At 65.1% G+C, this 115,343-nt stretch carries 93 protein-coding genes, 1 pseudogene and 1 riboswitch (2 of these 95 running past the window's edge); of the genes and pseudogenes, 53 read left to right on the top strand and 41 right to left on the bottom strand.

Annotated elements, in window-relative coordinates; genetic code table 11:
- A protein-coding gene (locus BKG76_RS17260; RefSeq protein WP_083338075.1) for a non-ribosomal peptide synthetase crosses the window boundary here: on the bottom strand, positions 1-17,334 show its 5' portion. The gene continues 13,764 nt to the left of window position 1, outside the view; 17,334 of the gene's 31,098 nt are visible here — the first part of the coding sequence; its start codon is at positions 17,332-17,334; its stop codon lies beyond the left edge, outside the window.
- A gap of 1,098 nt (positions 17,335-18,432) precedes the next feature.
- On the opposite strand from BKG76_RS17260, the gene BKG76_RS17255 reads away from it, so the two are divergent.
- Entirely contained in the window at positions 18,433-19,191 is a 759-nt protein-coding gene (locus BKG76_RS17255; protein WP_070938680.1) for a GAP family protein, read from the top strand.
- Between the two features lie 4 nt (positions 19,192-19,195).
- Here BKG76_RS17255 and BKG76_RS17250 read toward each other — a convergent pair whose 3' ends face one another.
- From BKG76_RS17250 to BKG76_RS17235, 4 genes are all read right to left on the bottom strand, one after another.
- The gene (locus BKG76_RS17250; RefSeq protein ID WP_070938679.1) at positions 19,196-20,338 is read right to left on the bottom strand and encodes a Rieske 2Fe-2S domain-containing protein; all 1,143 of its coding nucleotides are present in this window, start codon (positions 20,336-20,338) and stop codon (positions 19,196-19,198) included.
- A gap of 38 nt (positions 20,339-20,376) precedes the next feature.
- Positions 20,377-22,059, bottom strand: coding sequence for an AMP-binding protein (locus BKG76_RS17245; protein ID WP_070938678.1), 1,683 nt, complete (start codon positions 22,057-22,059; stop codon positions 20,377-20,379).
- Positions 22,056-22,613 carry a nuclear transport factor 2 family protein gene (locus tag BKG76_RS17240; protein WP_070938677.1) on the bottom strand — a complete coding sequence of 186 codons (558 nt, stop codon included), beginning with the start codon at positions 22,611-22,613 and terminating at the stop codon, positions 22,056-22,058. Before BKG76_RS17240 ends, BKG76_RS17245 begins: the two co-directional genes overlap by 4 nt.
- 82 nt (positions 22,614-22,695) lie before the next feature.
- Positions 22,696-23,718 (bottom strand): PucR family transcriptional regulator, encoded by a 1,023-nt coding sequence (locus BKG76_RS17235; RefSeq protein ID WP_070938676.1) that lies wholly within the window; start codon positions 23,716-23,718, stop codon positions 22,696-22,698.
- Between the two features lie 107 nt (positions 23,719-23,825).
- Here BKG76_RS17235 and BKG76_RS17230 point away from each other — a divergent pair, with 107 nt between their 5' ends.
- Genes BKG76_RS17230 through BKG76_RS17220 form a run of 3 tightly spaced genes read left to right on the top strand, consistent with a single transcriptional unit; the run spans position 23,826 to position 27,462 of the window.
- The gene (locus BKG76_RS17230; RefSeq protein ID WP_070938675.1) at positions 23,826-25,436 is read left to right on the top strand and encodes an acyl-CoA carboxylase subunit beta; all 1,611 of its coding nucleotides are present in this window, start codon (positions 23,826-23,828) and stop codon (positions 25,434-25,436) included.
- Positions 25,433-25,744: an acyl-CoA carboxylase epsilon subunit gene (locus BKG76_RS17225; RefSeq protein WP_070938674.1), complete on the top strand. Its 312-nt coding sequence runs from the start codon at positions 25,433-25,435 to the stop codon at positions 25,742-25,744. The genes BKG76_RS17230 and BKG76_RS17225 overlap by 4 nt, the downstream gene beginning before the upstream one ends.
- Before the next feature lie 20 nt (positions 25,745-25,764).
- Positions 25,765-27,462, top strand: coding sequence for a Maf family protein (locus tag BKG76_RS17220; protein WP_070938673.1), 1,698 nt, complete (start codon positions 25,765-25,767; stop codon positions 27,460-27,462).
- Here the strand turns inward: BKG76_RS17220 and BKG76_RS17215 are convergent.
- The gene (locus BKG76_RS17215) at positions 27,459-28,115 is read right to left on the bottom strand and encodes a TetR/AcrR family transcriptional regulator (protein ID WP_070938672.1); all 657 of its coding nucleotides are present in this window, start codon (positions 28,113-28,115) and stop codon (positions 27,459-27,461) included. The two genes, BKG76_RS17220 and BKG76_RS17215, sit on opposite strands and share 4 nt — an antisense overlap.
- Before the next feature lie 71 nt (positions 28,116-28,186).
- Between BKG76_RS17215 and BKG76_RS17210 the strand changes: the two genes are divergently transcribed.
- Together BKG76_RS17210 and BKG76_RS17205 are read left to right on the top strand one after the other, a co-directional pair.
- Positions 28,187-28,897 carry a dienelactone hydrolase family protein gene (locus tag BKG76_RS17210; RefSeq protein WP_070938671.1) on the top strand — a complete coding sequence of 237 codons (711 nt, stop codon included), beginning with the start codon at positions 28,187-28,189 and terminating at the stop codon, positions 28,895-28,897.
- Entirely contained in the window at positions 28,894-29,646 is a 753-nt protein-coding gene (locus BKG76_RS17205) for a class I SAM-dependent methyltransferase (RefSeq protein ID WP_070938670.1), read from the top strand. Before BKG76_RS17210 ends, BKG76_RS17205 begins: the two co-directional genes overlap by 4 nt.
- Here BKG76_RS17205 and BKG76_RS17200 read toward each other — a convergent pair.
- The 5 genes from BKG76_RS17200 to BKG76_RS17180 are packed head-to-tail and all read right to left on the bottom strand — an operon-like array spanning position 29,643 to position 34,084.
- Positions 29,643-31,031, bottom strand: coding sequence for a GntP family permease (locus tag BKG76_RS17200; protein WP_070938669.1), 1,389 nt, complete (start codon positions 31,029-31,031; stop codon positions 29,643-29,645). The genes BKG76_RS17205 and BKG76_RS17200 overlap by 4 nt on opposite strands.
- Positions 31,028-31,507 (bottom strand): gluconokinase, encoded by a 480-nt coding sequence (locus BKG76_RS17195; protein WP_070939320.1) that lies wholly within the window; start codon positions 31,505-31,507, stop codon positions 31,028-31,030. Before BKG76_RS17195 ends, BKG76_RS17200 begins: the two co-directional genes overlap by 4 nt.
- A gap of 44 nt (positions 31,508-31,551) precedes the next feature.
- Positions 31,552-32,814: an acyl-CoA dehydrogenase family protein gene (locus BKG76_RS17190; RefSeq protein ID WP_070938668.1), complete on the bottom strand. Its 1,263-nt coding sequence runs from the start codon at positions 32,812-32,814 to the stop codon at positions 31,552-31,554.
- Between the two features lie 29 nt (positions 32,815-32,843).
- A complete protein-coding gene (locus BKG76_RS17185) occupies positions 32,844-33,833 on the bottom strand; it encodes a phosphotransferase family protein (protein ID WP_070938667.1) in 990 nt (329 codons plus the stop codon).
- Positions 33,830-34,084 carry a hypothetical protein gene (locus BKG76_RS17180; RefSeq protein WP_070939319.1) on the bottom strand — a complete coding sequence of 85 codons (255 nt, stop codon included), beginning with the start codon at positions 34,082-34,084 and terminating at the stop codon, positions 33,830-33,832. Before BKG76_RS17180 ends, BKG76_RS17185 begins: the two co-directional genes overlap by 4 nt.
- 71 nt (positions 34,085-34,155) lie before the next feature.
- Here BKG76_RS17180 and BKG76_RS17175 point away from each other — a divergent pair, with 71 nt between their 5' ends.
- The 3 genes from BKG76_RS17175 (at position 34,156) to BKG76_RS17165 (ending at position 37,796) form a co-directional block, all read left to right on the top strand.
- A complete protein-coding gene (locus tag BKG76_RS17175; protein WP_070938666.1) occupies positions 34,156-35,145 on the top strand; it encodes an LLM class flavin-dependent oxidoreductase in 990 nt (329 codons plus the stop codon).
- 71 nt (positions 35,146-35,216) lie between these two features.
- A complete protein-coding gene (locus tag BKG76_RS17170; RefSeq protein ID WP_083338074.1) occupies positions 35,217-36,395 on the top strand; it encodes a DUF4185 domain-containing protein in 1,179 nt (392 codons plus the stop codon).
- Positions 36,396-36,479: 84 nt separating this feature from the next.
- Positions 36,480-37,796 carry an HNH endonuclease signature motif containing protein gene (locus BKG76_RS17165; RefSeq protein ID WP_070938665.1) on the top strand — a complete coding sequence of 439 codons (1,317 nt, stop codon included), beginning with the start codon at positions 36,480-36,482 and terminating at the stop codon, positions 37,794-37,796.
- Here the strand turns inward: BKG76_RS17165 and BKG76_RS17160 are convergent.
- Entirely contained in the window at positions 37,743-38,084 is a 342-nt protein-coding gene (locus tag BKG76_RS17160; RefSeq protein ID WP_070938664.1) for a winged helix-turn-helix transcriptional regulator, read from the bottom strand. The genes BKG76_RS17165 and BKG76_RS17160 overlap by 54 nt on opposite strands.
- A 137-nt stretch (positions 38,085-38,221) precedes the next feature.
- Between BKG76_RS17160 and BKG76_RS17155 the strand changes: the two genes are divergently transcribed.
- Positions 38,222-39,088, top strand: a complete 867-nt coding sequence (locus BKG76_RS17155) for an NAD(P)-dependent oxidoreductase (RefSeq protein WP_070938663.1) — start codon at positions 38,222-38,224, stop codon at positions 39,086-39,088.
- Here BKG76_RS17155 and BKG76_RS17150 read toward each other — a convergent pair.
- Positions 39,064-40,581 (bottom strand): hypothetical protein, encoded by a 1,518-nt coding sequence (locus tag BKG76_RS17150; RefSeq protein ID WP_070939317.1) that lies wholly within the window; start codon positions 40,579-40,581, stop codon positions 39,064-39,066. The genes BKG76_RS17155 and BKG76_RS17150 overlap by 25 nt on opposite strands.
- A gap of 99 nt (positions 40,582-40,680) precedes the next feature.
- Here BKG76_RS17150 and BKG76_RS17145 point away from each other — a divergent pair, with 99 nt between their 5' ends.
- From BKG76_RS17145 to BKG76_RS17120, 6 genes are all read left to right on the top strand, one after another.
- The gene (locus BKG76_RS17145; protein ID WP_070938662.1) at positions 40,681-41,589 is read left to right on the top strand and encodes a sulfurtransferase; all 909 of its coding nucleotides are present in this window, start codon (positions 40,681-40,683) and stop codon (positions 41,587-41,589) included.
- Positions 41,586-41,996, top strand: coding sequence for a SufE family protein (locus BKG76_RS17140; RefSeq protein WP_070938661.1), 411 nt, complete (start codon positions 41,586-41,588; stop codon positions 41,994-41,996). Before BKG76_RS17145 ends, BKG76_RS17140 begins: the two co-directional genes overlap by 4 nt.
- A gap of 167 nt (positions 41,997-42,163) precedes the next feature.
- Entirely contained in the window at positions 42,164-43,960 is a 1,797-nt protein-coding gene (locus tag BKG76_RS17135; protein WP_070938660.1) for an acetyl/propionyl/methylcrotonyl-CoA carboxylase subunit alpha, read from the top strand.
- 91 nt (positions 43,961-44,051) lie between these two features.
- The gene (locus BKG76_RS17130; protein WP_070938659.1) at positions 44,052-44,375 is read left to right on the top strand and encodes a hypothetical protein; all 324 of its coding nucleotides are present in this window, start codon (positions 44,052-44,054) and stop codon (positions 44,373-44,375) included.
- 42 nt (positions 44,376-44,417) lie between these two features.
- Positions 44,418-44,873, top strand: a complete 456-nt coding sequence (locus BKG76_RS17125; RefSeq protein ID WP_070938658.1) for a pyridoxamine 5'-phosphate oxidase family protein — start codon at positions 44,418-44,420, stop codon at positions 44,871-44,873.
- Positions 44,874-44,924: 51 nt separating this feature from the next.
- Positions 44,925-45,515 (top strand): NADPH-dependent FMN reductase, encoded by a 591-nt coding sequence (locus tag BKG76_RS17120; protein WP_070938657.1) that lies wholly within the window; start codon positions 44,925-44,927, stop codon positions 45,513-45,515.
- Positions 45,516-45,559: 44 nt separating this feature from the next.
- Here the strand turns inward: BKG76_RS17120 and lat are convergent, their stop codons facing one another.
- Together lat and BKG76_RS17110 are read right to left on the bottom strand one after the other, a co-directional pair.
- Positions 45,560-46,855, bottom strand: a complete 1,296-nt coding sequence (lat, locus tag BKG76_RS17115) for an L-lysine 6-transaminase (protein ID WP_070939316.1) — start codon at positions 46,853-46,855, stop codon at positions 45,560-45,562.
- Positions 46,856-46,979: 124 nt separating this feature from the next.
- Entirely contained in the window at positions 46,980-47,456 is a 477-nt protein-coding gene (locus tag BKG76_RS17110; RefSeq protein ID WP_070939315.1) for an Lrp/AsnC family transcriptional regulator, read from the bottom strand.
- A gap of 90 nt (positions 47,457-47,546) precedes the next feature.
- Here BKG76_RS17110 and hglS point away from each other — a divergent pair, with 90 nt between their 5' ends.
- Positions 47,547-48,845, top strand: coding sequence for a 2-oxoadipate dioxygenase/decarboxylase (hglS, locus tag BKG76_RS17105; protein ID WP_070938656.1), 1,299 nt, complete (start codon positions 47,547-47,549; stop codon positions 48,843-48,845).
- Positions 48,842-50,401, top strand: coding sequence for an L-piperidine-6-carboxylate dehydrogenase (amaB, locus tag BKG76_RS17100; protein ID WP_070938655.1), 1,560 nt, complete (start codon positions 48,842-48,844; stop codon positions 50,399-50,401). Before hglS ends, amaB begins: the two co-directional genes overlap by 4 nt.
- A gap of 32 nt (positions 50,402-50,433) precedes the next feature.
- Here amaB and BKG76_RS17095 read toward each other — a convergent pair whose 3' ends face one another.
- The gene (locus BKG76_RS17095; RefSeq protein ID WP_070938654.1) at positions 50,434-51,825 is read right to left on the bottom strand and encodes an SDR family NAD(P)-dependent oxidoreductase; all 1,392 of its coding nucleotides are present in this window, start codon (positions 51,823-51,825) and stop codon (positions 50,434-50,436) included.
- 174 nt (positions 51,826-51,999) lie between these two features.
- Here BKG76_RS17095 and BKG76_RS17090 point away from each other — a divergent pair, with 174 nt between their 5' ends.
- The 4 genes and pseudogenes from BKG76_RS17090 to BKG76_RS17075 all read left to right on the top strand — a co-directional run bounded on the left by BKG76_RS17090 (position 52,000) and on the right by BKG76_RS17075 (position 58,280).
- Complete coding sequence (locus tag BKG76_RS17090) at positions 52,000-52,704, top strand: TetR/AcrR family transcriptional regulator (protein ID WP_070938653.1); 705 nt, start codon at positions 52,000-52,002, stop codon at positions 52,702-52,704.
- Positions 52,705-52,733: 29 nt separating this feature from the next.
- The gene (locus BKG76_RS17085; protein WP_070938652.1) at positions 52,734-57,263 is read left to right on the top strand and encodes an ATP-dependent helicase; all 4,530 of its coding nucleotides are present in this window, start codon (positions 52,734-52,736) and stop codon (positions 57,261-57,263) included.
- A pseudogene (locus BKG76_RS17080) lies at positions 57,260-57,681 on the top strand (VOC family protein). The gene BKG76_RS17085 and the pseudogene BKG76_RS17080 overlap by 4 nt, the downstream one beginning before the upstream one ends.
- Positions 57,678-58,280, top strand: coding sequence for a pyridoxamine 5'-phosphate oxidase family protein (locus BKG76_RS17075; protein WP_070938650.1), 603 nt, complete (start codon positions 57,678-57,680; stop codon positions 58,278-58,280). The pseudogene BKG76_RS17080 and the gene BKG76_RS17075 overlap by 4 nt, the downstream one beginning before the upstream one ends.
- A 25-nt stretch (positions 58,281-58,305) precedes the next feature.
- Here the strand turns inward: BKG76_RS17075 and BKG76_RS17070 are convergent, their stop codons facing one another.
- The 3 genes from BKG76_RS17070 to BKG76_RS17060 form a co-directional block, all read right to left on the bottom strand.
- Complete coding sequence (locus tag BKG76_RS17070) at positions 58,306-59,160, bottom strand: pseudouridine synthase (protein ID WP_236737604.1); 855 nt, start codon at positions 59,158-59,160, stop codon at positions 58,306-58,308.
- Between the two features lie 61 nt (positions 59,161-59,221).
- On the bottom strand, positions 59,222-60,991 hold the full coding sequence (locus tag BKG76_RS17065; RefSeq protein ID WP_070938648.1) for a glycerol-3-phosphate dehydrogenase/oxidase: 1,770 nt from the start codon (positions 60,989-60,991) through the stop codon (positions 59,222-59,224).
- A gap of 117 nt (positions 60,992-61,108) precedes the next feature.
- Positions 61,109-62,524 carry an NAD(P)H-quinone dehydrogenase gene (locus BKG76_RS17060; RefSeq protein WP_070938647.1) on the bottom strand — a complete coding sequence of 472 codons (1,416 nt, stop codon included), beginning with the start codon at positions 62,522-62,524 and terminating at the stop codon, positions 61,109-61,111.
- Positions 62,525-62,630: 106 nt separating this feature from the next.
- On the opposite strand from BKG76_RS17060, the gene BKG76_RS17055 reads away from it, so the two are divergent.
- A complete protein-coding gene (locus BKG76_RS17055; protein ID WP_070938646.1) occupies positions 62,631-63,107 on the top strand; it encodes a gamma-glutamylcyclotransferase in 477 nt (158 codons plus the stop codon).
- An 8-nt stretch (positions 63,108-63,115) separates the two neighbouring features.
- On the opposite strand, the gene BKG76_RS17050 is transcribed toward BKG76_RS17055, so the two are convergent.
- Together BKG76_RS17050 and BKG76_RS17045 are read right to left on the bottom strand one after the other, a co-directional pair.
- Complete coding sequence (locus BKG76_RS17050; protein WP_070938645.1) at positions 63,116-64,288, bottom strand: M20 family metallopeptidase; 1,173 nt, start codon at positions 64,286-64,288, stop codon at positions 63,116-63,118.
- Positions 64,285-65,490 carry a M20 family metallopeptidase gene (locus tag BKG76_RS17045; protein ID WP_070938644.1) on the bottom strand — a complete coding sequence of 402 codons (1,206 nt, stop codon included), beginning with the start codon at positions 65,488-65,490 and terminating at the stop codon, positions 64,285-64,287. Before BKG76_RS17045 ends, BKG76_RS17050 begins: the two co-directional genes overlap by 4 nt.
- A gap of 36 nt (positions 65,491-65,526) precedes the next feature.
- Here BKG76_RS17045 and BKG76_RS17040 point away from each other — a divergent pair, with 36 nt between their 5' ends.
- Both BKG76_RS17040 and BKG76_RS17035 read left to right on the top strand, forming a co-directional pair.
- On the top strand, positions 65,527-66,405 hold the full coding sequence (locus tag BKG76_RS17040) for a purine-nucleoside phosphorylase (RefSeq protein ID WP_109420777.1): 879 nt from the start codon (positions 65,527-65,529) through the stop codon (positions 66,403-66,405).
- Entirely contained in the window at positions 66,402-68,024 is a 1,623-nt protein-coding gene (locus BKG76_RS17035; protein WP_070938643.1) for a phospho-sugar mutase, read from the top strand. Before BKG76_RS17040 ends, BKG76_RS17035 begins: the two co-directional genes overlap by 4 nt.
- Before the next feature lie 11 nt (positions 68,025-68,035).
- Here the strand turns inward: BKG76_RS17035 and upp are convergent, their stop codons facing one another.
- Complete coding sequence (gene upp, locus BKG76_RS17030) at positions 68,036-68,677, bottom strand: uracil phosphoribosyltransferase (protein WP_070938642.1); 642 nt, start codon at positions 68,675-68,677, stop codon at positions 68,036-68,038.
- A 280-nt stretch (positions 68,678-68,957) separates the two neighbouring features.
- On the opposite strand from upp, the gene BKG76_RS17025 reads away from it, so the two are divergent.
- The 4 genes from BKG76_RS17025 to BKG76_RS17010 are packed head-to-tail and all read left to right on the top strand — an operon-like array spanning position 68,958 to position 71,311.
- A complete protein-coding gene (locus BKG76_RS17025) occupies positions 68,958-69,284 on the top strand; it encodes a hypothetical protein (protein ID WP_070938641.1) in 327 nt (108 codons plus the stop codon).
- Between the two features lie 2 nt (positions 69,285-69,286).
- Complete coding sequence (locus BKG76_RS17020; RefSeq protein WP_070938640.1) at positions 69,287-70,642, top strand: C40 family peptidase; 1,356 nt, start codon at positions 69,287-69,289, stop codon at positions 70,640-70,642.
- The gene (locus BKG76_RS17015) at positions 70,617-70,970 is read left to right on the top strand and encodes a hypothetical protein (protein ID WP_206676939.1); all 354 of its coding nucleotides are present in this window, start codon (positions 70,617-70,619) and stop codon (positions 70,968-70,970) included. Before BKG76_RS17020 ends, BKG76_RS17015 begins: the two co-directional genes overlap by 26 nt.
- Positions 70,970-71,311, top strand: coding sequence for a YbaB/EbfC family nucleoid-associated protein (locus BKG76_RS17010; RefSeq protein WP_070938638.1), 342 nt, complete (start codon positions 70,970-70,972; stop codon positions 71,309-71,311). Before BKG76_RS17015 ends, BKG76_RS17010 begins: the two co-directional genes overlap by 1 nt.
- An 11-nt stretch (positions 71,312-71,322) precedes the next feature.
- Here BKG76_RS17010 and BKG76_RS17005 read toward each other — a convergent pair whose 3' ends face one another.
- Positions 71,323-72,066, bottom strand: coding sequence for an FkbM family methyltransferase (locus tag BKG76_RS17005; RefSeq protein ID WP_070938637.1), 744 nt, complete (start codon positions 72,064-72,066; stop codon positions 71,323-71,325).
- Positions 72,067-72,386: 320 nt separating this feature from the next.
- Between BKG76_RS17005 and BKG76_RS17000 the strand changes: the two genes are divergently transcribed.
- From BKG76_RS17000 to BKG76_RS16990, 3 genes are all read left to right on the top strand, one after another.
- The gene (locus tag BKG76_RS17000; protein WP_070938636.1) at positions 72,387-73,361 is read left to right on the top strand and encodes a GAF domain-containing protein; all 975 of its coding nucleotides are present in this window, start codon (positions 72,387-72,389) and stop codon (positions 73,359-73,361) included.
- A gap of 62 nt (positions 73,362-73,423) precedes the next feature.
- A complete protein-coding gene (locus BKG76_RS16995) occupies positions 73,424-74,422 on the top strand; it encodes a GAF domain-containing protein (protein ID WP_070938635.1) in 999 nt (332 codons plus the stop codon).
- An 85-nt stretch (positions 74,423-74,507) separates the two neighbouring features.
- Positions 74,508-75,851, top strand: a complete 1,344-nt coding sequence (locus BKG76_RS16990) for a primosomal protein (RefSeq protein ID WP_070938634.1) — start codon at positions 74,508-74,510, stop codon at positions 75,849-75,851.
- Positions 75,852-75,858: 7 nt separating this feature from the next.
- Here BKG76_RS16990 and BKG76_RS16985 read toward each other — a convergent pair whose 3' ends face one another.
- Genes BKG76_RS16985 through BKG76_RS16975 form a run of 3 tightly spaced genes read right to left on the bottom strand, consistent with a single transcriptional unit; the run spans position 75,859 to position 78,664 of the window.
- Entirely contained in the window at positions 75,859-76,947 is a 1,089-nt protein-coding gene (locus BKG76_RS16985) for an adenosine deaminase (protein WP_070938633.1), read from the bottom strand.
- Positions 76,944-78,266: a thymidine phosphorylase gene (locus tag BKG76_RS16980; RefSeq protein ID WP_070938632.1), complete on the bottom strand. Its 1,323-nt coding sequence runs from the start codon at positions 78,264-78,266 to the stop codon at positions 76,944-76,946. The genes BKG76_RS16985 and BKG76_RS16980 overlap by 4 nt, the downstream gene beginning before the upstream one ends.
- Positions 78,266-78,664, bottom strand: a complete 399-nt coding sequence (locus BKG76_RS16975) for a cytidine deaminase (protein ID WP_070938631.1) — start codon at positions 78,662-78,664, stop codon at positions 78,266-78,268. Before BKG76_RS16975 ends, BKG76_RS16980 begins: the two co-directional genes overlap by 1 nt.
- Before the next feature lie 343 nt (positions 78,665-79,007).
- On the opposite strand from BKG76_RS16975, the gene sdhC reads away from it, so the two are divergent.
- The 5 genes from sdhC (at position 79,008) to BKG76_RS16950 (ending at position 83,108) form a co-directional block, all read left to right on the top strand.
- Positions 79,008-79,346: a succinate dehydrogenase, cytochrome b556 subunit gene (gene sdhC / locus BKG76_RS16970; protein WP_070938630.1), complete on the top strand. Its 339-nt coding sequence runs from the start codon at positions 79,008-79,010 to the stop codon at positions 79,344-79,346.
- A complete protein-coding gene (locus tag BKG76_RS16965; protein WP_070938629.1) occupies positions 79,343-79,825 on the top strand; it encodes a succinate dehydrogenase hydrophobic membrane anchor subunit in 483 nt (160 codons plus the stop codon). Before sdhC ends, BKG76_RS16965 begins: the two co-directional genes overlap by 4 nt.
- 12 nt (positions 79,826-79,837) lie before the next feature.
- Positions 79,838-81,616 (top strand): succinate dehydrogenase flavoprotein subunit, encoded by a 1,779-nt coding sequence (sdhA, locus tag BKG76_RS16960; RefSeq protein WP_070938628.1) that lies wholly within the window; start codon positions 79,838-79,840, stop codon positions 81,614-81,616.
- A gap of 1 nt (position 81,617) precedes the next feature.
- Positions 81,618-82,400 (top strand): succinate dehydrogenase iron-sulfur subunit, encoded by a 783-nt coding sequence (locus BKG76_RS16955; protein WP_043076571.1) that lies wholly within the window; start codon positions 81,618-81,620, stop codon positions 82,398-82,400.
- A 108-nt stretch (positions 82,401-82,508) separates the two neighbouring features.
- Positions 82,509-83,108, top strand: coding sequence for a carboxymuconolactone decarboxylase family protein (locus tag BKG76_RS16950; protein WP_070939313.1), 600 nt, complete (start codon positions 82,509-82,511; stop codon positions 83,106-83,108).
- On the opposite strand, the gene BKG76_RS16945 is transcribed toward BKG76_RS16950, so the two are convergent.
- Entirely contained in the window at positions 83,105-84,025 is a 921-nt protein-coding gene (locus BKG76_RS16945; RefSeq protein ID WP_070938627.1) for a sigma-70 family RNA polymerase sigma factor, read from the bottom strand. The two genes, BKG76_RS16950 and BKG76_RS16945, sit on opposite strands and share 4 nt — an antisense overlap.
- Positions 84,026-84,058: 33 nt before the next feature.
- Here BKG76_RS16945 and BKG76_RS16940 point away from each other — a divergent pair, with 33 nt between their 5' ends.
- Both BKG76_RS16940 and BKG76_RS16935 read left to right on the top strand, forming a co-directional pair.
- Complete coding sequence (locus tag BKG76_RS16940; protein WP_070938626.1) at positions 84,059-85,090, top strand: SMP-30/gluconolactonase/LRE family protein; 1,032 nt, start codon at positions 84,059-84,061, stop codon at positions 85,088-85,090.
- Between the two features lie 65 nt (positions 85,091-85,155).
- Positions 85,156-86,445, top strand: a complete 1,290-nt coding sequence (locus BKG76_RS16935; protein WP_070938625.1) for a D-alanyl-D-alanine carboxypeptidase family protein — start codon at positions 85,156-85,158, stop codon at positions 86,443-86,445.
- On the opposite strand, the gene yhjD is transcribed toward BKG76_RS16935, so the two are convergent.
- The 3 genes from yhjD to BKG76_RS16920 form a co-directional block, all read right to left on the bottom strand.
- Positions 86,442-87,470 carry an inner membrane protein YhjD gene (yhjD, locus tag BKG76_RS16930; protein WP_078280156.1) on the bottom strand — a complete coding sequence of 343 codons (1,029 nt, stop codon included), beginning with the start codon at positions 87,468-87,470 and terminating at the stop codon, positions 86,442-86,444. The two genes, BKG76_RS16935 and yhjD, sit on opposite strands and share 4 nt — an antisense overlap.
- A gap of 19 nt (positions 87,471-87,489) precedes the next feature.
- The gene (trpS, locus tag BKG76_RS16925) at positions 87,490-88,524 is read right to left on the bottom strand and encodes a tryptophan--tRNA ligase (protein ID WP_070938624.1); all 1,035 of its coding nucleotides are present in this window, start codon (positions 88,522-88,524) and stop codon (positions 87,490-87,492) included.
- A gap of 64 nt (positions 88,525-88,588) precedes the next feature.
- Complete coding sequence (locus tag BKG76_RS16920) at positions 88,589-89,410, bottom strand: exodeoxyribonuclease III (RefSeq protein WP_070938623.1); 822 nt, start codon at positions 89,408-89,410, stop codon at positions 88,589-88,591.
- 119 nt (positions 89,411-89,529) lie between these two features.
- Between BKG76_RS16920 and BKG76_RS16915 the strand changes: the two genes are divergently transcribed.
- Positions 89,530-90,408: an alpha/beta fold hydrolase gene (locus BKG76_RS16915; protein WP_070938622.1), complete on the top strand. Its 879-nt coding sequence runs from the start codon at positions 89,530-89,532 to the stop codon at positions 90,406-90,408.
- 93 nt (positions 90,409-90,501) lie between these two features.
- Here the strand turns inward: BKG76_RS16915 and BKG76_RS16910 are convergent, their stop codons facing one another.
- A complete protein-coding gene (locus BKG76_RS16910; RefSeq protein WP_070939311.1) occupies positions 90,502-92,739 on the bottom strand; it encodes an NADP-dependent isocitrate dehydrogenase in 2,238 nt (745 codons plus the stop codon).
- Positions 92,740-92,931: 192 nt separating this feature from the next.
- A riboswitch (SAM riboswitch) is annotated at positions 92,932-93,081 on the top strand.
- Between the two features lie 185 nt (positions 93,082-93,266).
- Between BKG76_RS16910 and BKG76_RS16905 the strand changes: the two genes are divergently transcribed.
- Genes BKG76_RS16905 through BKG76_RS16890 form a run of 4 tightly spaced genes read left to right on the top strand, consistent with a single transcriptional unit; the run spans position 93,267 to position 97,264 of the window.
- The gene (locus BKG76_RS16905) at positions 93,267-94,595 is read left to right on the top strand and encodes a bifunctional o-acetylhomoserine/o-acetylserine sulfhydrylase (RefSeq protein ID WP_070938621.1); all 1,329 of its coding nucleotides are present in this window, start codon (positions 93,267-93,269) and stop codon (positions 94,593-94,595) included.
- Complete coding sequence (gene metX / locus BKG76_RS16900; RefSeq protein ID WP_456237972.1) at positions 94,592-95,779, top strand: homoserine O-acetyltransferase MetX; 1,188 nt, start codon at positions 94,592-94,594, stop codon at positions 95,777-95,779. The genes BKG76_RS16905 and metX overlap by 4 nt, the downstream gene beginning before the upstream one ends.
- Before the next feature lie 24 nt (positions 95,780-95,803).
- Positions 95,804-96,538, top strand: a complete 735-nt coding sequence (locus BKG76_RS16895; RefSeq protein ID WP_070938620.1) for a class I SAM-dependent methyltransferase — start codon at positions 95,804-95,806, stop codon at positions 96,536-96,538.
- Positions 96,539-96,595: 57 nt separating this feature from the next.
- Positions 96,596-97,264, top strand: coding sequence for a hypothetical protein (locus BKG76_RS16890; protein ID WP_070938619.1), 669 nt, complete (start codon positions 96,596-96,598; stop codon positions 97,262-97,264).
- 3 nt (positions 97,265-97,267) lie between these two features.
- Here BKG76_RS16890 and BKG76_RS16885 read toward each other — a convergent pair whose 3' ends face one another.
- From BKG76_RS16885 to BKG76_RS16875, 3 genes are read right to left on the bottom strand one after another with little or no spacing between them, the layout of a single operon-like run.
- Positions 97,268-97,585 (bottom strand): DUF3017 domain-containing protein, encoded by a 318-nt coding sequence (locus tag BKG76_RS16885; RefSeq protein ID WP_083338071.1) that lies wholly within the window; start codon positions 97,583-97,585, stop codon positions 97,268-97,270.
- On the bottom strand, positions 97,582-98,427 hold the full coding sequence (locus BKG76_RS16880) for a bifunctional methylenetetrahydrofolate dehydrogenase/methenyltetrahydrofolate cyclohydrolase (protein ID WP_070938618.1): 846 nt from the start codon (positions 98,425-98,427) through the stop codon (positions 97,582-97,584). Before BKG76_RS16880 ends, BKG76_RS16885 begins: the two co-directional genes overlap by 4 nt.
- A 19-nt stretch (positions 98,428-98,446) precedes the next feature.
- On the bottom strand, positions 98,447-99,097 hold the full coding sequence (locus BKG76_RS16875; RefSeq protein ID WP_070939308.1) for a nitroreductase family protein: 651 nt from the start codon (positions 99,095-99,097) through the stop codon (positions 98,447-98,449).
- 89 nt (positions 99,098-99,186) lie between these two features.
- Here BKG76_RS16875 and BKG76_RS16870 point away from each other — a divergent pair, with 89 nt between their 5' ends.
- From BKG76_RS16870 to BKG76_RS16860, 3 genes are read left to right on the top strand one after another with little or no spacing between them, the layout of a single operon-like run.
- Positions 99,187-100,365, top strand: a complete 1,179-nt coding sequence (locus tag BKG76_RS16870; protein WP_070938617.1) for an NADH:flavin oxidoreductase — start codon at positions 99,187-99,189, stop codon at positions 100,363-100,365.
- 10 nt (positions 100,366-100,375) lie between these two features.
- Complete coding sequence (locus BKG76_RS16865; RefSeq protein WP_070938616.1) at positions 100,376-100,693, top strand: hypothetical protein; 318 nt, start codon at positions 100,376-100,378, stop codon at positions 100,691-100,693.
- A gap of 54 nt (positions 100,694-100,747) precedes the next feature.
- Positions 100,748-103,318 carry an ATP-binding cassette domain-containing protein gene (locus BKG76_RS16860; RefSeq protein ID WP_070938615.1) on the top strand — a complete coding sequence of 857 codons (2,571 nt, stop codon included), beginning with the start codon at positions 100,748-100,750 and terminating at the stop codon, positions 103,316-103,318.
- Between the two features lie 16 nt (positions 103,319-103,334).
- Here BKG76_RS16860 and BKG76_RS16855 read toward each other — a convergent pair whose 3' ends face one another.
- From BKG76_RS16855 to BKG76_RS16845, 3 genes are read right to left on the bottom strand one after another with little or no spacing between them, the layout of a single operon-like run.
- Positions 103,335-103,889 carry a pentapeptide repeat-containing protein gene (locus tag BKG76_RS16855; protein WP_070939307.1) on the bottom strand — a complete coding sequence of 185 codons (555 nt, stop codon included), beginning with the start codon at positions 103,887-103,889 and terminating at the stop codon, positions 103,335-103,337.
- Positions 103,890-103,946: 57 nt separating this feature from the next.
- Positions 103,947-104,918, bottom strand: coding sequence for a zinc-binding alcohol dehydrogenase family protein (locus BKG76_RS16850; RefSeq protein WP_070939305.1), 972 nt, complete (start codon positions 104,916-104,918; stop codon positions 103,947-103,949).
- An 8-nt stretch (positions 104,919-104,926) separates the two neighbouring features.
- Positions 104,927-105,406, bottom strand: a complete 480-nt coding sequence (locus BKG76_RS16845) for a MarR family winged helix-turn-helix transcriptional regulator (RefSeq protein WP_236737578.1) — start codon at positions 105,404-105,406, stop codon at positions 104,927-104,929.
- Between the two features lie 73 nt (positions 105,407-105,479).
- On the opposite strand from BKG76_RS16845, the gene BKG76_RS16840 reads away from it, so the two are divergent.
- Both BKG76_RS16840 and BKG76_RS16835 read left to right on the top strand, forming a co-directional pair.
- Positions 105,480-105,860: a YybH family protein gene (locus BKG76_RS16840; protein WP_070938614.1), complete on the top strand. Its 381-nt coding sequence runs from the start codon at positions 105,480-105,482 to the stop codon at positions 105,858-105,860.
- Positions 105,861-106,219: 359 nt separating this feature from the next.
- On the top strand, positions 106,220-106,681 hold the full coding sequence (locus BKG76_RS16835; RefSeq protein WP_070939304.1) for a tRNA (cytidine(34)-2'-O)-methyltransferase: 462 nt from the start codon (positions 106,220-106,222) through the stop codon (positions 106,679-106,681).
- Here BKG76_RS16835 and BKG76_RS16830 read toward each other — a convergent pair.
- Complete coding sequence (locus BKG76_RS16830; protein ID WP_070938613.1) at positions 106,678-109,956, bottom strand: error-prone DNA polymerase; 3,279 nt, start codon at positions 109,954-109,956, stop codon at positions 106,678-106,680. The genes BKG76_RS16835 and BKG76_RS16830 overlap by 4 nt on opposite strands.
- 170 nt (positions 109,957-110,126) lie before the next feature.
- Between BKG76_RS16830 and BKG76_RS16825 the strand changes: the two genes are divergently transcribed.
- The 3 genes from BKG76_RS16825 to BKG76_RS16815 all read left to right on the top strand — a co-directional run bounded on the left by BKG76_RS16825 (position 110,127) and on the right by BKG76_RS16815 (position 112,578).
- The gene (locus tag BKG76_RS16825; RefSeq protein ID WP_070938612.1) at positions 110,127-111,152 is read left to right on the top strand and encodes an alcohol dehydrogenase catalytic domain-containing protein; all 1,026 of its coding nucleotides are present in this window, start codon (positions 110,127-110,129) and stop codon (positions 111,150-111,152) included.
- A gap of 101 nt (positions 111,153-111,253) precedes the next feature.
- Positions 111,254-111,826 (top strand): TetR family transcriptional regulator, encoded by a 573-nt coding sequence (locus BKG76_RS16820; protein ID WP_070938611.1) that lies wholly within the window; start codon positions 111,254-111,256, stop codon positions 111,824-111,826.
- A complete protein-coding gene (locus BKG76_RS16815; protein WP_070938610.1) occupies positions 111,823-112,578 on the top strand; it encodes a nucleotidyltransferase domain-containing protein in 756 nt (251 codons plus the stop codon). The genes BKG76_RS16820 and BKG76_RS16815 overlap by 4 nt, the downstream gene beginning before the upstream one ends.
- Before the next feature lie 82 nt (positions 112,579-112,660).
- On the opposite strand, the gene BKG76_RS16810 is transcribed toward BKG76_RS16815, so the two are convergent.
- From BKG76_RS16810 to BKG76_RS16800, 3 genes are read right to left on the bottom strand one after another with little or no spacing between them, the layout of a single operon-like run.
- The gene (locus BKG76_RS16810) at positions 112,661-113,155 is read right to left on the bottom strand and encodes a hypothetical protein (protein ID WP_070938609.1); all 495 of its coding nucleotides are present in this window, start codon (positions 113,153-113,155) and stop codon (positions 112,661-112,663) included.
- Positions 113,155-113,670 (bottom strand): PH domain-containing protein, encoded by a 516-nt coding sequence (locus BKG76_RS16805; RefSeq protein WP_236737603.1) that lies wholly within the window; start codon positions 113,668-113,670, stop codon positions 113,155-113,157. Before BKG76_RS16805 ends, BKG76_RS16810 begins: the two co-directional genes overlap by 1 nt.
- 8 nt (positions 113,671-113,678) lie before the next feature.
- Entirely contained in the window at positions 113,679-114,137 is a 459-nt protein-coding gene (locus tag BKG76_RS16800; protein ID WP_070938607.1) for a hypothetical protein, read from the bottom strand.
- Positions 114,138-114,267: 130 nt separating this feature from the next.
- Between BKG76_RS16800 and BKG76_RS16795 the strand changes: the two genes are divergently transcribed.
- A protein-coding gene (locus BKG76_RS16795; protein WP_070938606.1) for an SDR family oxidoreductase crosses the window boundary here: on the top strand, positions 114,268-115,343 show its 5' portion. The gene runs 937 nt beyond the window's last position; the window shows 1,076 of its 2,013 coding nt (coding positions 1-1,076); its start codon is at positions 114,268-114,270; its stop codon lies off the right edge, out of view.

Genomic DNA, 115,343 nt, shown 5'->3' with positions numbered 1-115,343 from the left:
CTCACCGGCCACCACCAACGCCATCGAGTCCAGGCCGGTCGACGACAACGCACCCGCCGCCGAGGGCGTCTGGCTCAACACACTCACCTGTTCGGCGACCAGTAGCGCGTGCAGATCATCGGGTGAACGCGTCAGCGCTTCGGGCACCACCACAAGTCGCCCGCCGTGCAACAGTGCGCCAAAAATCTCCCAGACGGAAACATCGAATGACAGCGAATGCCACTGCGACCACACCCGCCCCGGCGGTAACCCGGAGTCTCCCGACGCCAGCAGTTGGGTCACGTTGTTATGCGTGACCGCAACACCTTTAGGGACTCCGGTGGTGCCCGAGGTGTAGATCAGATAGGCGATATCTTCGGGTGTAGGCCCCGGCAAGGCGGTGCCGGGTTGAGTGCCGATTCGAGGATCGTCGACGTCGATCACCGTCACACCGTGGCTCGCGATCCGCTCGGCCAGGTCGGTGCTGCTGATCGCTGTGACCGGCGCGGCGTCCGCGAGGACGAACCCGATCCGCGCCGCCGGCAGCGCCGGGTCCAGGGGCAGATACGCGGCACCGGATTTGAGCACCGCCATAATCGCCACGATGGCCTCGGCCGACCGCGACAACATCAGCGCCACACATCGGCCCGGAGCAGCACCCTGGTCAACAAGCAGGTGCGCCAACCGGTTCGACGCCTCGTCAAGCTCTCGGTAGGTCATGGACCGGTTCTGGAAGGTCAGCGCGATGGACATTGGAGTGCTGACCGCCCGCGACGTGAACACCTCGGCAATCGATGCGTGCGTCGCCGCCGGCCCGGCCAGCACGGACCGGTTCCCGATGGCATCCAGGTGGGTGCGCTCGACATCGTCGAGCAGATCCACCGATGACAGCTGTCGGGCGGGATCGTCCGTCATGGCCATCAATACCCGTTGCAGCCGTGCGATCAACGCCTCGACAGACGCCGCGTCGAAGACATCGGTGCGGAATTCAACCGTCCCCCCGATCCCGGCAGGATCACCGGACTCCCCCCAGCGCTCGCCCATGGAGAACACCAAATCCATGCGGGCGGTGTGGGTGTCGACGGGAATCGGCGTGACCCGCGCATCGCCCAGGGACAGCCCGGCTGCCGGATCGTCGTGACCCGCGAAGTTCTGCCACGCCAGCGTCACCTGCACCAGCGGGTGATGGGTCAGCGACCGCGTGGGGTTGATCCGCTCCACCAGCACCTCGAACGGCACATCCTGATGCTCGAAGGCCGCCAGGCACCTCCGACGCACCTGCGTCAACAGCTCGGCGAATGTGGGATCTCCACCGACGTCGATCCGGAGCACCAGCGTGTTGACGAAGAACCCGACAAGGTCATCGAGCGCGGGATCGCGACGTCCCGCGATCGGGAAGCCCACCGCGACATCGGAGTTGGCGCCGATCTTCGACAACAGCACGGACAGGGCCGCCTGCATCACCATGAAACTCGTCGCGTTGTACTCACGCGCCAGCCGGGTGATCCGCTGCTGCACCTCGGCCGGCCAGTCCACCTGTACCGTGGCACCGCGTTGATCAGCGACATTCGGGTATGGGCGGTCCGTGGGCAGTTGCAGGCGCTCCGGCATTCCGGCCAGCGCGTCGCGCCAGTAACTCAGCTGTGCGCCAATGGGGCTCGTCACGTCGTCGATATCACCGAACTGGGCGCGTTGCCACAGGGTGTAGTCGATGTATTGCACGGGTAACGGCGACCAGTCGGGGGCATGACCCGAGCACCGGGCGGCATAGGCGGTCCCCAGATCACGGACCAACGGCGCGACCGACATACCGTCCGCGGCGATATGGTGCACCACGGCGGCCAGCAAGTGTTCATCGTCGGCGATGCGAAAAAGCCTGGCTCGCATGGGTATCTCGTTTTCGAGATCGAAGGTGTGGTGCGCCACCAGACCCATGGCCTCGCCAACCCGGCCGGTGCTCCAGCCGCTCACATCGTCAATGCCCCAGCCGTAATCTGCCAGCTCGGCAGGCACCACGACCTGCCGTGGTGTTCCGTCGGGCGCCGCGAAGTACGTGCGCAGGCTCTCGTGCCGGGACACCACATCGGCAAATGCCCTGCCCATCGCCCCGGCATCGAGCGGCCCGTCCAGCCGCAATGCCACGGCCATGTTGTAGACGGGCGAGGGTCCCTGCAGCTGATCCAAGAACCACAATCGGTTCTGCGCGAACGACAACGGCACCACCGTGGGCCGCTCCCCGGCCACCAGCGGCTGCTGCCCTGCCACACCCTCATTGATCCGGGGGGCGAGCTGGGCAACGGTCGGAGCCTCGAACACGGTGCGGACCGCCAGGCCGACACCCAAGTTCGCGTTGACGGCGGCGACCAGACGCATCGCCGAAATGCTGTCGCCGCCAAGGTCGAAGAATGAATCGTCGACGCCAACACGGTCCACTCCGAGCACCCCGGCGTAGATCCCGACCAGGATCTCCTCGGCGAGATTTTCCGGAGCTCGGTATTCGCCGGTGGTGTATACCGGCGTAGGCAGGGCACGGATATCGAGTTTCCCGTTTGACGTCAGCGGCAGCACGTCAAGTACCACAATCGCCGCCGGCACCATATACGCCGGGAGGTGTTCAGCCAGTGCGGCTCGTGCCTCGGCCGGATCAACCGACCCGGTCACGTACCCGACCAGGCGCCTCCCCCCGGCCTGCTCAGCACGGGCGATGACCACCGCGTTCTCGACACCGTTGAGACCGCCCAGCGCGGACTGGATTTCGCCCAGTTCGATGCGGTACCCGCGGATCTTGACCTGCTCGTCGGCACGGCCCAGGTAGTCCAGCTGGCCGTCGGCACGCCAGCGCACCAGATCACCCGTGCGGTACATCCGGGCGCCGACTGTCCCGAACGGGCACGCGACAAATCGTGAGGCCGTCAAACCGGCCCGTTCGATATACCCCTGGGCCACACCGTGACCTGCCACGTACAGCTCGCCGACAACCCCGCCCGGTACCGGCCTCAGGGATTCGTCAAGCACCAGCAGGGCCGCGCCCGGCACCGGGAACCCGATCGGCGGCGCACCAGAACCTGCCGTCAGGGGCGTGCTGATCGCCACACACATCGTGGTCTCGGTGGGCCCGTAGGCGTTGATCATCACCCGGCCTGGGGCCCAGCGATCCACGACCTCGGCCGGGCAGGCCTCACCGGCCATCACCAGCGACACCGATTCCAGCCCGTCGCGGGACAGCACAGCGACCGCCGACGGAGTCTCCGTCAGCACGCTCACCTCGTAAGAAACCAGCAGGGCATGAAAGTCCTGGGGCGAGCGCGCCACTGACTCGGGCACCACCACCACGCGGCCACCGCGAAGCAGTGCACCGAAGATTTCCCAGACGGAAACATCGAACGCCAGCGAGTGACTGTGCGACCACACCCCGGCCGGGGGCAGGCCCGCGTCCAGGTTCTGCAACAACTGCGTCACGTTGCGATGCGTGATGGCAACACCTTTCGGTACACCGGTGGTACCCGAGGTATAGATCAGATAGGCCACGTCGGCGGCGTCCGGTGCCGGCGGCGTCGCATCGGACTGACCTGCGATCCCCGGATCATCGATATCGACTACCACCACGTGGTGGCCACTCAGTCGGTCGGACAGGCCTGCGGTGCTTACCGCCGCGGTGGGCGCGGCATCGGCGAGCATGAACGCGATCCGTTCGGCGGGCAGCGCCGGATCCATGGGAACGTATGCCGCCCCCGACTTGAGGACCGCCAAAATCGCCACCAGGGCCCCGGCTGAGCGTGGTAGCAGCAGCACGACACGGTTGCCCGGGCGGACGCCGGCACCAATCAGTCTCTGCGCCAGCCGGTTCGATGCCTGGTCCAGCTCACGGTATGTCATGGACGTGTCCTGGCACACCAGCGCTTCAGCATCCGGGACGCGAGCCACGTGCGTGGCGAACAACTCTGGAATCGACTGTTGCGCGGGTGCCGCCTTGGTGAGGACCGAACGGTTTCCCAGTTCGTCCCACCGGAGGCGTTCGCCCTCGTCGAGCAGGTCCACGCAGGACAGCCGACGATCGGGGTCAGCGGTCACGGCAGCCAACACCCGCCGCAACCGTTCGGCCAGCATCTCGATGGTGTGCGCGTCGTACACATCGGTGCGGAACTCCACGTGCCCGCCGATCCCGGCCGGATCACCCGCCGAACTCCAGCGCTCCGCCAACGAGAACACCAGATCCATACGTGCCGAATGGTTTTCCAGCGGCATTGAGGAGACATCGAGGCCACTCAGGGCCAGGCCGGCCGCGGGATCGTCATTCCCGGCGAAGTTCTGCCACGCCAGCATGGCCTGCACCAGCGGGTGATGGGTCAGACTCCGGGTGGGGTTGAGCCGCTCGACGAGGACCTCGAACGGCACATCCTGATGTTCGAATGCCGCCAGGCTGCTCGCATGCACGCGGCCCAGCAGTTCCGCGAAGGTGGGGTCGCCGGCTAGATCGACCCGCAGCACCAGGGTGTTGACGAAGAACCCGACGAGCTCGTCCAGCGCGGGGTCCCGGCGTCCTGCGATCGGAAAACCAATCCCCACATCGTTACTGGCGCCGATCTTCGACAACAGCACGGCCAGCGCGGCCTGCACCACCATGAAGCTGGTGGCGTTGCGCTCCCGCGCGACTCGCCGTACTTGTTGCTGCAGCTCGGCCGGCCAGTCGACCTGCACGGTGGCACCACGCTGATCGGCCATCGGCGGGTAGGGACGGTCGGTGGGCAACTGCAGCCGTTCCGGCATCCCGGCGAGGGCATCCTGCCAGTAGGCGAGCTGAGCGCCGATGCGGCTGCCGGTGTCATCGATCTCGCCGAATTGTGCGCGCTGCCACAGCGTGTAGTCGATGTACTGCACCGACAACTCGGGCCAGCCCGGCGCCTGCCCCGCGCACCGGCTGGCATAGGCCAACCGCAGATCGGCACCCAGCGGCGCCAGCGACAGGCCGTCGGCCGCAATGTGATGCACCACGATCACCAACACATGCTCGAGCTGGCCGATACGGAACAGCATTGCCCGCAGCGGTATCTCGGTCGCCAGATCGAACGTGTGGCGAGCGGCATTCTGGACGGCCTCGACCAGCTGATGCTCCGGCCAGCCGATCGCGTCTACTGCGTCCCAGCCGATATCGGTCTGCTCCGCGGGAATGACGACCTGCTGGGGCATCCCATCACACACCGGGAACACCGTGCGCAGGCTCTCGTGACGGGTCACCACATCGGATATCGCCGCGCGCAATGCTTCGGTGTCGAGACGCCCGCGCAACCGCAGGGCGGCCGCCATGTTGTACAGGGCCGAGGGCCCCTGCAGCTGATCGACAAACCACAACCGGTTCTGCGCGAATGACAAGGGGACAACGGGTGGCCGCTCCCCTGCCACGAGCGGCTCCACCCCGCCGGCACCCTCGTCGACGCGCGGCGCCAACTGCGCGACCGTGGGCGCTTCGAACACCGCACGCACGCCCAGATCCGATTGGAGAGCGGCGTTGATCGTGGTGATAAGCCGCATCGTGGTCAGCGAGTCGCCACCCAGATCGAAGAACGAGTCGTCAACGCCCACCCGTTCGACGCCGAGCACCTCGGCGTAAATGCCGGCCAGGATCTCCTCGGTGGGATTGGTGGGGGCACGGTAGTGATCGACATCCTGGTATCCCGGGGCCGGCAGAGCGCGAGTATCGAGTTTTCCGTTGACGGTTACCGGCAGTGCCGGCAACACCACCACCGCGGCCGGCACCATGTAAGCGGGTAACCGGTCAGCGAGCGCGGCACGCGCCTTGGCCGCATCCACCGATCCGGTGACATAGCCCACCAGTCGCTTGTCGCCCGGCTGGTCTTCACGGGCGATCACCACCGCCTGCTCCACAGCGTCCAGATCGGCCAGGGCGGATTGGATTTCACCGAGTTCTATCCGGTATCCACGGACTTTGACCTGCTCGTCGGCGCGCCCCAGATAGCGCAGCTGTCCGTCAGAGCCCCAGCACACCAGGTCCCCGGTGCGGTACATACGCACGCCGGCATGACCGAACGGGCATGCCACGAATCGCGCCGCGGTCAAACCTGAACGCCGCCAGTACCCGGCACCGACCCCGGCTCCGGACAGATACAGCTCACCGACCACTCCGACGGGCACCGGCCTGAGCCATTCATCGAGGACGAAGAATGCCGCCCACGACACCGGTGAGCCGATCGGCGGAAAGCCGGATCCTGCGTGTAGCGGTGTGCTCTTGCATGCCCACATGGTGGTTTCTGTTGGGCCATAGACATTTACCATCACCCGGCCGGGAGCCCATCGGTCCACCAGTTCCGGCGGGCAGGGTTCGGCCCCGATCACCAGTGCCACGGATCCCAGGCCCTCCGGCGACAGCATGCCCACTGCCGACGGGGTCTGGGTCAGCACCGTCACGCCCTCGCCGACCAGGAGCGCATGAAAATCCTCCGGCGAGCGCGAGACGGTGTCGGGCACCACCACCAGACGTCCACCATGCAACAGCGCACCCCAGATCTCCCACACCGAGAAATCGAAGGAATACGAGTGGAACTGCGTCCACACCTGCTCAGGGGACAGTGGCACGCCAATATCCAGCCTGTCGAACAATTGGGCAACGTTGTGCTGGTTTACCGCAACACCTTTGGGCACACCGGTGGTACCCGAGGTATAGATGACGTGGGCCAGGTCATCGGGCGACGGTGCCGGAGGCGCGGTGCTCGGCATGAAGTCCAGGGTCGGGTCGTTCACATCGAGGACGAGAATGTGGAATCCACCCAGCCTTCCCGCGAGCGCTGCGGTGGTGATCGCGGCCCTCGGTGCCGCATCGGTGAGCATGAACTCGATCCGGGTATCCGGCAGTGCCGGATCAATCGGCAGGTAGGCCGCCCCGGACTTCAGCACGGCCAGGATGGCCACAATCGCCTCGGCCGTGCGCGAGAACAACAGCGCGACGAACTCTCCCGGACCCGCGCCGTGTCCTATCAGCATATGTGCCAATCGGTTTGCGGCGTGATCCAGCTCGCGATAGGTCATGGACCGACCCTCGAAGGTGACCGCCACCGCATCGGGAGTGCGGGCAGCCTGGGCCGCGAACAGCTCGGCGACGGTCGACGGTGCCGCCGGGTGCGTCAACACCTCCTCGTTGCCCCACTTCGCGAGCCGTGCATGCTCGACACCATCGAGCACGTCCATCGAAGACAGTCGACGCCGCGGTTCGGCGGTGACAGCCGCCAATACCCGTCGCAGCCGATCGATCAGCACCTCGATGGTGCCGGCGTCGAAGACATCGGTACGGAATTCCGCCGTGACGGCGATCCCGGCCCGCTGACCGGTTTCGGTCCAGCGTTCCGCCAGCGAGAGCGCCAAATCCATACGCGCCGTGTCGGTGTGCACCGAGATCGGTGTCACCTGCAAGTCGCCCAGCGTCATGGCAGCGGCCGGGTGGTTCCCGTGCCCGGGGAAGTTCTCCCAGCCCAACAGCACCTGCACCACGGGGTGATGGCTGAGGCTCCGGGCCGGGTTGAGCCGCTCCACCAGGAATTCGAAGGGCACGTCCTGGTGTTCGTAAGCGGCCAGACTGCGTCGGCGTACCTGCGCCAACAGTTCGGCGAAGGTGGGGTCGCCCGCCACATCGATGCGCAACACCAGCGTATTGACGAAGAAGCCGACCAGCTCGTCCAGCGCGGGATCTGGACGACCGGCGATCGGGAAGCCCACCGCCACATCGGAGCTCGCCGTGATCTTCGATAGCATTGCGGCGAAAGCGGCTTGGATCACCATGAAACTGGTCGCGTTGTGTTCGCGTGCCACCCGGCGAATCTGCTGTTGCAGCTCGGCCGGCCAGTCAGCCGCAACTCGCGCACCACGATGGTCGGCGACCTGCGGGTAGGGCCGGTCGGTGGGCAGTTGCAAGCGCTCCGGCAGCCCGGCCAGGGAATCCTGCCAGAAGTCCAGCTGCGCGCAGATACGACTGTCCGCGTCTTCCAGGTCGCCCAGATGCGCACGCTGCCACAGCGTGTAGTCCACGTACTGCACAGCCAGGGGTACCCAGTCGGGCGCCCGCCCGGCCCGTCGACCGGCGTAGGCCACCCCCAAATCACGGGCAAACGGAGTGATCGACGAACCATCGGCGGCGATGTGATGAACCACCGCAACCAGCACGTGCTCGTCCTCGCCGACAGTGAACAGCTCAGTGTGTAAAGGACTTTCAGCGCTCAGATCAAACGTGTAGCGGGCCGCGGCATCGATACCTGTCCGCAGCCGGTCCTCCGTCCAGCCCCGGGCGTCCACCATCTCGCAGACAAAGCATGCCTCCTCGACGGACAGGACTAGCTGTCGTGGTGTTCCGCCGGTCGCCGCGAACACGGTCCGCAGACTTTCGTGACGGGCCACCACATCGGTGAGAGCCGCGCGCAACGCATCAGCATCGAGGTCACCGCACAGGCGCAATGCCACCGCAATGTTGTAAATCGGTGAGGGACCCTGCAATTGGTCGATAAACCACAGCCTGTTCTGCGCGTACGACAGCGGGATGAGTGCCGGCCGGTCCCTCGCGACCAACGGCTCGCCACGGCGGGCGTCTCCCACCACGAGGCCCGCCAGCTCCGCGGCAGTGGGCGCCTCGAAGACTGCCCTGACCCCGAAATCGGCACCCAGACTGGCATTCACGGCGGAAATAAGGCGCATCGCCGACAGCGAATCGCCACCCAGATCGAAGAAGGAATCGTCGACGCCCACCCGTTCCACACCGAGAACCTGCGCGTAGATACCGACCAGGATCTCCTCGACCGCGCCGACCGGCGCACGGTAACGATCCGCATCCTGATACTCGGGGGCCGGCAGAGCCCTGCGGTCCAGCTTGCCCGAGGACGTCAGCGGGAATTCCTCCAGTGCCACGATATGAGTGGGCACCATGTACTCCGGCAACCAAGCGCTCAACCGCTGCCGCACCTCACCGATCTTGGTGTTGGTTCGAGGATCGTTGGCGTGGCTGATGCGCTGCTGGGCATCCACCGCCGGCACATAAAGATCAGTCAGTACCGGAGCCCCACCGCTGCCGTCCCCGGCAATGAAAACCGCACTGACAGTGCCGGGTTGGGCACCATAGGTGACCGCGACGTGATACCCGGCGTCCTCGCCCAGACGATGTAGCTCTTCGGGGGCGACGGCCTCCGAGGCCGCGCCGGCTCCGGATAGCGCGTCGGCAAGGGGCCGTCCCGCGGTCAGCGCGGCCTCCAAGCGGACATCGTCGATCTGCCCGATGTGCGGAATGTCGATGATCCGCACCGTCGTGGGGCGCTCGGACATCAACGCGTCGCGCAGTCCCTGCGCGTCTGCCCAGGTCCATACGGGCGCGCCGGCCACCGAACGTGTGGATGTGCCCGCCTGGTGGATGACGACGTCGTAGCGGTACCGGCTCAGTTCGTTATCGGCCCAGCCGCGTTTGACTCGGATATCCAGCCCGCCCGCCGAGGGCCGCGAATCGGCCCATGTGGTGAAAAATTCTGGCGCCAAGAGCAATTCGGTCTCGCCGAGCATGGCGTGACGAACGCGCTGGCGGACCTCGGCGGCATCGGTGGTGGCGCTGCGGCCCAGCGCGATGCCGGTCTGGAATGCGCCCTGCAGGGTGTGGTTACGCACGTCGCCGATGAACACCGCCCCGCCGGGGGCCAGCAGTTCCATGGCACTGTCGATAACCTCCGCCAGATATCCCGCGTTGGGAAAGTACTGGACCACCGAGTTGAGCACGATGGCATCGAAGTGCGCTCGCGGCAGCCCCTCGGTGACATGAGCAGGCTGCGTCAGCAGCCGGACCCGCTCGCACCACGGGGCCTGCAGCTCGTGCAGCGCACGTGTCAAATTGGCGATGGCCACCGGCGAAAAGTCGGTGGCCACGTACTCGTCGCATCGCGGGGCGAGCTCCGCCAGCAGCAGCCCCGACCCCGCACCGATCTCCAACACCCGGCTCGGCCGCAGCGACATGATCCGATCGACTGTGGCGCTGCGCCATTCGACCATCTCGTCGAGCGGGATCGCATTACCGGTGTAGCTGCTGTTCCAGCCCCGGAAGTCCATACCGAAACCGGACTCGACGTGGGCTCCGTATAACTCGTCGTAGAGGTGCTGCCACTCCTGCACGTCTCCGGCATCGTCGTCGACGGTAGCCGAGGAATCGAGCGTTACATACGCGACCAGGTGGGAGCCGGTAGCACCGTCCTGCACCGTGACGGCCGCCTGCGTCACCTGCGGGCACGCCAGCAGGGTGTTCTCGATCTCGCCCAGCTCGATGCGCTGACCCCGCAGCTTGATCTGGCCGTCGGCACGCCCGAGGTAGTCCAGGGTTCCCTCGGGGGTCCAGCGCACCCGGTCGCCGGTGCGGTACATCCGCTCCCCCAGAGCGCCATACGATCCTGGAAAAGGACTCGCCACGAAACGTTCCGCGGTCAGATCGACTCGGCCCAGATAGCCGTGGGCCAGCGCCGGCCCGCTCAAGTACAGCTCGCCCACCACCCCCACCGGGACGGGATTGAGCCAGGCGTCGAGCACCATCCCACGCACCCCGGCGATCGGGGCCCCGATGCGGATCGGCTGTCCCGCCCGCAACCGCGCGCAGGTGACCCAGACGGTGGTTTCGCTGGGGCCGTACCCGTTGAACATCCGCCGTTCCGGAGCCCACGCTTCAACCAGCTCCGGCAGGCAAGCCTCGCCGACGGCGATAAGTGTCTGCAGCTCAACGAGTCTGGCCCGATCAAGCGTCGAGAGCACCGTGGGTGTCAGTATCGCGGCGGTGACGTTTCTGCTGTGCAGCAGGGAGGTCAGCGCCTCACCCGCGTAGACCTGCGGCGGTGCCACCACCAACGCGGCTCCCGAGCCGGCCGCCAACAACATCTCGCCAACCGAGGCGTCAAAGGTCGGCGAGGCCACCATCAAGACTCTTGCGTCGTGGCTCAATCCGAACAGATCGCGCTGGGCGGCGGCCCAGCCGAGTAGGCCCGCATGACTGAGCGCCACTCCCTTGGGTGTGCCCGTCGAACCCGATGTGAAGATCACGTAGGCGGTGTCCGTAACTCCCAACGCCGACAGTCGATCGGTGTCGCTGATGGCCTCGGCGGAGTATCCGGACATGTCAGAACCGTCGGCCCGCACTACCGGAAGCTGCCCAGCGATATCCACATCAGCTGCGCCACAGGTCAATACACACACCGCGCCCGCCGCGTCCAGCACGGTGGAAATACGTTCGACAGGATGATCCAGATCCACCGGCACATACACACCGCCGGCCTTGACCACCGCCCACCATGCGACTACCAGCTCGGCGCACCGATCCATCGCCGCGCCCACCGCTCGCTCCGGTCCCACGCCGGCCTCGATCAGCATGCGGGCCAGTCTGTTCGACGCCTCGTCCAACTCCCGATACGACATCGCATGCTCGCCGTGTAGCACCGCTGGCGCATCCGGATGTGCGGCCACCGCGGCGCTCAGAAGCTGCGGAGCCAGCCCTACCGGTGCCGTCTCACCCGCGCCGGACAGTCCGGACAGCAGCAGTTCACGCTCGGCGCCGTCCAGCAGCTCCACCGACGACAGCCGCCGATTCGGGTCGGTTGTCATGGCTAGCAGCACTCGCTGTAACCGTTCGACGAGCGCCTCAATACCGACGGTGTCGAACACATCGGCGTCGTATTCGACGTGCAGGCCGAGCTCGCTGCCGGGCAGCACCTCGACCGTCAGCGGGTAGTGGTTGTACTCCCGGTTGGTGAATTCCGCGATCGCCAAACCATCGGCGCCCAACATCGTGCCACTGTCAATGGGATAGTTCTCGTAGACGAAGAGCGTGTCGAATAGCTGTTCGTGACCGGTCACTCGGTGAATCTCATTGAGCGCCAGGTGCTGGTGCTCAAGTGTGTCGTTATGGGCACCCTGGAGCTGAGCCAACAGATCCACGGTGGTTGTGGTGGCGCTGATGTTGGCGCGCACTGGGACGGTATTGATCAGCAGTCCGACCATCGATTCGGCGTCCGCCACCTCCAGCTGGCCCACGCGCGACCGGGGAGTGCCGAAGACGACGTCGTGCTGACCCGTCAGCGATGTCAACACCATCGCCCAGGCGCCTTGCAACACGGTGCTGAGCGTGGTCCGGCAGGAACGTGCCAGTTCACCGAGGGCACGCGTGGTCTGCTCACACACCCGGGAGGACTCAAACCCCCTGCGCCCCAGCTCCAACCGATCCTTGGGCCCCACCAGTGTGGGTGTATCGAGGCCGTCCAGTACCTCACCCCACGCCGCGCGGGCAGCATCGAGATCCCGGTCGGCCAGCCACGTCAGAAACGCACGATAGGAACCGGCCGCGGTCAACCGCTGCCCGTAGTAACTGGCGAAGATCTCTCGCAGCACGATCGGCAACGACCAACCGTCGAGCAAAATGTGATGGCTGGTGAGCACGAATCGGTGCCGATGTGTCGCCGTGCGAACCACTGCGGCCCGAAATACAGATTGGTTGGTCAGGTCGCATACCGCGGCGCGTTCCGCGCGGCACAACTCATCGATCAGTTCATCGACTTCCGCATCGTCATCATCGAGTTCGACGTACCGCCACTGCACCACCGGGTCGGCGGGAATGATCTGAACCGGCTCGTCGAACTGATCTTTGAACAGCGCCGCCAGATGTGGATGCCGGGCAACAACGGTGCGCATCGCATTGTGTAGCCGGTCAGGGTCCAGGGGGCCGGTAAGCGTGAAATCCAACTGCACCGCATACATGTCGTTCCCGGCCTGAGCGGTACTGGCGTGAAACAACAGTCCTCGCTGCAATGGCGTCAACGGCAGGATGTCGGCAATATCGTGCTGCCGTTCCAGCTCGTCGATCTGCGTCTGACTCAGACGTGCCGGGGCAATATCGGACGGTGTCAGGCCTCCCCCGCCCGATCGCACATGGGTGCAGATACCCGCCAGTGCCTCGAACCAGAGCGCGCCGAGCGCACCGATGTCGCTGTCGTCAAGAATCGATGTCGCCCAGGTCCATTCGGCATGAAGTCGGATCCCGGAGTCGGTGTCTATCGCACCCGCATTCAGCGTGACGGCGTGTGTCAACGGCATCGGTACCGCCTCGGCGGCGCCGATCACCGCCAGCCCATCGTGGTTGAGGCGCCACCCATCTCCGAAGGATCCGGTCGCTGTTCCCAGCCGTCCCAGATAGTTGAACGCGATCGACGGGTCTGGTGCCTCCAGGTCGACATCGTCGTTCAGATAGCGCAGTAACCCGTAGCCCAATCCATCGGGAAGCGCCCGAAGATGTTCCTTGGCTTCCTTGATCGCCGTCCCGAGCGCGGCCTCCCCCGTCACCACCTGAAGCCAGCGCAGATCAGAAACAGGCAGTGACACTGGATATTTGTTGGTGAACCACCCCACTGTGTGGGACAGATCGAGATCGGAGCCCAGTTCCTCGTGCCGCCCATGACCTTCGACATCGATACCGATCGCGGGTGCGGCCCCATTCAGGAACTCGGCCCAAGCCAGACCGAACGCGATCAACAGAATGTCTTGCACCCCGGCGTGAAACGCCGTCGGGACCTCACCGAGCAGCATCCCGGTGGTCTCGGCGTCCAGTTCCACCGACAGACGTCCGGCGGTGGCGTAGGTATCGGTCAGCGAAGGCGCTACCGGCAGCGCGGAGGCGGTCTTCGCCACCGCCTTCCAGGCACCTGCCTGCTTGACCACGTCCGGATGGCGCGCGTGTTCGGCCAATGCCGCCGCCCAGCGGGCGAACGACGTCCCGGTCGCGGGCAATGCTGGCGACTGCCCCACACGGTGCTGCGCCCATGCGACGTTCACGTCCTCCAACAAGATCAGCCACGACACCGCATCGACGGCAAGGTGATGAACGATCATCACCAGCTCACCCGGGGCCTCGATCCACAACGCGCTGAGCATCACCCCGTCGCGGGGGTTCAACCGCGCCCGCGCCTCCAACAGCGCCTCATCGGAGAGCACATCCATCGATCGCAGACACTCGCGGGCACTCACCGCGCCCACGTCCGCCGTCCGCAATGACCAGCCGCCGGCACCGTCATCGCCGACGTGCAACCGCAGCATGGCGTGGCGATCCAGCAGAGCCTGCAGGACATTGACCACATCGGCTTCGACCGTGCCTGCTGGTGCTTGCAGCACCACTGTTTGGTTGAACTCATCGGTCGGTCCAACCGCCGCATGCAGCCAGCGCATGATGGGTGTCGCCCGCACGGGCCCGACGCCCTCGTCGATCACTTGAGCTTCACCACCGACGGAGCTGGTCACCCTCGCCAGCCGCCCGACGGTCTGCTCCACGAAGACATCCCTCGGGCGGCAGGCCAGACCCGCCGCCCGCGCGCGAGCCACCACCTGCAGCGACAAGATACTGTCGCCCCCCAGCTCGAAGAAGGATTCGTCCACACCCACGCGCTCAAGACCGAGCACCTCGGCGTAGATGGCCGCGAGGATCTCCTCCACCGAATCCGCCGGCGCCCGGTACTCGCCGGCGGTGAACTCGGGTGTCGGGAGCGCGCGGATATCGAGCTTGCCGTTGACCGTCATCGGGAGTGCGTCCAGCACCATCACCGTGGCCGGCACCATGTAGTCCGGCAGCAGCTTGGTCAGCGCGCGCCGCGTCTCGGCCGGGTCCGCTGAACCGGTGATGTAACCGACCAGCCGCTTACTGCCAGGGCGATCCTCGCGGGCGATCACCGCCGCCGTCCGCACCCCGTCCAGTTCTGCCAGCGCGGACTGCACTTCACCGAGCTCGATCCGATATCCGCGGATCTTGACCTGCTCATCGGCACGACCCAGGTAATCCAGCTGTCCATCGGTGCGCCATCGCACCAGATCCCCGGTGCGATACATCCGGTCGCCCGGCTCCCCGAAGGGGCAGGCCACAAAGCGGGATGCGGTCAGGCCCACCCGGCCGAGGTATCCGACTCCCACCCCGGCACCGGCCACATATAGCTCGCCGACCACGCCGGCGGACACCGGCCGCAGCCATTCGTCGAGAACAAACAGCGCGGCCCCGGGTACCGGGAAACCGATCGGTACGCCGTGTGGCCCCGCGGACTCGGCAGTCAGGGGCGCGCTGATCGACGCACAGATCATTGTCTCGCTGGGGCCGTAGGCATTGACCATCAGTCGTCCGGGCGCCCACCGGCCCACCACATCGATTGGGCATGCCTCTGCCCCGATGACCAACGCCACCCGTTCCAGCCCTTGCGGTGATAAAACCTGTACCGCCGAGGGTGTTTGGCTCAACACCGTGACCTTCTCGGCGATGAGCAGAGCGTGGAATTCCTCCGGCGAGCGGGTTACCTCCTCGGGTACCACCACCAGGCGGCCACCGCGCAACAACGCACCCCAGATCTCCCACACCGAAAAATCGAAGGAATAGGAGTGCGCCTGCGACCACACCCCCGCGGGTGGCAGGATTGCGTCCAGCGAAGCGAACAGCTGTGTGACGTTGCAATGTTTGATCCCAACACCTTTGGGAACACCCGTGGTGCCCGACGTGTAGATCAGGTAGGCAAGATCGTCGGGGTGCGGCATCGGTGGCGCGGTGGCGGTTTCCGCGTCCACGGCGGGGTCGTCGACATCGATCAGCCGCACGCCGAACCCGTCGAATCTGCCGGCCAGATCCGCCGTACTGACCACCACCGTCGGCTCGGCATCGGCAACCATGAACGCGACCCGCTCCGGCGGCAGTGCCGGATCGATCGGCAGATACGCCGCGCCCGATTTGAGTACCGCCAGGATTGCCATGACCGCCTGTGACGATCGCGGCAACATCAACGCCACACACCGCCCCGGACCCGCGCCCCGACTTATCAGGAAGTGCGCCAAACGATTAGCCGAGCTGTCCAGCTCTTGATAGGTCAATGACCTGCCCTGAAATGTCAGAGCCGGCGCCCCCGGAATGCGCGCCACCTGTGCGGTGAACAGCTGGGGAACGGCGGCCGGTGCGGACGCCGGTTCGGTCAGCACGGTCCGGTTGCCGAGCCGATCCAACGTGGCCTGCTCACCGGCACCCAACAGGTCCATCGATGACAGCAGTCGCTCCGGGTCAGACTTCATCGAGGACAGCAGTCGCTCCAAACGGGCCACCAGATCGGCGCCCGCAAAGCTCGCGAAGGGCTCCCCGGCGCCCACCGTGCTCACGTATTGCTCGTCACCGAACCCCAGAAAGAACAGACCGAAATGCCCCACCGGCCCGAAGGTCGTATAGGTGGCACTCCCCGGCACGCCGCCGAAATCCAGGGTGAGCCTTGCCGGCACGAAGTTGACCACCACCCGATTGGGCGCCTGTCTCGGGCCACGAAACTCGTCGTTGGCAGTCAGGGCGCCAACCGGAAATCGCTGGTGCCGCAACGCTTCTCGCGACTTGTTGTCGACCTGTCGACAAAATTCGGCGACCGTGATTCCCGCCCCCGCGTGCAAGACCAGCGGTACGACTCCAGCGAGCATCCCGGGACGTACCTTCGACTGTGGATCAACTCTCCTGCTCACCGGAAAGTCGAGCACTACCTCATCGGAACCGCCGGCGCTCCATCCGTGCACCAGGAGCGCACAGGCCGCGGTGAGTACCGACGATTTGCGGACTCGCAACGCCTTGGAGAGCTCCTTGACCCCGTCCACCACCGACGAGTCCAGTTGAACCGGCACAGAGGGGGCGTACGGGTCCTGCTGGTCGGCGATATCGGGCGGCTGCAGGCCGGTTTCCGCCCCCGAGGGAAGGTTTCCCAGCCAATAGTCCTGATCTTCGAGGTATTCGGCGGACGCCACATAATCCGATTCACCGCCGACGAGGTCGCGCAGCGAACCGAAGAAGGCCGGTGAGATTGGCGTACCTGCCGCCAGCGACGAGTAGACAGCCGCAATCCTCCTGCCCACCAAGGCAATACCCAGCCCATCAAGGGATATGTGGTGCGGGCACGCGAACCAGTAGTACTCGTCGTCCCGCGTTCGAAACAACGCGAATGAGACGAGTGGGCCTGTGAGCGGCATCGGCGTTCGCTGGATCGCAGCCGCCAGGTCACGGGCTTCCTGCGCCGGATCGCGTGAGCCTCTCAGGTCATGAAAGGCCATATCGATGTCGAGGCCATCGACCACCGTCTGCAGAACCGTGCCATCCACCTCGAGGATGGATGCTCTCAACGATTCCGTTTCGCCGACCACATGACGAATCGCCTGCTGAAGCACATCACGGTCGACGGCGCCGTCGATCCGCACCAGCACACCCAGCTGCCACGCCGTATCACAACGGCCCGTTTGTTGTGCCAGCCAGATTTCCCGTTGCTCTCGTGTCAGCGGAAGCGCCCGATTTTCGAGTTCCACTGAGTCCTCCCAGCTTTACCGTCATTCGTGCTCAGGCTGTCTGCACATCGCCGGTCCGGCGTGCGCTGCCCTGCACCTGCCATCCCCGAACGGATCGAGCTCCCGCTATTCGCCCTTCATATCGAGACAACTAACTTCGATAGCGCTACACGCGACCCGAATACAGTTGCAGCACTGCATGACTAATCGCTTATGCGGACCGACGTGTCATCCGGCCCACACGCACGATGCGCTTGGTCTGGATCTTGAAGTCATCATCTGAAGATTTAACAGCTACTGGCTGTACCCCGCCAGAAATTTGCGAAACTTTCAGGCGAGCTACAGGTAATTCGAAGCTTTGAAGCAGCCCGTGGCGGCCATTCCGCATCCCGATTACGACCTGTTAACAGACTTTCAACGGACCGTTGAGGCATCTGGCGTTATCCAGAATTTCGTTATTACATAACGGGTTCCCGCAGTCATCACGCGTCTCATTGGCCAGCAAAACTACAACTCTCAACGAGCGCTCCCATTGAGGTCATCCAGTGGGCTCCACCGCCTCGTTTCCACCCCAAGTCAGCCACTTCAAATGTTTGCTCAAAAAGTCCGCTCAACGTTGCCCATTGAGGTCCGGATCTTTGTTGCGTACAAGCCCACCCGGATCGTCAGGCACTGGCGCGACCCGGAAGTGCGCGAGCGAGTGTGACAGCACCAAGCCCCCCTGCACTACAGCCAGGCAATTCACCCCTGGCAATATCTGGGAAAGGCCGTGCGCCACTTGAGCGCCGAGCTAGATCGGGAAGATGCCGACGCGCACAGATGCTTGCTTGATAACGGCCTGGGACATGGCTGCCACGGGTAACAACCCCCGTCTAACTGTAGCTGCTCGACAGAGTCCCTCGTGCGAGGCCATTGAGACCGACCGGCAGCAGGTTGTACGGCGGGCTACGTCGCGAAGCCGCATTCCCAACAACTGTCTAATGACATAGAAGTCGGCGGGAAACTGTTGTGCAGCGGCAGGATTCGCACCCAACGAAAATGGCGCTATGGTTATGCTGGGCGCCATGATCCGCGACCACCGGAACCCGGACTCCCACGAGCACAGGCACTAATTCGGCTATGTGGGGATCGGTGCTGGGATTGGCCATGTTGGCCGCACTCAACCCGGTACGGCTGGGCCTTGCACTCCTGATGATCTCGCGCCCACGCCCCGGGCCGAATCTATTCGCCTACTGGCTCGGCTGTCTCACCGTGTGCGTTCCCGAACTACTCGTTCCCGTGATGCTGTTGCACTTCACCCCCGTGCTCGGGTCGTTCTCACCCGGTTCGGCCACCGCAGCCAGGAGCGCCACCCTCGGGCATATCCAGATCGGCGTGGGTGTGCTCGGGTTGACGATCGCCGGGGTGATTCTCCTGCGGTCCCTCATACGTCAAAGAGCCGGCCAGACAGAGATGGACACGACGTTCACAATTCCCCGGCTGCTGCGCCGCGACGGGGATGCCCCTGCCGCCGCGGCATCAGGACCCCGGCGTCTTCTGCATCGCATTCACGACGCGTGGGACAACGGCGCCCTGTGGGTGGCGTGGGTGATCGGCCTCGTGTCGGTACCGGTGGACGGGATCCTCATCATCCTCGCCATCGTCGTGGCGTCACGGGCGGATATCGACGCCCAGATAAGCGCTTCTGTCGCCTTCATTCTCGTGATGTACGCGGTCGTCGAGATGATCCTCATCGGCTACGTGGCCGCACCCGCAAGAACCGAGACCGCGCTGCGACGACTACACGACTGGGTGCGGACCTACCGTTGGCAGATCATGGTGACCCTCTTGGCGGTGGTCGGCGTTTCGCAGCTGGCCGAAGGGGTGGGCGCCAGCTGAGACGTCAGTGCGACGCCGCGGCGGCGCGTTCCGCGAGGTTTTCTTCGACCTCGTGCACCCACACGTCATGGGCATGCGTGGTGTCCACTTCGATCTCGAACCGTTCCGTCATGTCCGGGGTGATATCGGCCAGGTCCACGTAGAACTGCTCATACCAGCGGCGATGCTGGTACACGGCACCGTCCTCCTGAGTGAGCAAGGGATTGTCGATGCGCGTCTTGTTCTTCCAGATCTCGACGTCCTCCAAGAATCCGTCGCCGAAAGATTTGGCCATCGCGGCGGCAAGCTTGCGCGCATTGTCGGGCGGCAGCTCGGGCATCTCCTGGATAGCGACGCCCCACTGCAACACGAAGGAATCGTGCGTCACCGGATAGTGGCAGTTGATGAGCGCTACTTCCACGGTGAATCCGGGGCCGAGGTCGTTGTGAATCCAGTCGATCATGTACGCCGGCCCAAAGTATGTGGCCTCTGACCGCACACCCGTTCCTTCCCAAAGCTTTTCAGGGTTTGGCACGTAGTCGGGACGCGGCTTGGACTCCATGAACTGACTGGCAGTCTGCCCCTCGATGACATTCTTGAAATACGTGGGATAGGCGTGGTGAATATAGAAAAAGTGCGCCATGTCGACGTTGTTGTCGACGATCTCCCGGCAGTGCGAACCCTCGATCAGAATCGAATTCCATTGCCAGGGAGACCATTTCCCCTCTTCATAGCCGACAATCGTGGGTGGGGCCAACTCGGGTGGCGGCACGGAGCCCTCCGGGTCATGCCACACCAGCAGTTGACCGTTTACCTCGAGAGTGGGCCAGCTGCGCGTACGCGCGAGCTTCGGGGTGCGCTTGGCGTATGGCACCAGCTTGCATTTACCGTCACCGCCCCAACGCCAATCGTGAAAGGGACAGGCCACGTTGTCGTCCTTGATCGTGCCCTGCGACAGATCGCCACCCATGTGCCGGCAGTATCCGTCCAGCACCTTGACGTCGCCGTGCGAATCGGCGAACACCACCAGCTTGGTGCCAAACGCCTCGATACCGTGCGGCTGGCCGTCATGGAACGACTCGGCCAGACCCAGGCAGTGCCATCCCCGGGCAAACCTGGTCATCGGTGCGCCACTATAGATTTCGCGAATCGCATCGTCAGACTGCATGGGGCTGTCCTTTCGCTGACTCATTTCCATACTGCGCGCTACAACAGCCGTTGTCGTCCATATGCCATGAATTGAGCATCGAGTGCGGTTTTGTCCTCCGACGTCATTCGCAGGAATTCCGGTGCACCCCTACCCGTCCACCAAAACACGGGCTCATCGGTGTGCCAGCGCTGCTCCTGTAGCTCACGCTTGAGCACCTTGTTGGAGCCCGTCACCGGCAAGTCGGCCGAGACCCGCAGGAACCTGGGAATGCCCTTGCCGCCCAGGTCCTCCTGAGCCGACAAATACTCGGCGAACCCCTCCACATCGAATGAATCCGGATCCGCCACCTCGATGGAGGCCATCACCTGATCACCGGAGCGCGGGTCGGGTACCGCATACACCCCTGCGGCGATCACCGCGGGGTGACGCCGCAGCACCCGTTCGATGGTCAGCGCCGACGTGTTCTCGCCGTCGACCCGAATCCAATCACCGCGACGGCCCGCGAAGTAGATGAACCCGGCAGCATCGAGGTAGCCGAGATCGCCGGTCCAGTACCACCCATTGCGGATGCGGTCGGCGTCGGCATCGTCATTCTTGTAGTAGCCCTCGAAACCACGCCGACCCTGTTTGTCGACGATCTCACCGACCGCCTCGTCGGCATTGAGAACACGCCCATGCCTGTCGAAAACTGCTGCGACACAGTCCTGCAACGTCAGCGGATCGACAATCGCCACGCCGTCGTGGGCCGGGCGCCCCAGCGCGCCGGTGGGCGCCTCGGCGTCCAGCACCACCGCTCCCCCGCCCTCGCTGGACCCGTAGCCTTCGAACAGCTCCGCACCGAACCGTCGCCGGAACTCGGCCTGATCCTCGGGAGACGCCTCGGTACCGAATCCACGCACCAGCTGGTTGTCGGCGTCGTCGGCCTGCTCCGGTGTGGCCAACAGATATCCGAGCGCCTTGCCGACGTACGTGAAAAACGTTGCACCGAAATACCGCACATCGGGCAAGAACCGAGACGCCGAGAAGGTGGGCGTCACACACACGGTGGCACCGTTGGCCAATGCGGGGGCCCATAACGCCATCAACGCGTTCCCGTGGAACAGCGGCATACAGCAGTAGTCGACATCGGAGCGCACATGCCCAAACTTCTCGGTGGCCAGGTGGGCGATCTGAGCCAGCCGCCCCTGGCTGCACTTCACCGCCTTGGAGGCTCCGGTAGTGCCGGAGGTGAACAGCAGCAGGAGCAGTGACTCCGCGCCCACGCCATCGGAAGCCACTGCCGCGGTGCGGTTCTCGTCAATGAGCGTGAGGTATTCGGGCCTATCGATCACGAGAAAGCGGTCCGCGGTCAGCCCCAGCTCAAGACCCTGTAGGCGACCGAGGTGCTCGGTGTCGGTGACGATCAGCTGACAGTCGGTGTGCCGGATCTCGGCGGCCATCTCCGCCGGCCCACGCGTGGGGTTGATCCCCACGATGGTGGCCCCCGTCAGCGCGGCACCGCCCAGCCAGAAGATGAAGTCGGGCACGTTCTCCAGCAGCACGCCGATATGAAACGGCCCGTCGGCCCTGAGTTTCCGCGCCAACGCACCCCGCGCGGCGGATTCGCCGACAACGTCGTCCCACGTCCAGTCGCGATCACGCGTGCGCAGCCCCAGGTGACTATCGCCCACACGATCCAGGAGCATGGCCGCGATATCGCCTCGAGGCGATGTCGCCGGGGAAATGGACTCAGCAGTCATAGCGCCGATGATGCACCCATCAGATCCCGGTATTCCTGAGGCAGCTCCTCCGGCGTCAGCTTGGTGATGCGCACGGGTCCGGAGTGATACGAGTCCTCGCCCTCGATAAAGCCGTCGGCATCGACGGGCCACAGCACCAACTGGCGGAACACCAGCAGATAGTCGGCGCCGGGATCCTCGATCGGGAACCCCATGCTCTGCGCCACCGCGCCCGGATAGATCTGCTTGAGGAATCCCTCGGTGACAACGCAATCGTCGTCGACAAGAAGACGATCCATCTCAAATTCCATGACGCTCATCCGTCCCTGCACCAGCCCCGCGTAATAGGTGCGGACCCCATCGCGCCCCTTGGGCCCGAAATCCTGACCATCCATCCAAAAGTGGTAGTTCGGGTTCGCGCTAAGGGTGTCGATCAGCCCATCGAGATCGGCGTCGCGCTCGAGCTTCATATGGTGCAACACAGCACCCAGCACCACCCGGTGCCGCTCGTTTGTCGTTGCGGCAAGCCGCTTTTCGACCAGTTCCCAGGTTCGTTCGGTGTCGATGACTGCCATGGATCAATGGTGTCGCCGGCCACATCCGATGTCACCCGACAGCTGTCGAAAAATACGCGCGCCAGATCCGCCACGTGGCGGGCTAGCCGCCCGCCAACTCGGTGGTGGACAGCGATATGCGTCGCAACATCAGCGCGAAGGTCGCCAGGAACCGGTCGATGGGGTCGTCGAGATCCCAGCCCATCACCTGCTCCACATGCCCGATACGTGCCGCGACGGTGCTGTGGTGCAGATGCAGTTCGGTGGCGGTGCGACGCAAGGTGCCGTACTGACAGAGTGCCTCCAGGGTGTCGACCTCGGCGGCACCGGCGGCCGTGGACGCGATCTGGCCGATACGCACCACGTCATCGATCTCTTGCACGCGCTCCGGCGGAATATCCGCCAGCACCTCCAGCAGACTGAGCCGCTCATAGGCGATGACACGCCGGCCGAAGCCCGTGGACGAGGCGAAGCGCAACGCACGCTGCGCCTGGCTCCACGACCTGGGAGCGTCGATGACGGCGACGCTGGCCCCAATCCCGATCCAGGGACCCTGCGCCGAGTACGGCGATGCCGGGAACTCACGGACTGTCACGTCGTTCAGACGATCCGACAGTGTCTTTGTGTCCCCGGTTGCCTGGCACAGCAGGGCTCCGACCCGCCCGATAGTGGCCGCACGGATCACGTGACCAGGGAATGCCTCAGCCAGGAGCTGGCGCGCACCGGCGGGAGCGGATATCGCCAGCACCCGCAGCTCACGGGTGTCGTCCAATCCGAGAAGGCGCACGGCGCGCATTCGATCCTCGGGTTCGGCGGCCCCGGACAACACCACTTCGATGAGGGCGGGATCGTCCATCCGCAGGGCGGCGGGCGTCTGGGCAGGCGCACTCCGGGTCAGACAATGGCGCAGACGGTGCAGGAGAAGCTCGTCGGCGGGGCGAGCCGGTCCCTCGCGCTCGAGCCACACCGTGGGCTCTGCGCCATCGGACCACCGGACACCGATCGGGCACCCGGCGAGTTCCTCCGCCGAACGCACCGCGGCCTCGACATCTGCCGCATCAAGCTGGTCGAAATGGGACACGATCATCAGGACCAGGTCGGCGTCCAGTGCAGGCTGTTTGTCCATCTCGTTCTATGTACCTCGATCGGTGGACATCCATTCGAGAAAATTTCTGAGAACTCTCTAAGGCCCATGCGCGTTCTGCCGGGTGGAGCGCGATAACATCGGGACCCATGACGACCACCGAGCCCGATATCCACACCACCGCGGGCAAGCTCGCCGATCTGCGTCGGCGCAGCGAGGAAGCATTGCACCCGGTCGGCGAGGCCGCCGTCGACAAGATCCACGCCAAGGGCAAGTTGACCGCCCGCGAGCGCATCTTCGCGCTGCTGGACGAGGGCTCGTTCGTGGAACTGGACGCGTTGGCCAAGCACCGCAGCTCAAACTTCGGCCTGGGCGACAAGCGCCCCCTCGGCGACGGCGTGGTGACCGGTTTCGGCACCATCGACGGGCGCGACGTGTGCATCTTCAGCCAGGACGTCTCCGTGTTCGGCGGCAGCCTCGGTGAGGTGTACGGCGAGAAGATCGTCAAGGTGCAGCAGCTGGCGCTCAAGACCGGCCGTCCGCTCATCGGCATCAACGAGGGCGCCGGCGCCCGCATCCAGGAGGGTGTCGTCTCCCTGGGTCTGTACAGCCAGATCTTCCACAACAACATCATCGCCTCGGGCGTCATCCCGCAGATCTCGCTCATCATGGGCCCCGCGGCCGGTGGCCACGTGTACTCGCCCGCGCTGACCGACTTCATCGTCATGGTCGACCAGACCAGCCAGATGTTCATCACCGGTCCCGACGTCATCAAGACCGTCACCGGCGAGGACGTCACCATGGAGGAACTGGGTGGAGCGCACACCCATGAGGCCAAGTCCGGGACCGCGCACTATGTCGCCTCCGGCGAGCAGGACGCCTTCGACTACGTCCGCGACATCCTGAGCTACCTGCCGTCCAACAATGCCTCCGAGCCCCCGCGCCACCCGGGCCCCGAGCCCACCGACGGTGCCATTGAAGACCACCTCACCGACGAGGACGTCGAGCTGGACACGCTGATCCCGGACTCCCCGAACCAGCCGTACGACATGCACGAGGTCATCACCCGCATCCTCGATGACGACGAGTTCCTCGAGGTGCAGGCCGGCTACGCGCAGAACATCATCGTCGGCTTCGGCCGTGTCGACGGCCGCAGCGTCGGCATCGTCGCCAATCAGCCCACCCAGTTCGCGGGCTGCCTGGACATCAACGCCTCCGAGAAGGCCGCGCGGTTCATCCGTACCTGCGACTGCTTCGGCATCCCGATCATCACCCTGGTGGATGTGCCCGGCTTCCTGCCCGGTACCGAGCAGGAGTACAACGGCATCATCCGGCGTGGCGCCAAGCTGCTGTACGCCTACGGCGAGGCCACCGTTCCGAAGATCACCGTCATCACCCGCAAGGCCTACGGCGGCGCGTACTGCGTGATGGGGTCCAAAGACATGGGTGCCGATGTCAACGTCGCCTGGCCCACCGCGCAGATCGCGGTGATGGGAGCGTCGGGTGCCGTGGGATTCGTATACCGCTCACAGCTGACCGAGGCTTCCAAGAACGGTGACGACGTGGACGCCCTGCGTCTTCAGCTGCAGGCCGAGTACGAGGACACCCTGGTGAACCCGTACATCGCCGCCGAGCGCGGATACGTCGATGCGGTCATCCCGCCGTCGCACACCCGCGGCTACATCGCCACGTCGTTGCGCCTGCTCGATCGCAAGATCGTGCGGCTCCCACCGAAGAAGCACGGAAACATTCCGCTGTGACGAATGAAGAAGGTGCGTCCGTGACTGACGAGAGCAGCGAAACCGTTACCGCTGAGGCGAACCCCGCCGAGGAAGGCCGAGTCAAGGCTGCCGACATCCAGGTGCTCAACGGCAACCCGACCGATGCGGAGATCGCGGCCCTGGTCGCAGCACTCAGCGCGCTGGCGTCCAAGGCCGAGGCCGCCGACCTCAGGCCCCGGAACCTGTGGGCCGAGCCGATCGACATGCTGCGCTACAGCCCGCACAGCTGGCAGCGGGTCACGCTGTACGAGCGCGCGAAGCTGGCGCGCCCACAAGGCAAGTTCTAGATAGTCGTCACCGGTCCCCCATGACCGCATTTGTCCTGGCCTCCGCGTCCCCCGCGCGCGAGCGGGTCTTGGAGCAGGCCGGCCTCAATCCGGTCGTCATCGTGTCGCACGTCGACGAGCATCTCGTCATGGCGACACAGCCCTCGGGTACCGCCCCCGCACGTGCCGTGGAGGTATTGGCCTGCGCCAAGGCATTTGATGTCGCGACGACCCTGGCCGGTGAGGTGGCCGCCGATGCGGTGGTGCTGGGCTGCGATTCGATGCTCCTGCTCGACGGCTCCTTGCAGGGCAAGCCGGGCACCGTCGAGGAGGCACGCCGCCGCTGGGGACTGATGGCCGGTCGCAGCGCCGAGCTGCTCACCGGGCACTGCCTGGTGCGGGTCATCGACGGTAAACCCACCGCGCGTGTGAGCGAAACACGCTCGACCACAGTGCGTTTCGGCACACCATCGGCGGAAGACCTGGAAGCGTACCTGGCTACCGGCGAACCCCTACAGGTCGCGGGGGCATTCACCCTCGACGGCCTGGGGAGCTGGTTCGTCGAAGGTATCGACGGCGATCCGTCGAATGTCATCGGAGTCAGCGTGCCGCTGGTCGGCCGATTGCTGGACAAGCTCGGCGTACGCGCTTCGTCACTGTGGGTTCGCCATGAAAAACATGTGCCGCCCAAGCCGTTCCACCCGGACACACCCCCCGCGCCCGCGCTGCCACCGCGTATGGTGGCGCTGTTCGACTCGCTGGTGATGGTCGGGCCTACCCAGCAGCAGGAATTCAAGGACGCCCAGGGCAATCCGATTCCGCATATGCCGTCGGTCAACACCAGCTTCCATACCGCCTGCAGCAACGATTCCTTTGACCTCGGCGTGCACACCAACCGTGGCGCCTGTCTGTGGACCGGCGACTACCTGAACACCGGCGACGGCATACAGCTGATTCCCGTAGACCCCGCCAGCCCTTCGGTCGCACTGGGTGGACGCTCCAAACCCCTTGTGCTGCCTGCAGATGCACAAGACGGTGCCCGGCTGCTGCCGACCGGATCCGCGGAGTTGGCGCACCGTTCGCTGCTGTTCGCCTCATGCATCCCGTCGCCCGGATGCAGCACCTTTGTATCGGCCGACACCATCGTGTACGACGTGAGCGAGCCGGGTAAGGCGTCCTACCGGCCGATGGGCGTCATGGCCGGCATCTCCCAACCGAGCGGGGTTTCGGTGCCCGACCGCCGGATGTTGGTGGCCGGAAACGTCGGAACCGGCCCCTGGGCACCGCGTTTCGCGTGGCTCACCCCACCGATCGACGATCCGGCCTTCCTGGACTCATCGGCGTGGGAGAAGGTCGGCGAGATCAAGGACGGCGGCGATCGCGAGAATCAGTTGTTCGCCCTGCCCGCAGGCGGTTTCGGACTGCTCGATTCGAATGGTTCGGGCGATGCGCACATCGGACTCAAGCTGTTCCGGACTCCGCAGGAGTTGGTCAGCGAGCCCATGACGGTGCTCATCCGCAACGACCCGTCCGATCCCCGGCCGGATGATCCGTTCATATCCCGCGATCCGCACAAGCTACTGCAGCCGTACGGCCCTCAAGTCGTCAATATCACGATGAACCCCGAGGGCACCCAAACGCTGTATTTCCTGGTGAGCCAATGGGTTACCGACCCAACCCGCGCGTACCGGACGATTCTGTACTCCATTGTGTTGGCACCCCAGTACCTGAGCATCTAGCCCTCGCCGAACACTTCCGGGTGCGCGGCGACGTCTCGCCAGTCCTGCGGTGTGCCCACCAACGCGAGCGCGCTGCGCAGCATCGCGGTGCGCACCGCCGGACGACCACTCCTGGGAGTGGAGAGATACCGATAGCAGCCCGCCTGCATGCCGGCCAACAACACGCCCAGCGTCTCCGCCGTGGGAGCCGGCCTGCCGCTGGCGACCAGGGCCTGCTGCATGACCTCGATGAGGCGCCTTTCGTACGCGGCTCGCAGTCGCCGGGCCGGTGAAGCCGGGTCGTTTTGTTCGATGTGGAAGACAAGCCATGCGTCACGGCCGCGTTCGGCAGTCTCCAGGTAGGCATCCAGTCCCGCGCCGACCTGCGCGACCAGATCGCCGCCGACATTCGCCACCGGCTCCCACTGCGTCAGCATCTGCTGCTGACTCTCCGTGACCAGCGCCGTAATCGCCTCCGCCACACCGTCGAAGAACGCATAGAAGGTGGGTTTCGACAGCTCGGCGCGCTCGGCGATGCGCGCTACCGTGGCGCCCCGGTAGCCATGTTCGGCGTAGACCGCCCCGGCCGCCGCCAGGATGCGGGCCCGCGTTGTGGCACGCTGCTCGTCGGTCTGGGGCGGGCGCCCCCGGGACCGCCGGGCATTGACAGACATCACGCCGGAGCATACCTTTCATTTAATTTGACGTCAGTGTTAAATAATTATTCCATGGAGGCCAGGCGGGCATGACCGACATCCGAATACCCACCCCCAATGGGGAGATCGACGCGATTCTGGAAACACCCGAGGGTGATGGCCCCTGGCCGTCGATCGTGGTGCTTCACGACATCAACGGATCGACCCCCGACCTGCGCCGCATTACCAAGAACGTGGCGTCCAACGGCTACGTCGCCCTGGCCCCCGATCTCTATTCACGGGGCCGGATCCGTTGCATCGCCAGGGTGTTGACCAATCTCGCGACTCGTCGCGGGCGGGCTGTCGAGGAGGTAATGGCCGCGCGTGACTACGTCCAAGCATTGCCGTACACCACACCGTCAGTCGGGGTGGCCGGCTTCTGCATGGGGGGCGGATTCGTGATGATCACCGCGACCAAGGGGTTCGATGCCGCCGCGCCCTTCTACGGTGCGATGCCCGGCCCCTACGGGGATCATTTCGAGGGATCGTGTCCCGTCGTCGCAAGCCTGGCAACACGGGACCCATTCGTGCCCCGCGGTGAGCCCCGGCTGCGAAAAGCATTGGACGCCCATGACATCGAGCACGACATCAAAACCTACGACGCGGGGCACAGCTTCGCCAACCAACTACCGATGCAGCCGCTGATGCGAATCGCCGGATTCGGATACTCCCCCGAAGCGGAGGCGCACGCATGGCAACGGGTCTACACCTTTTTCGCTGAACATCTTCGCGACGACAACCGGCTACAGGAGGCCACATGACGACCACGACGACACTGGATCGGCTCCGCGAGATCGTCCGGCCCGACGCACTCAGTGGCAGCGCGTATTCCACGGCCGGGTACCTGGATCTGCTGCCGCCGCCCTCGGACCAGCCCCAGCGCGGTGCACAGCGCGCCATGAACAATCCCGCGGTGGTCGCGGTCTACGAGGGGCCATGGCGCTGGGGCCAGACCGTCGCCTACACCGGCATCACCCCTGCTGCCGAACGACGCCGCGCGGCGGCAGCCTTGCAGCTGAGGGGCACCCAGCGACTGCTGGATGTCGCCTGCGGGCCCGGAAATTTCACGAAATACCTTGGGCGACAACTGGACCAGGAAGGACTGGCGGTCGGGCTCGACTTCTCCGAACCCATGCTGCGACGCGCGGTCCGGACCAATGTGGCCGACAGTGTCGGCTACATACGTGCGGACGCGCGTACCCTGCCCTTCGATGACGGGAGCTTCGATGCGGTGTGCTGTTTTGCCGCACTCTATTTGGTGCCCGAGCCTTTCAAGGTTCTCGACGAGATGATGCGGGTTCTGGCTCCGGGCGGCCGTATCGCGGTGATGACCAGCTGCACCCGTGGCCCCGCGCCGCTGCGGTCGGTGTCCGTCACACTGGCCGCGCTGGGCGGCCTGCACGGCTTCGACCGGTCCGACATCACATCGGTGCTGCGCGCAGCGGATTTCCGCGATATCGATCAGGAAGTCCGCGGCCTATCGCAGTTCGTCAGCGCCATAAAGGGCTAGACGAAGGCGCTCAGCAGCAGCACCATCGCGAAGCCGACGACCGAGATCAGCGTTTCCATCACCGACCACGACTTGAGCGTCTGGCCCACGGTCATCCCGAAATACTCCTTCACGAGCCAGAATCCGGCGTCGTTCACGTGAGAGAAGAAGAGTGACCCGGCGCCCACGGCGAGGACCAGCAGCGCCACATGGGCAGTGGACATGTCGGCCGCCAGTGGCGAGACGATGCCGGCGGCGGTGATGGTGGCAACCGTCGCCGACCCGGTGGCCAACCGAATGAGCACGGCGATGAGCCAGCCGAGCACCAGCGCGGGGATCTGCCATTTCTCCGACCAACTGCTGACGGCGTCCCCCACCCCCACGTCAATGAGGGTCTGCTTGAATCCACCTCCAGCGCCGACAATGAAGACAATGCCCGCGATGGGTCCCAGTGATTTCTCGATGACCCCCGATACGCCCGTGCGGTCAAGCCCCGAAGCCTTACCCAGCGTCACCATCGCCACCATGGTGGCCACCAGCAGCGCCACGAGAGGTGTGCCGGCCGTGTCGAAAATCCTCTGCACCAATGATTTCGGGTCATCGATGACGACATCGGAGAGCGCCTTCGCCAGCATCAACGACACCGGAAGCAAGATGGTCGCCAGCACGGCGGCAACGCTGGGAGCGGGCCCCGTGCGCTCGGCCTCCGGTGCCGTCGCGGTGGGAATGGCCAACGGCCCCACCCAGCGCTCCGCCACCCGCGCGTAGAGCGGCCCTGCCACGATCAAGGTCGGCACCGCCGCCACGAGACCAAAAGCCAGGGTGACCCCCAGATCCGCCTTCAACGCATCCACCGCCACCAACGGGCCCGGGTGCGGCGGAACCAATCCGTGCAACACAGACAGGCCGGCCAGCGCGGGGATTCCGACCCGCAGCAGCGGCACATTTCCCCGGCGCGCGACCAAGAGCACGATCGGAATCAGCAGCACCACACCCACTTCGAAGAACAGTGGCAGTCCCAGCACCGCTGCTATCAGGGCCACCGCCCACGGCAGCATGCGGGGGCTGGACCGTGCGAGCACGGCATCGGCCACGATGTTCGCGCCGCCGGAATCGGCCAGTAGACGGCCCAGCATGGCCCCCAGACCAATGAGCAGCCCAACGCCCGCGATGGTCGAGCCGAAGCCCGTCACAAAGGAACCCAGCAGTTTGTCGAACGGCACGCTCGCGACGGCGGCGAGTGTCCCCGACCCCAACAGCAGAGCCAGGAACGGATGCAGCTTGAGCCGGGTGATCAGCAAGATGATCACGCCGATGCTCAGCACGACAGCGGTGAGCAGCCGGACATCACTAGTGGTGTGCGGGATCTTTGCCGGTTCGGCCAGTAGCAGCAGGCCGGCGGTCATGCGCCGAGCTGCTTCAACGCCTCCGCCACCAGTTCATCCGGTCCGGTACCCACATCCAGCACGGCACCCTTCTCGTCCGGCTGTAGTGGTTCGAGGATCTCGAACTGCGAATCCAACAAGGACGTGGGCATGAAATGTCCTGCACGATGCGACATCCGGTCACCGACAAGTGTCCGGTCCCCGGTCAGGTGCAGGAAGAACGCATCCGGCCATCCGGTACGGAGAATGTCTCGGTAGCGGCGCTTGAGCGCCGAGCAAGTGACCACCGCGCCTGTCCCCTCGCGTCCTCGCTCCGACATCCAATCGGCGATCCGCTGCAACCAGGGCCCGCGATCGGCGTCGTCCAGCGCGATGCCCGCCGCCATCTTGGCGATGTTCGCCTCGGGGTGAAAGTCGTCGCCCTCGGCATAGGGGGCACCCAACCGCTGCGCCAGCAGCCGTGCGACCGTGGTCTTGCCAACCCCTGCCACGCCCATGACCACCACGATGGGCGGCGACGCCCGTACCGATGAGCGGGTCACTAAACCCCCTTGGGTGCCTTCTGACTCATGAAGCCGAACATGTACCCAGCTACCCTACGCATCTGTATCTCCTCGGCGCCCTCGGTGATCCGGTAACGCCGATGGTGTCGGTAGATGTGTTCGAACGGCAGGTGCCGTGAGTAGCCCATCCCGCCATGCACCTGCATGGCGCGGTCCGCGGCCTCACAGCACAGCCGGTTGGCGACGTAGTTGCACATGGACACCTGTTCGGAGACGGAGAACGCACCATAGGTGTCCATGGACCAGGCGGTCTTGTGGATCAGCGCTCGCAGCATCTCGCACTGGGTCTGCAGCTCGACCAGTGGGAACTGGATGGCTTGGTTGGAAGCCAGTGGTTTCCCAAACGGCTTGCGCTCCTTGGCGTACTCAACGGACCGGTCGATACAAAACTGTGCCGCGCCAAGACTGGAGGCGGCCTGCCTGATCCGGTTCTCGTTGAAGAAGTGCTGCACCACGCCCAGTCCGCGCCCCTCTCCGCCGAAGATCGCCGAATCGGGCACCCTCACGTCCGTCAGCGATATGTGGGCGTGGTCGGTCGGCATGTTGAAGGTCCAGAGGTATTCCTCGACCTTGAAGCCAGGGGCATCCGCGGGTACCAGGAAGGCGGTGATGCCCCGGCCGTCGCCGGGTTCACCGGAGGTGCGGGCGAATATCAGGTCGGCATCGGCGATGTGCACACCGGTATTCCAGGTCTTCTCGCCGTTGATGATCCAGTCCGATCCATCCCTGATTGCCCGGGTTTCCATGTGGGTGGCATCGGAGCCGTGTTCGGGCTCGGTGATGCCGAACGCGAAGACCTTGGTGCCGCTGGCGAGTCCCTCTACCCAGTCGGCCTTCTGCTCCGCGGAGCCGTACTCCAACATGAGCAGCAGCCCCACGTTGTTGCCGACGATGGCGTGTTCGTTCTGCAGGTCACAGTGCAACCCGAGGCCCCGACGCGCCAAATGCTCGCGAATGACGGCCATATCCAGGTTGGATCCGCCTCGTCCGCCGAACTCCGCGGGAAACGGGTACCGAAAGTGGCCCGCGGCATCGGCCCGCCTGCGAGCCTCTCCCAGCAGTGCTTCCCACTCACCGTTGGGCAGACCGCCACGGTCCCAATCGGTTCGGGCGTCTTCGCGCCGGTGATCAAAGAATCGGATGTTGTCATCGGACTGTTCGAGGGGGACGATCTCACGTTCGATGAACGCGTCGAGCTCGGCCAGGTAATCGACAAGCTCGGGCGGCAGTTCAAAATTCATCTGGTTCCTTCCGGCACCTATGACTTCGTCTATGGTTTGGTCAACATCAACAGGTCCCATTCGATCTCGGGTATCCGTCGACCACTGGCAGCCATCACGATGTCTCGGACACTCCCGTCCAGGTACGACTTCGCCTGTGCGGCAAGGCCAACACCCCACCACAGGGTGCCCAGGACCTTCCACCACTGGAACCGCTCGAAGTCGAAGGTCCCACCGGATTCTTCGTAGGCCGATACGAACGCGTCGCGACCCGCGAAGCCACCGAACTCGCGGTCGTCAAGACCAAATCGCCACATGCGCAGCGCCGTCCAGCCGACATCGCGCATGGGGTCGCCAAAGCGGGTGGTGCCTTCCCAGTCCAGTACGGCACGTAGCCCGTCCTCGCCGACGATGACATTGCCGTTGCGAATGTCGGTATGCACCAGGCACCGCCGAGCGGGCGGCCCGGGCATGCGTTCGGTGAGCCAGGACAGCGTGCGCTGGAACACCGGCCGATCCGCGAGCAATCCCGCAACTCCCTCACGCATCTGTTCCAACATCACGACCGCGGGCTCGGACTCCGGATCCCCGGGCAGATCGGGCGGCGCCATCGCAGGGTCGATCCCGTGCAGCCGCCCCATGGCCGCACCGAGTTGGCGGGCGACCAGATCACCGCTGCCCTGGGCTTGCACCAGCCGAAGCACCTTGCGCGGCACAGTCTCTCCCGCAATGCGCTCAGAGATCATGAAGGGCGAACCCACATACGATGACTCCGAACAGACGCCGCGCACCCGCGGCACCGGAACACCATTGCTCCGCGCCAGCTCACGCACTCCGGCCTCGCTGCTCACCGGTACCTGCTGTACGACGGCGGGCACAATCGTCGCCACCAATTCGAGAGTCTCGCCCTCGAACGTCGCATCCAGCAGCACATTTCGCCGTCGGGCCCCGGCCGAGACCCCGACGACACCCGAGACCGTGAATTCCTTGCCGAACTCGTCCCGCAGGTAGCGGGTAAGCCCGTCGGAGAGATCGCTCATTCGCCCGCCCAGCTGTCGTAGCCGGGTTTGACCACGGCCAGTTCGGTGCGTACGTCCTCGACCAAATTCTCCCAGGAAGGATCCTCGGCGGGTGACACCGTCGGCAGGGTCAGTTCTCGCTGCAGAATCCTGGCGATGTTGGCGCCAACGCGGGCGCGATGCACCGAGGACGAGGGCAGCTCCGATTGGAGGTCGCCGAGCAGTTCGGCGAGAGCACCCGCCAGTTCCGCTGCGGTCGGAATGAAGGGCACCATCTGTTTGTACCTTCTATGGTGGGTCCGACGGGGGAATAGCGAAGAAACGCCGGCGGTTGCTCGAAGTCATGGCAAGACCTTTATCGATACTGGATCTGGCGCGGGTGGCGCCACACGAAACGGTGGCAGAGAGCTTCGCTGCCAGCGTGGAGATTGCCCGGCACGCCGAAGCGCTGGGGTTTCATCGGGTCTGGTACGCCGAGCACCACAACATGCGCTCCATCGCGTCGTCGGCGACGAGCGTCCTGATCGGCCACGTAGCCACACAGACCTCGACCATCCGGCTGGGCGCGGGCGGCATCATGCTGCCCAACCACTCCCCCCTGCAGATCGCCGAGCAGTTCGGCACGCTCGAAACACTGCATCCCGGGCGTATTGATCTCGGGCTGGGCCGCGCGCCGGGGACGGATCAGGTGACGCTGCGCGCGCTGCGGCATGGTCCCGGCGACGCCGAGCATTTTCCGCAGGACGTCATCGAGTTGCAGGCATACCTGGGCGAGCAGAGCCGCGTTCCCGGTGTGACCGCGACACCCGGGCGCGGGACGCACGTACCGCTCTACATCCTCGGGTCATCGCTGTTCGGTGCGAAGCTGGCCGCGGTACTGGGCCTGCCCTACGGTTTCGCCTCACACTTCGCGCCCCCTGCCCTGCAGGACGCCGTCGCGCTGTACCGACGGGAATTCCAACCCTCCGAGCAGCTCGATGCCCCCTATGTCATCGCTGGCGTCAACGTGATCGCCGCAGACGACGAGGCCACCGCACAGGATCAGCATCGCGCGGCGTTGATCGAACGCGCCAAGCTTTTCCTGCATCGCGGTGGCGGCCCACGCCTTACCGACGACGAAGCCCTCGCTGCCCTGAATTCTCCTGCTGGACAGCAGATTCAGGCGATGACGAAGTGTTTCGCGGTCGGAACACCGGAACAGGTGGGTGCCTACCTGGACGATTTTGCGCAGTTGGCCGATGCCGACGAGCTCATCGTGGTGCCCAACGCACCCGATCGGAAACTGCAGCTACGGTCGCTGGAGATTGTCGCCGAGGTCAGCGGCCTCGGCTAATCAGCAAGCGGAACGCGTCAGCTAGCGGTAATTTTGGTGACGTCGGTATACGTCGCCAACAGGGGGTAATCATGTCCAATCCTGTAGACAGCAAGAATGCCAAACCGCGCCCGGCGAAGAAGGCCGCCCCGGCACGCAAGGCTGCAGCAGCCAAAGCAGCTCCGCCCCGCAAACGCGCCGCCGCCACCAAGAAGCCCGTGAAGCGACAGCCTCCCCCGTTTGCGCTCACCAAAAGCCCTGCACCGCCATTGCCACCACGCGCGAATGTCCAGGGATTCTCCATCGACAGGGCGGCGCCTCCGCAGCCCGATCCCGGCACAGCCATCAATCTGGGCCCCATCGCGGGAACAGATTCACCCACCGCGGCACTCGGCGCCGGTGCCACCGACCTCTGCGAGATAGCCCCCAGCGGTCAGGTTGCGCTCGCCGGCGACACCTTTGCCGGTAACGGCGCCTTTCAGGGAGCCTGGAGCCCCTCGTTGGGCCTACATGTCCGGCCGGGCACGCTCAGCGATCTCATTCAGTTCGACCGTTCGTTCGGCGGGAACGGCACCCTGTACGCGGATGCCAGGCCACCACAGGCCAACAGCCAGCTGCCCGCAGGCACCATCTCGGTGTACGGCATCGACTACGCCCTCATCGCCAATGTCAACAACCTGGAACCCATCGATACGCGGCTGGTTCGCATCGACCCGGACAACCCCCACTGGCCCACGGTGCCCGGTTCATTACGCGGAGCTGACTGGCAGGACGGGAACCAGACACAGATCAGCGGATACCAGGCCGCCGACGGTTGGGTCTATATCGTCGCCGACGGATTCGACAGGCAGCGTCCCGTCTGGCTTTACCGAGTGCCCGCCGAAAAGTTCACCGACCGAAACTGGTGGCATGCATGGGGAATCGGCGATGACGGGGATTGGAAATGGGATGTGGCACCCACCCCGCTGTCCGATGACCGCTACGGCGAGATCAGCCTGCGAGAGATCGACGGCAAGTCTGTGCTGTCCGGGTTCAATGCGGACACGGGGAACATAGAGGTCCGTGTCGCCGATGACCCGACCCAGGTGCTGAATCCGGATAACAGTGCACTGACCATCGTCGCCACCCAGGCCGACGTCCCGCAGAACTATGGCGGCTACATCGTGCCTGGCTCGACGCTGGACCGGACGGTCATCCTGGTCAGTCAGTGGAACACCGACCTCAACAACCCGTACAACGTGCAGCAGTTTGTGGTGAACCTCAACCGCTGATCTGCTCCAATTCACTTGTGCCGCAGTAGTCTCATCTGTCACAAACTCGACGGTTTTGTCGGCGGGTGTCTTTACAATTCGAACATGAGTTCGATTGAAGTGGTGGAGGCGGCTGTCGACGTCTTCTGCGCTGATTCGGTCGATGAGTTCACCGCCGCTGAGGCGTTGACGGTGTTGGCGCGCCTGGAGGTTGTACAGCGCCGATTGTCTGCCCGCGGTGTGGGTTTGATTCCCATGGTGACGGGTGAGGCGTCACCGATAGAGCTTGGGGGCACGTCGCATGCTGATGTGTTGTCCCGTCGGCTGCATATCGGCAAGGGTGCGGCGCGGTGCCGGATCGCCGATGCGCAGCGGTTGGCGCCGCGGCGGGCGATCACCGGTGAGCGACTTGAACCTCAACTACCGCGCACCGCCGAAGCGTTGGAGCGCGGCGATATCGGCGAGGAACACGTGCGGGTGATTCGGCAGTTCTTCGACCGGCTACCGGTGGTGGTCGATGCCCCGACCCGCGACGCCGCCGAGGCGCAGCTGGCGGCGATGGCTTCCCAGTTTCGGCCCGAACAGTTGCGCACCGGTGCTGAACGGATGATGGCGCTGCTGAACCCGGACGGGGAATTCAGCGATGTGGATCGGGCGCGGCGCCGCGGGGTCAGCATCGGACAACAAGGTTTCGATGGCATGTCACCCATCTCGGGTTTGTTGGATCCGGAGACGCGGGCCTATCTGGATGCGGTGTTTACGAAACTGGCCGCACCGGGCATGTGTAACCCGGCCGATCAAACACCCCTCGTGGATGGCGATCCCACGCCGGAAGCCGCCGAACACGACACCCGCAGCAGCGCGCAACGCAACCACGACGCACTCCGTGCTTGCTTGCGATCCACATTGGCCTCCGGCGAATTGGGTTCACACCACGGCCTACCGGTCACCGTCATCGTGTCGACAACACTGTCCGAGATCGAAAACGCCGCAGGGATCGCGACAACCGGCGCGGGCACCCGCCTGCCCATGCGGGACCTGATCCGGATGGCCGCGCATGCTCACCACTACCTGACGATCGTCGACGACGACGGCCGTCCCCTGTATCTCGGTCGTGCCAAGCGGATCGCGTCGGCGGATCAGCGGATCGTGTTACACGCCCAGGATCGCGGCTGCACCCACCCCGGATGTTCGGTGCCCGGATACCTCTGCGAGGTCCACCACCTCACCGAATGGGCCCAGGGCGGACACACCGACATCGACAACCTCACCTTCGCCTGCCGACCACACCACCGCCTCCTAGGCCACGGCTGGACCACCCGAAAACGCAAAGACGGCACCACCGAATGGATACCCCCACCACAGCTGTTAACAGTTGCGGCCGAGCAGTTCTGCGCGGTTCCTGTCGCCCCACTTCTCTAAGGGCTCCAAGGCGGCGCTCAGATCCTTGCCGAGCGCCGTCAGGCAGTACTCCACGCGCGGCGGAATCTCCGGATAGAGCTCGCGGTGCACAATGCCGCTCGCCTCCATCTGCCGCAGGTTCTCCGACAGCACCTTCTCGCTCACGCCGTCGAGCTTGCGCCGAATTTCACCGAAACGCACCGGCCCGTCTGCCAGCACCCACATCAGGTGCAGCTTCCACTTACCGCCGACCGCATCTATGGCCAAGGACATTCCGCAGAGATGATCTGTGTCACTGCGCGCGGTCACGGCGGCCTCCTGACGGTAATTCCAACCTCGCGGTAAGTGACCCACCACAAAGTGCGTTCTAGCGCGATCCTACCGATCCCGACACGATTGGCTCCAGGGAATCCACCACAGAACATTCAATCCGTAAGGGAGACAAGATGTCTGAGACACAATCAGTCACCGTGGTCGGGCTCGGACCGATGGGTCAATCCACCGTGGAATCGCTCCTGAGGGCCGGATACGACGTCACCGTGTGGAATCGCAGCTCGGGCAAGGCCGATGCCATGGTGGAACTTGGCGCACGAAAAGCGTCGACCGTCGCCGAGGCGCTCGACGCCGGCGCGGTGACATTTCTCAGCCTGACCCACTACGCGGCGATGTACGACGTGCTGGGCCAGGCCGTCCCCGAACTCGACGGCAAGACGATCGTCAACCTGTCCTCCGACTCCCCCGAGAAAGCTCGCGAAGGTGCGGCCTGGGTGACCGAGCGTGGCGCAGCATTCGTATCCGCCGGATACATGTCCCAGGGCGATGACATCTCGCACCCGCTCTCGTATCTCATCGTCAGCGGTCCGCAGGATCTCGTGACAACGCATGAGGAACTACTCAACGTGTTGAGCCCGGTGCACTACGTCGGACCCGATTACGGCTTCTCCCAGGTGTATTACCAAGCGGGCCTGACCCTGCTACACCCCGTCATGCTCTCCTTCGAACAGGCGTTGGCCATGGTCGAGCGTTCCGGCGCAGACACCGAGCGTTATGTCGGCTACGCGGTGAAATCGATGGACTCACTGAAGGAATTCCTGGTGCAGTTCGCCGAGGCGGCGAAGGTCGGCGGCGTGGAAGATATCGCGATGCTCAAGATGATGGACGCCGGAGCCCAACACATCATCGATGCCAGCGAGGAAGTCGGCGTCGATGCCACACTTTCCCATGCCGCACAGTCAATGTGGCGGCGCGCTATCGACGCCAGCGACCAAAGCGGCGGTGTGGTCACCACCTACCGGCTGATACGCGGCGACTGATCGGGCGACGCGGTGAGGTACGGCCTCGACAACGCGAGGGCGACCACCGTCACCACAACCAATACGTATACCGGCAGCAAGTGCTCGAAATGCGTGTACCCGATGGAGAAGTGAACCGCCAGGACCGGCACCGTGCCGAACGCACATCCCAGCAGCAGCGACCACCACACCCAGCGCTCGCCGCGGCGCCAGCCCCACAGGCTGATCAGCAACACCGCCAGCCCGGCCCCCATCAATGCGCCACCAAAACCTGCCCGATCGTGCGCGATGAACGGCAGCAGGTGTTGGTTGGCGGCACGCAGCGCGTCGGACCTGGTGCCCAGGAAATCGAGATCGGTGGGTACGAACACCTTTGTCAGCCCGACCGTCGAAATCACTGCTCCGGCAACGAAGAGTCCGCCACCGACGGCGATCATGAACAGCTGTCCCCACAGGGCACGCCGACGCTGCGATTCGGGCCCCTCCACGACGGGCGGCCAATGCGGTTCCGAGGGAGCGTGCCACACGGCGAGTATCAGCATGGGGAACAGCGCGACCACCACGAGCGTGTGCAACGGCTCGAGGAACCCCGTCACCAGGAAGTAGAAGTACGTCACAAAGGCGAACAGTCCGGAGATCAACAGCGCATTGCGGGCCCATCGGCGCCCTTCCCTGATCCCACCCCAGGCCAACCCCAGGTACAAGATCCCGATACCAATCATGTTGCCCGCCATGGTGAGCCGGTCGTGTTGCAGGAAACCGACCAGGTGATGGTTCACGCCGTTCAGGTCGTGCACCGACAGACCGAGGTAGTCGCGGTCGTACCACAACAGGACCGGCCCCAACGCGATGGCGGCCGCGCCGATGCCGGCGACAATGAGGCCGAGCCCTACCAGCGCACCCCATATCCACGCCGGCCAGCCCCGCGGATCGAACCCGATATCGCGCAACGCCTTTGGCGGCGTGGTCGGCGTCGCGGCCTCGATCACCCGGTTGAACCAGCCCGGCCCGGCGTCGATCAGCACCGCCGGCGTGGCGAGCACCGTCGCGGACGGATCGGCCAACGCACGGACCGCCGCCTCGATCGAAGGTTCGGTGAGCCGCACCACCCCGTCATCGCCGGACACCGACACCGCGTCCACGTAGGGCGCGACCGCATCGACCACCTCGGGCGTGGCGGCGACCGCAATCACCCGGCAGCTGCGATCGACAGTCGCCGCGCGCACCGTCTCCACATCGGCGAGGCCCACCGGCCCGATCTCCACGACCCCGGCCCCCTGTACCGGCAACACCGCGACGGCCTCACCCGCGATCGAGGGCGGGACGGTCGCCCCGAACCGGCCCTGCCACTGCGGTGGAATCGGCGCATGATCGAACACCCGGGGAATCCAATGCCTGCCCCCGGCGTGCGTCACCAGCGCCGCCAGGACCTTCATCGCCCATACCCGCGTCCTGCGCTCGCCGAGAACCGACGAGGCGATGGGGCTCAGCGGGTGATATGTCCAGTCCGGCATTGGCGAATTCTCGCACCGCGACCAGCAACGCACCGCGTATCTGAACTCGGTATCCAGCTCGATGAGCCGACTGCCCGCGAACGCGACTAGGCTCAAAGGGTGACCCTCCCGGCCGACCCCAGCCCCGAATTTGCCGCCTACGCCCACCCCGAACGCCTCGTCTCCGCCGACTGGCTCTCGGGACACCTAGGCACTCCCGGACTGTCCATCGTGGAGTCCGACGAGGATGTTCTTCTCTACGACATCGGGCACGTACCCGGCGCGGTGAAGATCGACTGGCACGTCGACCTGAACGACGGCACGGTCCGGGACTACATCGACGGAGTTCAGTTCGCAGAGCTGATGAACCGCAAGGGAATTCGCCGCGAGGACACCGTCGTCATCTATGGCGACAAGTCCAACTGGTGGGCCGCCTACGCACTCTGGGTGTTCACCCTGTTCGGTCACCCCGATGTCCGCCTGCTCGACGGCGGACGAGATCTGTGGATCTCCGAGGGACGCGACACCACCCTCGATGTTCCATCCAAGTACACCGAGGGCTACCCCGTGGTGGAGCGCGATGACGCTCCTATCCGCGCCTACGCCGATGACGTGCTGGCCCATCTCGGCCATGGTCCGCTCGTCGATGTGCGCTCACCCGCGGAGTACACCGGCGAACGCACCCACATGCCCGATTACCCGGAAGAGGGCGCGCTGCGCGGCGGGCACATCCCCACCGCCGTCTCGATCCCCTGGGCCAAGGCCGCTGCCGAAGACAGCCGGTTCCGGCGCCGCGGCGAGCTCGATGCGATTTACGGGGACGTCATCGCCGAGGGCGACAAATCAGAGGGCAATATCGTCGCGTACTGCCGAATCGGCGAACGTTCCAGCCACACCTGGTTCGTCCTCACTCATCTGCTGGGTGTCGAGGGCGTGCGCAACTACGACGGGTCCTGGACCGAATGGGGCAACCGGGTCCGCACTCCGATCGTCAAGGGCGACAAGCCGGGCGCGCCCCCTGCAGCATGAGCCTCCCCGCCGAACTCGCCGAGATCGTCGCCGATTTCAAGGCCGTCGACGGGCAGGACAAGCTCCAGCTGCTGCTGGAGTTCTCGAGCGAATTACCCGAGTTGCCATCGCATTTGGAACAGGCGGCGATGGAGCCCGTGCCGGAGTGCCAGTCACCGCTGTTCCTGGACGTTGATGCCAGTGATCGCGATGAGGTCCGGCTGTACTTCAGTGCGCCTGCCGAGGCCCCAACGACGCGTGGGTTCGCCTCGATCCTGCAGCAGGGCCTGGACGGCCAGTCGGCCGATGCGATCCTGGCGGTACCCGACGATTTCTACGCCGACCTCGGGTTGGCGGCGCTGATCAGCCCGCTGCGGCTGCGCGGCATGTCGGCGATGTTGACCAGGATCAAGCGAAGACTGTCTTAAAACCTACTCATCAGTAGGTAAAAACAGGGGCGGCACACCCCATCCCGGATGTGTGTTTGATGCCACGGATGCATAAACTCACTTCCGAGACTCTAAGAAAGCGGTAAAACTCAGGAAGTAAGTCCCGGATGAGCCGCTTGCGCGAAGAACAAACAACAGGAGGCCCGGTGCCCAATCACGCCAGCTCGAAGATCAGCAAGGTACTCGTCGCCAACCGCGGCGAAATTGCGGTTCGGGTAATCCGCGCGGCGAAGGACGCTGGACTGGGCAGCGTCGCCATCTACGCAGAACCCGATGCCGACGCCCCCCACGTCCACCTGGCCGACGAGGCCTTCGGTATCGGCGGTAACACCGCCGCCGAGTCCTACCTGGACTTCGGCAAGATCCTGGAAGCCGCCGAAAAGTCCGGCGCCAACGCCATCCACCCCGGCTACGGCTTCCTGTCGGAGAACGCCGACTTCGCCCAGGCCGTCATCGACGCCGGGCTGATCTGGATCGGGCCCAGCCCCCAGTCCATCCGTGACCTCGGCGACAAGGTCACCGCCCGCCACATCGCCGCCAAGGCCCAGGCCCCGCTGGTCCCCGGCACCCCGGACCCCGTGAAGAACGCCGACGAGGTCGTCGCCTTCGCCAAGGAGCACGGTCTGCCGATCGCCATCAAGGCGGCCTTCGGTGGTGGCGGCCGCGGCATGAAGGTGGCCCGCACCCTCGAAGAGGTGCCCGAGCTGTTCGAGTCGGCGACCCGTGAGGCCGTCGCCGCCTTCGGCCGTGGCGAGTGCTTCGTGGAGCGCTACCTGGACAAGCCGCGCCACGTCGAGGCCCAGGTCATCGCCGACCAGCACGGCAATGTGGTGGTCGCCGGTACCCGCGACTGCTCGCTGCAGCGCCGCTTCCAGAAGCTCGTTGAAGAAGCGCCCGCACCGTTCCTCACGGACGCCCAGCGCAAGGAGATACACGAGTCCGCCAAGCGCATCTGCAAGGAGGCCGGCTACTACGGCGCCGGCACCGTGGAATACCTGGTGGGCCAGGACGGGCTGATCTCGTTCCTCGAGGTCAACACCCGTCTGCAGGTGGAACACCCCGTCACCGAGGAAACCGCAGGCGTCGACCTGGTGTTGGAGCAGTTCAAGATCGCCAACGGCGAGGCACTGCAGTTCACCGAGGACCCCGAGCCGCGCGGCCACTCGATCGAGTTCCGCATCAACGGCGAGGACGCGGGCCGCAACTTCCTGCCCGCCCCCGGTCCGGTCAAGGTGTACGACACCCCCACCGGCCCCGGCGTGCGCCTGGATTCGGGCGTTCAGGCCGGATCGGTAATTGGCGGCCAGTTCGACTCGATGCTCGCCAAGCTGATCGTGACCGGTCGCGACCGCAACGAGGCCCTGGCACGCTCACGTCGCGCACTGGCGGAGTTCAACGTCGAGGGCCTGGCCACCGTCATCCCGTTCCACCGCGCGGTGGTTGCCGACCCCGCCTTCATCGGCAACGAGGACGGCTTCACCGTCCACACCCGCTGGATCGAAACGGAGTGGAACAACACCGTCGAGCCGTTCACCGCTGACGGCGAGGCAGGCGAAGAGGACGAGGCCCTGCCCCGCCAGAAGCTGGTCGTCGAGGTTGGTGGACGTCGCCTTGAGGTGTCACTGCCCGGTGACATCTCGCTCGGCGGCGGAGGCGGCAGCGCCAACGGTGTCATCAAGAAGAAGCCCAAGGCCCGCAAGCGCGGCGGCCACGGCGGCGGCGGCGCCACCGGTGATTCGGTGACCGCGCCGATGCAGGGCACCGTCGTCAAGGTCGCCGTCGAAGAGGGCCAGGAGGTCGAGGCCGGCGAGCTGATCGTGGTGCTGGAGGCCATGAAGATGGAGAACCCCGTCACCGCGCACAAGGCCGGCACCATCACCGGGCTGAGCGTCGAGGCCGGTGCCGCCATCACCCAGGGCACGGTCATCGCAGAAATCAAGTAATACGTCGTGCGGAAACGCCGAGTGTGAGCCCCCGTGCGCACGCTCGGCGTTTTTCGTTGTCTGACCGCTCAGGCTCGGCGTGAGGAGACATATGGAACCCATCGAGATCAATGCGGGCGCGTGGTACCTGCGCGCCATCCGCGCCGACGAACGGATGGACGACCGCCCGGCACTGACGTCATTGGGTGTCGACGACACGGACTACGTGACCGCGCGTGCCGCCGACTGGGACAACGACCGCCTGTACAGCTGGGCCGTCTGCGAGCCCACAACCGCCGAAATGGTGGCCGAGGTGCGACTCGACCCCGCCACCGCGGACATTCAGTCACGGGCCCGCGACGACTACCCCGGATCACAGGACGCCGAGCAGGAGGCCGTGGCGGCGGTGCGACGTTTCGCCGACGCCATGCTCTAAATACAGTTGCACTTATGTCAGCATAATTGACATACTGCTGACATGCCGCTCGCTCCGGAGCTCGTCGACTTCGTCACGAAGCATCCCGATGCCGCCATGATCACACTGCGCGACAACGGAACACCACATATGGCACGTATCGAGATCTGCGTGGTCGACGGACGTCTGCGAGCCACCGGCGCACCGAATCTGGTCCGGACCCGAAATCTCCGACGCGATCCTCGGTGCTCGCTGTTCGTGTTCGGACCGCACCCGTTCTGGCTGGGGCTGGAGACTGAGGCAACCATCACCGAGGGTGACGTCGGCCAGGATCTGATCCAACTATTACGTGCCCGCCACGGCACCGGCCCAGCCGGGACCGTACTGGCCCATGACGACAAGCTCGGTCACGATCGTCCTTACCCAGAAGCCGAATACGTCACCCACGCCCGGGTAAACCAGCTGCTGATCTACGACTTCGGGGTCCTCAAGGCGTACGGAAACTACGTACCCGCGTGACGGAAAGAAACCACTTGACCTCGAGTGCACTTCAGGTATGACGATGGGCGCGTGAACACGTCAACCACCCCGCTGCGCCTCGCCGTGATCTGCGCCAGTACCCGCGACGGTCGGTTCGGACCCACCGTGGCGAATTGGATCGCGCAGAGCGCGCGTACCCACTCGGCCTTTGACGTCGGATACATCGACCTCGCGGATTACCCTCTGCCTCTTCATCTTTCCCGGCGGTCGGAGGCACAGGACACCGCCCAGCTCGCACGGGTGACGGCGCGGTTACGCATTGCCGACGCATTTCTTGTGGTCACACCGGAGTACAACCACAGCTTCCCCGCCCCGCTGAAGAACCTGATCGACTGGCATCACAGCGAATGGCAGGCCAAACCGGTCGCATTCACCTCCTACGGTGGGATGTCGGGCGGATTGCGCGCCATCGAGCAGCTGCGGCTGGTGTTCGCCGAGCTCCATGCCGTGACAACCCGAGATGTGGTGAGTTTCCACGGCGTCTGGAGCCAGTTCGACGATGACGGTCGGCTCGTCGACAGCCGCGATGCCGAGACCGCGGCCAAGACCATGCTCGATGAGCTGGCCTGGTGGGCCTCCGCGCTGCGGACAGCGCGAGAGCACTCCCCCTACGCCTGGTGAGACCTACGCCTGGTGCCCGACCTTGCGCCCTTCGCGCAAGACGCTCATCGTTGCGCCAGCACGCGTGATACCGCGGCCACCGCGGCGTCGATCTCCTCGGCGCTGACGATCAGCGGCGGGCGGAACCGGACGCTGGTCGTGCCGCTGGCCAGCAGGATCACCCGCTCATCCGCCCACAGGCGTTGCACCAGGCGGTCGCGCTCCTCGGCGGTCGGCAGGCTGAACGCGCACATCAATCCGCGGCCCCGGACGTCACCGACCTCGTCGTGCCGCGATGCCAGGGTCTGCAGGCGCTCGAGCAGGTATTCACCCATCCTCATCGCGTTCCCGAAAAGCCGCTGCGATTCAATAACTTCCAGAATGCGCCGCGAGCGCACCATATCGACAAGGTTTCCGCCCCAGGTGGAATTGATGCGCGAGCTGACGGCGAAGACATTGTCCTCGACCTCGTCGACGCGACCGCCTGCCATGACGCCGCACACCTGCGTCTTCTTCCCGAAGGCCACAATGTCGGGGGTCACGCCCAGCTGCTGAAATGCCCAGGCCGTTCCAGTAAGTCCGCACCCGGTCTGCACTTCATCGAAGATGAACAGGGCGTCATTCTCGTGGCACAACGCGCGCATGGCATGGAAGAACTCCGGACGGAAGTGGTGATCACCGCCCTCCCCCTGGATCGGCTCGGCAATGAAACACGCTATTTCATGCGGGTTTTCGGCAAATGCGCGCCGCGCCTGCGCCAGCACCGCCGCCTCCAACTCCTCGATATCGGCGCCGGGGCGCAGATACGGAGCATCGATGCGCGGCCAGTCGAACTTGGGGAACCGTGCCACCTTATTGGGGTCGGTATTGGTCAGCGACATCGTGTAGCCGCTGCGACCATGGAAGGCCTCACGCAGGTGTAACACCTTGGTACCCAACGCCGGATCGATTCCGTGCGCCTCGTTCCAACGGCTCTTCCAGTCGAAAGCCACCTTCAGTGCGTTCTCGACGGCAAGTGCGCCGCCGTCGACGAAGAACAAATGCGGAAGGGCCGGATCACCCAGCACGCGTACGAATGTGTCAACGAACCGGGCCATCTCGACGGTGTAGATATCGGAGTTGCTCGGCTTGTTGATGGCGGCCGCGGTCAGTTCGGCACGGAACTCACTGTCGGCGGCGAGCATCGGGTGGTTCATTCCCAGCGCCGACGAAGCGAAGAACGTGAACATATCGAGATAGGTGGTGCCGTCGCGCGCATCCACCAGGTGCGCCCCACGGGAACGCTCCAGATCGAGCACGAGATCCATCCCGTCGGCCAGAATGCTGCGCCGCAGCACCTCATGCACCCGGTCCGGTGTCACCGATTCGGGGCCCGTTACCTCGTCATCGGTAGTAGAACCAGCCTGGAACCCAGGAAAGATCAGTGCGGTCATAGGGCCACACTAACGCAGTATTTACGACTTTTCTACATAAGGACAAGAATTTTTACGGCACTAGCTGGCGACCATCGTAAAAAGTTTGTAAGATGATGGTGCTTCGCGTGCGAACGTTGGCTGTGGTGCGGATCAGCTGCAGCAGCTCTTCGAGCGCACGCGGCGAGGGCACCCGCACCAGCAGGATGTAGCTCTCCTCGCCGGCCACCGAGTAGCAGGACTCGATGGCGTCGATGTGCTCGAGGCGCGCCGGAGCATCATCGGGTTGAGAAGGATCGAGAGGGGTGATTGCCACGAACGCCGACAACAGCTGGCCTACCGACTCCGGGTTGACCCGCGCCGCGTACCCGGCAAGAACACCCCGGGATTCCAGCCGCCGCACGCGGGTTTGCACCGCCGAGATCGACAGCCCCGCTTTGGCGGCCAAATGGGCGAGAGTTGCCCGGCCATCGCGAGCCAACTCGCGCACCAGAATTCGATCGACATCGTCGAGCGGGCGGTCCGGCGTCCTCTCGGAATCCACAGTCACGGGGGCAGAGTACCGCGACCAGGCAGAACAGGGAACGGACTTGCGCAGGCCAATCACGTCAACTGTGGGACGAACCAAAGGACGAGTTCGATGACGGACCTCATTCAGCCCTGGGAGCTCCGTGCACGCTTTGCCGCGGCGCTCTCGCAGATGTACGGGACAGAGGTTCCCGCGTACAACACCTTGGTCGACGTAAGTACCGCGGTGAACCAGACTTACGCCACAACACATCCGGATGCCGAGCGACTCGGATCTGTCCAGCGCGTGACCGCCGAACGTCACGGTGCCATCCGGGTAGGCAGCCCCCGAGAACTTGCCGCCGTCGCCGACCTGTTCGAGGCGTTCGGAATGTATCCGGTCGATTTCTACGACCTGCGCGACGCTGCGTCCCCCGTCCCCGTGGTCTCGACCGCGTTCCGGCCTATTGACGAAAAAGAGCTGGCACTCAACCCATTTCGCGTGTTCACGTCGATGTTGGCGACCGCCGATCGCCGGTTCTTCGATGCGAACTTGCGTACCCGGGTGGAGAACTTCGTGCAGCAGCGAGAGCTGTTCGATCCGGCACTGCTGGCGCACGCGCGACTGATCAGCGCCACAGGCGGTTGCACCCCGGTGCAGGCCGATGACTTCATCGCCGAGGCGGTCAAGGCATTCGCGCTCTCGACCGCACCCATCGACCGTGTTTGGTACGACGAGCTCTCCGCCGTCTCACCCGTCGCCGCCGATATCGCCGGAGTGGGTGGCACCCATATCAACCACTTGACACCCCGCGTGCTCGATATCGATGACCTCTACCGACGGATGACGGCACGCGGCATCACCATGATCGATGCGATCCAGGGCCCTCCCCGGTGGCATGGACCCGATGTTCTGTTGCGGCAGACGTCATTTCGGGCGCTCGCCGAACCGCGCCGTTTCCGCATGAACGATGGTTCCGTGGTCAGCGACACGCTACGGGTCCGGTTCGGCGAGGTCGAGGCACGGGGCATTGCCCTCACCCCCGCGGGCCGTACCTGCTATGACGATGCCATGGCCGCCATCGATTCCGCTCAAGCAAATCCCGAACAGGCAGCATCCATTTGGGCGAACCACTTTCCGGATACCGAAGCCGGCCTGGCCGAGCGGGAACTCGCGTACTTCCGCACCGAGGCCGGCCCCGGAGGCGAAATCGTCCGCAGCCCTGTCGTGTACGAGGACTTCCTACCGCGCTCGGCGGCCGGAATCTTCCGGTCCAACCTCGATGACGACGGCGCACATGGCGAGGGGGATGCCGCCGGTTACTCGAAGGAATGGATGTCCGGTGCCATCGGCCGGGATATCCACGATCCGTACGCCCTCTACTCCGCTATCACCGCACAATCTGACCTCTCGATAGGAGCCAACCGATGACCGCCACCTTGCCCACCTCCTCCCCCGGTGTACTGCCCTCGGCCGACGAATTGCGCACGCGGGCCCAGAACGCGTTGCGTTGGATCGGCGCGGATGTGGAGCTGAGCACGGAAGCGGCGGGCGCTGAAGGCGTCGCGGTCCGGACCCCCATCACCGGCGACACCCTGTTCACGCTCACGGCGAGCTCGCAAGAGGATGTCGACGAGGCAATCTCCGAAGCCGCCCATGCATTTTCGCTATGGCGGACCACTCCCGCACCTGTGCGCGGCGTGTTGGTGGCCCGCCTCGGTGAGCTGCTGACGGAGCACAAAAAGGATCTGGCCGAACTGGTCACCATCGAGGCCGGAAAGATCGTCTCCGAGGCCCTCGGCGAGGTACAGGAGATGATCGACATCTGCCAATTCGCGGTCGGGCTGTCCCGGCAGCTGTACGGCAAGACGATGGCATCCGAGCGCCCGGGGCACCGCCTCATGGAGTCCTGGCATCCGCTCGGCGTTGTCGGGGTGATCTCGGCGTTCAACTTCCCGGTCGCGGTGTGGTCGTGGAACACCGCGATCGCCCTGGTCTGCGGCGATACCGTGGTATGGAAGCCCTCCGAGCTGACGCCGCTGACTGCCGTTGCCTGCCAGGCACTTCTGGAGCGTGCCGCTGCCGACGTAGGGGCACCACCGCAGGTCAGCCGATTGATTCAGGGCGGGCGCGACGTCGGTGAGCAGCTTGTGGACGACCCCCGTATCGCCTTGGTGAGCGCGACCGGCTCGGTGCGGATGGGTCAGCAGGTCGGCCCACGGGTGGCCGCTCGCTTCGGCCGGTCGCTGCTCGAATTGGGTGGCAACAACGCGGTGATCGTGACCCCGTCGGCTGACGTGGATCTCGCGGTACGCGGCATCGTGTTCTCCGCCGCGGGCACCGCGGGCCAGCGGTGTACCACCCTGCGGCGCTTGATAGTTCACCGATCCATCGCCGATGGGCTGGTCGAGCGCATCGTCAACGCGTATGGACAGCTTCCGGTGGGCGACCCCTTCGACGGGCAGACATTGGTGGGGCCTCTGATCAACGAGAAGTCATTTCGCGATATGCAGGATGCGCTGGAAGCTGCTCGCGCGCAAGGCGGGACAGTCATCGGTGGTGAGCGCCGCGAACTTGGCGACGGTTCTTTCTACGTCACCCCTGCCGTGGTGCGGATGCCTGAACAGGGCGATGTCGTGCACCGGGAGACCTTCGCCCCGATTCTGTATGTGCTTGACTATGACACCCTCGATGAGGCGATCGCACTGAACAATGCGGTACCCCAGGGTCTTTCCTCGGCGATCTTCACCCTGGACATGCGCGAGGCCGAACGCTTTCTGGCTGCCGATGGTTCCGACTGCGGAATCGCGAACGTCAACATCGGCACCTCGGGAGCCGAGATCGGCGGAGCGTTCGGTGGTGAGAAGGAGACGGGCGGTGGCCGCGAGTCGGGCTCCGACTCGTGGAAGGCATATATGCGCCGCGCCACCAACACCGTGAACTACTCCACCGAACTGCCGTTGGCCCAAGGGGTTCACTTCGGCTGATCGGGTTGGCCCCTGGTGGCCGCCACCATGCGCTACCAGGGGTAAGGCTGGAAGTCCTTCAGGAAACAGCCATACAGATCGACGCCACGCTCTCCCTGGACAATCGGGTCGTACACGCGGGCGGCACCGTCCACCAGATCCAGCGGCGCCCGGAAACCCTCCTGGGCCAAACGCATCTTGCTGCTGTGCGGACGCTCATCGGTGATCCAGCCGGTATCCACCGCGGTCATCAGGATGCCCTCGGTGAACAGTTCACCCGCGCTGGTCCTGGTCAGCATGTTCAACGCGGCCTTGGCCATGTTGGTATGCGGATGTCCGGGCCCTTTGTAGCCGCGTGAGAAATTGCCCTCCATCGCCGATACGTTCACCACGTACTTGCGCCGCGCGGTTGAGGCACGCAACGCGGGCCGCAGCCGTGACAACAGAATGAACGGCGCCACACTGTTACACAGTTGCACCTCAAGCAGTTCCAGTGGATCAATCTGATCGACCGTCTGCACCCAGCTGTTGGTGTCGACCAGATCGGGCAGCAGCCCACCGGCATCGACGGCAGTGCCATCGACAATCCGGTCCGGTGCGGCCGAGCCCGCGGTCAACGCCAACGACACCAGCGAGTGCGCAGCGGCCTCGGATCCCTCACCCAGTGCCAGGGTGTGCGGATGCAATTCGCTGGAATCGCCCATCGCGGTGATCGGAACGCGTGCAGCGGCACCGCTGAGCGGCGCCTGCTCGGCGTCAACCAAGGACGTGTAGGAGCCGGGGCTGCGACGGACCGTCTGGGCGGCGTTGTTGATCAGAATGTCCAACGGACCCTGTGCGGCAACTTCATCGGCGAAGCGTGCCACCTGCGCGGGGTCACGAAGGTCGATACCGACGATGCTCAGCCGGTCAAGCCAGCTGCTCGCATCCGGAAGCTGGGCGAATCGGCGGGCCGCGTCCCGCGGGAACCGGGTGGTGATGGTGAGGCGGGCCCCATCGCGCAACAACATCAACGCGATGTACATCCCAATCTTGGCGCGGCCACCGGTCAGCACCGCCCGCCGCCCGGTCAGATCGGTACGCTGATCACGCCGGGATCTGTTGGCAGGCGCGCACTCCGGACACAGCTGGTGGTGGAAGGCGTCGATCTCGGTGTATCTGGCCTTGCAGATATAGCAATGCTGCGGGCGCCGCAGCGTCCCCACGGCGTCACCGCCACGCAGTGGCAGCCCGGCCGTCTCATCGTCGATCCGGGCGGCCGAACCAGTGGCGGTGGCGCCGATCACAGCGCGGTCGGCATCCAACTCGGCCTGACGTGCCTCACGCCTGCGCCGCCTCTTGCGAATCTTGAAGAGCTTTGCGATTGCGCGTTGCGCAGCAATTGAATCGGGATGCTCCGGCGGAAGCTCGGCAGCCCGATCCAAGACACGCCTGAAGATGGCCATGTCCGCTGGGTCGATGTGCTCAGCCACTGACGCAGTGTAATGAGGCGACAAGGACTTCTCGTAATCGCCGGTCTGATGACGGCCGCCGAGCCAGCAGCGGTTGATCGACGGGCTAATCGACCCGGCTAGCCGATCTCGCCAAGTGCGACCGGGCCGACTAGTAAAATCGGGTGGATGAGCGACGACTCCGATGCAGTTCGCGCGGGCTGGGGCTCCCCCTCGCCCGCGGCGGCCGCATCTCCCCGTCGTCGGCTCACGCCTGAAGATCGGCGCGCCGAGCTCCTGGAGTTCGGTACTCAGTTGTTCGGCGAACGTCACTATGACGACGTCCGCATGGATGAGGTAGCCGAACAGGCCGGTGTCTCACGGGCGCTGCTCTACCGCTATTTTCCCGACAAACGCTCGTTCTACACCGCGGTCATGCAGGCCGAATACGACAGGCTTTACGACGCCACGATCTCGCTGGACATGGACCCGGCGCTCACCGGTTTCGAGCGGCTCCGGCGCACCCTGCTGGTGTACCTGCACTACCAGGAAGAGCATCCTTACGCGCCGGTGACCGTCTTTCGCATGATCGACTCGGCCGATCCCACCGTGGCGGCCATCGAACAGCAGGAGTACGACAAGCAGACCGGCCGGATCATGGCTGTCGTCGAACATGTCGCCGGCGACGAACTGACGCCGGATCTTGTCACGATCCTGCGGGTGGTCATCCGGGCGTGGCTGACGTTCAACCAGGAATTGGCTCGCCAACGCGCCATCAACCCGGATCTCGATGTCGATTGGCTCGCCGACACCTCCGCGCACGCCATGATCGACGCCGTGCGGCGCGTGCCGAACATCCCGAAGGCTGTGGTCGATCTCATGGGTGCCGATTAATTGTCGGTCCTTGTTGGCACGATGGCCTAATGAGCAGCGAGTCCGGTCCGCTCGCCCGGTTCTCCGCACCCACGCGAGAATGGTTCACCGAATCATTCCCGGCGCCCACGCAGGCACAGTCCGGTGCGTGGCAGTCCATCGCCGACGGCAACAACACCCTCGTCGTCGCACCCACCGGATCCGGCAAGACGCTCGCGGCATTTCTGTGGGCCATCGACAGCCTGGTCGGTGCCGAACCTGCCCGCAAGGGAACACAGGTCCTGTACGTCTCACCCCTCAAGGCACTTGCCGTCGACGTCGAGCGCAATCTGCGTGCCCCGCTGGCCGGGATTGCCCGAACCGCAGCACGCATGGGCCTGCCCGAGCCCTCGATCACCATCGGCGTGCGCTCCGGGGACACACCCGCACAGCGGCGCCGCGCATTGATCACGTCTCCCCCGGACATCCTCATCACCACCCCCGAGTCGCTGTTCCTGATGTTGACCTCCGCGGCGCGCGAAACCCTCGACACGGTGCAGACCGTCATCGTGGACGAGGTGCACGCGGTCGCCGGTACCAAACGCGGCGCTCATCTCGCGCTCTCACTTGAGCGGCTGGATGAACGCCTTGCTCAACCAGCACAGCGAATTGGCCTGTCAGCCACGGTAAAACCCGCCGCGGAGGTCGCTCGATTCCTCTCCGGCCGCGCGCCCGCCGCGGTCGTCGCCCCCGCCAGCCCCAAAACCTTCGATCTGTCCGTCGTCGTACCTGTCCCGGATATGAGCGCCCCCGACACCTATCCCGACGCCGAAGCCAGTAACGCCGGCACCAACACCATCTGGCCCCATGTAGAACAACGCATCGTCGACCTCATCGAGACACATCGGTCAAGCATCGTCTTCGCCAACTCGCGCCGCCTCGCCGAACGGCTCACCGCCCGGTTCAACGAGATTCACGCAGAGCGCCTCGGCGTAGACCTCACCCCCGCACCCAATCCCGGGGTACCCGGAGGACCCCCGGCGCACATCATGGGCAGTGGGCAGACCTACGGTGCGGCGCCCTTGCTGGCGCGGGCGCATCACGGCTCGGTGAGCAAGGAGCAGCGCGCCAACATCGAAGACGATCTGAAGACCGGACGGCTCAAATGCGTGGTGGCCACCAGCAGCCTGGAGCTCGGAATCGATATGGGCGCCGTGGATCTGGTGGTCCAGGTGGAGGCGCCACCGTCCGTGGCCAGCGGGTTACAACGCATCGGCCGGGCCGGACACCAGGTGGGCGAGGTATCCCGGGGCGTTCTCTTCCCCAAGCACCGCACCGACCTGCTGGGCTGCGCGGTCACGGTGCGGCGCATGCTCGACGGCGATATCGAGACCCTGCAAGTGCCCGCCAATCCCCTCGACATCCTGGCCCAGCACACGGTCGCCGCCTGTGCCCTCGACCCCGTGGACGTGGAGACATGGTTCGATGTCGTCAGACGCAGCGCCCCTTTCGCATCCCTGCCGCGCAGCGCATTCGACGCGGTGCTCGATCTACTCAGCGGCAAGTACCCGTCCACCGATTTCGCCGAGCTTCGTCCACGTGTCGTATACGACAGGGATGAAGGCACGCTCACCGGACGGCCCGGTGCACAACGACTGGCGGTGACGTCCGGCGGCGCGATCCCCGATCGCGGCCTGTTCACGGTGTACATGTATGCCGGTGCCGAGGGCGAGAAACCCTCGCGAGTAGGTGAACTCGACGAGGAAATGGTCTACGAGTCGCGGCCGGGAGACGTGATCTCACTGGGCGCCACCAGCTGGCGCATCACCGAGATCACCCATGAGCGTGTGGTGGTGGTTCCGGCCTTCGGCCAACCGGGCAGATTGCCCTTCTGGCGCGGAGATTCGGTTGGGCGCCCCGCCGAGCTTGGCATAGCGCTGGGGCATCTCACCGGAGAACTGGCGGCCGCACGCGACGCCGAATTCGACAAGCGCTGCGCTGCCATGGGATTCGATGACTTCGCGATGGGGAATCTACGGACGCTGCTGACTGACCAGCTGCAGTCGACGGGCGCAGTCCCCACCGACACCACGCTGATCGTCGAGAGATTCCGCGACGAGCTCGGCGACTGGCGCATCGTGCTGCACTCTCCCTACGGGCTGAGGGTCAACGGCCCGCTGGCGCTCGCAGTCTCCGATCGGCTCCAACAGCGCTACGGTGTCAGCGAGTCACCCACCGCCACCGATGACGGCATCGTGGTGCGACTGCCCGACACCGATGACAACCCGCCCGGAGCAAGTCTTTTCGTCTTCGACGCCACGGAAATCGAGGCGATCGTGACGCGGGAGGTCGGCGGGTCGGCGCTCTTCGCCGCACGGTTCCGCGAATGCGCTGCGCGCGCCCTGCTGCTTCCCCGACGAACCCCCGGCCGCCGATCGCCGCTATGGCAGCAGCGACAGCGGTCGGCGCAGCTGCTGGATGTCGCACGCAAGCATTCCGACTTCCCGATAGTCCTGGAAGCACTGCGCGAATGCCTGCAAGACGTGTACGACATCGGAACTCTGGTGCGGCTGATGTCGGGTATCGAGCAGCGCCGGATCCGGATCGTGGAGGTGCAGACCGACACACTCTCGCCCTTCGCGGCCGCTCAATTGTTCAGCTATATCGGCGGATTCATGTACGACGAGGATCGGCCGCTGGCCGAGCGGCGTGCCGCCGCCCTCTCGCTGGACACCGGTCTGCTCGCCGAGCTGATGGGACGGGTCGAACTGCGGGAACTACTCGACCCCACTGTCATCGAAGCAACCGAACACCAACTGCAGCATCTGGCCGAGGAACGCAAGGCCCGCGATGCCGAGGCCCTGGCCGACTTATTCCGGCTTCTCGGCCCCCTCACCACCGATGAGATCGCCACGCGCTGCGCCGGCCTCGGCACCGACTGGCTGCATGAACTCATCGGCGCCCGAAGAGTGGTCGAGACCCACTACGGACAACGCACCTGGTGGGCCGCCGTCGAGGATGTGGCGCGGTTGCGTGACGCGCTCGGGGTGCCGGTGCCGCCCGGCGTACCGGCGGCGTTCACCGACGCCGCGGCCGATCCGCTCGGTGAACTGTTAGGTCGGTACGCAAGGACACATGGCCCATTCACCACGGGCCAGGCAGCAGAGCGCTTCGGCATCGGAGTCCGGGTCGCCGCGGACGCCCTGTCGGCGATGGCGTCGCGCGGCCAGTTGGTGCGTGGTGAATTCACCAGCCAATTCAACTCGGCTGCAACAGACTCTGAACAATGGTGCGATGCAGAGGTCCTTCGGATTCTGCGCCGCAGGTCGCTGGCCGCGCTACGCGCCCAGGTGGAACCCGTCAGCACGTCGGCATTCGCGCGGTTCCTGCCCGATTGGCAGTACCTCGATTCGGGCCTGCGCGGCGTCGACGGAGTGGCTACCGTCATCGATCAGCTCGCCGGGGTGCCGATACCCGCGTCCGCGTGGGAACCGCTGATCCTGGCACGTCGCGTCCGTGACTACTCCCCCCAGATGCTCGACGAGCTGCTGGCCGCGGGAGAGGCGGTGTGGTCGGGGCATGGCTCGATCCCCACACAAGATGGCTGGATCGCGTTGCACCCCAGCGGTGTTGCGCCCGCCACGCTGGCCGCCACCGATCCCGTTGTTCTCGATGAGGCCCACCGAACGATTCTCGACGGACTCGCGGCCGGCGGCGGGTACTTCTTCCGCCAATTCGGTGAGGCCGCGACCAGGGCCGCGCTATGGGACCTGGTGTGGGCGGGCCTGGTGACAGGAGACACCTTCGCACCGGTGCGTGCACTGCTGGGTACCAGCACCAAATCGCGCACCGCGCACCGGAATCGGCGAGCACCGAGACTGCGCGCCTACACCCCGATCCCCACCACGGCGCCGGTCGATCCCGCCGTCGCCGGCCGCTGGTCGATACTGCCGGAAAGACTCGCCGACGGTACCGAACGCTCGCACATGCAGGCCGAGCTGCTGCTCGGCAGGTACGGCGTGGTGACCAAGGGCAGCGTCGTCGCCGAGGGGGTCGCGGGCGGATTCGCGTGGCTGTACAAGGTGTTGTCGACATTCGAGGACAACGGGCGCTGCCGCCGGGGATACTTTGTCGAATCCCTGGGTGGTGCACAGTTCGCCTCTCCCGCGACCGTCGACAGGCTGCGTGAGTACCTCGATACCGTCGATGATGCGCGCAAACCGCATCGGGCCATGGTGTTGGCGGCGACGGATCCCGCCAATCCGTATGGCGCGGCACTGGTGTGGCCGCGGGCGGTCTCCGACTCCGGTCATCGGCCGGGTAGGAAAGCGGGGGCGCTCACCGTGCTTGTCGATGGCGAGTTGGCTCTCTACATCGAACGCGGTGGCAAGTCGCTGCTGAGCTTCGTGACCGACCCCACGGTGCTGCACGCCGCGGCATTGGGCACCATGGGATTGGTACGCGACGGCGGGCTCGACGGTCTGGTGATCGAAAGAGTGGACGGCAGATCGGTCTTCGATATCGGCGAGTCGCCGGTCATCGCGGCACTGATCGAGGCCGGTTTCGCACGGACACCGAGAGGACTGAGGATTCGCCGATGAGCCGCTTGCGTGAAGAGGAAACAACCCGATGAAAGTCACCCGCTTCGACCACATCGTGATGAACTGCAGCGACGTCGAGACCACCGCGGCCTGGTACGAACGCGTCCTGGGCATGACCCGCGAAACATTCGGGCCGGCGGGACGCACGGCACTGACATTCGGTGCACAGAAGATCAACCTGCGGCCCATCAGCGCCACCCAGGACGAGTGGTTCACCGGAATCGCCGCCGCGGCGGGCTCCGATGACGTCTGTTTCATCACCGATGCCTCCCCCCAGGAGGTTCGCGAGCATCTCAACGCGTGCGGGATACAGGTCGAGCGGGGGCCGGTGACCAAGGTCGGCGCACTGGGCGACATGACATCGCATTACTGCCGCGACCCTGATGGAAACCTCATCGAGATCGCCGTATACCCGTGACCAACAACCACTACCACTACCTCGCCTTCGGCGCGGACGCGATCGAGCGGCAGCGGGCCAACGGCAGCTACGTCGCCTACGGCACGCACCTGGAACGACCCGACGACGGCCCCGACGAGCTGGGGACACGGGAGCTACGGATGATCGCCGACGCGACACAATTCTGCCTGGGCACGGTGACGCCAACGGGATGGCCATACCTGCAATACCGCAGCGGCCCTGCGGGATTCGTGCGTCACATCGGCGACAACACCTTGCGGTTCATCGACCTTCCGGGCAACAACCAGTTCGTGACGCTCGGAAACCTCACCGCTGACGACCGACTGGCGATGTTCTTCGTCGACTACCCGCGCAAGCAGCGTCTCAAGGTGTTTGGCCGCGGCAGCGTGTACGACGGGGAACGCCGAGAGATCGAGGTGAGGGTGGAGGCGTTCGACTGGAACTGCTCGCGCAGCATCATCCCCCGCTATGACCAGCAGTACCTCACCGATCTCGGTAAGGCCTATCAGGAAAAGGCCGCCGCCAGGGAGGCCGAGCTCACCGCAGAAATCGAGGCACTCCGGGCACGAATCGCCGAACTCGAAGCCGCACGACAATGAACCCCGTGTCCGCCGATCGGGACGGTCAGCCGCCGAGGGACCTCGTCGATTTGTAGCGAACATCCTTGCCGCTCAACGGATCCCGGAAAGCCAGCGTGCGCGCCAACAGTTGCAACGGATGCGTGAAATCGTCCGGCGCCACCTCGACGATGTCCGGATAGAGCGGATCGCCGGCGATCGGAATACCCAGGCTGTTCATGTGTACGCGCAGCTGATGTGTCTGGCCGGTACTCGGTGTCAGACGGTACCTGCCTGCCGAACCTTTCCGGTCGAGCAGCTCGATGTGCGTCTCGGCGTTCACCGGCCCCGGCTCCTCGACCGCCTGAAGGATGCTGCGGTGCTTGATAATCCTGCTCCGCAACGTCACCGGCAGGGCAATGCCGGGATCGACGGGGGCCAATGCCTCATAGGTCTTGAACACTTCCCGCTGGGCGAACAACGACTGATAGGCCGCGCGCGCCTCGCGACGCACGGTGAATAGCAACACGCCTGCGGTGAGCCGGTCCAAGCGATGCGCGGGCGCCAGCTCCGGCAGGTTCAACATCTTGCGCAGGCGCACCAATGCCGTCTCGGTGACATGGCGCCCGCGCGGCATCGTCGCAAGAAAATGCGGCTTGTCGACCACCAGGACGTTCTCGTCCCAATGCAACACGTCGATGGCGAAGGGCACGGGAATCTCTACCGCCACCTCGCGATAGGTGTACACGACCGCACCCGCCGGCAGATGCGTCTCTGATGTGATCGACACGCCGGCGGCGTCCACGACCTCACCGCGGCTCACCTTCTCGGCGGCGGCGCCACCGAATCGGGATACCAGCTCATCAAGAACACGGCCACCTGTGCGGATCCGGATCCGCACAGGCCCCAAGCCGTCCCGCACCGGCAATGGAGGTTCAGGAGCCCGTCTTCTGGGGCTCATCGGCGCGACCTAGAGCCGGGTCTTACTTGGAGGGCGATAATACGTCGGTCACCGGTTCGACGATGTACGACCGCGCCTCGGGCGCTGCCACCCGCAGGGCATCCGCCGAGGCATCATCGGGCTGGCGCTGCGAACGCACCTCCGCATCGACCCGCGCCCGATACGTATCCACTTCTCGCACAATGTCTTCTGCCGACCAACCGAGTACCGGAGCGACCAGCTCGGCGACCTCTTGGGCGCAGTCGACACCGCGGTGCGGGTATTCGATGGCGATGCGCATACGCCTGGCGAGAATGTCCTCCAGATGCAGGGCGCCCTCGGCCACCGCCGCGTAGAGCGCCTCCACCTTCAAATACATCGGCGCCTTGGTGATCGGTTGCAACAGGGTGTGATCGGAGCCCGCGCAGGCGAGCACCTCACCGATCAGCGAGCCATACCGGTCCAGCAGATGCCGCACCCGGTACGGATGCAGGCCGTAGGTCTCCCCCACATGCTCGGTCTGGTTGATCAGCGCGAAGTACCCGTCGGCGCCCAGCAGCGGCACCTTCTCGGTGATGGAGGGCGCCACCCGGGCCGGCACGAATTCGCTTGCCATATCGATGGCATCGGCCGCCATCACGCGATAGGTCGTGTACTTACCACCGGCGATAGCCACCAGGCCCGGAGCCGCCACCGCGACGGCGTGCTCGCGGGAAAGCTTGGACGTGTCATCATCCTCGCCTGCCAGCAGCGGCCGCAGGCCCGCGTACACCCCATCGATGTCGTTGTGCGTCAACGGCGTTGCCAGCACCGTGTTCACCTTGTTCAGGATGTAGTCGATATCCACCTTGGTGGCCGCGGGGTGCGCAAGATCGAGATTCCACTCGGTGTCGGTGGTCCCGATGATCCAGTGGTTGCCCCACGGAATCACGAACAGCACCGACTTCTCAGTTCGCAGGATGATCGCCACTTCGCTGACAATCCGGTCCCGCGGCACCACGATGTGCACACCCTTGGATGCGGTCACCCGGAACCGGCCACGCGTGCGCGACAACGCCTGAATCTCGTCGGTCCACACCCCGGTGGCATTGACGACGACATGCCCGCGAACCTCTGTTTCGGCGCCGTTCTCGGTGTCCCGCACGGTCACACCGACCACCCGGTCGCCTTCCCGCAACAAGGACACCACCTGTGTCGACGTCCTGACCACGGCACCGTAGTGAGCCGCGGTGCGGGCCACGTTCATGGTGTGGCGCGCGTCGTCCACCACGGTGTCGTAATAGCGAATGCCGCCGATGAGCGAGTTGCGCTTCAGCCCGGGCGCAAGACGCAACGCACCAGCACGGGTCAGATGTTTTTGGGCGGGAACAGATTTCGCGCCGCCCATCTGGTCGTAGAGGAAGATCCCCGCGGCAATGTAGGGGCGCTCCCACCAGCGGTTCGTGAGCGGGAACAGGAACGGCAGCGGCTTGACCAGATGCGGCGCCAGTGTCGAGAGCGACAGCTCCCGTTCGCGCAGCGCCTCCTGAACCAGTCCGAATTCAAGCTGCTCCAGGTAGCGCAGGCCGCCGTGAAACATCTTCGACGAACGGCTCGAGGTACCGGCCGCGAAATCACGCGCCTCCACCAGTGCCACCTTCAGCCCGCGGGTAGCGGCATCGAGGGCCGATCCGGCACCGACGACACCGCCGCCGATGACGATGACGTCGAACTGCTCAGATCCCAGGCGTTCCCAGTTCAGCGAACGGGCCTGCGGTCCAAGGAACGTGTATGTGGGTCCGCGAGATCCCGACGGGCTGGTTGCGTCACTCACGACTGCTCCCTTCCACGCCCACTATTGGGGCCCCGGAGTTCCTTCCAGAAAGCCACGTTACCGGCCGGTAGCGCTCCCGTCAGTGATGTACGCCGCCGTGGCGCACATCGCCGCCGGTCAATCCAGGTCGTCGTGGGCAATCAGCTGGCGCGCCGCCTCCGTCACCGAACCCGATAGCGACGGGTAGACCGACAGCGTTTGCGCCAGGTCGTTCACCGAAAGCAGGTTCTGCACGGCGATGGCGATGGGCAGGATCAGCTCGGAGGCATTCGCGGCCACCACCACACCGCCGATCACCACGCCGGTGGCCGGGCGGCAGAAGATCTTCACGAAACCACGCCGCAGGCCGGACATCTTGGCGCGCGGGTTCGTGTGTAGCGGCAGCGTGACCGTCCGCGCCGGCACCTCACCGTTGTCGATGGCGGCCTGTGACACTCCCACGGCTGCGATCTCCGGACGGGTAAAGACTGCAGCAGCAACGGTTTTCAGCCTGATGGGTTGCACCGCGTCACCGAGTGCGTGATACATGGCGATGCGGCCCTGCATGGCGGCGACAGACGCCAGCGGCAGCAGTCCCGTGCAGTCTCCCGCGGCGTAGATACCGGCCACCGAGGTGCGCGACACCCGGTCGACGGTGAGATAGCCGCCAGGACCGAGCGTGATTCCGACCCGCTCCAGGCCCAGGCCCGTGGTGTTCGGCACGGATCCGACCGTCATCAGCACATGGCTGCCGTCGACCACCCGGCCGTCGGCCATGGAAACCCGCACACCGGTGTCGGTTCGCGTCACCGAGTCGGCCCGCGCATTCTTGACGAGCGTCACACCGCGTTCGGCCAGCGTGTCCTCCAAGACCAGGGCGGCATCCTCGTCTTCGTGCGGCAGCACGCGGTCGCGGCTGGCCACCACCGTGACCTGGACACCCAGCTCGGTGTACGCATGGACGAACTCAGCGCCCGTCACACCCGAACCCACCACGATGAGGTGCTCGGGCAACTCCTCCAGGTCGTAGAGCTGGCGCCAGGTGAGAATGCGCTCGCCGTCGGGGCGGGCGTGGGGCAAAACACGTGGGCTGGCACCTGTGGCGATGAGCACCACATCGGCTTCCAGGATGGTGCTCGTCCCGTCCTGGGTGGTGGCCTTGATCCGATGGAACGCCATCCCGACCACGTGATCGACCAGCTCGGCGCGCCCGGCGATCAGCCGTACCCCGGCATTGCGCAGCCGCTCGGCGATATCGGCCGACTGCTCGGAGGCCAGTCGCTTGACGCGGCTGTGAATCTGCGGCAGCGAAATCTTGGCGTGCTCCACGTCGATGTCAAAGCCCAGGTTGGGCGCGCGCCGCAGGTCGGTGCGCACACCGGTGGAGGCGATGAATGTCTTGGACGGCACGCAGTCGAACAGCACACAGACGCCGCCGATGCCGTCCGAATCGATCACCGTCACCTCGGTGGTGCTTCGCTCATGGGCCGCGGCCACAAGTGCCGCCTCGTATCCCGCTGGTCCTCCACCAATGATCACGATGCGCGTAGCCACGCAAACAACCTACAAGCACTCTCAGGGCCCGGCTTGCCATCCTGGTCGCAGGTTCTTAGCCCGAGTGACGCATCACCATGGATCAAGGACCACTAGGCTTGCCCCCGTGCCGCTCTACGCCGCCTATGGCTCCAACATGCATCCCGAACAGATGTTGCAGCGGGCGCCGCACTCGCCCATGGCCGGCACCGGTTGGCTACATGGCTGGCGGCTGACCTTCGGCGGGGAAGACATCGGCTGGGAAGGCGCGCTGGCGACCGTCGTGCAGGACCCCCACTCGAAGGTTTTCGTGGTGCTCTACGACATGACCGGTGCTGACGAGACGAACCTCGATCGCTGGGAAGGATCCGAGCTCGGCATCCACACCAAGATCCGTTGCCGGATCGATCGTGAGTCTTCCGACACCAACACCGACCCGGTACTGGCCTGGCTCTACGTCGTCAACGCCTACGAGGGTGGCCTACCGTCCGCCCGATACCTGGGTGTGATGGCCGACGCCGCGGAAATTGCCGGTGCCCCAGACGATTACGTGCACGGGTTGCGCACCCGCGCCTCGCGCAACATCGGCCCGGGAACGAGCTAGGCGGGGCTTTAGACCGCGCTCTGTTCCACCAGGTTGACCAGCGTCCGCACGCCGACGCCGAGGGCCCGTTCGTCGATATCGAAGTTGGGCTGGTGGATATCGAGCTGCGGCCCGGATCCCGACCAGACACCCAGTCGCGCCATCGCGCCGGGCACCTCCTCCAGGTACCAGGAGAAGTCCTCGCCGCCACCGGATTGCGTGGTCTCGGCGAGCGCGTCCAGCCCGATGTCCTGAATGGACCGCACGAAGATATGCGTGGATTCGGCCTCGTTGATGACGGGCGGAACTCCGCGCCGATAGTTGAGGGTGTAGTCGATGCGCAGCGGCGCCAGCAGCCCCGCGATCACGTCGCGGACGGTGTCCTCCAGCGTGATCCACACATCACGGCTACCGGTCCGCACCGTGCCCGCCAGCGAGCCGATCTGCGGAATGGCGTTGGCGGCCTGACCCGCGTTGACGGCACCCCACACCATCACGGTGCCGGCTCGCGGATCGATCCGACGGCTCAGCACCCCCGGTAACCCAGTGATGACGGTGCCGAGTCCGTACACCAGGTCGGCCGTCAGATGCGGCCGCGAGGTGTGCCCTCCCGGGGAATGCAGCGTGATTTCAACGGTGTCCGCCGCCGAGGTGATCGCACCGGCGCGGATCGCCACCTTGCCCACCTCGAGCCGTGGATCACAGTGCAGCGCAAAGATTCTCGTAATGCCCGCCATGGCCCCGGTGGCCACCACGTCAATGGCACCGCCGGGCATGACCTCCTCGGCGGGCTGGAAGATCAGGCGCACCCCGGAGGGCAGCGACGGCGCCGAATTGAGCGCCATGGCCGCGCCCAGCAGGATCGCGGTGTGTGCGTCGTGCCCACAGGCATGCGCGACGTTCGGCACCGTCGAGGAGTAGGCCGCGCCGGTGCGCTCCTGCATCGGCAGAGCGTCCATATCGGCCCGCAGTGCCACCCGCGGCCCGTCCTCGGGCCCGAAATCGCAGGTGACGCCGGTGCCGCCGGGCAAGACCTTCGGATTGAGCCCGGCCTCGGCCAGACGTGCGGCCACGTATTCGGTGGTGGCGTGCTCCTGGCGTGCCAATTCGGGATGGGCGTGGATGTGACGGCGCCAGCGCACCAGCGAGTCTGTGTTCTCCGCAAGCCATCGCTGCGCTACGGCAGACAGGGATTCACTCATACCGTCACCGTCCTGCGTGCCAGTCGATCCAGCACCCTAGATCGCTCGGCCTCGTTCTCGGCAAGCCGAATCACCGTGCGCGCCAGCATCTTCGCTCCTTCAACCACCGCCCGGTCGGCACCCGGCTCCCTGGCCGCTTTTTCGAAATCGGGTTGATGGATGACCGCCCCGCCCGAATCGATACCGATCACCGGGTGGATACCGGGCAGCACCTGCGTCACGTTGCCCATATCGGTGCTGCCCAGCGGCACCGCGGCCTCGAACTCGGCGGGCACCGGCGCGCGGCCGAAGGATTCCATCTCCTCGCGGAACACCTCCACCAGCCAGGGATCCGGCGTCAGCTCCAGATAGGGGGGCGAGGATTCGACGAGTTCGTGACTGCAACCTGTCGCCAAGGCGCCCGCGGCGAAGCAGGCGTAGACCTTCTCCTCCAGCTCGCGCAGGGATGCCGTCTCGACAGCACGCATCGTGTACTGCATCGCGGCCCGGCCCGGAATGATGTTGGCCGCCTCACCACCCTCGGTGACGATGCCGTGAATCAGCTGCCCGGGTGATAGGTGCTGACGCAGCAGACCGATCGAGACCTGGGCGACGGTGACCGCGTCCGCGGCGTTGATGCCCAGGTGCGGCGCGACCGCGGCATGCGACTCCTTGCCGTGGTACGTGACCATCACATCGGTCAGCGCGAGGGACCGCGCCCCCGCGATGTCGATCGGCCCGGGATGCAGCATTACCGCGGCTGCGATGTCGTCGAAGGCGCCGGCCTTGAGGAGCAGTGCCTTGCCGCCGCCGTACTCCTCGGCCGGGGTACCGACAACCACCACGGTGAGTCCGAGGGCGTCGGCGACTTCGGCCAGACCCAACCCGGTGCCCACGGCAGAGGCCGCGATGATGTTGTGCCCGCACGCATGGCCGATCCCGGGCAGCGCGTCGTACTCGGCGCACACTCCGATAACCAGCGGACCATCCCCATAGGTGGCACGGAATGCGGTGTCCATACCGCCCTGACCGGTGACGATCTCGAATCCGCGCTCGGCGAGTAGCCGCTGCGTTTTCAGGGCGCTGCGAACCTCATGGAACGCCAGCTCGGGCTCGGAATGAATGTCATGGGACAGCGCGACCAGATCTGTCGCCGCGGCATCCACGGCCGCGCTGGCGGTCTGGGCATGCGGGGCGGACGACGCTCCGGTGGTCAACGGCATTAGATGAGTATCCCATCATGGTTAGGCTCCGTAGCTGTGACCGATGAGCGGCTTGCGCGAAGTGGCGACAACACCGATGAGCGGCTTGCGCGAAGAGGTGACAACACCGATGAGCCTCAGTCTCCGGACAACGCAGCGGCTCTCGCGGCCGCGGAAATCGCGGCCCGCACCGGCGTCGCCGCCCACCGCGTCGCGGTGGTTCTCGGATCGGGCTGGGCCCCGGCAGCCGAGGAGCTCGGAACTCCCGCCAGCACGATTCCGATGGCCGATCTCCCCGGATTCAGCCCACCGAGCGCGGCCGGACACGGCGGCTCGGTGTTGTCGGTGGCCATCGGCGAGAGTGGCGAGCGCATGCTGGTCCTGCTGGGCAGGATCCATGCCTATGAGGGCCACGACCTGCGCCACGTCGTCCACCCGGTGCGCACGGCCTGCGCCGCCGGCGCGCAAACGATCATTCTCACCAACGCAGCCGGCGGGCTACGCGAGGATTACACGGTGGGTCAGCCGGTACTGATCAGCGACCACCTCAACCTGACGGCCCGTTCGCCGTTGGTGGGGGCGCAGTTCGTCGACCTTGTCGACGCGTATTCACCGCGGTTACGGGCACTGGCCCGGGAGATCGACGACAGCCTCGCCGAGGGTGTGTATGCGGGTCTGCCGGGCCCGCATTACGAGACCCCCGCGGAGATCCGGATGCTGCGCACGTTGGGCGCGGATCTGGTGGGCATGTCGACGGTGCATGAAACCATCGCGGCACGGGCGGCCGGGGCCGAGGTGCTGGGGGTATCCCTGGTGACCAATCTCGCGGCCGGAATGACCGGGGAGTCCCTCAATCATGAGGAGGTACTGGCGGCCGGGCGTGCGTCGGCGACTCGCATGGGCCAACTTCTACGCTCGGTGATTGGTCGGTTATGACGGAGTCCCCGCTGGCGGCGCACACGATCCAGGAGTGGATCGACCACGACCCGGATCCCGAGACCGTGGCCGAGCTGCGCGCGTGCTCCGAAGACGAGCTCACGCAGCGCTTCTCCGAACCGTTGGCGTTCGGCACGGCGGGCCTACGCGGCCCGGTCCGGGGCGGCCCGAACGGAATGAACCTGGCCGTGGTGCTGCGCACCACCTACGGGGTGGCCAAGGTACTCAAAGATCGATGCCTCGGTGGGTCAACCGTGGTGGTGGGTCGCGATGCCCGACACGGATCCGAGAAGTTCGCACAGGGCGCTGCCGAAGTCCTGGCCGCCGAAGGGTTCAAGGTCGTGCTGTTACCCCGCCCGCTGCCGACCCCGGTGCTGGCGTTCGCGGTCCGGCACCTCGACGCGGCCGCCGGCATCCAGGTCACCGCATCGCACAATCCTCCCGCCGACAACGGCTACAAGGTGTACTGGTCCGGCGGGGCTCAGATCATCTCCCCCACCGACCGCGATATCGAATCAGCCACGGCAACGGCGCCTTTCGCCGATCAGATCCCGAGAACCCCCGTCGCTCCGGCCGACGACTCCCTGGTGGATGCCTATATCCAACGTGCCGCGACGGTGCGCCGGGGTTCCGGCGGCCTGCGCGTCGCGCTCACCGCACTGCACGGAGTAGGCGGGCCCACCGCCCTGGCCACCCTGAACGCCGCGGGCATCACCGACATCCACGTGGTGGACCAGCAGTTCCAGCCGGATCCGGACTTCCCCACCGTCGCGTTTCCGAATCCGGAAGAACCGGGAGCCTCCGACGCGGTGCTGGCCCGGGCCGCCGAGGTCGACGCCGATTTGGCCATCGCACTCGACCCAGACGCCGATCGATGCGCCATCGGAATCCCCACCACCACCGGTTGGCGGATGCTGTCCGGGGATGAAACCGGCTGGCTGCTGGGCGACTACATTCTCTCGACGCAGCCGCATTCATCCACTCCGCCGGTAGTGGCCAGCACGGTGGTGTCCTCTCGCCTGCTCTCGCGGATCGCGGCATCGCTCGGCGCTCGGTACGTGGAAACCCTCACCGGATTCAAGTGGCTTGCCCGGGCGGCGGATTTCGACCTGGTCTACGCCTACGAGGAAGCCATCGGGCACTGCGTCGATCCGGCGGCGGTACGCGACAAGGACGGCATCTCCGCGGCGGTACTCGCCTGCGACCTGGTGACACACCTTCGCGAGCTGGGTACCAGCGCGGAGGAGAAGCTCGAGAATCTGGCGATCAGGCACGGCATCCACGTGACCTCGCAGGTGTCGCGGCGCATGGACTCGCTCGACGAGATCACGGCGATGATGACCCGACTGCGCCAGAACATCCCCTCCGCTCTGTCCGGGTTCCCGGTCACCGCGGAGGATCTGCTGGAACGGCGCGGGCAGGAACGCACCGATGCGGTGATCCTGTCCGGCGAAATCGGCGGGTCATCCATCCGGCTGGTGATGCGCCCGTCGGGAACCGAACCAAAGGTCAAGTGCTACATCGAGGTCCGTGAGCCCGTCATCACCGATCCCACCGTCGCGCGGATCTGGGCGGGCGTGGTGGTCTCCGAGTTGGAGGCGTACGCCCGCAACATCTAGCTCGGCCGGCGCTATCTGGGCCCGAACTGCCGATCACCCGCATCACCCAGGCCGGGCACGATGTACGCGACCTCGTTGAGGCCCTCGTCGATGGTGGCAGTGAACAGCCGGACGGACGTGGACGGACCGAAGCGTGTGGCGCACTCCTGAACCGCCGCGACCCCCTGCGGCGCCGCGACCACGCACAACATGGTGATGTCGGCGGCACCTCGCGCGTGCAGCAGATCGAGCGTGTGCACCATCGACCCCCCAGTGGCAAGCATCGGATCCAGCACGAACACCGGCTGTGTCGACAGATCCGCGGGAAGCGATTCCAAGTACGGGGTGGGTTGCCAGGTCTCCTCATCGCGCGCCATCCCGACGAATCCGACGCGCGCCTCAGGGATGAGGGCATGGGCCTGATCCACCATGCCCAGACCCGCCCGAAGAACCGGCACCAGCAACGGTGGATTGGCCAACCGGTATCCCGTCGTCTCCGCTACCGGCGTGCGCACCGTCAACGACTCCACCGGCGCCGAACTGGTGGCCTCGTAGACGAGCATCAGTGTCAGATCCCTCAGCGCAGCCCGGAATGCCGCATTGTCGGTACGGGCATCGCGGAGGCTGGTCAACCGGGCCGCGGCCAGCGGATGCTCGACTACGTGCACATGCATGGACCGACCCTAAAGCAGCAAGCATCGATCCCGGCGATCTCGAGTGTGATGGGCATCACCGGGGCCCCTCGGCAGGCACATACGCCGATATTGTTTCCAGCAAAGCTCAACAAGCTATGCTGAGCAGGTAATACGACGGGGTGGCCAGGTTGCCAAAAAATCTTTCAAAAATTTTGAGAAAGATGGAACCGAATCGCGACCACCCCCGTCGTATCTAAGTACAAGGCGAAAACTGCCCGAAAACAGGCGGTAGCCGAACCACCGAGGAGATGGAGGGGACATGGCAGAGGAATTGTCGGCCAATACAGACATGTTGCGCGGCGTTGCCGGCGTGCAGATGGGCATGGGCGGAACGCTCGCGGCGGTGGGCACCGCAGTCAGTATCTTTCCGGTCGCCGCACTGGCGCCGATCTTCGGTCCGATTGGCGCCCAGTACCTGGGTGCATTCGCCGCAACCTCCGCCAAGCAAGGGCTGGACGTCGGTCAGCTGGCAATGGGCGTCACCGAGTCCGGCGTCAGCACCACAGTCGGTAGCAATGACTACGACAACACGGAAGACCACTTCAGCCAGGGCTTTACCGCCACTACTGAAGGAATCGAGGCCTGATCATGGTTGACACCACACCATTGAGCAGCAGCCACGAGCTGTCCTCGGCGACCAACACCAACTACCCGAGCTTCGAGAACAACCCCTTCTCCGCGGGGCTGATCGGGCCGGCTTTAGACATGGCAGGCACTGTCGGTAACGGCCAGTTCAAAGAGGGCCAGGACCCCAGCAAGATGCTGGAGGGCGGCATGCAGGTCATGCAGCAGGTCATGCAGCAGGGCATGCAGGCGGGAAGCCAGCTCATCGGCTCCTTCGCCGGTGCGGCGGCTCAGGCTCTGGGGCAGTTCGCCGGCATGGCCGGCCAGGCGCTGAGCAGCATGGCCACCCGTAGCGGCGCCATGGGCGCCAATGTCGGACAGGCATCCGAGTCCACCGGCCGCGCCAGCGCCCTGATCACGGAGGCCCTGCAGCAGTTCCAGCACACCTCCGAGGCACTGACGCCGCTGATCGGCATTTTCCCTCCCGCTGCTGCCGAGCTCGCCCAAGCGGCATCCGAGTGCGCCACCAAGGTCTCGGCGTACACCGCGACGCTCGAGGGTGAGCTCACCGGACAGGCCGGTGAGCTGACAGGTATGGCGGGTGCCGACATGGGCAACCCCGCCACCCCCGCGTCTGGAGCCACCCAGCCCGCGATGTCGGCCATGCAGGGCGGCCTGCAGGCCGGCACCCAGGCTTTGTCCGGCGTCGCGAGTGGCGTCACCCAAACCATGAGCTCCATGGGGCAGGGCCTCGGTCAGATCCCGCAGGCCCTCACCGGCATGTTCAGCGGTGGCGGCGGCAGCGGTGCTGCCAGCGCGCTGGCGGGCGGCTCCGGCATGAGCGGCATCGCCGCGGGTGCCCTCGCCAACCCGTTCGGTGCGGGTGGCGGCCACGCCTCCAGCACTGCCGGCGGTAGCTCCAGCGGATTGGGTAGCTCGAACGCCGGCGCGGCCAAGATGCTGCTCGACCCGCGCAGCATGGGCAAGGGCGCGCAGCTGTTCCTCCCGGATGGCAGCACCAGCCAAGCACCGAACGCCGCAGCTGCCGAGGCAGTGCGCAAGGCGCTCAGCCAGGTGGGTGTGCCCTACGAGTGGGGTGGCACCAAGCCGGGCGTCGGCCTGGACTGCAGTGGCTTGACCCAGTGGGCCTACGGAGAGTCCGGCGTCAACATCCCCCGGCTCGCCCAGGAACAGGGTGTCGGTATCCACGTCGATCAGGGATCAGTCATGCCCGGTGACCTGGCGGTGTGGGATGGCCACGTCGCCATGGTGATCGGCAACGGCATGATGGTGGAGGCCGGTGACCCGGTACAGATCTCGCCGATCCGCACCACCAACGCCGGGCAGGGATTCCATGGATTCTTCCGACCCACTTCCTAGTTCGGGAGTGCCGCGGCCCGAGCCGCGTGCGAGCATCGACATGACGAATCGTGCTCACACGCTGCGGGTCAAGGTATCGGAATTCGGTCTGCCGCTTGAGGTTCAGGTCGAACCGGACATGCTCAACCGCGGCGCGTCGGCACTGGCACGGGAGATCATGAACCTGTGTCAACTCGGTGCCGCGCGCTGCGGAGCGGCCCGCCGCGAAGAACTCGCCGAAACCGGCATCCCGGAATACATCCTGGACAAGCTGGGGCTGGCGACACCCGCCCAGGTTGCCGACCTTGAACTGCGCCAATCCGAAGAGCAGATGGAACGGAGATCCTGATGACGGAGCCAGACCTCAACTTCTTCAAGGCACTCGAACAGCAGTATCAGGAGACCATGGCGAAGGCCCGCGCCGGCGGCCATATCCTCAACGGCGCGGTGGAGGAGCTGAAGGACCTTCGCGGGTGGGCACGTTCGGCGCAAGGGCATGTCGAGGCGGAAGCCAATGGCAATGGCGCCCTGACCAATCTGAAGCTCGACGACTCGGTCACCAAGCTGTCGCCCAAGATCGTCGGACAGATCGTGGTGGCCACCGCCGCAGCGGCCGCGGGCCAAGCCTTTGATCATCGTGAGCGAGTGTTCGCCCAACTGATGGTGGATCTCAAGAACCCGCAGCCGTAACCGATTTCGGGCTACAGCCCCGCACGGTGCCGATGTGAATCGGTAAGGAACACGGTGTTTTCGGCGTCACGCCAGCCATGGCTGAGCCGACCATCTCGGTAGGCATAGGGTTTCAACTCCGCCTGCTCCAACAGCGACACCACTTCGTCGGAGGGCGTCTCGACGATCATCACGGGCCGCGAGGCCGTGATGGTCGCGAGCCCACCGCGAATCACCGCCGCCTCCATCCCCTGCACATCGATCTTGATCGCCTGGGGGTTCAGGCCGAAGTCATCCAGCCGGCGGACCTGCACCGGATGGCGCTCGATCGTCAGTTTGGATTCGTCGAATCGCGCCATCGTCTCGGGGTTGAGCCAACCGCGCGCCTCATTCTCATCGAGCGAGGCCAAACCGTCGTACACGAAATTGCGGTATCGGGGAATGAAGAGATCAAAGGTCCCGTCCGCATCGGAGAGCCCGCAGGCATGCACCTGCACGGCCGCGCTTTCGTATCTGCGCTTAAGTCGCTGGGCCAGAACAGCATTCGGCTCAAAACTCACGATCCGCCGCGGTGACACCGCCCGTTGTAGCGCACAAATACTCTGGCCCCAGTTGCCTCCGATATCGATCGCTTCCGATATCGGCCCCACCCGGCTCAACAGGTGGAACTCCGGGTCGACGCGCCATCCGAACAGGCGAGTACCCATGTTGTACGCGCCAAATTTGAGCGGCCGCAGGAACGGCAGATAGGTTTGCGCCAATCTCAGCGCCGGCATGCCCACGTGGGCACAGTAGCGCCATCGACATTTACTGTCGCCGTCACACCTACCGACCCCTCGTATCTGCACCGGTAGGTGCTCGCGGCGACCAATGTGATGAACTTCGTCCGCGGCCACGTGACCGACGGGCACAACTCATCGACGCTGCGGGCACGGCCCGAAGACACAGGATCCGTACTTAGCCCGCCGATCGCGGGAGCGAGCCGAAAATATCGCGTCTGACCTGCTCTTCGCAACCCTTTTGGAATACTCGCCGCATTGCCCCCACACCGGCCGTTGATCGACTGCCACGCACGCCCCGCTGATAACATCCGCATGTGGCGCGCGAGTGGCTTCTCCTGGAAACACTCGGCGAACAGCCAACTGTCATCGCCTCCGGCAATCAGCCGCGGAACATGGTTCCCCTCGGCACGTTCCTTCGCCGCAATCGAAATCTCGGTCTGCTTCGCCGGGTTATCACCGCCGCGACAAAGGCAAACAAAGCCGCCACCATCGGTCTCCCCGATTCGGACTCGGTGATCGATATCCGTCCGGTCGCCATGCCCGACGGCCGGGTGCACGGAGTGTGGCTGTGGACCGGCTCCACACCGCCACCCGCCGACCCGCCCGCCGAGGGCGGTGCGGTGGTCCTCAACGCCGATACCGGCGTCCTGCACATGAGCGACGGCGCCGCCCTGGCCATGGGGATGGCCGCGGGTGAACCGCACGCCGAAATCAGCATGCCCGAGCTCTACCGCTACCTGTCGCCCAATCCCGGCGAAACCGACGTCCTCGGGCTCATCGTGACCGCCACTGCCGGCATGACCTATAGCGCCACCTGGCCCGGAGTGGACAGCCACGGCAATCCCACGTTGTGCCACTTCGCAAGCCGACTTGTTTTAGAACCCAACAGCGAGGGCATCCCCCAGCGTCTGGGGCGCGCGATCAATCTGCGGGTGGGCCGACCCGCACCACCGGTTCCGCTACTGGAACAGCAGGTCCTCGAGGCCGCCGCCGAACCGGGCGCATATCGCGCGCTGGTCATGATCGCGTCGCGCACATTGATCAAGTGGATTGATCCGCCTGCGCCGGAATGGCATTGGGAATTCGACCCGCAGGGCCGGCCCAAGGTTCACCCGGACGACGAGGCGAATCTGAACTTCATGATCGACAACTCCCTGTTCGGCGTCACCGAAGCGGTGATCAGATTCCGGTGCCACGACGACAGCTGGGAATCGCTGCACTGCTCCACCCAGGTGGTGCGGCTCAACGAGGATGCGACCGTCGCGCTGGTCACCCACCGGCGTCGCTAACCTTCTCGACCCAGACCGGAATCGGGCCGCGCGGCATCACCCCACATTGCTAACATCCGCGCATGTCACGCGATTGGATGCTGCTAGAGACCCTGGGCGATGAACCCACGGTCATAGCCGTCGGATTGCAGGCGCGCAACATGGCGCCGCTCGAATCGGTGCTGCGCCGCAACCGGCACCGCCCCCTCATTGAGACCGCGATCGCCGACTGCCGCCGCACGGGCGAGCTCACGGTGGCCTTCACACCCGCGCGGGACCGCGTGGTGCGCGTGCACCCGATTTCCATGGGGAAGGTGAACGTCCACGGCGTTCAGGTGTGGTTCGGGCCGGCGGATATCGAGCCGCCGCCGCGACCCATCGCCGGGGCATGCCTGGGCGATCTTGATACGTCGCTGACAACGCTGACCGCGGAGTATTTCGAGGTGATGGGTTTCGATCCGCAGAACAGGTCCGAGAGGCAGGCCATCGCCGAAGGTCTCGCGCCCGTCCTACCGAGTCCGCGCAACGCCGAATTGATGGCGCACGTCGTGAACCCTGAGCTTGATTCGACGTTCTGCGGAACCTGCCTGGCCGCCGACCATCAAGGGCACACCCTCCAAGTTCACTACGCCGGACGGGCATCCAAGGAAATAGATCCGGCGGGGGCCGTGGCGCGCATCAACAGGATCGTGTGCACCCGGGTGGAGAACCGGCCGGCCGAGCCCCGGGTGGGGTTGGCGCAGCAGATCCTCGATGCGGTCGCCACCCCCGGCGTGCACCGGATGCTGCTCAATGTCGACACCTTCGCCGTCCTCAAGTGGATCGACGCGCCATTCCCGGACCTGGCCTGGCGTTACGACCCGGATCGGCCCGAGAACATCCACCCCGACGACGAAGCAGTGGCGCGGAACATGCGGGACGAGCTGCGAGCGGGCGCAACCACCGGGGTGCTGCGGCTGCGGGCCATCTCCGGCGGTTGGCTGCGGGTGCATGTCTCTGCGACGAAATTCGCTTTGCACGACAACGCTTTTGCGGGACTGGTCACCCTCACCGCCGCACCGGCAGCGGACATCGAGCAGTAGGCCGGCCGGCGCGTGTTGCCGCGGTCACGTCGACTCTGGCGGTGGGTCTTTCCCTCGCGCCGCACCTTCTGGCTAGGCTTGCCGCATGGCTGCTGACATCGTTCCCATCGAACTCGGGCTCACCGAAGGTGACGTGGTCACCTTGTGGGCCCCGCGGTGGCGCGACGCCGGAGACGAATGGGAAGCGTTTCTGGGCAAGGACGACGATCTGTACGTGTTCGAGTCGGTGGCCGATCTGGTGGCTTTCGTGCGAACCGACAATGACAACGACCTGGTCGATCACCCGGCATGGTCCACGCTGGGGGCATTGTCGGCCGACGAGCTGGAGCCAGACGACGACAACCGCTACGACTTGATCGGCGTGCCGGAGCTGGTTGCCGACAAGCCCACCGAGGACGCTGTCGACACACTGCGCGCCACGCTGGCCATCGTCGCCTCCATTGGCGCGGTCTGCGAGCTGGCACCCATCAACAAGCTCATCAATGGCAACCCGGTACTGGGCACGCTGTCCGGCGGGGCCGAAAGCTTCACGGGTAAAGACGGATTGAAGCGCTGGAACCAGATCGGTGCCATCGTCGGCAAGTCGTGGGACTCCGTGGTCGATGCCATTGACGAAATCGCCGCAACACCCGACGTCGATGAGGAGCTCTCGGCGGCCGCGGACGCCGAGCTGCTTGCTGCCGCCGAGAATGCCGTCGACAACGAGGACGACCTCGAGGATGACGACGATCTGGATCTTCTCGACGAGGAAGCCGACTCGGACGCAAAGAGCTCGGACGACGCTGACAGCGCCGAGGACGAGACCGACGATGCCGATGAGGACGCGGACGAAGAAGCCGAGGATGACGACGTCGAGGGCGAGGACCTGATCCTCGGCGGTGACGAGGATTTCTGGCTGGAAGTCGGTATCGACCCGATCCAGATGATCACCAACTCCGGAACGTTCTACACGCTGCGCTGCTACCTCAACGACGAGCCGATCTTCTTGGGGCGCAACGGAAGAATCAGCGTGTTCGGCTCCGAGCGCGCGCTGGCCCGGTATCTCGCCGACGAGCACGATCACGATCTGTCCGACCTGAGCACCTACGACGACATCCGCACCGCCGCCACCGACGGCTCGCTGCGGATCGACATCACCGACGACAACATCTACGTGTTCACCGGGCTCGCCGACGATCTGGAGGACGGCGTCGACGAGGTGGACCGGGATCAGCTTGAGCTGGCCGTCGAGCTGCTCACCGATGTCGCCGAATACTCCGAGGACGACAGTGTCGACGCCGAGCTGGACAGCGACACCCCGCTGGGCAAGCTGGTCGGGCATCTGCTCGAGCCGGAGAAGCACGATGAGCCGAAGGGCCCGTTCGCGGACGCCGCCGACCGTTGGCGGACCCTGGAGCGCGCGATGGAAGCACGGCTGCGGCGCGAATAGCGCGCAGCTAGCCGATCAGGACCGCGTAGCCGGGCTTGATCACGTCGTCGATGATCGCCAGCCGCTCATCGAACGGGATGAAGGCGGACTTCATCGCGTTGATGGTGAACCGCTGAAGATCACTCCAGCCGTAGCCGAACGTCTCGACAAGGCGCAGCATCTCGCGGCTCATCGAGGTATCGCTCATCAGCCGGTTGTCGGTGTTGACCGTCACCCGGAACCTCAGCCGCGCCAGCAGATCGAAGGGGTGATCGGCGAGGCTGTCGACCGCTCCCGTCTGCACGTTGGAGCTCGGGCACAGCTCCAACGGCACTCGTTTGTCCCGTAACAGCGAGGACAGTCTGCCCAGGTGGGCTGTGCCGTCGGGGTCGATGTCGATATCGTCGACGATGCGCACCCCATGGCCCAGCCTATCGGCGCCGCAGAAGGCGATCGCCTCGTGGATCGAGGGCAATCCGAATCCCTCACCGGCATGGATGGTGAACCGGGAGTTGGCATTCCGCATGTATTCGAAGGCGTCCAGGTGGCGGCTCGGCGGATAACCCGCCTCGGCTCCGGCGATGTCGAAGCCGACGGCGCCGCGGTCGCGGAACTTCACGGCGAGTTCGGCAATCTCGCGTGACCGCGCGGCATGCCGCATCGCGGTGACCAGGGTGCGCACCGTGATGCGCTTGCCCGCAGCGCGGGCCTGCCGCTCACCGTCGGCGAATCCGGCCAGCACGGCATCCATGACGTCATCGAGAGTGAGTCCCGCATCGATGTGCAGCTCCGGCGCGAACCGGATCTCGGCGTACACAACTCCGTCCGCGGCGAGGTCTTCGACGCATTCGGCGGCGACCCGATGCAGTGCGGACGCCGTCTGCATGACACCCACGGTGTGCGCGAAAGTCTCCAGATACTGCTCCAGAGAACCGCTGTCGGCGGCAGTACGGAACCATGACGCCAGTGCGCCTTCGTCCTCGGCCGGTAGGTTTTCGTACCCCGATTCGCGCGCCAGTTCCAGAACGGTACTGGGTCTCAGACCCCCATCCAGATGATCGTGCAGAAGCGCCTTAGGAGCCCTGGTGATTGACACCAAATCAAGTTCGGCCGTCACACCGAAAGTCTATCGATGATGAGCGGCCTGACGGTGCTATCGCCTCTTCGCGCGAGCCGCTCATCGGTAGGACCCGCGGCGATCTCCCAACCACCCTCCAGGGCGGTGAGCGCCGCGGGCAACCGTTCCGGGGTGTCGGTGTACAGCGTGAACAGCGGTTCTCCCGCCACGACGGGTTCGCCCTGGCGGCGGTGAATACGCACTCCCGCGCCGTGTTGCACCGTCTCTCCGGGCCGGCTACGTCCGGCGCCGAGGCGCCAGGCCGCGATCCCCACCGGCATCGCGTCGATACGGTGCATGACCCCGTCGGCCGGGGCGAGCACCGTTTCCTGACACTGCCCAAGGTTCAGCGGCACCGAGAGGTCGCCGCCCTGCGCGCGGATCATCGCGCGGAACACGTCCATCGCGGTGCCGTCCGTCAGCGTGGCGGCAGGATCCTTGTCATCGATACCGGCTGCGGCGAGCATTTCGCGGGCCAACGCCACGGTGAGCGCGATAACGTCATCGGGCCCTCCCCCGGCCAGCACGTCGAGTGACTCCTGCACCTCGATCGCGTTTCCCGCGGTAGCACCCAGGGGCGTATCCATCGCGGTGAGCAGGGCGCTGGTGACGACGCCATGCGCGGTGCCCAGCTCTACCATCGCCGCTGCCAGTTCACGGGCCTGCTGCTCGGACTTCATGAACGCGCCCGCGCCCACCTTGACGTCCAGGACCAGCGCAGCGGTTCCCTCCGCCAGTTTCTTGCTCATGATCGACCCGGCGATGAGCGGTATCGATTCGACGGTGCCGGTGATATCCCGCAACGCGTAGAGCTTTCGATCCGCCGGCGCCAACGAGGCTCCGGCGGCACAGATCACCGCCCCGACATCGGAAAGCTGCTGACATATCTGTTCATTGGTGAGGTCGACGCGGATACCCGCGATCGCTTCGAGCTTGTCGAGGGTGCCACCGGTGTGTCCCAGACCGCGTCCGGAAAGCTGCGGAACCGCCGCGCCGCAGGCGGCCACGACGGCGACCAGCGGCAGGCTGATCTTGTCTCCCACTCCTCCCGTGGAGTGTTTGTCGACGGTCGGCCGGGACAGCCCCGACAGGTCCAGCCGCTCGCCGGAGGCGAGGATCGCCGCGGTCCACGCCGTCGTCTCGGTGCTGTTCATGCCGCGCAGGTAGATCGCCATCAGCAGCGCGGCGACCTGCTCCTCACCGACGCCGCCGCGGGTGTACTCCTCGATCAGCCAATCGATGGCGCCCAGACTCAGCTCTCCGCCGTCACGCTTGGTCGCGATGATGGACGGCATATCAAACGCGTAGGGGTTTGCCATCAGATACGCCCCCGGTCCAGATCGTCGGGGCCAAACGCCTCCGGGAGCAGCTCCGAAAGGCGTCGTGGCCCGTCCGCGTGATCGATCAACAGACCAGGTCCGCCATGTTCGAGAAGTAGCTGACGGCATCGGCCGCACGGCATCAGCGGCTCACCGCGGGAATCGACACAGGACAGCGCCACCAACCGGCCGCCGCCGGTGGCGAACAGGGCGCACACCACTGAACACTCCGCGCAGAGACCTAGCCCATATGAGACATTCTCCACATTGCAGCCGGCGATCACGCGACCGTCGTCGACAAGCGCGGCGGCCCCCACCGGATACTTCGAATACGGCGCATATGCATGCTTGGTTACCGCATATGCCTTGTCTCGCAATTCATTCCATTCGATTTTCATGACCCCGAGACCTCCCCGTCGACCCCAACAGAGTCGCATCGGCTCATCATTTGCTCGTGCAAGGTTTACCTAACTTACTTTGGAGTACGGTGCATTTCGGCGCTTTTTCGTGCTCATGCGATTTCGGCGCCAGATCGGATTGGGTTTAGAGTTCGGAAGACGGTTCGCCGACCACCGTTGGGCCATCGGATGCGCGTCATGGACGCCCCCATTTACCGCACCGTTTGGCCCCAGTCCACCATTGGTGTTGGAGGCCCACGTGACGACTGCGACGCCCGAGACGGCCAAATCTGGCCGTGAAGGTAATCGCCTCAAGCGATCGCTATACCGTGGTGATCCAGGAATGTGGTCCTGGGTCCTGCATCGCATTACCGGTGCCACGATTTTCTTCTTCCTCTTTGTCCACGTCTTGGATACCGCTCTCGTACGGGTTAGCCCCGAGACGTACAACTCGGTGATCGAGACCTATAAGACCCCGATCGTGGGTCTGATGGAGCTCGGCCTGGTAGCGGCGGTCCTGTACCACGCGCTCAACGGCGTCCGAGTCATCCTCGTCGATTTCTGGTCCAAGGGCCCGCGTTACCAACGCCTCATGCTGTGGGTCATCGGCACAGTCTGGTTCGTGGTGATGGTTCCCGCAGTGACCCGGATTCTCATGCACATGGCGGAGCGTTTCCTATGACAACTCCTCAGACCGGTTCGCACACGAGCGTTCGCGCCAGCGGCCGCCCAGCTCCCGTGATGGAGCGCAACTACGACCGCCCTGCGGCACTGGACAATCCGCGCGCGCCCCGACGCGCATCGGGTATGCCCAACTTCGAGAAGTACGCGTGGATCTTCATGCGGTTGTCGGGCATCGTCCTGATCTTCTTGGCCCTGGGCCACCTGTTCATCATGCTGATGTGGGACAACGGCGTGTACCGCCTCGACTTCAACTTCGTGGCACAGCGCTGGGCAAGCCCCTTCTGGCAGACCTGGGACCTGACCATGCTGTGGCTGGCTCAGCTGCACGGCGGTAACGGGATGCGCACGATCATCGCCGACTACACCCGCAAGGACTCGACCCGGTTCTGGCTCAATTGCCTGCTGGCACTGTCGATCATCTTCACCGTGGTGCTCGGCACCTACGTCCTACTGACCTTCAACCCGAACATCGGTTAGGGGCACCGTTTTATGTCTTCGCCTAAATCTGAGGCAACCATCCAGGAACATCGGTACGACGTCGTCATCATCGGCGCAGGCGGAGCAGGTATGCGCGCCGCCGTCGAGGCCGGACCTCGAGCCCGTACCGCGGTGCTGACCAAGCTGTACCCGACGCGTAGCCACACCGGCGCCGCCCAGGGCGGTATGTGCGCCGCGCTGGCCAACGTCGAGGAAGACAACTGGGAATGGCACACGTTCGACACCGTCAAGGGCGGCGACTACCTCGCCGATCAGGACGCCGTGGAGATCATGTGCAAGGAAGCAATCGACGCCGTCCTCGATCTCGAGAAGATGGGTATGCCGTTCAACCGGACACCCCAGGGCCGAATCGATCAGCGCCGCTTCGGTGGTCACACCCGCGATCACGGTAAGGCGCCGGTGCGCCGGGCTTGCTACGCCGCGGACCGTACCGGACACATGATCCTGCAGACGCTGTACCAAAACTGCGTCAAGCACGATGTCGAGTTCTTCAACGAGTTCTACGCACTGGACATCGCACTCACCGAGACCCCGAACGGCCCAGTGGCCACCGGTGTCATCGCCTACGAGCTGGCGACCGGCGACATCCACGTGTTCCACGCCAAGGCCATTGTTTTCGCCACCGGCGGTTCGGGCCGCATGTACAAGACCACCTCCAACGCGCATACCCTGACCGGCGACGGCCTGGGCATCGTGTTCCGCAAGGGACTTCCGTTGGAGGACATGGAATTCCACCAGTTCCACCCGACAGGCCTGGCCGGCCTGGGCATTCTCATCTCCGAGGCCGTGCGCGGTGAGGGCGGTCGTCTGCTCAACGCCGACGGCGAACGGTTCATGGAACGCTACGCACCCACCATCGTCGACCTCGCGCCTCGCGACATCGTCGCGCGGTCAATGGTTCTCGAAGTGCTGGAGGGCCGCGGCGCCGGACCGAACAAGGACTACGTCTACATCGACGTGCGTCACCTCGGTGCCGACGTGCTGGAAGCGAAACTCCCGGACATCACCGAATTCGCCCGTACCTACCTGGGTGTCGACCCGGTGACCGAGCTGGTTCCGGTGTATCCCACCTGTCACTACGTGATGGGCGGCATCCCGACCAACATCAAGGGACAGGTGTTGCGCGACAACGACAACGTTGTCCCCGGCCTGTACGCGGCCGGCGAGTGCGCTTGCGTCTCGGTGCACGGTGCCAACCGGCTGGGCACCAACTCGCTGTTGGACATCAACGTGTTCGGTCGCCGGGCGGGTATCGCCGCGGCCGAGTACGCCGAGGCCCACGACTTCATCGACCTACCGGAGAACCCGGCGACCATGGTCACCGAATGGGTGGCGGACGTCCTGTCCGAGCACGGCGATGAGCGAGTGGCCGACATCCGCACCGAGCTGCAGCAGTCGATGGACAACAACGCCGCGGTGTTCCGCACCGAGGACACCCTCAAGCAAGCGCTCAACGACATCCATGCACTCAAGGAGCGGTACAGCCGAATCACGGTGCACGACAAGGGCAAGCGCTACAACAGCGACCTGCTCGAGGCCATCGAGCTGGGCTTCCTGCTCGAACTCGCCGAGGTGACGGTGGTGGGTGCGCTCAATCGCAAGGAGTCGCGCGGCGGACACGCCCGCGAGGACTACCCGAACCGCGACGACACCAACTACATGCGACACACCATGGCGTACAAGCAAGGTGCCGAGCTGCTGTCCGACATCCGGCTGGACTACAAGCCCGTTGTCCAGACCCGGTACGAGCCGATGGAACGGAAGTACTGAGATGACCGCGGTTATCGAGAAAGCCGAAGCGGGCGACCCACCGCTGCCTCCGGTCCCCGAGGGCGCAGTCATGGTCGATCTGAAGATTCAGCGTTTCAACCCCGAAGACCCCGACGCCGCCGGGTGGCAGACGTTCCGCGTGCCCTGCTTGTCGACGGACCGGCTGCTGAACCTGCTGCTGTACGTGAAGGGCTACCTCGACGGCACCCTCACCTTCCGCCGGTCGTGCGCGCACGGTGTGTGCGGCTCGGATGCCATGCGCATCAACGGCGTAAACCGGTTGGCCTGCAAGGTGCTGATGCGGGATCTGCTGCCCAAGAACCCGAAGAAGACCCTGACCATCACCATCGAGCCGATCCGCGGTCTGCCCGTGGAGAAGGATCTCGTGGTCAACATGGAGCCCTTCTTCGACGCGTACCGTGCCGTGAAGCCCTTCATGATCACCAGCGGTAACCAGCCGACGCGCGAGTACATCCAGAGCCAGACCGACCGCGCACGCTTCGATGACACCACCAAGTGCATCCTGTGCGCCTGCTGCACCACCAGCTGCCCGGTGTTCTGGAGTGACGGAAGCTACTTCGGCCCGGCGGCAATCGTCAACGCGCACCGGTTCATCTTCGACAGCCGCGATGAGGCCGCCGCCGAGCGTCTGGACATCCTCAACGACGTCGACGGGGTGTGGCGCTGCCGCACCACCTTCAACTGCACCGACGCCTGCCCGCGCGGTATCGAGGTCACCAAGGCGATCCAAGAGGTCAAGCGCGCACTGATGTTCGCGCGCTAGCCGATATCTGTCTGCACTGCCGGGGGTGAGCACCTACGCTCACCCCCGGCAGTTTTTTCTGTACCGCAACGTCTGTCACACATTCGTGGGCCATCTCGTCAGATGGATATGACTGAGACACCACGCAAGACAACGCGTATCAAGCCCGTCCCCCCGCACCAGTCCTCGCTGCTCACTCGCATCATGTATCGAGTCAGCAGGCGGCGGTTCGGCCAAGTGCCCGAACCATTTACGGTGATCGCCCACCATCCCAAGCTGATGGTTGCGGCCGCCGTGCACGAGCAGATGCTGGGTAGTGCATCGCGGGTCCTGCCTGCCAACGTCCGTGAGCTGGCGGTGTTCTGGACCGCGAGGACGGTGGGCTGCTCGTGGTGCGTCGACTTCGGCGCCATGCTGCAGCGCCTGGACGGTTTGGATGTGGATCGTCTCAAGGCCATCGACGACTATGCGGCCTCTCCCCTGTTCACAAATGACGAGCGGGCTGCCATCGCGTACGCCGACGCGATGACCGGCAATCCACACGACATCACCGACCACCAGATCGAGGATCTGCGAGGCCGCTTCGGCGATGCCGGGGTGATCGAGCTGACCTACCAGATCGGTGTCGAGAACATGCGTGCCCGCACCTACGCGGCACTGGGAATCACCGAGCAGGGCTTCAACTCCGGTGATGCCTGCCATGTCCCCTGGGCAACAGAAGACGCCTAGTTGTTGCGCAGCGGCGTGCCACGGAACTTGTCGGGATTGCTCACATCCCACACCGCCAGCACACGCCCGCCACGCACGGTGAATGCGCTCACCCGGGGCGACACCGGCCAATAGCCTGCGTCGGTGTCCGCATCTGCCGGAGTCTCGGTCAGATAGATCCCGAACTGTCCATTGACCAGCGCCAGGTTCATGGCCTGCGTCATGTTCGGGCCGTAACGCTCCATCAGGCCGAGCAGGAAACGCGCCACCTTGTCGGGACCGTGGATGACGCGCACCGCGGTCGGTGCCTTGCCGTCGGAATCGCCCGTCATCGTTACATCTGGATGCAGCAGTCGCACAACGGCTTCCACGCTGCCGGACAGGAGGGCCTGCAGAAGCTTGCCCACCACCTCATTGTGCTCGCCGTCGGCCACCGGCGCCGGGGTGTCGGTCACCGTCCGCCGCGCGCGGGAGGCCAGTTGGCGCGCGGCCACGTCGGTGATGCCGAGAATCTCGGCTATCTGCTTGAACGGCACCGAAAATCCGTCGTGCAAGACGAAGGCGACGCGCTGATCGGGGGCCAGCCGGTCCAGCACCACCATGGCCGCAAAACGTGCGTCCTCGCTGGCCACCACCGCGGCCAGTGGATCATTGCCATCCAGGCCGGTGACCACAGGTTCCGGAAGCCATTCCCCCACATAGGTTTCCCTGCGATAGACAGCCGACCGCAGTCTATCCAGGCCGAGCCGGGAAACCACCGTGGTCAGCCAGGCCGGCAAGTCCTCAATCTCGACAATCGCGGAATGCAGGCGCAGCCAGGCGTCTTGAACGATGTCCTCGGCATCGGCGACGCTGCCGGTGAGCCGGTAGGCCACCGCCTGCAGTCGCGGTCGCAACGCCTCGAACTCATCGGTGCGATCGCCAGCGTGAACCGACATCACTTCAGACTAGGCCTGCAATAGGGTGAGCCCATGGCCAAGCCGTCCATCGACCCCGTCCGCTGGCAGCCGCCAGGAGTACGCGCGCTGTCCCTGAGCCCGCAGCCGCTGCCACCACTGAGCATCGTGACGCTGCCCGGTCACGGCCCCGAAGATGTGGTGGCCGACGCCGCCGGAAACATCTGGGCAGGTGTGGCAGACGGAAAGATCCTGCGCATCACGCCCGACGGCGCGGCAGACACGGTGGTCACGCATGTCGCCACCACCGAGCATCCACCGCTGGGCCTACACATCGCACGCGACGGCCGAGTGCTGATCTGCAGCCGCGACAAGCTGCTGGCCCTCGACCCGGCCTCCGGGGAGATCGAGCCGTTGGTCACCAAGGTCGACGGACCGCCGCTGATCTTCTGCTCGAATGTCACCGAATCAGCCGATGGAACAATCTATTTCAGTGAATCGACGGCGCGCTTCCCGTTCGAGCAGTTTATGGCGGCCATCCTGGAGGGACGCCCCACCGGACGGGTCTTCCGCCGCGATCCGGACGGCACGGTGAGCACCATTGCCACCGGGCTGGCATTCACCAACGGGGTCACGCTCACCGCCGACGAGTCCGCCTTGATCATCGCCGAGACCGTCGGTCGCCGGGTGAGTAGGTACCAGCTCACCGGCCCCGACGCCGGCACGCTGACGCCGATCCTGGAAGAGATTCCGGGCATGCCCGACAACATCAGCACCGGCGCGGACGGCCGCATCTGGGTCACGCTGGCCAGCCCGCGCAACGCGCTGGCCGAGTGGCTGCTCCCCCGTTGTCCGGCAATTCGGAAAGCCCTATGGAAGCTGCCCGACGCATTGCTGCCGAGCACGGAAACCGATCCGTGGGTCATCGCGGTGAACCCGGACACCGGCGCGGTGGTCGCCAACATCAGCGGTTCGTCACGGGATCTGCGCACCGTCACCGGTGTCGTCGAATCGGCCGGGCGTCTCTGGATGGGCTGCATCGGCTCATCGGCGGTCGGTCACATCAGCCTGGCCGATATCGCCCCCGCCCCCGTAGCGAGCCTCTAGGTCACATCCGACACAGGCGTAACATCCCCCAGTTCAGAGTGGTGTTCGCTTAGTGTGGCAAGGCGATGACCACCTGGACTCCTGCGCCCGACCGCCGCCCGTCGCCGCGGACAGCCGCCACGCGCCTCGCCGCGGCGACCGCCGCCGGGTTGATGGTCGCCGTCCTCCCGCTGAGTGTGCCGCCACTCGCGAGCGCCGAGCCCGGATTCACACCACCGGACACCAGCGGCTGCCCCTACAAGGTGGTCACCCCACCCGCCGTCGACACCTCCGAGGTACCCAAGGCAGGCGGCGACCCGCCCGCACCGCTGCCGGTACCGGCCAAGCCCATCGGCGGCGACATGCTCGGACGCTGCGACGTGATCACCCCGGACGGCGCCGGGCCGGTGCCCAATGACGTCTCCGCGGAATCGTGGCTCATCGCCGATCTGAACACCGGAAACGTGGTGGCCGCCAAGGACCCCCACGCCCGGCACCGTCCCGCCAGCGTCATCAAGGTGCTCGTCGCCATGGAGGCCATCACCAACCTGAATCTCAACCAGGCGGTGGTCGGAACCCAAGACGACGCGAACAGCGAGGGCACCAGGGTCGGCGTCGACGTTGGCGGCACCTATACGGTCCGGCAGCTACTCACCGGCCTGCTGATGAACTCGGGTAACGACGCCGCACACGCGCTGGCCGTTCAGCTGGGCGGCATGGATGAGACCGTCAGCAAGATCAACGACATGGCGCAGAAACTGGGCGCGCGGGATACCCGGGCAGCCACCCCCTCCGGTCTCGACGGTCCGGGCATGAGCACCTCCGCCTACGACCTGGGCCTGTTCTACAAGTTCGCGTTCGCCGACCCCACCTTCGCCGATCTGGTATCCGCGCCGAAGGCCACCTTCCCGGGCCACCCCGCCAAACCCGGTGAACCCGATAACCATCCGGCGTACGAGATGACCAACGACAACAAGCTGCTCTACAACTATCCCGGCGCACTCGGCGGCAAGACCGGGTACACCGATGACGCGCAACAAACCTTTGTCGGCGCGGCCGAACGTGACGGTCGCCGTTTGGTGGTCACCATGCTGCGTGGTACTCGTCTGCCGATCGCGCCGTGGGAGCAGGCCGCCCATCTGCTCGACTATGGGTTCTCCACTCCCCGCGACGCGTCGATCGGCAAGCTTGTCGATCCAGACCCGTCGCTGTTGACCAGACCGCATGCCAATGACACGCCCACCGCACAGGCGGCGGGCCTGCCCGCTGAGGCGGTGAACAGCGTCCCCGTCCGGGTTGGCGTGACGATCATCGGCACCATGATCGTGTTTGGCCTCATTCTCGCGGCGAGGTCACTCAACCGCAGGCAGGCCTAGTCGCCACCGCGGCCCAACCACGAAATACCTATCGCGCCAAGAACTCCGGCCCCGAACGCGGCGACAACTCCCAACCGCGACGCGCGGTCGACGGTTTCGACCCGCGTGGTGATGACCACGGGCTCGGGCGGTGGCACATACACAAATGCCCGGTTCTCGTCGGATGTGGCCGCCCACGCGGTGGCGTACAGCAGCAGGCGGGCGGTGATGTAGGCGAACACCATGATGCCGAGCACCGGTCCGAAGGTGGAACCCGCCGGGCCGTGCATGATGACGCTCAAATAAATCGAGGCCACCTGTTTGAACAGCTCGAAACCGATCGCGGCGATGAGCCCCGCGCGCACGGAACTCGAGAACGGTAACCGCTCCCTGGGCAGCCGCGAGATCATCCAGGTGAACAACGCCCACGACAACACGGTTGCTATCCCGATGGTCACGACTTTGAGCAGAATCGACGGGATGGTGACATCGTGCAATCCCATCCAGCCGAGTATTCGCAGGATGGTTTTCTCGTCGCCGACGGCGGTCACCGCGATGGTGAGGGCGAGCGCCACAAACGTAGAGCCGAGGGCAAGCAGGTCCGACAGCTTGCCCTTGACGAAATTCTCCGAGTCGTTGGGCTGCTCCCACATGGCACTGAGCGCCGCCCGCACGTTGGCCATCCAGCCCAGCCCGGCCCAGGCCGCGGTTGCCAGACCTGCGATACCCAAGCTGGTGCGCGAGGCAATCGCGGTATCCATCAAATTGATTAGCTGGTTACCCACCTCGCCGGAGATGGCGCCGCTGATGCGTCCACGTAGCTCCGCAATCGTGTCCGGCCGCCGGGACAACACGAACCCCATGGCCGCGAAGGCGACCATCATGAGGGGAAACAGCGCAAAGACGGTGAAATAGGTGATTCCCGCGGCGAAGAAGTTGCCGTTTACCTTCCCGTACCGCTCCTGCATGCGCATGATGTGGTCGAACCAGGGAAATCGTGCGCGATAGCGGTCGAGAATCCCAGGCTTATCGTCTTCGGCCACCACTCACCGCCTCTGCTGTTCGCTACCTCGCGGGCCGGACAAACCCTATCCGGTCATAGACCTCGGTGAGAGTCTTCTCCGCCAGCTCCCTGGCGCGCGCCGCGCCGGAAGCCAGGATGTCGTCGAGCGCCGCGGTATCGGCGAGCAGCTCATTCGTCCGATCACGGACCGGAGTGACGAACTCGACCAGCGCTTCGGCCGTGTCCTTCTTCAGATCCCCGTAACCGCGACCGGCGTACCCGTCGACCAGGGTGTCGATATCGGCGCCGGTGAGCGCGGACTGGATGCTCAGCAGGTTCGAGACACCCGGCTTGGCCTCTCGATCGAACCGGATCTCCCGATCGCTGTCGGTCTGCGCCGACTTGACCTTCTTGGCCGAAACCGCGGGATCGTCCAGCAGGTTGATCAGCCCGGCCGGAGTCGAGGCCGACTTGCTCATCTTCACCGTCGGGTCCTGCAGGTCATAGATCCGGGCCGCATTCTTCGGTACGAACGTCTCCGGCAGCACGAACGTCTGGCCGTACCGGCCGTTGAATCGCTGTGCCACATCACGAGTCAGCTCGAGGTGCTGGCGCTGATCATCGCCCACCGGCACCACATTGGTCTGGTACAGCAGGATGTCGGCGGCCATCAACACCGGATAGGTGAACAGGCCGACCGTGGTCGCGTCATTGCCCTGCTTGGCGGACTTGTCCTTGAACTGGGTCATCCGGGCGGCTTCCCCGTAACCGGTCAAACACCCCAACACCCAAGCCAATTCAGCATGCGCGGGAACGTGGCTTTGCACGAAGATCGCGCTCTCGGCCGGGTCGACGCCGAGCGCTACATACTGCGCGACCACCGCGCGGGTGCGTCGCCGAAGTTCCTCGGGGTCCTGCGCGACGGTGATCGCGTGCAGATCTACGACGCAGAAGAGCGCCTCGTACTCATGCTGCAACCGCACCCACTGCTGCACCGCGCCCAACACGTTTCCGAGGTGAAGGGAATCGGCGGTGGGTTGGATTCCGGAGAACAGGCGTCCCCGGGAGGCGGCATCAACGGTGCTGTCGGCAGTCATAGTGCGTCCATCCTGGCATGACCGGTCAACGCGAAATTTGCCTGCCGCCCGTGGTGCGTGCGGCTTACCGGTACTCCACGGTCACCGGCGCGTGGTCGGACCAGCGCAGCGCATAGGCATCGGCCCGCTCGACCCGCGCCGAGTGGGCACGTCGGCCCAGGTCGGCGGTGGCCAGGTGATAGTCGATACGCCAGCCGGCATCGTTGTCGAACGCCTTGCCGCGCCACGACCACCAGCTGTACGGCCCGTCGACCTCAGGATGCAGCAGCCGGAAACTGTCGACCCAGCCGGACTCCAGCAGCGAACCCACCCAGGCCCGCTCCTCCGGCAAGAAGCCCGCCTTCTTCTGATTCGCCTTCCACGCCTTGATATCTCGCTCGGTGTGGCCGATGTTCCAATCACCACAGATCACCGTGTCGCGACCGCCTGCGACCAGGGCAGCCATCCGGGCGCCCACAGCAGCCATGAAGCGCTCCTTCTCCTCCTGGCGCTCGGTGCCCGCCTCACCGGTGGGCAGGTAAATGCTCGCCACGGTGAGATCGCCGATCTCGGCCTCCAGGTACCGGCCCGACTCATCGAATTCGCCACCGTCGGCGTCCAGGGCCACCCGCGTGGACGCCGCGGGAACACGGCTCAGAATCCCCACGCCGCTACGCCCCTTCACGCTGGACGCGGCACTCACCACCTGCCACCCGGCATCCAGGGCCGGGGCCAGCGCCTCCCGTAGCTGGTCCGCCTCGGCGCGCACCTCTTGCAGACACACGATGTCGGAGCTCATCTGCTCCAGCCAGGGCAGCAGTCCGCGGTTCTCTGTCGACCGTTCCTTGACGGCGGCACGAATGCCATTGACGTTGATGGTGGTGACGGTGATCTTCTTGGCGCTCATCGGTCGCCGACGATAGTCGAGCGGTGTGACAGTCCTGAATGGGTGAGAAAACAGGGCACTGTAAATTGACGCAACAGACAGTAATGTCAACGCAGATGTTGGCGCACTAGGAGGACCGCATGCTGGAAGCCATTTTGTCGAAGCCGTCGAGCCGGCGTGCACCCATCGAAATGGGCGAAGGCGAGCCGGTGCTGCTGCTGCATCCGTTCATGCTGTCGCAGTCGGTCTGGGAGACGGTCGCCGAGCAGCTCGCGGACGCCGGGTACGAGGTGTTCGCCCCGACGTACCCCGGGCACAACGGTGGCGGTCCGATGCCCAAGCTGCCCCCGTTCTCGCAGCGGTCGGTCGACGTGTACCTGGACCAGATCGAACAGATCATGGACCAAAAGGGCTGGGAAACAGCACATCTGGTGGGCAACTCACTGGGTGGCTGGATCGCCCTGGGCCTGGCGCAGCGTGGCCGCGCCCGCAGCGTCACCGCCATCGCTCCCGCCGGCGGCTGGACCAAGTACTCGGCGCTGAAGGCGGAGATCGTGGTGAAGTTCGCGGCCATGCTCCCCTGGCTGGCGTTCTCGCGGCTGTTGGGCCGTCGCGCGGCAGGACTGCCGTTCGTCAAGTTCGCCACTGCCCGCATGCTGTGCGGCGAGACCGAGTCGCTGAGCCTGCCGGATTTCCACAGCATCTTCGAAGACATCACCCACTGCCCGGCGTACTTCGCGTCGCTGACGTCGATCCTGCCCGCGCCCGGCCTACAGAACCTGAACACCATCGCGGTGCCGGCGCAGCTCGTGCTGTGCGAGAAGGACGAGATCGTGCCGCCGGGCCGGTTCGGAAAGCTCATCGGTCAGGGCCTGCCCTCCGACGCCCGACGGATCACCTTGGCGGGCATGGGACATGTGCCCATGCTCGAGGCGCCGGGTCAGGTCACCGAGGTGATCACCGACCTGATCGATCCGCTGATCGCCGCCAAGCGCAGCGCCGCCTCCGACGCCGGGTAAAGCCCCGAAACCACGCCGACACGCCGTGTTCTGCGCGTCCCTCTCGGGAAACGCGTCAGAACGCGGCGTGTCGGCGTGTTCGGTGTGGAAGGACTAGACCTCGACGGACGCCAGGGCGGCGTTGAACGTCTGACTCGGCCGCATGACGGCAGTGGTCTTCTCGGGATCCGGCGCGTAGTAACCACCGATATCGGCCGGGCTGCCCTGTACGGCGGCGAGCTCGGCGACAATCTCGTCCTCGTTCTCGACCAGCTGCTTGGCCAGCGGCGCGAACAGCTCGGCCAGCTCAACATCCTCGGTCTGGGCGGCAAGCTCGGCCGCCCAGTACAGGGCCAGGTAGAACTGGCTGCCGCGGTTGTCGAGCTCGCCGGCCTTGCGCGACGGGCTCTTGTCGTTCTCCAGCAACTTGCCTGTCGCCGCATCCAGCGTGGTGGCCAGGATCTTGGCCCGCGCGTTCCCGGTCTTTATTCCCAGGTCCTCGAGGCTGACAGCCAGCGCCAGGAACTCGCCGAGCGAATCCCACCGCAGGTGGTTCTCCTCGACCAGCTGGCTGACGTGCTTGGGCGCCGAACCGCCGGCACCCGTCTCGTACAGGCCACCACCGGCCATCAGCGGCACGATGGACAGCATCTTGGCGCTGGTACCCAGCTCCAGGATCGGGAACAGGTCGGTCAGGTAGTCACGCAGGATGTTGCCGGTGGCCGAGATGGTGTCGAGTCCGCGGATGACCCGCTCCATGGTGTACCGGATCGCCCAGACCTGCGGCATGATCTGGATCTCCAGGCCCTCGGTGTCGTGGTCCTTGAGGTAGGCCTTGACCTTCTTGCGCAGTTCGTTCTCGTGCGGACGCTCGGTGTCCAGCCAGAACACCACGGTCATACCGGACTCGCGGGCACGTGTGACGGCCAGCTTCACCCAGTCCTTGATGGCCGCGTCGCGGACGACCGGCATGCGCCAGATGTCACCTTCCTCGACGTTCTGCGTCAGCAGCACCTCGCCGGTATCGATGTCGACGACGTCGGCGACACCGGCCTCGGTGATCTCGAAGGTCTTGTCGTGGCTGCCGTACTCCTCGGCCTTCTGCGCCATCAGACCGACGTTGGGAACGGTGCCCATCGTCGTCGGATCGAACTGGCCGTGGGTCTTCACGAAGTTGATCATCTCCTGGTAGATCCGGGAGAAGGTCGACTCCGGGTTGACGGCCTTGGTGTCCTTGAGCTTGCCGTCCGCGCCGTACATCTTGCCGCCCGCGCGGATCATGGCGGGCATCGAGGCGTCGACGATGACATCGCTGGGCGAGTGGAAGTTCGAGATGCCCTTGGCCGAATCCACCATGGCCAGCTCCGGCCGGTGCTCATGGCAGGCGTGCAGGTCGCGGATGATCTCCTCGTGCTGCGAGGCGGGCAGCGCCTCGATCTTGCTGTACAGGTCGGACATGCCGTTGTTGACATTGACGCCGAGCTCGTCGAACAGCTCCTGATGCTTGGCGAAGGCGTCCTTGTAGAAAATCTTGACCGCGTGCCCGAAGACGATGGGGTGGCTGACCCGCATCATGGTGGCCTTGACGTGCAGCGACAGCATCACGCCGGTCTTGTAGGCGTCCTCGATCTGCTCCTCGTAGAAGTCGCAGAGCGCCTTCTTGCTCATGAACATGCTGTCGATGATGTCGCCCTCACCCAGCTTGACCTCGGACTTGAGCACGACGGCCTCACCACTCTTGGTCGTCAGCACCATCTTCACCTTGCGGGCGCGATCCAGCGTCAGCGACTTCTCGCCGTGGTAGAAATCGCCCTCCTTCATGGTGGCGACGTGAGTCCGCGAGGCCTGCGACCACTTCCCCATGCTGTGCGGGTGCTTGCGCGCGTACTCCTTGACCGCACGCGGTGCGCGGCGATCCGAGTTTCCCTCGCGCAAAACAGGGTTCACCGCACTACCGAGACACTTGGTGTAGCGCGCCAGAATGGCCTTCTCTTCGTCGTTCTTCGGGTCCTCGGGGTAGTCCGGCAGCTTGTAGCCCTTGGTCTGGAGTTCCTTGATGGCGGCCAGCAGCTGCGGTACGGAGGCGCTGATGTTCGGCAGCTTGATGATGTTGGTCTCCGGCAGCTGCGTCAGGCGGCCCAGCTCGGCCAGGTTGTCCGGAAACTGCTGGTCTTCGGGCAGGTACTCGGCGAACTCGGAGAGGATGCGCGCGGCAACGGAGATATCGCTGGTTTGGACGTCGATACCGGCGGGTCCGGCGAAGGCCCGGATGATCGGCAAGAAGGAGTACGTCGCGAGTAGCGGCGCCTCGTCTGTCAGCGTGTAAATGATGGTCGGCTGCTGCGCACTCATGGTCACTCCCGGCATCGTTGATCGGACTTGTTGGTCGGTCAAAATCTCAGGCACCCCGTGGGTCACACGGATGCCTATTCAGTATCACGTCGCCTCCGAGCCTAGGCGGGCGGACGGCTTGTGATCGCGCTCCCATATGCGCTTGGACTACCTGGTGGCAACCATTCGGTGAATTGCGATAGGCTTCTAGTCGGTCATGAGTACCAGCGTCAAGCCCCGGCTCGCTGGTCGGCAACCCTCCAACCGCGGTGGGGTGCCCCGGGTGATTGACCAGGTTGAGTAGCGGACTGCGCTGTTGACAGGTTGTTGACGGAACAGTCGGCCACACGGCAAGCGCGGGTCCGATGGCGGGCCCCGAGAAGACAGGTTGGCCCGATGGAGTATTCGTCACCCGGGGGTAATTCCCTGCGTTCCTGTTGTCGGTTTGGTTTGCACTTCGCGCCAACGGCTCATCAGCACTGTCTCTGTCGCTGTCGCTGTTGTCACCAGCCCTGACTGCCTCACCCGACTACCTCCAGGAGAGCCCCATGACCAATATCGATCCCACCGCACAATGGGCGTTCGAGACCAAGCAGATCCACGCGGGCCAGTCCCCCGATCCGGCGACCAATGCGCGCGCCCTGCCGATCTACCAGACCACCTCGTACGTCTTCAATGACACCGCACATGCGGCGGCTCTCTTCGGGTTGTCCGAAGAGGGCAACATCTACACCCGCATCGGCAATCCCACCCAGGATGTTGTCGAGCAGCGCATCGCTGCCCTCGAGGGTGGCGTGGCGGCGCTGTTGCTGGCCTCCGGGCAGGCCGCGGCGACTCTGGCGATCGTCAACATCGCGGAGGCCGGCGACAACATCGTCTCGAGTCCGCGTCTCTACGGCGGCACCTATAACTTGCTGCACTACACGCTGCCGCGGCTGGGCATCTCGACCACCTTCGTCGACGATCCCGACGATCTCGAGTCCTGGCGCCGGGCCATCACCCCACAGACCAAGGCGCTGTTCGCCGAGTCGATCTCCAACCCGCAGAACGACATTCTCGATATCCGCGGCCTGTCCGAAATCGCGCACGCGGCGGGCGTACCTCTCATCGTCGACAACACCGTCGCCACCCCGTACCTGATCCAGCCACTGGCGCACGGCGCCGACGTGGTGGTGCACTCGGCCACCAAATACCTTGGCGGACATGGCAGTGCGATCGGCGGCGTCATCATCGACGGCGGTACCTTCGACTGGACCCAGGGCCGCCACCCCGGATTCACCACCCCCGACCCGAGCTACCACGGGGTCGTCTTCGCCGACCTGGGCGCACCGGCCTACGCCCTCAAGGCGCGCGTGCAGCTGCTGCGCGACCTCGGACCCGCCATCTCGCCGTTCAACGCGTTCCTGATCGCACAGGGCCTGGAAACGTTGAGCCTGCGCGTGCAGCGCCATGTGGAAAATGCGGAACGCGTTGCTCATTACCTGGTGGGCCAGCCGGAAGTCACCCGCGTCAACTACGCCGGGCTGCCCACCTCACCCTGGCATGAGCGCGCGAAGGCCCTGGCGCCCAAGGGCGCCGGTGCGGTGCTCGCCTTCGAGCTGGACGGCGGCGTCGAGGCGGCGACGACATTCATCGATTCGCTGACACTGCACAGCCAGGTCGCCAACATCGGTGATGTGCGCTCGCTGGTCATCCATCCCGCGACGACGACGCACGGACAGCTTTCACCCGCCGAACAGGTTGCCTCCGGCGTCACCCCGGGACTGGTTCGGCTGGCCGTGGGTATCGAGGGCATCGACGACATCCTGGCCGACCTGGATACCGGATTCGCGGCCGTACGCCGACTCAAACAGCCCGCGGCGGTGGCATCATCGTGACCTTGACCGACGATCTTCGCGCCAGCGGCTCATCCGCCGACCAGCAGCTTCCGCGCCCCAACGTCGCCCTCCCCCAGGGCGACGAGATCGCCTATGTGCCCATTGGTTCGATCACGCTGGAAAGCGGCGCTGTCCTCGATGACGTGACCGTCGCGGTACAGAGCTGGGGAAAGCTCTCGCCCCGGCGCGACAACGTGGTGTTTGTCTGCCACGCACTCACCGCCGATTCCCATGTGGTCGGACCAGCCGGACCCGACCACATCACCGGGGGATGGTGGGAAGGAATCATCGGCCCGGGCGCGGCGATCGACACCGATCATTGGTGCGCCATCGCCACCAATGTCCTGGGCGGCTGCCGGGGTACAACCGGGCCGACTTCCCCAGCCGGCGATGGAAAGCCCTGGGGCTCACGATTCCCCGAGGTCTCGGTGCGCGATCAGGTAGACGCCGATGTCGCAGCGCTCGCGCAGCTTGGCATCACCGAGGTCGCCGCCATCGTCGGCGGTTCGATGGGCGGCGCACGCGCACTGGAATGGGCTGTGATGCACCCTGATTCGGTGCGCGCGGCGCTGGTACTGGCGGTCGGCGCACGTGCCACCGGTGACCAGATCGGCACGCAGAGCACCCAGATCGCGGCCATCCAGGCCGATCCCGACTGGCACGGCGGCGACTACCACGCCAGCGGACGCCATCCCGAGACGGGGCTGAACCTCGCCCGGCGTATCGCGCACCTGACCTACCGCGGAGAGGTCGAGCTGGACACCCGATTCGGCAATGATCCGCAGGTCGGCCCGGACGGTCCCGAGGACCCATGGGCGGACGGCCGGTACGCGGTACAGAGCTACCTGGAACATCAGGGCAACAAGTTCGTCCGGCGCTTCGACGCCGGCAGCTACGTCATCTTGACCGAGTCGCTCAACCGGCATGACGTCGGCCGGGGCCGCGGCGGTGTCGAGAAGGCGCTGCGCGGCTGCCCGATCCCCGTCGTCGTCGGCGGCATCACCTCCGACCGGCTGTACCCGTTGCGGCTGCAGGAGGAATTAGCAGACCTGCTGCCCGGTTGTACCGGCGTGCGGGTGGTCGAATCTGTACACGGCCATGACGCGTTCCTCATCGAGTTCGATGCGGTGAGCGAGTTGGTGCGGGAAACGCTCGCACTGGCCAAGGCAACACAGGCTTCGTAAACACCGAATCTCAAGGGAGCGCGAATGCCGGACGCACAGGCAGAACCATCGCTTTCGTTCGGTTCGCAGGCGGCTGCCTACGAACGCGGCCGGCCGTCCTATCCGCCGGAGGCGATCGACTGGCTGCTGCCGCGCGGAGCACACGACGTGCTGGATCTGGGTGCCGGGACCGGCAAGCTCACCACCCGGCTGGTGGAACGCGGACTCAACGTGGTGGCGGTGGACCCGCTGGCGGAAATGCTTGAGGTACTGAGCAAGTCACTCCCCGATACGCCCGCGTTGCTGGGCACCGCCGAGGAGATTCCACTGCCCGATAACAGTGTGGACGCGGTGCTGGTCGCGCAGGCCTGGCATTGGGTAGATCCCGAGCGTGCCCTCCCCGAGGTGGCACGGGTGCTCCGCCCCGGTGGCCGACTGGGCCTGGTCTGGAACGCCCGGGACGAGCGCTTGGGCTGGGTGGCCGATCTCAGCAAGATCATCGGCAACGAAAACGACCCGTTCAACCACGCCGTCAGCCTGCCCGCCCCATTCACCGAGCAAGAGCGTCATCAGGTCGAGTGGACGAGTTACCTTACCCCGCAAGCGCTTCTGGATATGGTGGCCTCACGCAGCTACTGCATCACGGCCCCCGAGGCCGCCCGCAAGAAGACGCTGCAGCAGGTTCGGGAGCTACTGGCCACCCACCCGGCGCTGGCACAGTCAACGGGCCTGGCGCTGCCCTATGTCACGGTGAGCATCCGGGCGACGCTGAATCAGTAAAACTCGGGTGCCCCAATTCACCGCGACGAATGCGCCCGGTGCCGCTACGGTGTACCCGTGCGTACGGATCGCCGCCTGCTGGCAGCCCTCTTTGTCACCACCACACTCCTGACCCCGGCGCTTGCCAGCTGTGGCTCCCGTGAGGCTCCTTCGGAGCCGACAAGCGAGTCCGCGCCCACCTCCAGTAGCGCGCCCGCCGAACGGCACACCCGCCAATTCATCCCCGAGCTGGGCATCTACATCAACACCCCCAACGACTGGGTGGCCTTCGCCGACGGGGTGCACAACAACAAGGGACTGGTGACCTACCAGGTCCGGCCCAAGTGGGAATCCTCGGAGTTGGCCCAGTACGTGCGTATCCGCAAGCTGGTGCCCTCCGATGACGCCCCGGAAGTGAAGGGCTGGTTGGCGTCGTCCAACGCCGACGCGGTAAGCGACTTCGTCAAGACTCGTAAGACGAAAGTCACTGCAGATAAACGAGATTCGTGGGATGGCCCCAACCTGCCCGGAGCCTCGGCCAGTCTGGAACTGGAGAAGCCACCAGCCGCTGAGGGCAAGCCGCCGGTCGCTGCCACACCAAAGATCTATGTGGCGTTCGTGGGGCAAGGCGATCAGCGTTGGCAGATCGCCACGACCAATGGCACCGGCGCCAATGGCGAACCGTCCGAGCAGTTCCTCGGCGAGCAAGCCGACACCATCGCCCGCTCGGTGCAACTGCTCAAGTAGCGCCTAGCCGGTACCCAGCGGATCGATGGTCAACGCCAAGTAGACCATCGCCGCCGCCACCGCGCCGAGGGCGCCGACATCAAAGGTCTTGCTGCGCACCGCAAGTAGACCCGCGGTCTCGTCGGTAAGCGCCAACCGCAACGCCGCCGCGATCCCCACGGCAATTCCCACGACCAGGGCGCCGCGCCGCCAACGGTCGGCGATCACCAACCCCAGCGCCACCAGAAAGACCACCGAGACCAACAGAATCGGCCACTGCTCACGGGCGAAACGGCGGATGGCATCCAACGCTGCGGCGAAGATATCGCGGGTTGAGGTCACGAACGTTCGGCCCGCTCAATCACATTGGTGAGCAAGAAGGCCCGGGTCAACGGCCCAACTCCGCCGGGGTTCGGGGAGACGTACCCCGCAACATCCCAAACATCCGACGCCACATCACCGATCAGCTGGTCGTCGACGCGGCTCACACCCACGTCGATCACCGCGGCTCCCGGCTTGACCATGTCCGCCGTCACCATGTGCGGGACGCCCGCGGCGGCCACGATGATATCGGCCTGCCGGGTCAGCGCAGCCAGGTCACGGGTTCCGGTGTGGCACAGGGTGACTGTCGCATTCTCCGAGCGTCGGGTCAGCAGCAGTCCCAGGGGACGCCCCACCGTGACGCCGCGACCGATCACCACAACGTGCGCGCCGTTGAGCTCGACGTCGTAACGACGCAGCAGATACACGATCCCCCGAGGCGTGCAGGGCAGCGGAGCCTCCTTGCCCAGCACCAACCGACCCAGGTTGGTCGGGTGCAGACCATCGGCATCCTTGTCGGGATCGATGCGCTCCAGCGCCTCGTTCTCGTTGAGATGCTTGGGCAACGGCAGCTGCACGATGTATCCGGTGCAGTCCGGGTTGGCGTTCAACTCGTCGATCGTGGCGCACAAGGTGGCCTGATCGATATCGGCGGGCAGGTCGCGCCGGATCGAGTTGATGCCCACCTTGGCGCAGTCGTTGTGCTTACCGCGGACGTACGCCTGCGAGCCCGGGTCGTCCCCTACCAGGATCGTGCCCAGACCCGGCGTCTTGCCGGCCGCCGTCAGCGCCGCCGCGCGCGTCGCCAGCTCTACAAAGATCTCGTCGCGGGTGGCCTTGCCGTCAAGTCGAGTCGCCGTCACACGCCCAGTATTCCAGCCCTCACCAAGAGTCCCAGTGCAGGACGTCGGCGAGGGGCTGGCGCTTGGCGAGCTTGAAGTCGGTGCCGACGGTGTACGCGATGGGGAACAGCCCGCCCTGGGTGACCTTGTCGAACGGAATGCCCAGGATGTCGGCCGCGCGCTTCTCGCCATCACCCATCAGGTGCAACGTCGTCCACGCCGATCCCAAGCCGCGGTTACGCGCGGCGAGCATGAAGCTCCACACCGCCGGCAGTAACGATCCCCAGGAACCGGCTCCGCCCACAACAGGCAGGTTGTCGAGACGGCCTTCGATGCAGGGGATCAGGAACAACGGCGCCCGCTCAAGGTTCTCGGCGAGATAGCTCGCCGAATCCACTACCTTGTCGCGGCGCTCGCCACGAGTGTCGCCCTCGGCGTAGGTGGGGCCCTGAAGGGTGGCGTACTTGTTCCAGCCGTCACGGTAGATATCGGCGATGGCCTTCTTCTTGTCCGCGTCCTCGACGATGACGAAGTGCCAGCCCTGCGAGTTGGAGCCGGTCGGGGCCTGCATCGCGATGTTCAGGCATTCCTCGACGACCGAACGCTCGACGGGCTTGTCGAAATCCAGGCGCTTACGTACCGAACGGGTGGTGGTCAGAACTTCGTCGGCTGACAGATTCAGAGAGGTCATGACACGAACGTACATCCCCTGGGCTGGCAGAAAAGTAGGAGTGCACATCCAGAATTTGCGGCCCGTCGTCGCGGCGTAGTCTCCCGCTCATGGGCAGTGACGCCGCTGAAGTTCCCGACGTTTTGGCACCCGCGCGGCTCGGCCCAATCACACTGCGCAACCGGACAATCAAGGCCGCCACGTTCGAAGCCGCCTCCCCCGACGCCCTGGTCACCGACGACCTCATCGAGTATCACCGCGGGCCCACCCTCGGCGGCGTGGGCATGACAACCGTCGCCTATTGCGCCGTCGCCCCCGAGGGACGCACCGAATACGGCCAGGTCTGGATGCGTGAACAGGCCATCCCCGGCTTGCGCCGCCTTACCGACGCGATCCACGACACCGGCGCCGCCGTCTCGGCGCAGATCGGTCATGCGGGCCCGGTGGCCAACGCGCGATCCAACGGCTCGCAGGCCCTCTCCCCGATCCGGTTCTTCAATCCATTGGGAATGAAGTTCGCGCGCCGGGCCAGCGCCTCCGATATCGAGGGCGTCATCGCCGCACACGCGAACGCGGCCCGGCTGGCGATCGAGGCGGGTTTCGATGCCGTCGAAATCCATTTGGGGCATGGATATTTCGTGAGCTCGTTCCTGAGCCCCCTGTTCAATCGGCGAGGCGATGAATACGGTGGCTCGCTGGCCAACCGCGCCAAGGTGGCCCGCGCCGTGGTTCAGGCAGTGCGCAAGGTTGCGGGTGACAAGCTGGCCGTCACCGCGAAACTGACCATGACTGACGGCATCCGTGGCGGCATCCCCATCGAGGAATCCCTACAGACGGCCCTGTGGCTGCAGGAGGACGGCGGGCTCGACGCGCTGGAACTGACTGCGGGCAGCTCCCTGGTCAATCCCATGTACCTGTTCCGTGGCGACGTGCCGATCCGCGAGCTCGCCAAGGGCTTCCCCAAACCCATGGGTTGGGGCGTACGCCTGACGGGAAAGAAGTTCTTCCGGTCCTACCCCTACCGCGACGCGTTCTTGCTCGACGATGCCCGCCAGTTCCGCGCCGAACTGGACATGCCGCTGATTCTGCTGGGCGGCATCACCGGCGGCGAGTCGATGGATCTGGCGATGGCGGAGGGCTTCGAGTTCGTGGCCATGGGCCGCGCGCTGCTCGCCGATCCGGACCTGGTGAATCGGGTGGCCGCCGACCGGGAGACCCACTCACGGTGCACGCACTGCAACCAATGCATGGCAACAATTTTCAGCAAAACTCACTGCGTGCTCACCTAACATCGCCGTCATGACGACTGCGCCGCAGCGCCCACGACCGGGAACCGCCGAGACCGTCGTCAGCTGGCTGCTGTGGGTGCTCGCGAGTGCGACGGCAGGCATTGTCGCGTTCGCTTCGATCTTTCCGCTCGCATTCAGCGGCGCGGTGCCCGAGCAGGCCGACGCCGCCGCCGCGGTGTTCGTCTGGTCGCTACTGACGGTGATGACATGCATCTCCGCGCCCATAGCGATGGGCATCGGACACTGGCGTCACTGGCACATTTGGTACTGGCCGGTGCTGTGCGCCGCGGTCCTGGCCAGGACGCTGTTTCTGCTGCAGAGCCTGTGAACATCCGGCGCGGGAAGACTGACCACTCGCTGTGAACCGATACAGTCGGTAGCGATGACTGGTCGGGAAGCACCCACTCTCACGGTGGCATTCGACGGTGACGAGCGAAAGTTCGCACCCGGGCACGATATTCATATCGGCCGCGATATCCACGCCGATGTACGCATCACGCACCCACTGGTGTCGCGTATCCACTTGATAATCAGGTTCGTCGACGGCAAGTGGGTCGCGGAGGACCAACGCAGCCTCAACGGCATCTTTGTCAACGGGCGCCAGGTGGGCTGGGTCGAGGTGCGCGATGACACCGTGATCAACCTCGGCGACCCTGGCGGCCCGCGGCTGACGTTCGCGCTCGGCGGCCTGGGCGGCGAGACGCAACTCGGTATCGCTCCCCCGACCATGCGCGGTTACCTGTCCGGACCGCAGCAGGTGCACAACACCGGTGTGCAGCAGCCCTACCAAAGCACGCAGCAGCACTACCCCACCGATTACCAGTCCGCCCCGCAGACCTACGGTCAGCCGCCCAGCCAGCAGCATCCGTACGGAGCTCCGCCCTCGGGAGCCCATACCTACGGGACGCCCAGCACCTCCGGCCCCACCCGGCCGCGCCAGCAGTACGCGCCCGAACCCGCACCGGCGCCGGCTGCCTACTCCAGCGAGCCGGTCGAACCCTTCGGCACCCGGGCGATGCGGGTACTGGGCATCGGTGGCGCACCCAAACCGACTCCCGGCGCGATTACCGTCGGTCGCGCTCCGGACAACACCATCGTCGTCAACGACGTGCTGGCCTCGCGTCACCACGCCTTGTTGCTCCCCACCCCCGGTGGCCTGGAGATCCAGGACCTGCACACCATCAACGGCACCTTCGTCAACGGTGTCCAGGTCGAGCAGGCGTCGGTGCGCGAGGGCGATACCGTCACCATCGGTAACGTCGACCTCGTCGTCCAGGACGGCACGCTGGTCAAACCCACGACGGCCACCCGGGTCGGCGGACTCGAGGTGCAGGGCATCGACTTCACCGTCGAAGGCGGCAAGAAACTACTCGATGACATCAGCTTCTCGGCAGGCCCCGGCTCGCTGACCGCGGTCATCGGCCCCTCCGGCGCCGGCAAGTCCACCCTGGCCCGACTGATCGTCGGCAACACCCAACCGTCGGCAGGCAAGGTGTCCTTCGAAGGGCACGGCGTACACGCCGAATACGCCGTGATGCGAAACCGCATCGGCATGGTGCCGCAGGACGACGTGGTGCACCCGCAGCTGACCGTCAGCCAAGCGCTGCACTACGCCGCAGAACTGCGCCTACCGCCGGATACCACCAAGGAAGACCGCGAGCAGGTCGTGTCCCGGGTTCTCGAGGAACTCGAGATGACCAAGCACGCCGAGACCCGCGTCGACAAGCTCTCCGGCGGCCAGCGCAAGCGTGCCTCGGTGGCCATGGAGCTGCTGACCGGCCCGTCGCTACTGATCCTCGACGAGCCCACCTCCGGCCTGGATCCGGCGCTGGACCGCCAGGTGATGAGCCTGATGCGCCAACTCGCCGACGCGGGCCGTGTGGTTGTGGTGGTGACGCACTCGCTGACATACCTGAGCTACTGCGATCAGGTGCTGCTGCTGGCGCCCGGCGGAAAGACCGCGTACTGCGGACCTCCGCGCGGCATCAACCAGGAGATGGGCACCACCGACTGGGCCGACATCTTCGCCAACGCCGCGGCCGACCCCGACGGTGTGCACCAGGCCTACCTGGCCCGGCATCCCGCCGCGAACAAACCCGTCACCGCCCCGGTGAAACCCGGCGACCTCGGAAAGCCCCCGAAAACGAGCCTGCTGCGGCAGATCTCCACGGTGGCCCGCCGCCAGGGACGACTGATCCTCGCCGACCGCGGGTACTTCATCTTCCTGGCACTGCTGCCGTTCGTCCTTGCCGGACTGGTCCTATCGGTGCCCGGAAGTGCCGGTTTCAACGTGGCCCTGCCCGATAACCCCAACGAACCGGGGTTGCTGCTGGCGCTGACGAACCTCGGCGCGAGCTTCCTGGGTCTGGCGCTGACCATCCGCGACCTGATCGGTGAACGGGTGATCTTCCGGCGTGAACAGGCGGTGGGCCTGTCGGCCACGGCCTATCTGCTGGCCAAGATCATCACTTACTGCGGGGCCGCCATCGTCCAGTCGGCGATCATGACGGCCGTTATCGTGATCGTCCGCGGTGGACCGACACAGGGTGCGGTGCTGCTGGGGAACGCGAACTTCGAGCTGTGGGTCGCCGTGGCCGCAACCGCCTGCGCGGCCACCGTGCTGGGCCTGGTGCTGTCCTCGCTGGCCACCTCCGCCGAACAGGTGATGCCGATGCTGGTGATCGCCACCATGACGCAGATCGTCTTCAGCGGCGGCCTCATCCCGGTGACGGGACGTGCGGGGCTGGAACAGTTCTCGTTCCTGTTCCCCTCGCGCTGGGGATTCGCGGCCACGGCCTCGACCACCGACCTACGCAAGCTGGTGCCGGTAGGGCCACAGGACGAATTGTGGAACCACGATGCCGGGACATGGCTGTTCGACATGGGCATCCTGGCACTGCTGGCGCTGGTGATGGCGGGGTTCGTGCGCTGGCGCATCCGCCTGAAGGGCTGAGCTTCTGCGGGGTTGCCTAACCCCCGTGCACGTCCAAGCCGTGCCCGGCGGCGTACGCGACAGCTTGGGGCAGGTCGACTTTGGCGGCGATCAGGGTCGCGGTGGTCCACAGCGTCGGGTCGATGCGGGCACCACGCAGGTCGGCGCCGTCGAGCTTGAGGTTTTGGGTGCGGGCGCCGGTCAAGTCGGCGCCATGAAGGTTGGCCTTGCGCATATCGGTGCCCACCAGATTGGTCTCACGGAAGCGGCAGTCCGACAAATCCATCTCGCGCAGATCGAGGCCGCCGAGCGAGGACAGCGTGAAATCGGTTTCGATGAATTTCGACGGCCGCACCCGGCAATCGGTGAATGTGGAGCCCAGCAGGCTGCACTGCCGGAACTCCGAATGCCACAAAGATGTCCGACGGAAGGTGCAGTTCCGGAAGGCCGAACCTATATGCAGCGACTCGGTGAGATTGGCCCCGCTGAAATCACACTCGGTGAAAACCACACGCTCGGTGCGCAGTTCACGGAAGTCCTCGTCGTAGAAGGTCTCTGCGGTGATCTCGCGATCAGTCCAGTGCTCGGCCATGACTGCCATCATGCCGGTCGGGTGTGACGGCACGCCACGTCTTGCCGTGGGGCGGCATCACGTGGTGGTTACGACAAGTTTCCCGCTCGCATGGCCCGCTTCCATCGCCCTGTGCGCCTCAATGATCTGGTCGAAGCTGTAGACACGGTCGATAGGAATGGCAATGTCGCCGGCGGCGGCCCCGTCGAGATATTCCTGCAGAACGTGTGCGGGCAAGTCGGCAGCACCCCCTCCGTAGGAGGTGAGGCGGACGCCCCGCGGGATGTACTCAATCGGGTAGAACTCATCCACCGTCCATTGGTTGGACAACATCCCGGTGAAACACACCACCCCATGCACACGTGTGGCACGCAGGGTGTCGGGAAGTGTTGGGGTGCCGACAAGTTCCAGAGCGGTATCGACACCGCCGGGGAGAAGATCACGGACTTGGCGCGCTATCTGGCCGTCGTCGATAAGAACGTGGTCAACGCCAATCCTGGCTAGCGCGTTGACTTTCCCCGGGTTCCGCGTGGTGGAGAACACGGTCATACTGCGCTGTTTGGCCAAGACTGCGGTGGCCATACCGATCGAGGATGTGCCGCCACGAATCAGGAGTGACTGACCGTCGGCGACATCCAGGCCTACCGTCAAGGATCCATATGAGGTTTGCAGCATCTCCGGTACGGCACCAAGTGTGGCCCAATCCAGGTCACTGGAAAACGCGGTGACTTGGGCGGCGGGCACACAGGTGTATTCGGCGTATCCGCCGTCGAACTGCCGGCCCATGCCACCCATGATGGCCATCACCTGCTGGCCCACCGTGAACTCTCCGCCGGGGCACGCCGCCACCACACCGGTCGCTTCGATGCCGAGGACCCGGGGGAAGGTGACCCCCTCCGCTAGGCCTAGGCGGGTGTGCAGTTCAGATCTGTTCAAGCCAAACGCTTTCACCGCAATAAGCACCCAGCCTTCGGCTGGCTCAGGGACCGGCAACTGCCGGATTCTCAGAGCTTCCGAAGGCCCGGGGGCGTCCAACACGATGGCCCGCATGGTCATGTTCACGATACCGTTCCGCTCTTTCCTTCCACTGCACGGACTTTGGTCAAAATCGTGGTGAACTGCCGTAGCTCGCCAGCGGATAGCGCCACACCCAGACGAGCGGAGAGTTCTTCCTCCAGCGCCACTTTCGCCTGGGCTAGCAGGCGGCTACCCGACGGCGTCAATTCGATGACCGAGGAACGTCCGTCTTCGGGATTGGGCCGTCGCCGACAGTGCCCGGAGCCCTCGATGCGATCGACCAGCTTGCTGGTGCCACCGACCGTGATGAGCAATTCGGTGGCGATGTCGTTGACCCGACATTGGCCGCGTCTCTCGATGACCCGCATCGGCTCGTAGCGACTCAGTGGCAGATCAAAGTCGGTGCGCAACCGCGCATCCACTGCGTTCCACAGTTCGATCTGCCATCTGACCAGCTCACTGAAGATCAGCTCTAAATTCGCCATCGCCCATCCGCCCAGCTCGTGAACTTTACCTTCCATGGAATATATCATCGGCGCTTCGAGTACTGTATTCCATGGAATACAAATTCTCGGACAATGAGATGGGAACCAGATGACCAACGAGCACGACATCAGGGAACTGCTCTCCACGTATGAGCAAGCACTGAACAACAGCGACGCGACCTTGGCGGCCTCGTGCTATGCCACCGACGGCGTCTTCCTGCCGACCGCTCAGCCCACGGCGACTGGGGACGGACTGCGCCAAGCATATGAACAGATTTTCGATGCCATTCGCCTCAATGTGACGTTCACCATCGATGAACTCGTCGTCGCGAGCGACGACATTGCGTATGCCCTGACTCGCAGCAAGGGCACTCAGACCGTGCTGTCCGACGACGCCCGAAGCGCCGAGTCCAACCGCGAGGTGTTTGTCATCCACAAAGAAAACGGTGCGTGGAAAATCGCCCGCTACATGTTCAACAAGTCGGAATAACCCCACGCGCAGGCCGGCCAACCGACGGCGGTGTGGCCGGGCTGCGCGCAAAGGTTGGAAATCAGTAGGCAATTGACACTACGGTGGGCGGGGTTCGCGGGCCCTGGGCGGCGCGGCCCGCTGAGAGGAAGGTCGTCCTCTGCCTACGCAAGCGCGACACGATCATCGAATTACCCGCCGGACAAGCATCTTTGGCCTCACACCGCGTTGCAGTAGCCGAGTGCACCATCGAAGTACGGATACCACTGCAGATAACGCGGCAGTATTGCCGTCGGCCTGCCCAATCGGACGGTGCAGCAAGATAATCGTGGAGGCAGGCTACTCTTCCGAGGACGCGCATGGAGAGAGGATGGCCTGTCGTGTGGAAGATACTGTTCCATGAACCCCGGATCGCGCCCAACACCGGGAACGCGATCCGGATGGTGGCGGGCACCGGGTGCGAGCTTCATCTGGTGGACCCGCTGTTCGACCTGTCGGAGGCCAAGGTGCGCCGCGCAGGTCTGGACTATCACGACATGGCGTCGGTGACAGTCCACGAAAGCCTTTCCGCTGCTTGGGAATCGCTGCGGCCGCAACGGGTGTACGCCTTCACCGCGCATGCCAGCGTCAGGTATGCCGATATCGCTTATCAGCCCGGCGATGTGCTGTTGTTCGGCCCGGAGCCCACCGGTCTGGCCCCCGAGGTGCTTGCCGACCCGCACATCACCGAGAAGGTGCGCATCCCGCTGCTACCCGGCCGCAGGTCGCTGAACCTGTCCAATGCCGCCGCGATTGTCGCGTACGAGGCCTGGCGTCAGCACGGTTTCGAAGGCAGCGTCTAACGGAAGTCCCGCGAGGTAGCACGGACCCGAAGATCCAGCGGACGCAGCTGATCGGCTACCACGGAAACGGCACCGCTGGCGTTTTGCACCTGGCCACGGACGATCAATGCCTGCGCGGTCACCGCCAGCTTGCGGTGACGCGCCCATAGACCCACCGAGCACACCACATTCACCATGCCTGTCTCGTCCTCGAGGTTGATAAACGTCACCCCGGCCGCTGTCGCGGGCCGTTGGCGATGAGTAACCGCCCCCGCCACCAACACTCGCGACCCGTCGGGCACGTCCAAGAGCCCCTTGGCCGGAACGACACCCAGCTCGTCGAGGTGTTCTCGCAGGAACTGGGTGGGATACGCGTCGGGAGTGACCCCGGTGGCCCACACGTCGGCGGCAGCCTGTGTCACCTCGCCCATCGCCGGAAGCTCCGGGATGCGTGAGGACACTCCGACACCGGGCAACCGGTCGGGCCGCTGAGCGGCGGCCGCGCCCGCCACCCACAGCGCCTCACGCCGGGACATGCCGAAACAGCCCAACGCGCCCCCGGTGGCCAGGGCCTCGACCTGCGCCGTGGTCAGCTGGATGCGGCCAGTCAGATCGAGCAGAGAAGCGAACGCGCCATGAGCTTTTCGTTCCTCGACGATCGCCTGCGCCAGGTCGCCGCCGATGTGACGGACAGCGCCCAGGCCGATCCGCACCTCCAGGCCCGCCTTCTCCAACGTGGCGTACGACAGGCTGGCGTTCACATCGGGGCCGTGCACGGCGACACCGTGCCGACGCGCATCGGCCACCAAGGACTGTGGCGAGTAGAAGCCCATGGGCTGTGCGCGCAGCAGGGCCGCGCAGAACGCGGCCGGGTGATGCAGCTTGAACCAGGACGAATAGAACACCAACGACGCGAAGCTCTGCGCGTGACTCTCCGGGAACCCGAAGTTGGCGAAAGCGTAGAGCTTTTCGTAGATCCGGTCAGCCAGCTCACCGGTGATGCCATGCAGATCCCGCATGCCCTCATAAAACCTGCCGCGCAGCCGTTCCATCCGTTCCGGTGACCGTTTGGAACCCATGGCCCGGCGCAGCTGATCGGATTCGGCGGGGCTGAACCCGGCGACATCGACGGCCAGCTGCATCAGTTGCTCCTGAAACAGCGGTACCCCGAGCGTCTTGCCCAACGCAGCTGCCATGGACGGGTGGTCGAACACCACGGGGTCAATCTTGTTGAACCGCCGGATGTATGGATGCACCGAGCCGCCCTGGATGGGCCCGGGCCGGATCAGCGCCACCTCCACCACCAGGTCATAAAAGCACTTGGGCTTCAGTCGGGGCAGCGTGGCCATCTGGGCGCGCGACTCCACCTGAAACACCCCCACCGAATCGGCGCGGGCCAGCATCTCGTAGACCGCCTGCTCCTTCAGGTCGATGTGGGCCAGGTCCACATCGATGCCCTTGTGCTCGCGAACCAGGTCGATGCAATAGTGCAGCGCCGAGAGCATGCCAAGCCCCAGCAGATCGAACTTCACCAAACCCACTGCTGCACAATCATCTTTGTCCCATTGCAGCACACTGCGGTTCTCCATGCGCGCCCATTCGACGGGCACCACGTCCGCCAGTGGCCGATCGCAGATGACCATGCCGCCGGAGTGGATGCCCATATGGCGGGGAAAATTCTTGATCTGCTGCGCCAGCTGGATCACCCGCGGCGGGATGCCGTCGACCTCCGCCGCGTCGGCCATGCCGCCCCAATGCCCCAGCTGTTTACTCCAGGCATCCTGCTGCCCCTGTGCGAACCCGAGGGCTTTGGCCATGTCCCGCACGGCCATTCGGCCACGATAGGTGATCACATTGGCCACCTGCGCCGCATACTCGCGACCGTATTTGTTGTAGACGTACTGGATGGCCTGTTCCCGCTCATCCGATTCGATATCGATGTCAATGTCCGGCGGTCCGTCACGGGCCGTTGACAGGAATCGTTCGAACAACAAACCATTGGCCACCGGGTCCACGTTGGTGACCCCAAGCGCATAACAGACCGCCGAATTGGCGGCGGAACCGCGACCCTGGCACAGAATGTCGCTGCGACGGCAGAATTGGGTGATGTCGTGCACTACCAGGAAATAGCCCAGAAAATTCAGCTGCGCAATGATTTCCAGCTCACGCTCGATTTGAGCGTAGGCCTTCTCCGCGCCCGCCCGGGGACCGTATCGGAGCCGGGCACCTTCGAGAGCCAGATGCCGCAACCAGCTGTCCTCGGTGTGCCCGGCCGGGACATCGAACGGCGGCAACTGTGGAGCGATGAGCCGTAGATCGAAGGCGCACGCCTCCCCTAGCTCGGCGGCCGCCGTCACCACCTCCGGACAGTGCGAAAACAGCCGTGCCATCTCATCCCCGGAACGCAGATGCGCCCCGCCCACCGGATCCAGCCAGCCCGCCGCGTCATCGAGGCTCTTACGTGCCCGTACCGCAGCCATCGCCATGGCCAGGCGCCCGCTCTGCGGTGTGGCGAAATGCGCTGCCGTGGTGGCGATGACACCTACCCCGAAGGCCGAGGCTAGCGCGGCGAGCTCCGCGTTGCGTTCATCCTCATCCGGGTGGCCGTGTCTGCTGAGCTCGACACTGACGCGATCGGCGCCGAATCGGGCGACCAGATCGGCCAGCGCCTTGCCCGCCGCAGCGGGGCCGCCACCGGAAAGTGCTCGTCGCACATGGCCCTTGCGGCACCCGGTCAGAATGTGCCAGTGCCCTCCGGCCGCCTCCGTGAGCGCATCAAGGTCATAGCGCGGCTTACCCTTTCGGTCTTTGGGCATTCCGCCCGATAAGTGCGCGGCCGCCATCTGTCGCGACAACCTTCGATACCCCTCCTGGCCGCGAGCCAGCACCAGTAGATGTACCGAGTCCTCCGTATTGCCCTGCCCCCCAAGAGATAGTTCCGCACCGAACACGGTGGACAGGCCGAGCTCCTTGGCGGCTTCCGCGAAGCGGACGACCCCGTAGAAACCGTCGTGATCGGTAATGGCCAGTGCCTTGAGATCCAGACGCGCAGCCTCTTGCGCCATCTCCTCCGGCAGGCTGGCGCCGTCGAGAAAGCTGAACGCCGAATGCGCGTGCAGCTCCGCGTAAGGCACCGCCGACCGCCCGCGCTCCCGCGTGGGCGGCTCGTAGGGCGGGCGCTTGCGGCTCCACGCCGGACCATCCCCACCGTCACCCGGCGGGGCGTGACTATTGAGGCGCCCGTCAAGCACCCGCTCCATTTCCGCCCAGGTCGGCGGACCCTGCGACCAGCCCACCCGATCAGTATATCGAACATTTGTTCGGATATGCCCGGCTGGATATCTCCGACATGCCGCTTTCAGCTAAGTAACTATCTAGTTATTGATATTTGAGAATACGTTCGCTAGCCTTCAGGACAACGGGGCAGACAACCCTGCGGAACGTACTCAGCCAAGGAGAGATCGTTATGAAAGCCATTGTCATGACAGGCGCCAACCAACCCTGGCAGGTACAGGAGGTGCCCACCCCCACCGCAGAACCCGGCCAGATTCTGGTCAAGGTCCATGCCTCCGGCATGTGCTACACCGATGCCTGGGCAACCCAGGGCTTCGGCGGCGACATCTACCCACAAACCCCCGGCCACGAAATCGTCGGCGAAGTTGTCGAGGTCGGCGCCGGCGTGCACACCCGCCAGCTAGGAGACAGAGTGGGCGCCACGTGGGTGCAATCTGCCTGCGGGCGCTGCGCCTACTGTCGGGAAAACCGCCCCTTGACCGGCCAAACCGCCATGAACTGCGCGAACCCACGAACCTCAGGGTTCTCCGCGCAGGGCGGTCATGCCGAATACGTCGCACTCGCGGCCGAGGGCACCGTGCTCTTGCCGGACGGGCTCCCCTACGAGCTGGCCGCACCCATGATGTGCGCCGGATACACCACCTGGAGCAGCTTCCGGGACGCCGCACCGCAGCCGCATGAACGGGTGGCGGTGGTAGGTATCGGCGGTCTTGGGCACGTCGCAGTCCAACTTTCCAAGGCCAGCGGATTCGAGACCATCGCGATCACGCACTCCCCCGATAAACGAGACCTGGCCCTGCAGCTCGGGGCAGATCATGTCGTCGCAAACGGAAAAGAGCTGTTCGAACTGGGTGGCGCCGACATCCTGATGGTCACCACAAACGCGTTCTCCGCCGCCCAGGAGGCCATGACCGGACTGCGACCGGACGGTCGCGTAGCTCTCAGCGGCCTGGACTTCAACCACCCATTCTCGATCTCGTCCGAAGGTGTGCCCTTTCACATGATGCGACAGAAGGTGATCGGTTCGACGCACGGTGGCCTTCAGCGACTTGCCGAAGTGCTCGATTACGCCGCAAAGGGGCGAGTGAAGCCCATCGTGCAGACCTACTCCTTGGATCAGGCCACCGAGGCATACGACCGTCTCGTATCCGGGCAGGTGCGTTTCCGCGGAGTCTTCACTCCATTTGCAACCGGCTAGCCTGCATCCCGCAACGCGCAGGTCGGGGTCAGCGGACTCACCGTCATCCCGACCTGCGCCGCTGACCAATCATGCGGCCGCTTGGCTCTAGGCTCAGAGCTATGCCGCCCGACGCCTCAGCCACCAAGAAGCGTCTGCTCGATGCCGCATATGCCGAGTTCGCCGAGCATGGGCTCGCCGGTGCGCGCGTCGACCGGATCGGCGCCGCCGCCGAGGCCAACAAACGGCTGCTCTACGTGTACTTCACCAATAAGGAAACGCTGTTCGATACCGTCGTCGCGCATTCCATCCAGCGCATGTCCGATGCGGTCCCGTTCACCCCGGACGATCTGCCCGGCTACGCGGGCGCCCTGTTCGATCACCTCATCGAGCATCCCGAGCACCTGAGACTTGCCACGTGGGCACAGCTGGAACGGCCGGTAGCCGGCCCGGCAGAAACCGCGGCCTACGCGGCGAAAGTCCAATCCATCGCCGAGACATGGTTACCCACAGGCGATATGGAGCCCGCCGATATTTTGGCGCTCACGCTCGGGCTGACCACCGCGTGGCTCGGCGCATCGCCGGCCCTGCGCGGCCTCGCCACGTCTGAGCCCTTCTCCCCCGAACGCCTGGCCGTTCACCGCGGCGCACTCATCGCAACAGTCGAGGCCCTCTTAGGCGTCGCGGCGCGATGAGCACATCGGACGCCACGTTCCTCGATTCCATCGCCGACGAACTGGCAGCACTTCCCACGGTCGAAGCGGTGACACTGGGCGGTTCTCGAGCACAGGGAACCCATCGACCGGACAGCGATTGGGATCTGGCGATCTACTACCGCGGCGGCTTCGACCCCGAGGACCTGCGCCAGATCGGGTGGGAAGGGGAGGTCTCCGAAATCGGCGCGTGGGGCGGCGGGGTGTTCAACGGCGGTGCGTGGCTTCATATCGATGACCGCGACGTCGACGTGCACTATCGCGATCTGGCGCACGCCAAGGAACAGCTGATACGCGCGGAGCGGGGCGAATTCCACATCGAGCCGCTGATGTTCCACCTCGCGGGGATCCCCAGCTACCTGGTGGTGGGCGAGCTTGCCCTCAACAAGGTCTTGCACGGCATCCTGCCGTGCCCGGATTACCCTGCCGCGCTTCGTGAATCGGCACCCGATGTGTGGTCGGCACGCGCCGCGCTGAACCTGCTCTACGCGAAGAAGAATCACGCACCGCACGGACGGGTAACTCAGTGTGCCGGGCTGTTAGCGGTCGCGGCGCTGGAGTATGCCCACGCGTCACTGGCCGCACGCGGCGAATGGGTGACCAACGAGAAGGCCCTGCTTGATCGCGCCGGAATGTCCGATGTACACACGATTCTCGGCGGGCTGACAGCTGACCCTGTCGCGCTCGCTCGGGCATGCACAGAGATTCGCGCGCTCGGCGCAGGTGTCCACTAACCCGGCGATCTAGGCCGGAACGGGTCTCCGCAATCCAAAGATGTTGCGATACAAAAGAAAAGCTTGTCGCAGAACATCTCGATCAACCGCTCAAGCGGTCAGGGGCCGACCCTCCCGACGAATTAGGTGAGGACGAGAATCGCCTCATCCATATCTCCCGCAGAGCGGATACGGTCAGTACGCCGATTGCCACACCTAGCGGGCTTAGCACCGGCATGGTCAGCGGCGGGCGCAGTACCAAAACCACTAGAGCCAGCGAAGCGCACGAAATCATCACCGTCGCGACCCCGATCCAACGCCGTACCATGACCACCTCGGCCAGGGCGGTAGCGATCACGACAATGCCCGCAAGCTGAGCAAGAATCATCGGCCCGTCCAGTCCCGCAGGTAAATACTCGGCGTAGCGCGGCGATGTCGACGATCCCAGCCCATGCCCGAAGAGTTCAAGATCTTCGACACTCATGAATCGCCAACCGCTACCGAACGGCCGCACCGCCGTCAGCATGCCGACTACGTAAATCCACCAGGCGCCGGTACCTACCGCTCGGATCATGTAGAAAGTCTTGCTTCTGCCCATCAATAGACCGAAACCTCGTCGACTCTGATGAAAAGCCACTCGACCACCTGCCGCGCGACGCCGACCTCGAGCCCTACAAACCGTAGCTCACCTTGATCCGCCCGAACCCGTATCATGGCCAGTCCGAAAACACGTGAAAGCGGGTCTTGCCGCAGTTCCACCGTTCGCACCAGCGCCAGCGGAATCACCCAAAATGACCTATGCCACAACGTCTTCGACGTGACATACACCAGAGTGCCATCAAGCACGCCCCACCGATACGTCCGGTAACGCTGTAGCGGCCGAAGCACCACCCACACCACCGCGCATGACATACACAGCAACCCCAGTGCGCCGAAGACGTGCTGCTGTGGGGTTGCGGCATCGGAGGGTAACGCGGTCACCGCCCACACCGCGGCGATCATGGCAACCAGAGGGATGCACGCCAGTGCGTATTGGATGGCCCAGAGCACCGGTGCCGATCTGCTGGCCCTGCGTTCGACCAGCGCACTGGGCGTCACCCGCTCTGCTGACACCACATCCATCACCGTTCATCCCCCACCGTCGGAGCGAACCGATGCATCCACACCTGCCGTATCGCGACGGCCACAAGCACGAAAGACAGCACCGCGGCCGGCGACCAGATGATCGTATGGTCGAGCTCGCCGAACGCGTAGGCGATCAGGCCCAACGAGGCGAACGGAATGACCACCGACACCCCCGCGGTCCATCGCCGAACGACGACCAACTCGACGATGGCCGCAACCACCACCACACCGAACGCAACCCAGGCCACCGCGCCCGCCAACTGCACGGTGGGATCAAACGGCACGTAATCGGCATACCGGCGCGGCGCGGCGTCGGTAAGCGGCGTGTACGCGGTCCACCCGTAATCCCAGCCCTGCAGGCTCAATCCCCGGTTCACCAGGACGGCAACCACGAATACCCACCAGGCAATGTTGCCCGTGACGCGAGCAGCACTGACTACCTGGATGCGCGACATTCCTGGAGTATCCCTTACGGCTAACTCGGCGACGACGAACGTGTCACACATCGTTGACGAAATACCCCAAAACGGCAACGATGACTCCAGGCGGGCCGATAAGCGGCCTAACAGTCTCAGGGGTAAGCACGTGAAATACATCGTCACCGGCGGCACCGGATTCATCGGACGACGGATCGTGACCCGAATCCTCGAGACCCAACCGGGCGCCGACGTCGCCGTCCTGGTGCGGCGCGAATCCCTGTCACGCTTCGAAAAGATCGCCGAACAATGGGATGACCGCGTACAGCCGCTGGTCGGTGACCTCACTCAGCCCGATCTCGGCCTGCCCACCGAAGGCGATCCGATCACCGCCGACCACATCGTGCACTGTGCCGCGATCTACGACATCACCGTCGACGACGCGGCACAGCGCGCCGCGAACGTCGAGGGCACCCGATCGGTCATCGCACTTGCCAAGCGCGCCGACGCCACCCTGCACCACATCTCCTCCATCGCGGTCGCGGGAAGCTACGAAGGCGAATTCACCGAAGAAGACTTCGACGTCAACCAGGACCTGCCGACGCCCTACCACCAGACCAAGTTCGAGGCCGAACTGCTGGTGCGCTCGGAACCCGGTCTGCGCTACCGGATTTACCGACCCGCCGTCGTCGTCGGCGATTCCAGAACAGGCGAGATGGACAAGATCGATGGTCCGTATTACTTCTTCGGAGTCTTCGCGAAGCTGGCCAAGTTACCCAACTTCACTCCGATGCTGCTGCCCAAGGCCGGGCGTTCCAACATTGTTCCGGTCGATTACGTCGTCGACGCCACCGTCGAGCTGATGCATCAGGAGGGGCGCGACGGGCAGGCCTTCCACCTGACCAACCCCGAAGTGACGTACCTGCGCGACATCTACTCCGGCATCGCAGCCGCCGCTGGCCTGCCGCCGATGCGCGGCTCACTTCCGCACGCCGTGGCCACTCCGTTCCTACGGGCCCGCGGCACGCTCAAGGTCTGGCGCAACATGGTGGTCACTCAGCTGGGCATCCCGCCCGAGATCATCGACATCACCGAGATCATGCCCACCTTCGTTTCCGAATCGACACAAGAAGCGTTGCGTCCCAGCGGAATTAAAGTACCGTCGTTCGGCAGCTACGCCGGCAGGCTGTATCAGTACTGGCGCAGGAACCTGGACCCCGAGCGGTACCGTCGCGATGACCCCGC

This window comes from Mycobacteroides franklinii, from assembly GCF_001853795.1.
GTDB classification, from domain to species: domain Bacteria; phylum Actinomycetota; class Actinomycetes; order Mycobacteriales; family Mycobacteriaceae; genus Mycobacterium; species Mycobacterium franklinii.
This window is presented reverse-complemented; position numbering and strand designations above follow the sequence as displayed.

Coding starts and splice junctions, on each gene's coding strand:
- upp (WP_070938642.1), bottom strand. CDS start 68,677: ATGCATGTGCACGTAGTCGAGCATCCGCTGGCCGCGGCCCGGTTGACC.
- BKG76_RS16945 (WP_070938627.1), bottom strand. CDS start 84,025: ATGTCGGTTCACGCTGGCGATCGCACCGATGAGTTCGAGGCGTTGCGA.
- BKG76_RS16845 (WP_236737578.1), bottom strand. CDS start 105,406: ATGGAAGGTAAAGTTCACGAGCTGGGCGGATGGGCGATGGCGAATTTA.
- BKG76_RS16810 (WP_070938609.1), bottom strand. CDS start 113,155: ATGGGCAGAAGCAAGACTTTCTACATGATCCGAGCGGTAGGTACCGGC.
- BKG76_RS17235 (WP_070938676.1), bottom strand. CDS start 23,718: ATGGACAAACAGCCTGCACTGGACGCCGACCTGGTCCTGATGATCGTG.
- BKG76_RS17035 (WP_070938643.1), top strand. CDS start 66,402: ATGACGGAGTCCCCGCTGGCGGCGCACACGATCCAGGAGTGGATCGAC.
- BKG76_RS16920 (WP_070938623.1), bottom strand. CDS start 89,410: ATGAGCGCCAAGAAGATCACCGTCACCACCATCAACGTCAATGGCATT.
- hglS (WP_070938656.1), top strand. CDS start 47,547: ATGACGGACCTCATTCAGCCCTGGGAGCTCCGTGCACGCTTTGCCGCG.
- BKG76_RS17220 (WP_070938673.1), top strand. CDS start 25,765: ATGACCGCATTTGTCCTGGCCTCCGCGTCCCCCGCGCGCGAGCGGGTC.
- BKG76_RS17085 (WP_070938652.1), top strand. CDS start 52,734: ATGAGCAGCGAGTCCGGTCCGCTCGCCCGGTTCTCCGCACCCACGCGA.
- BKG76_RS16905 (WP_070938621.1), top strand. CDS start 93,267: ATGACCAATATCGATCCCACCGCACAATGGGCGTTCGAGACCAAGCAG.
- BKG76_RS16990 (WP_070938634.1), top strand. CDS start 74,508: ATGGCTGCTGACATCGTTCCCATCGAACTCGGGCTCACCGAAGGTGAC.
- BKG76_RS16975 (WP_070938631.1), bottom strand. CDS start 78,664: ATGAAAATCGAATGGAATGAATTGCGAGACAAGGCATATGCGGTAACC.
- BKG76_RS17155 (WP_070938663.1), top strand. CDS start 38,222: ATGTCTGAGACACAATCAGTCACCGTGGTCGGGCTCGGACCGATGGGT.
- amaB (WP_070938655.1), top strand. CDS start 48,842: ATGACCGCCACCTTGCCCACCTCCTCCCCCGGTGTACTGCCCTCGGCC.
- BKG76_RS17215 (WP_070938672.1), bottom strand. CDS start 28,115: ATGTCTGTCAATGCCCGGCGGTCCCGGGGGCGCCCGCCCCAGACCGAC.
- BKG76_RS17165 (WP_070938665.1), top strand. CDS start 36,480: ATGAGTTCGATTGAAGTGGTGGAGGCGGCTGTCGACGTCTTCTGCGCT.
- BKG76_RS17200 (WP_070938669.1), bottom strand. CDS start 31,031: ATGACCGCCGGCCTGCTGCTACTGGCCGAACCGGCAAAGATCCCGCAC.
- BKG76_RS16865 (WP_070938616.1), top strand. CDS start 100,376: ATGACGACTGCGCCGCAGCGCCCACGACCGGGAACCGCCGAGACCGTC.
- BKG76_RS16995 (WP_070938635.1), top strand. CDS start 73,424: ATGTCACGCGATTGGATGCTGCTAGAGACCCTGGGCGATGAACCCACG.
- BKG76_RS17010 (WP_070938638.1), top strand. CDS start 70,970: ATGACGGAGCCAGACCTCAACTTCTTCAAGGCACTCGAACAGCAGTAT.
- BKG76_RS16910 (WP_070939311.1), bottom strand. CDS start 92,739: ATGAGTGCGCAGCAGCCGACCATCATTTACACGCTGACAGACGAGGCG.
- BKG76_RS17125 (WP_070938658.1), top strand. CDS start 44,418: ATGCCGCTCGCTCCGGAGCTCGTCGACTTCGTCACGAAGCATCCCGAT.
- BKG76_RS16955 (WP_043076571.1), top strand. CDS start 81,618: ATGACCGCGGTTATCGAGAAAGCCGAAGCGGGCGACCCACCGCTGCCT.
- BKG76_RS16820 (WP_070938611.1), top strand. CDS start 111,254: ATGCCGCCCGACGCCTCAGCCACCAAGAAGCGTCTGCTCGATGCCGCA.
- BKG76_RS17175 (WP_070938666.1), top strand. CDS start 34,156: ATGGCAAGACCTTTATCGATACTGGATCTGGCGCGGGTGGCGCCACAC.
- BKG76_RS17190 (WP_070938668.1), bottom strand. CDS start 32,814: ATGAATTTTGAACTGCCGCCCGAGCTTGTCGATTACCTGGCCGAGCTC.
- BKG76_RS16965 (WP_070938629.1), top strand. CDS start 79,343: ATGACAACTCCTCAGACCGGTTCGCACACGAGCGTTCGCGCCAGCGGC.
- BKG76_RS17045 (WP_070938644.1), bottom strand. CDS start 65,490: ATGCCGTTGACCACCGGAGCGTCGTCCGCCCCGCATGCCCAGACCGCC.
- sdhA (WP_070938628.1), top strand. CDS start 79,838: ATGTCTTCGCCTAAATCTGAGGCAACCATCCAGGAACATCGGTACGAC.
- BKG76_RS16940 (WP_070938626.1), top strand. CDS start 84,059: ATGGCCAAGCCGTCCATCGACCCCGTCCGCTGGCAGCCGCCAGGAGTA.
- BKG76_RS16950 (WP_070939313.1), top strand. CDS start 82,509: ATGACTGAGACACCACGCAAGACAACGCGTATCAAGCCCGTCCCCCCG.
- BKG76_RS17050 (WP_070938645.1), bottom strand. CDS start 64,288: ATGAGTGAATCCCTGTCTGCCGTAGCGCAGCGATGGCTTGCGGAGAAC.
- BKG76_RS17240 (WP_070938677.1), bottom strand. CDS start 22,613: ATGGCAGTCATCGACACCGAACGAACCTGGGAACTGGTCGAAAAGCGG.
- BKG76_RS17210 (WP_070938671.1), top strand. CDS start 28,187: ATGACCGACATCCGAATACCCACCCCCAATGGGGAGATCGACGCGATT.
- BKG76_RS16860 (WP_070938615.1), top strand. CDS start 100,748: ATGACTGGTCGGGAAGCACCCACTCTCACGGTGGCATTCGACGGTGAC.
- BKG76_RS17255 (WP_070938680.1), top strand. CDS start 18,433: ATGTGGGGATCGGTGCTGGGATTGGCCATGTTGGCCGCACTCAACCCG.
- BKG76_RS17005 (WP_070938637.1), bottom strand. CDS start 72,066: ATGCCGGCGCTGAGATTGGCGCAAACCTATCTGCCGTTCCTGCGGCCG.
- BKG76_RS17020 (WP_070938640.1), top strand. CDS start 69,287: ATGGTTGACACCACACCATTGAGCAGCAGCCACGAGCTGTCCTCGGCG.
- BKG76_RS17025 (WP_070938641.1), top strand. CDS start 68,958: ATGGCAGAGGAATTGTCGGCCAATACAGACATGTTGCGCGGCGTTGCC.
- BKG76_RS17130 (WP_070938659.1), top strand. CDS start 44,052: ATGGAACCCATCGAGATCAATGCGGGCGCGTGGTACCTGCGCGCCATC.
- BKG76_RS17230 (WP_070938675.1), top strand. CDS start 23,826: ATGACGACCACCGAGCCCGATATCCACACCACCGCGGGCAAGCTCGCC.
- BKG76_RS16915 (WP_070938622.1), top strand. CDS start 89,530: ATGCTGGAAGCCATTTTGTCGAAGCCGTCGAGCCGGCGTGCACCCATC.
- BKG76_RS17140 (WP_070938661.1), top strand. CDS start 41,586: ATGAGCCTCCCCGCCGAACTCGCCGAGATCGTCGCCGATTTCAAGGCC.
- BKG76_RS17090 (WP_070938653.1), top strand. CDS start 52,000: ATGAGCGACGACTCCGATGCAGTTCGCGCGGGCTGGGGCTCCCCCTCG.
- BKG76_RS17170 (WP_083338074.1), top strand. CDS start 35,217: ATGTCCAATCCTGTAGACAGCAAGAATGCCAAACCGCGCCCGGCGAAG.
- BKG76_RS16935 (WP_070938625.1), top strand. CDS start 85,156: ATGACCACCTGGACTCCTGCGCCCGACCGCCGCCCGTCGCCGCGGACA.
- BKG76_RS16875 (WP_070939308.1), bottom strand. CDS start 99,097: ATGACCTCTCTGAATCTGTCAGCCGACGAAGTTCTGACCACCACCCGT.
- BKG76_RS17245 (WP_070938678.1), bottom strand. CDS start 22,059: ATGACTGCTGAGTCCATTTCCCCGGCGACATCGCCTCGAGGCGATATC.
- BKG76_RS16870 (WP_070938617.1), top strand. CDS start 99,187: ATGGGCAGTGACGCCGCTGAAGTTCCCGACGTTTTGGCACCCGCGCGG.
- BKG76_RS17250 (WP_070938679.1), bottom strand. CDS start 20,338: ATGCAGTCTGACGATGCGATTCGCGAAATCTATAGTGGCGCACCGATG.
- BKG76_RS17150 (WP_070939317.1), bottom strand. CDS start 40,581: ATGCCGGACTGGACATATCACCCGCTGAGCCCCATCGCCTCGTCGGTT.
- BKG76_RS16855 (WP_070939307.1), bottom strand. CDS start 103,889: ATGGCCGAGCACTGGACTGATCGCGAGATCACCGCAGAGACCTTCTAC.
- BKG76_RS16895 (WP_070938620.1), top strand. CDS start 95,804: ATGCCGGACGCACAGGCAGAACCATCGCTTTCGTTCGGTTCGCAGGCG.
- BKG76_RS16815 (WP_070938610.1), top strand. CDS start 111,823: ATGAGCACATCGGACGCCACGTTCCTCGATTCCATCGCCGACGAACTG.
- BKG76_RS16825 (WP_070938612.1), top strand. CDS start 110,127: ATGAAAGCCATTGTCATGACAGGCGCCAACCAACCCTGGCAGGTACAG.
- BKG76_RS17195 (WP_070939320.1), bottom strand. CDS start 31,507: ATGGGCGTGGCAGGGGTTGGCAAGACCACGGTCGCACGGCTGCTGGCG.
- trpS (WP_070938624.1), bottom strand. CDS start 88,524: ATGACTGCCGACAGCACCGTTGATGCCGCCTCCCGGGGACGCCTGTTC.
- BKG76_RS16980 (WP_070938632.1), bottom strand. CDS start 78,266: ATGGCAAACCCCTACGCGTTTGATATGCCGTCCATCATCGCGACCAAG.
- BKG76_RS16800 (WP_070938607.1), bottom strand. CDS start 114,137: ATGTCGCGCATCCAGGTAGTCAGTGCTGCTCGCGTCACGGGCAACATT.
- BKG76_RS17095 (WP_070938654.1), bottom strand. CDS start 51,825: ATGGCCATCTTCAGGCGTGTCTTGGATCGGGCTGCCGAGCTTCCGCCG.
- BKG76_RS17205 (WP_070938670.1), top strand. CDS start 28,894: ATGACGACCACGACGACACTGGATCGGCTCCGCGAGATCGTCCGGCCC.
- BKG76_RS17015 (WP_206676939.1), top strand. CDS start 70,617: ATGGATTCTTCCGACCCACTTCCTAGTTCGGGAGTGCCGCGGCCCGAG.
- BKG76_RS17185 (WP_070938667.1), bottom strand. CDS start 33,833: ATGAGCGATCTCTCCGACGGGCTTACCCGCTACCTGCGGGACGAGTTC.
- BKG76_RS16850 (WP_070939305.1), bottom strand. CDS start 104,918: ATGCGGGCCATCGTGTTGGACGCCCCCGGGCCTTCGGAAGCTCTGAGA.
- BKG76_RS16840 (WP_070938614.1), top strand. CDS start 105,480: ATGACCAACGAGCACGACATCAGGGAACTGCTCTCCACGTATGAGCAA.
- sdhC (WP_070938630.1), top strand. CDS start 79,008: ATGTGGTCCTGGGTCCTGCATCGCATTACCGGTGCCACGATTTTCTTC.